The sequence below is a fragment of the Paenibacillus sp. Lou8.1 genome (assembly GCF_024213565.1).
Classification (GTDB): Bacteria; Bacillota; Bacilli; order Paenibacillales; family Paenibacillaceae; genus Paenibacillus; species Paenibacillus polymyxa_B.
Genome location: NZ_JANAVN010000006.1, coordinates 230687 through 346029, shown reverse-complemented (window position 1 = coordinate 346029; position 115343 = coordinate 230687). Strand labels below are relative to the sequence as shown.

The following is a 115343-nucleotide window of genomic DNA, read 5'->3' as shown; positions in this document are numbered from 1 at the left end:
ATTGGAGGCAGGCCGAACAAGCGGGCGTATTCGCGGCTGAATTGTGAAGGACTCTCGTAACCTACCTGAAAACCGACATCTGCCGCATCCGTTGATTCGGATAACAACAGGCGTCGGGACTCTTGTAGACGTAATTGTTTTTGATATTGCATTGGGCTCATAGCCGTAACCTCTTTAAAATGTCGATGTAGTGACGAAGGACTCATATTCGCTAGTTTGGACAATTCCTCAATACGCAACGGCTTATCATAATCCTGCTTAATCCGCTTTATGACTTCTGCAATCCGGTTGGAATGGCTGCCGGTCATGACCAGTTGTTTTAAGGATTCCCCCTGATTACCCTGTAAAATCCTATACAGTATCTCACGAATGACTAATGGAGCCAGCACTGGAACATCCTGCGGGTTTTCCAAAAGATGCACTAGCCTTATCACGGCATCCAGCAGTAGAGAGTTGGTTTGGCTTACATACAAGCCTCGTCTGGAATCAGGCATTGGGCTTGTGGGAAGAGCAGATTCCTTGATCAGGTCCAAAACCTGATGTGGATTAAAATTGAGCCGAAGGCACAAATAAGGAGCTTCTGCTGACGCTTGGATAACCTGCCCCGAGATCGGCAAATCCACCGACACAACAAGGTAGTCGGATGTGCCGTAATGGTAACTTTCCTCTGCGAGCATCACGACTTTTCTGCCCTGTGCCACAATACATAAGGCAGGTTCATGGACTTGATGTATCGGAACGGTTGTATTTGAACTTCGGACGAAGTGAAGCGAAGGTATGGCTGTAGTGAGAACTCCGTCCTGATGTGAAAATCGTTCTATGAGCCTTGCCAACTCGGCTTGTTTTTCCATGGTAGAACCCTCTATTTTGGTTGCCCCCATCATGACACATCCCTTCTTTGCAAAGTAGCCCGTTTTCATTTTCAGTAGTTTATTACATATTAAGGGTCTTTGGAGGATTAGGCAATAATTTGCTCTGATTCTTCTACCGGGCTGATGGACATTCCTCTCATAATAAGATGCAGATACAACACCTAATGAGCACTTGAGAAAAAAATAGAAGGGCAAAGGAGTGGGAGTCATGGAGAGTAACAAAGCGGAAAAAAGTGTACACGCTTCGCAGCATCCCTATATAGGGATGTGGGTAACTGAAGACGGAGATATCCGTCAAGAACTCTTGCCTAATGGCCGTTATGATGAAGCACGGGGTCAGAGACAAAGTGCCTATACAGGCAGCTATATCATAGAAGATGACTATATCGAATATGTGGACGACACCGGATTTACGGCAGATGGTGTATTCAAAAATGGTGTTTTGTATCATGCAGGGATGGTTTTTTACAGGGAAGTAAAAAAGTAATCTGTTTCAGTCCGTTTTTAAACTAAAGGAGGAATAAGCATGTTGGATATTAAAGGGAAAGTCGTAGCTATTACGGGGGCAAGTAGTGGGATCGGGGAGGCTACTGCCCGTTTACTTGCTCACCATGGGGCTCATGTAATATTAGGGGCCAGACGCACAGAGCGACTAGAGGCTCTGACATTCGAGATTCGTTCTAAAGGTGGATCGGCTGATTATCAGCAACTGGATGTGACTAAGAGGGACCAGATGGAAGCGTTCATTAAGTACGCGGAAAAAACATTTGGGCGTGTGGATGTAATTTTGAACAATGCGGGAGTGATGCCTCTTTCAAAATTAGAAGCCCTGAAGGTAGAGGAATGGGATCGCATGATTGATGTAAATATACGGGGCGTTCTGCATGGGATTGCGGCAGGACTTCCGATTATGAAAAAGCAAGGATTTGGTCAGTTTATTAATATCGCCTCTATTGGCGCGTATAGTGTAACCCCGACTGCAGCGGTGTATTGCGCAACGAAGTATGCGGTTCGGGCAATTTCTGAAGGGTTGCGTATGGAGGTGGGGGGAGATATTCGTGTGACGCTGGTATCGCCAGGAGTAACCGAATCTGAGCTTGCTGACAGTATTTCAGATGAAGAGGCCCGGCAAGGAATGAAAGAGTACCGTCGTATTTCGATTTCGCCTGATGCCATAGCCCGTTCCATTCTGTATGCCATGGAGCAGCCAGCGGATGTAGATGTTAATGAAATTATTGTCAGACCCACGGCAAGCCCGAATTAACGCCATGGCGTCCAAGATTCCCCCTCTCTACTCAGTCATTTTTCCCTCCATCCTTTATGGATGGGGGGTTATTTATCGGATGAGAAAGACCATCATTCCCATCTCAGAGTGTAAAAAAGCTGTACCTTTATAATAAACGGGTTTACTTTTACAAATGTTTGTGATAACTTTATTTCGACAAACATCGAAATTAAGACTGGAACAGAAGGGAGCCGAACAGGGTGAAAGATACAACAGAGATGCAGCAAGCTGTAAAAATATATAAAGCACTTGGAGAACCCACTCGTCTCAAAATAGCACTTCTGCTAAAAGAGGAAAGTGACCAATGCTGCTCTGTGCTGGGCGAGAAGCTGAACAGTGTAGCTATTTCAACACTATCGCACCATCTGAAGCAAATGGCAGAGTCGGGGCTGCTCACATACCGTAAAGAGGGGACGTTTATTTATTACAGCTTGGATGTGGAAGCAGCGCAGAAATATGCCCCGTTCCTAATAACATAAATTTTTTTTAGTCTTAATTTCGATATTTGTAAAAATATAAAAATATCAAAAGAAAAGAGGCGTTATTTAAAAATGCAGAGTACGTGGAAAGTGTATATTTTGGCCATTGTCAGTTTTTTGGTAGGCACATCTCAATATATCATCGCAGGTATTTTGGATCAGATTTCGGCGACGATGGGAATTACAGTGGCGGCTGCAGGTCAGTTGATTACCGTTTATTCTCTGGCTTATGCGATTGGAACGCCGATCCTGATGGCAGTAACCGCTAAATGGGACAGACGCAAACTGCTCTTGAGTTCCCTTGGATTATTTGCAGTTGCTAATGTTCTGTCCTTTGCACTGCCGGGCTTTGGAATGTTTATTGCTGCACGTATTCTTATGGCCCTCGGAGCGGGGATGGTTGTGGTTACAGCTCTGAGCATTGCAGCAAAAATTGCCCCAGCCGGCAAACAGGCCAGTTCTATTGCTACAGTCACTATGGGTTTTACAGCCTCGCTGATTATCGGGGTGCCACTTGGAAGAATGATATCTTCTGCGTATGGCTGGAAAACCGTATTTCTCGGCATTGCGTTGACAGGGATTATTGCCTTGATCGTTATCGTTATGACGCTTCCTCGCTTGAAAGGAGATCAACCGATCCCCTTACTACAACAGTTTGCTCTTCTGAAAAAGCCTGAAGTCGCTTTGGGATTAGCTATTACCTTCTTTTGGGGAGGGGGTTATTCCCTCGCGTATACTTACATTTCACCGTACTTGCTGAATGTATCAGGGGTAGGGGATAATATGCTAAGTTCAGTATTACTTGCCTTCGGAATCGCCAGTCTGATCGGGTCGAAAATCGGTGGATACAGCGCAGATAAAAAGGGTATTTCCTTTACATTATTCGGGGGCATGGTGCTGCACGGTATTTCCTTACTCTTACTTCCTTTTGCCGCTCATTCCCTGATCGCAGTATTTGCTTTATTGATCCTTTGGTCGTTCGCAGCCTGGACAACTGGACCTACTCAACAATATAATCTGGTCACACTTGTGCCTGAATCTTCCGGTGTGATGCTGAGTCTCAATCAGTCTACGATGCAGCTTGCTATGGCAGCCGGAGCCGGAATCGGCGGTGTAGTTGTTGGTCAGGTTTCGCTGGCTTCCATCACTTGGTTTGGAGCAGCCGGTGTCGTCATCGCCATTGTAGCTGTATATTTACTTTCACGAAGATCCTCAGTTCACACAGGATTGGGTGTTACGGAGTAAAGGTGTAAAGGTAAGTGAAGAGGAGGCCCAGCGATGGATAACATTGCGGGCCTTGTTTAATTTGAATGAGCAATAATATGCTCTCTTGCAGTAGGAGGGCTTATTCAAACGCAATATCAGTGATTTTGCCGCCTTCCTTAAAGCCGATATTTTTATAAACTTGATTGGAAGCCGAATTTTTTAAATCTGCATATAGCATGGGTACTAAATGCTCATTTTCCAAAATGCAACATAGCTTGGATACCATTGCGCTGGCAAAACCTTTCTTTCGCAAATTAGGCGGGGTATACACAGCATTAATGCGAGCATGTCTCGGAGAGCGGTGAGCAATATTAGCCATGGATACGGGCATGTTATTTACTATCCAAAGGTACAAATTTCCTGTCCTGATGGTCTTCTCCGCAACCGATATTTGACTAACCGGATCAATAGAACTACCTAAAGCCTCTTCTGAAAAACCAGCTAGAAACTGGGCAACTAATTGTACATCCTCTGTGATGGATTGTCGGATCATTCCCTCAACGCCCGAGGGCTTTTTATATTTAGGACAGAAATAAGATTCCATGACCATGTGGGTATGTACCTGAGCAGCATGACGCTGTGCGTAAGCTTTTGCGAACTTCTCGACTGTTTTGGCATCACCACATACACCTGATAGTGTGGTTCCTTTTAAATAACGTAAGAGTTCTTCTATATAGGTCAACTTATGATTATCTGTGATTTGTTGTGAGACCCATAGCCAAGCCTTATGTCCGGGGGATTGAGCAAAGATCATATTTTTATCAGACGTTTTGAGGCATGTTGACCCTTCTGACTCACAAATTCGATGGATCAAATTGTATCGAACTTCATCAGCCAAAAATTGATTTTGATTTAATATATCGTCGTTTGGGACTAGTAGCTCAATCATGACTCGGCCTCCTAAAAATGAGCTATGACCTAAGCACTTGTAAAGTGCTATGAAAAGTAAAATGCTATGAAGATCCAGTTGTTATATCTACTAGGATTTAAACTTCCGCGCTATAAGCTTCTTATTTTTTTGTCGCCAAATCCATCTTTCGATAAAGTTTTTTTCTTTTCGTTCCTGAAGTGTTTCCTTCATACCCTTAATAAGAAATTCGGATCTTCGCTTGTCGTTTCTGCTAATTTCACGTAGTTCCTCAATAAATTTATCGTCCATGTCCGCATCTCCGTTAGTTCAGGATTTTCCAAATTGCTAAGCTAGATTATACAGAACATATGTTCCTTTTTCAAGTCTGCGTCTGCTCTATTCAATCATATAACCATTTTTAGATGGATGCTGCGAGGCCCGCGCCAATCGGATGGTGAGGCATAAGATAAAGTTGAAAGGAGGAATTACAACATGGACAACAAAGCATATGTATCTCAAACGTATCCACGTCTTACAGTCTACAACGAAGAAAATTTTCGGGGTTCCAGGAGAGTATTCAGAGGAAACCTAGGCATTCGTAATACCGATAACATTCTCGACGGCATCGAAAGTCTGCGTTTCTTTTCTACCAGCAGCAATGCTACACTTGTACTCTTTACTGGCACGCGGTTTAGAGGTAACTTCCGTGTGTTTAGAGGCAATCGCAACATCGCCGACCTGGATGATCTGATTCGCGGGAATGATGTGGAATCTATTATCTCTACCAATCAACGTTTGACGTTGCAGCAAATCCGTAATATCCGCAGTAGCGGTAGACTGCCATCTGGCTATCGAATCATCTAACGGCCTTATTTCGACTTCATAAACCATTTTACAAGACTGTTTCAGGAGCTTGCAACTTTCGGGCTTCTGGGACAGTCTCTCTATTTGTACACGCGACCTACATACTCGAATGATGAGAGGAACTGTATGGGAGAATGGGATGTTGTAAGCAGTCATCGCCAACCCAATGTTCATGAAAAATAGATAAAGGAGGACATACGATATGCCCTCCTAATGACGTATATTATATTTACTTCAGTTCCCAATTAGTTGCTTTGATCACAGCTGCATCTGCGTTCTTAAGATCTGTTTCGCCAGAAGCTAAGAGAGAGCTCCATTGTTTCACACGATTCTTACCATTGGGAGGTTGGTTATAATCATTGGTATCGACAACCAATGTACGCTTAGCATAGAAGCTAGTCATGAACTTCTTCTCATTCGTACTACTGCCTGAGCGTGAGAGGATTCCTTCAAGACTACCTGAATCACCAGTAGCGCCTTGATTGAGTGCTGTGTCGACAAATGATCCAATCGTCAGAGCAGTATTAAATCCGCGTTTCTGTGCTTGCTGTACACTATATTCGATATAGGTGTCATAGAACGTACGCCACATGGCTTCTCTCCAAGCTTCATTGTTTTGGAGAGCGTTGATCTTCTTCTTGATTACACTATCGCTATCGCTGAGTTTTAGAATTGAACCACTCATTTTCCCCTTCAGACCAGCACGTGTTAATCCACCTGCAATGGAAGGGTTACTGGCTCCACTAGCAGCATCAAAAGCTTTGAATAAGTCCGGGCCATCGGGTCCTGTATCATTTGAACCGCCTGTTGTTGCTCCAAAGATACCGATTGTGTATCCACGATTATCGCCGATATCTTCAGCATAGCCATAGAATTCAGTCCATTTCAAAGAATCTTGCTCTGGTTTGTTCACTAGCTTCATAATATTATCCCATTGCTCACCGTCGAGTCCTGTATTAGCCTTCAGAAACTGAAGTGTTGAAGGTGAGAAATTAGCATCATGATCAATAGCTGTAACCGTTGCTTGGCTAGTAGCTTCTTCGCTGGTAAGGGATAATGGCTCTGTACTAGCTTCATTTGAATTGTCGAAGCCCTCATTTAAATCGATCGTTTTCTGCACCGGAGTTCCATGCTCTTCAGCAAAAGCCTTGCTAGGTGAAGGGCCGGACAAGCTAGAGAAAGAAGCGATTACAGTAAAGCTTAGCAAGATCATAAGAAACTTTGTTTTATACATATAACTCCTCCTATAATAATGTAATTGTGAAAGCCTAAAAGCGTAGATTTGCATCTAACTCGAATTGATTTAGCAAGAGTATAGATAAGAAGCATAGGATTGAATAGAGCTTAAATAACCGTTTTTTTCAAAAATTATGATTTATATGTGAATAAATGGACCTAGTTGTTCCCAGATTCCTACAGACCATAAGTGCAAGAATGAGGACGAAACAAAGATAGTCTCTTGATAAAATGAGATACATCACATATCAGGAGGCTACATTTATGAACAAAATTCATCAGTTTCATGCACTTCACACATCAGAGGAACTTTTATTTTTAGGGAACGCCTGGGATATGCTATCTGCGGTGGCTCTGGAGAAGGCAGGCTTTAAGGCGATAGGTACGACGAGCTGGGGAATTGCCAATACGCTTGGATTCTCAGATGGAGAGCTTATTGATTTTGACCAGCATGTAAGCGTTATTCGGACGATTGCTGAGCATGTTCAAATTCCAGTGTCGGCAGATATTGAATCAGGATATGGGGAGGATACAGCAACGATTGTTGAGCATGTTTTAAGGGTAGCCGATGTGGGAGTTGCAGGGATTAATATTGAGGATTCTTTGAAAACGCAAAAGGGGCTTCGAGAAGTGGGCCTACACAGCAACCTGTTGTCCAAAATAAGAACAGCATTGGATGCGCGTGGGTTTCAAAAGTTTTTTATAAACGCAAGAACGGATACATATTTGCAGATGGATGCCCCACTTTCAGAGACCATAGAGCGGGCCAAAGCGTATGTGGATAGTGGTGCGAGCGGAATTTTTGTTCCAGGATTAAAGAGTGATGAAGAGATCAGGGAAGTTGTGTTTCATATACATGCTCCGCTTAATGTTTTATCCCTGCCGGGTCTGACGAATGTCCACCAGCTTCAGCAGTTAGGTGTTAAACGGTTTAGCTTTGGAAATGCATTTTCTGATAAGATAATAGTTGCTTTGCAAAAGAATGCCGAACAGTTGATAGAGCTTCAAGATACATCACATTTATATGAGGATTTTGCAAAATCCTTGAGCTAGATGAATATGAACTATAGAAAGGACAGAGCATTCGATCATGGCTAACCTTAGTCTTTCTTTTGAAGAAATGTGGGAGAAAATTATAGCGTGTGATCGTAAGTATGACGGGTTGTTTTTTTTTATTAAATGTCAACAAAATATAATTAAGAACATAAGTGATCTATCAACATATAAGATGTATAACATTTTATATAAAAAATCGGCAGCAAATAAATAGATTTGGTTGGTATAGAAGAGAAAACTCTTCAGAAGGATTCTATGTGGTAACCTGTTTATCGAAGTTGAGATAGTATCAAGTTATATAAAAGTGAAGGTTTCATAATACATGTACATGCTAATTGGGATACGATAGTTCATCGGAAATAGAGAATAGTAGATAAACAAGACTGCTCTTTTTTTTTATATGTAGGAGGAAATACACAAACTTAAGTAGCAGAAAAATAATTTTGACAAAATAAATTGCCATTAAGGTCGCTAAAATGAACTTATATCGAGCATTGAGTCAGTGGAATAAAGTATATGAATTGGCTCAGATGATGAGAAAAAGAGCTAAGCTTCGTTATGGCATGAAACAAGAATTTCATAAGAAGCCAAAAGACGGACCACTTTTTGCCTACATAGCTTACGGAGATCTGTTGTGTGCATATGCTTCTGATGCAAGAGGCAATTACGAACAAGGCTTAAAGCACCTGAAGGCTCATACTGATTTAAGTTGGGTAAAAGAAAAAGATCCGCAATCACTACATTGGTTAGGATTATTCCAAGGTTGGGCTAAAATTAATACGTACGTAAATAGGCTTATGTCTGGAGATATTAGTGTGCTGCCGGATTATGTGGAGTATATATCCGGCGAAAAAGAAATCTTTGCCGAACTTCTGAATGTTGTTGAAGCGGCTAATCGTTACAATTTAGATATTGATCACATTTTAGATCGCTTTGATTCTCAAATTGCAGCATACCGTGAACCCGAATCTGCAGATATCTACACTCAGCAGGTATTATCAGACGAATACGCTCGTTTTTGGTACAAACTCGCTAAGTACAAATTGTTCAGGAAAAAATACCCATTGGGTTTTAAATGTCTTATGGACGCTTTTGAAAAATCCGTTAAAATAAATAATGTACTACTAATTTCCAACTGTTCAGGTTTGTTTGAGCGTTTCAGGGTTCACGCAGACCCTGAAACATTAGCTCAGTATCAAAGTATGCTTCTGGAGGTGTGGGAAAAAAATGAGAAAAAAGATGGTTTTCTTTTTAGCAGTTAGTTTTGGTTTTGTACTGGTGTCTGGAGCATCAGCACTGGCTCCAATTGAACACAATCAGGCTCCTGGTATAATTTCGACTCAAGGCTATGTTGGTGGATTCTGATGTTTCAGGAGGTGTAGAAAAAAATGAAAAAAAAGATTGTTCTCCTTCTATGGCGGAATAACGGCAACGGCTGCTATGCAGCAATCTGGACTAACAAAGCCCACTTTTTATCGCCGTGTGAAGGAATATGAAGAGTCGTTTCATCATGAATCTCAAAACGTTTATGGTGATTTATCCATAACTAATAATTAAATGGCTTTTTTAATTTTGTTCAACAATCGGGCCAAATTCTTGAATAATGGGAGATCAGTTGAAAATACAATTAAGAAAAACATGCTAGAGCATATCTGCTCTAGCATGTTTTTCTTAATCTTTGGTGACGGGCTTGAGTTCTTTTTGGTTACTCTTCATGTGTTCTTTCCCCCACTCCCCCATAATATCCAGTACAGGGATAAAGCTTTTCCCTTTTGGTGTTAGTGAGTATTCTACTTTGGGAGGAACCTCTTTATATACTTCTCTGTGAACCATTACATCTTCCTCCAGTTCCCTCAGCTGCCGTGTTAATATCCCTTTTGAAATACCAGGTAACAACCTTTGAAGTTCGTTAAATCTTCTGGTCTGTTTACTTAGATGCCATAAAATAATAACTTTCCATCTTCCTGCAGTTAAATTTTGAGTATATGTCACAGGACATACCTCTTCTTGTTCTTTAGGGACGATTTCTCCTTGAGGAATAAAACGAGCCATAGAGTGACCTCTCTTTCTTAATGGTACTATTTTTGTGACTATGTAATAAAAACATGCCTACTTTTAAAAAAAAGCTTACTGACATAATATATGACTATGCTTAATAAGCCAACATACAAAAAAATATATAAATAGGAGATGACCTGTTTATGTCAAAAATCGTAATTACTGGGGCAACGGGAGAATTAGGACAATTGGTTGTCCAACATTTACTTGAAAAAGTACCTGCAAATCAAATCGCTGTTAGTGTTCGAAACGTTGAAAAAGCATCTAAATTTGCTGACCAAGGAATAGAAGTTCGCTATGGGGATTATGATGACCCTTCATCTCTTGAAAAATCATTTGCCGGAGCTTCTAAGTTGCTTCTAATATCAACACCAGAAGACGACTCTGTAGTACGTATTCGCAAACACGTTGATGCCATTGAGGCAGCTAAAAAAGCAGGAGTAAAACACCTTCTTTATACAAGTTTTGCTGCTGTTGATAAGGGGGCATTTCCTCCACTTGGAGATGTTCATTCAGCAACTGAATATACTCTTCGTGCCTCGGGTCTTTCAACTACGATTTTAAGAAATGCTTTTTATCAAGAAGTGTTTGTTAATGAGAGCCTTCAATCGTTTGTTGATAGTGGAGTAATTGTGACTTCTGCTGGAAAAGGTAAAGTTAATACAGTAGAACGAAAGGACCTTGCTTTAGCAGCAGCAACCGTTCTGGCTAGAGAAGGACATGAAAATAAAGTGTATGAATTAGCATCATCTGAAACTTGGAATTATGATGACCTTGCTAACATTCTTTCGGATGTTTCAGGAAAAAACGTAACTCATCAGTCTATGTCAGACTCTGAAGCTCTAAGGAGAATGGTTAATTCTGGCGTTCCTGAAGGTTTTGCTCGTTTTCAAATTGTTCTTTACAATTCAATAGCCAATGGAAATGAGGGGAACGTTTCCAAAGATTTAGAAGATTTGATTGGTAGAAAACCAACTTCAATTCGCGAAAGTATCACTCATTTTTTCAATAAATAAGTTATTTCTATAAACATAAAGAAGAGATCAATATGAAAGACTGCTACCAAATGGGAGCAGTCTTTTTTATAAATATAGACGAGATTTTAACAGAATTACATTATGCATGGTTCTTGTTAAACGAAACCAGCTAATAAAATATTCCATTATCGGGCGCTTTAATGAAGTAACTAAAGCCTAATTTTTCAGTATTAAAAGCGAGATATCAGGCTTTTTTCATCCCAATATTTTCTTAGCGTATGTTTTCCGCGTTTTGTTGGTAGGACCCCTGAATAGACGTCAATTAGATAACATGCTTTACTTTTTCACCTGTTCGAAAAGTGTAGCTCTGATTTGAAAATGGCTAAATAATTTCAAGTCATTTCTACAGCTGATCTAATAGGCGATAATCTCGTTGTTATACAGGTCTTTGATGGCAGATAGGTTTTCTGTGCATTAAATATTAGATAGCGTAATAAGGATTTTGCTTACGTATGACAGCGTAAATCCTCATCTCGTTTATCAAGCGTATTCTCGATCCATACTTTGACCCGTCGATCCTCTTACCTCTTTACAGCATCCGCTATCTTCATTTCGATCTGTTCGTCTTCGAGCTGCGTGGAAGAAGTAAACTGATTCGTTTTCACCACTTATGTGTGTGAGTATGAATCCTCTATATAGTACAAGAATAACAATAATTTAAATCAAAATTCATAAAAATGAAACGGCGATATTCTCTTTATCACACACTTAGTCCCTACCACTCTTTGCAGAAATCGATAGTTTATTGTTATATGAAATAATTTTCACTCCAATAGAACTATTTCAATTTTTTTCCTTGAAGTCGATATAATTGAGGATTCGCCAAAAAGCCTTTTCATATAGGAAGATGGGATCAACTCGCTAAACAAAAAATAATGTACGTTGCGATTGATGGTATCAGTCAACCAGCCGATCCTTAGGGAAGGAGGTAGTGTACTAGAAAAATGGATTATGTTATGCACAAAAAAAGGGGGCTAAAACAGAATATAAATACTTGAGATCGTGGGATTAGGTTCTTTGATAACTTCTTGTTTCTCACATAACAGACCTTATCTTGCGATAACAGACAGCAAGATATAAACATTAGGAGGATAACCAATATGAATTCATTTAAAAAAACGAAGAGCTTGATCAGCGCTCTGACCGGGGCAGCGTTATTATTCTCGCTACCAATAACGGCAGGCGCAGAGAGCAATATCAACTATTTTGCCCATGCATCCGAAGAACCGGTTACCGTGTCTGAAGCTGTGTATGAAGCAGGATCAGGCGTTCTGACCGGGGGGGTGGCCGAATTTCAAAAATCGACGGTCACTCAGGAGCATCAGGTCAGGAAGACACTCGTTAATCCCAACGCTTCGCCTGAAGCCAAATCGTTGATGAGCTATCTTGTCGATCAATACGGCAAGGGTATACTATCCGGTCAGCAGAACAGTTCTAACATTAGTTGGATGCAGGACACGATTGGTAAAAAGCCAGCCATTGTCGGATTCGACCTGATGGATTATTCACCGTCTCGAGTCGAGTACGGCGCTTCCTCCTCCGAGATCGAGAATGCGATCGATTGGCACAGCCAAGGCGGTATTGTCACCGTCGTATGGCATTGGAACGCGCCGAAGGGTTTAATTGACCAGCCCGGTAAAGAGTGGTACAAGGGATTCTTCGGGGATTCCACCACTTTCGACGTTGATTACGCGTTGGATCACCCGGAATCTGAGGATTATAAACTTATTTTGCGGGATATCGATGCCATTGCGGCACAGCTTCAAAAGCTAAAAGATGCGAAAATCCCCGTGCTCTTCCGGCCGTTGCATGAAGCGGAAGGAGGATGGTTCTGGTGGGGCGCGAAAGGTCCGGAGCCGTCAAAGAAACTTTACCACCTGGTGTACGACCGCTTAACGAACGTGCATGATCTGAACAATTTGATTTGGGTCTGGAACTCTAGCGCACCGGAGTGGTATCCGGGACACGATGTTGTAGACATCGTGAGTACGGATCATTATCCATCTGCGGGCGACTATAGTCCGGTCACTGACAAATATGACGCACTCGTCTCGCTTGTGAACAACCAGAAGCTGGTCGCATTAACCGAGAACGGCGCGATCCCGGATCCGGATTTACTCTCCAGTGACGGAACAAACTGGAGCTGGTTCACTACCTGGACGGGAGAGTTCCTGACCGATGGCGTAAATAACAGCCGGGAGCATCTGAACAAAGTGTTCAACCATCCAAACGTGATCACGCTCGATGAGCTACCGGATGTAGATCATTACGGCCAAAACAATTAGCGGTGTGTCGTAAGTGCACAATGAACAGCCAAGGCCTCCGATGCGGATACGGGTTACCTGATCTCCGACAAGATCATACCGGTGCTAGGCAGACCAATTTTTCTGATTGAATAAAATATATACTTAAACGAATTGATTACAAGGGTGTTTCTGGAGTAATTCCAAAACACCCTTTTTACATGGAGTCGTTTGAAACTCTAAAGGCTTTTTTGAACCAGCCTGGGTATCTGTAGCAAGGAGGCTTAAAATCAATAATTCTTTCTGCCAGTAGTAGAATAACTATAAACTGTGTCCACATAATATTTGTTCGAATACTAATAATCGACCTGACAAAGATCGATGGAGCACCGACAAAAACAGAAGCTTATTATGTTTAACCTCATAGGTAGATTTCAGCCTGTTAAAAAAGTCACGGTCTATCCGAATTAGGCTATGCAGATCATCTTTACGAACGACCTTGCTGGAATGACCTCCGCATGTTCAATGACCGCTAATTAAGATTAGCGGTCATTAGGTGTTTTTTGGTCCTTTACTTGATGTCCGCTAATGTAAGTCAAGATTTGGAGGCTTTGCTTATAGAGAGGCGACCGGGATTTCGGAACAAAAGAACCTAAGAAACTAGTATACAACCACAACAGGTTCATCAGGAAGGGTGAGAATTTAAAGCATATTGGGTCAATAAAATAGATTTTTTAAAAACTCTCATTAGCTCCTCGGCAGACTCTTTTTTATTATGTTTAATCCATACTTCAAGATGCCCAATTATAAAAGAAATTGCACTAGCAACAAGATAATCTGTTTCAGATTCATCTATATTCATTTGGGGAAATAGGATTTTCTTTAATTCCTCACTACGCTTCTGGTAAGCTTCATAAAGAATATCCATACGATTTGCACTAACAATCACTTTGATTAGTTTATCATTTTCCATCCAAATTACAATAAAGGAAAAAATAATTTCTTCTGTAAAATGTTTAGTTGATTTCATTGACTTTTGGCAAACACTTTCTAAAATACTATCACACTGATAAATTAAAATATCAGCGACATGATCAAAAAGTCTGTAAAAAGTAGCTCTTCCCACACCAGCTGCCTTCTGAATGTCTGTAATAGAAATATCAGAAAAATCTTTTGACTGCAAACACATAAAAAGTCCCTCAGACAATCGTTGGGCTGAAGCACGAGAACGTTTATCATCTTTGATATGATACATAATTTCTCCTTTTTGTTCTATATCGTTATGATACGATTGTATCATAATTATTTGAATGATACGATTGTCTCATTGATATGAAAGGAGATTTTTTATATGAACAGATTTTGTAAAGCAATCGGTGTGGAAAACCCGATTATTCAAGGACCTATGGCCTGGATTTCTACTGCACCGCTTGTGGCCGCAGTGTCTAATGCTGGCGGGCTCGGCGTACTTGGAGTCGGTTTTGCCCCGGATGATTTTGTGATTCAGCAGGTGGCAGAGACTAAAAAATTAACAACGAAACCATTTGCAATCAATACTGTGATGATTCCGGAGAATCTAGATCGACTGACTGGAATTATTAAATCTATAAATCCGCCGGTTATCTATGCCGATACCCTTGGAGAATTGAAACTGGAATTGTGTGAAAAATATTTTGAAATCTGGCATTCCTTTGGATGTAAAGTCATCGTCAAAGCAGGTGATATGGAAACAGCAGTTACCGCAGAAAAAGGCGGTGCCGATGCTCTTATCGTGAAAGGATGGGAAGGCGGAGGCCATACTGCTTACGAAGCTACCACTGTTCTCGTTCCACAGGCAGCTGACGTCTTATCTGTGCCGGTTGTAGCTTCCGGCGGAATCGCTGACGGCAGAGGAATGGCTGCTGCAATCGCTCTAGGAGCAGATGCCATTGAAATGGGTACTGTATTCATGGCATGCAGCGATGCTGCCGTTCATCCCAATGTCAAACAGAGCATTGTTGATGCAAAGGATATGTCCACTGTCATTACCGGTACTTCCACCGGCGAACCTTGCAGGCAGTTTAAGAATAAACTCTCTGATAAAATGGAGACAATCGAGGCAGAAAACGTGCGGGCAAAGGCAGCAGAGCTGCTACGTCCTGTAGCTGAAAGTTCGCTAAAGTTGGCAATGATTGAAGGTGATATGGAAAATGGCGCAGTTATGGCTGGCCAGATTGCAGCTCTGATTAAGGAGATCAGATCTGCTGAAGAAATCATAAGTACTGTACTTTCCGATGCTCAGATTACGTTGAAACAAATTGTAAACTTTTCATTTTCAGGAAAGGAGTCAACGTATGAATGAATTAAAACAGGGATATTTTTCAGACGAAATTGAGGGACTTCACTATGAGACTCCCTCAATTTCCGGTAAAACCGATGCAAAGGGCATGTTTTTATACAGGGAAGGTGATGTTGTCACGTTCAGCATTGGTTCCCTGGTCCTCGGCGCTCATTTAGGAGAACCCCTAATAACACCTGCCCACCTTGACCATATGGTTGGCGGTGACATCCATAAAATCAAATATCAGAAAGCAACCAATCTTGCTGTGTTTCTTCAAAGTCTTACCGGTGAAAAACATCTGGAAAAGGGATTCGTAATCACAGACGAGCAAAAGCAGATTATCGAGAAATATTCCCGAGAAATCAGATTTGATCAGCCTTCAGTATCTTTCCAGGCAGATTCCGTCATTACAAAAATTTTTCAAAAACTAGGTCTACGTCTTAGAAGTCCGGAACAGGCGCGCAACCATATGCGCCGTACCTTACATGGCATTCGCAAACTAACTGATGTAAAAGTTCCAATGCGAGACGACTCCTACATTCTTGCCGATGTATTTATGCCGTTAAAACCTGGTAAATATCCGGTTATTATGAGCCATGCCGGTTACGGAAAAGCCTTCTGGCTTGGGTGTATCCGCAACGAAGAAGAATTTGAAGAGCATGAACGTATGGAAGATGATTATTTTGAAGGAATTAAGCATTCATCCGGCTTCATAGAATTTCATGCACAAGAACTGGCCGGTGTCCCAGCTGTGGAAGGGCTACCACCCAAAGGCAGCATTGTAAATCCAGTTCTGCCTCACGTCAGTGAAAATTTTGAAGTTGCAAATACGTTAGACTGGGTTCCGAACGGCTATATCGTAATCCGCACAGACGGACGCGGCATGGGAGATGTCCCTGGACAGCATGAACAGTTCAGCTACCAGGAAGCAATGGATTACTATGATGCAATCGAATGGGCTGGTACACAGGACTGGTCAAACGGAAATGTCGGTTTATACGGAGCTTCTTACTATGCAATGAATATGTATCCCGCCGCAGCCATGAATCCGCCGCATTTAAAAGCGATGATTCCCATCGCAGGTGATCTGGATATGTACCGTGATGTACTATATCCCGGCGGAATCTATAATACTTTCAACTTTGTTGCCCGGAACAGCTGCAAAAACTGGAGCGGAAAAGATTTTGTGGAAATCGCAAAGAAACAGCCTTTTGACAATCCAGAACAATGCCCGTGTACTTCAACGAATCCGGAAGATATAAAAGTGCCATTCTGGTCCATCGTTCCCCTTGAAAGCCCTAGAGTTCACACCAGAGGGTCCAGTGAAGCATATATCCATGGCGCTTCTCAATCCAAAAAATTATCCTTCTGCTCGGAAACCGGTGTCCATTTCTGGATGTATACTCCGGAACATCTGAAAAAACATCAGGCATTTTTTGATTACTGGTTAAAAGGCATCCAAAACGGCATCATGGACGAACCGCCTGTGGAACTGATGATCCGTAGCGGAAATGGCGGGTACTATTACCAGACTGAAAATGAATGGCCTGTTGCACGAACTGAATACAGAAAGTTTTATCTTGATGTGGGCACGAAACAATTAATAAAAGGTAAGAACACGCAGGTGGCTGCACAGGCATCCTATGCAGCGGATGGGCAAAGAGGAATCCGATTCACCAGTGAACCATTTGAATCCAATACCGTACTCTCCGGCTATTTCCGTTTAAAACTCTGGTGCTCATCTACCTCCCGTGATATGGCGGTACAGTCAGTGCTTCGTGTTTTTGATGAATATGAGCGAGAAGTAACCTACAGTGTACAGTATACTTATCCGGTAAATCACGCTAATCCTGAGATTTTCCCTATTGCTCAAGGGGAACTAAAAGTCTCACACAGAAAAACTGACTTTGAAAAAAACACGGTATATCGGCCTTACCACACTCATAAGGAGGAAGATTACCAGCCGCTCAGAGATGGAGAAATTGTTGAATGTGATATCGAGCTTCTCCCTTCTTCCGCCCTGATTCGAAAAGGCTGGAAGCTGGCATTGGAGATCTGCCCCGCTCAGGATACAGTTGATGACAGTTACAGAAAACAAGCCGTAAACACCATTTACACCGGCGGTGACTATGAATCCTGGCTTCAGATTCCCGTCATTTAGTAGGAATCAGGTTCTCTGTTCATAAATTTTCAAGCAATATCAGCCGCTCAGTGTCCACATTGCATTTTGCACCGGCAACTGGATGCATTTACCTGACGGCTGAGCTCGGCACGCGTATTTTGGCTATCCTCAAAATGAATAAGAGAAAAATGGAGGTAAAAAGTAATGATTAAACAGATGGCAGTTATAACAAGAAGACCCGGCATGACGCATGAAGAATATGTAAATTGGGTAAAGCATATTCATGGACATCAGATTACATGCAGTAACCCTTTAACGATCAAAAAGTATTATCAAAATTATGTTTATGATGGCGCTTATGGTCAGAAAAGTGATGCTCAGGATGGATATCAATGTGTATACAGTAAAGATTCTGTTACTGAATTGTACTTTGATGATGAAGAAGATATGATGAAAACATTTACAGACCCCTATTGTTTAAGCACAGTGGTTCCTGATGGAGCTAATTTTGCAGATTTGACAAAGAATCTTCCGTTTATTGTAATGGAGCAGGAGATTGAAGTTCCAAATCCTACGGAAGGAGGCTTTAAAGTTTTCTATTTTGTAAAGAGAGCTGATAAACTAACTCGGGATGAATTCATGAAAAAATATCTCAAAGCACATAATGAAATTGTGAGTGGAAATGAACAGATTACAAAGCAGTTAAGAAGATGTATTAATAATATACAGATTGAATTATCGGGGGACGGAAATATTTTTAAAGCAAATGGTATGCCAACAGTTGATGGAATCTTTGTAATGTATTTTGATTCTGTTCAAGCTTTCAGGGTATATGAGCGTGCAATGGCCTCTTATGCAGAGAATGATGGAATGTTTATTAATCAATCAAAGTCTTATTTTTTATATACTGATGAATTGATCATATACAATGTAGAAACACTAGCTGTAGATTAAAAAAAGAGAGACTGGACAGGCTACACGATTAAGCACTAAAAACTCCGCATTATCCAAACCTTATATGGTCAACGGAATGGAAATTTTTTGAAATTAAATAATCACTAAAGGAATAGAGGCTGGGACAAAAGTATTTCAGCTAAAGAAAAACCTGAGCTATTACGAAATTCTAATCCAGAGTTTCGTAAAGCTCGGGTTTTCTATTTAATTTGCTATCATTCTTTTACTTTGGAGGAATGAATTTCATAAACTGGAGCTGCAACTGGCTTGATCAAGACGACTGTCCCCGCCACACTGCTGCGGCAGCGCAAAAGCCAGGCAGGTTGCTGTCCGATCCTGCATACCAGTCAACACTTTATTTCTCATTCTAATACTTTGTTCTTCTGACACTAGATACTGGTAGTAATGATCCAACAAGCCGGGTTCAAACTTCAGCAGGCTTGTTTTTTTGACAATTGTGCTTTTATGTCTTAGGGAAGGATTCAAACTGCTTAATCAACCATGCCTTAGTTGAGTGAGCAATGTGTTGTTCCGCACTGATAAGACGCTCAATCAGTTGCCTTTTGGTCATTTGTTGATAGCGAAGTCGAACCGTATTTAAATTCCTATCTAATTTTATGTGTGAAAAATCGGTCTTAGAAAAATCCTCGGTTACTTCTTTTTTTCTCCGTGTGTTTTTTGCTTTTTTGTATGTCTTGCTGTTTTTTTTGTAGTATTCATAAAGTTCTGTATTTGTTCGAATGGTGTTTTGATGGATTCCTCTCCCTTCTGGATCAATAGCTTTTGACTTTCTAGCTATATTAGAAAACGTAACATCCACAGACTCAGATAAAAGATGATCAATAGACCTCATTCCCAAGTTAATTGTTCTCATTGCCCGTTTTTTTCTTGCGCTTTGTAGCCAGGGACGTTGTTGGTATGTTCGATCCGTATTGTAGTTGGGGCTCATATAGCTCATCCTTTCTGAACTTCTCAATTAATTCAATCTCGTATAGTTCTTTCTCAGCGTTTCGCATTGCAATTTTCATTTTGTTAGCTTCAAGAGGCTGCTTCTGATCTTCCCACAACTTCACACTTTGCTCTGCCCATCTTTTATACACAATCAATTCTTGTTTCTTTTCTGGTTCAGGTATCTTTGCGCCACAACCTACACAAGCCATTTTGACAGGACATATAGCATCGATCGAGCAACTTCCTCCAAGTGCCTGTGTGTAAACTCCCACTTTTTCTTTAGCATCCTTCAGAGCATCAATTAGCTCTTTCGGGCCACGTAATACAGAAGAATCAATTTCAAGATAGCTGGCCATTATCTCTTGAAATTCATGTGTTTTAATTGCCACTTGGGAATCAGTTGGTTCAGCATAATAATCAGTAATTTTGAGTTCCTTTTGATGCAATATCGATGCAATGATATCTATGGGGATCTTTTGTACTTGTTGCAGATGATTTGCAAAAGCATGACGAAGTAAGTGTGGTTTAAGATTTACTGGATTACCAGCTTGGTCTTGAAATAACATCCCGTGGGTTAAAAATCGCATACAAGCAGTTACATCTTGCCTATTGAGGCCTTTATAGTTGTATTGAAATAGATAGGGAGATTCGTGATCTAAAAGTTGACCTGTAATTCCCTTGAATTTAATTTTTGGTATCTCTCCATTAGGATAATGCCTAGTAAGCATGTTTTTAAGTTCAACAATCACTTGTACTGATTCCTTAGACAAGTAGAAATTCTCCGGTTCAGTTCGTCCTTTGGGGATAACTCTGAAAAGATACCTCGTAATACGTTGATCACGATCAATAATATTTTTGACAATGAAGCAATCCTTCGTATTTTTGATTTGAAGCACTTCACTTATTCTAGCTCCTGTAGTTGTAATAATATCAATGACTGCTAAGCCAAAGGTTGCAGCAGAAAATAATGGTTCCAGTTTAAAGATGGTACTTTTCACTTTTGATTGCATTTTAACAACAAAAGTCCCCTGTGTTAGTACACCTTTTGCCTCTGTAACAAATGGACGCGGCACTGAATTAATATTTTTTTCATCGCCGTAACCCCATTGCAAAAGGTACTCCTTTCTGGCTTTCCTCATTTCAATGTTTGTATCAGCATTAGTTGCCCATCCACCTATTAACCCGAGCCTTAGTAATTCTTCAAACCATAGTCCTGTGGGGCTAATGGTTGTCTCGGTTTCATCTTGAGTGATAACTACGCTTTTTACAAATCCAAGAAAATAATCATGAGAGTCTGACTTACGTCTGTATCTTCGAATGGTTGAAGCTTCAAATTTATCTTGATTAGCAAGTACGAACGATTTCTTATCCCAAATACAAAAGGTAAATCGTTCAGCATAACCTGCCTTCTCATTGATATTTTCTAGATAACTGAACTCGAAGGGAGGTACAAGGTGGTTATCTTTCATGTAAGAAAGAGCCTTTTCATATTGTTTTCGAAGACGGTTTATTAGGTTCCAGCGCATGTGTGCTTCAGCTCTAAGCTCTGGATAGTATGGAACTATTGCATCTGTCTCAGACTTCCTGGTAGCTTCTGCTTCTGCACGAGCATCTCTCCAAACCTTAATTTCACGAGCTAGATAAGAAAATTTTGGGAGCAGAAATTGAAACAATTTTTCTGCTTTATCTCTCTGACACTTATTGCGGACCCACTCATGAGAAACTCGTACAGAAGAGTTATATATACTAGCGAATTTTGCTCTTTTAGCATTCGTGTGGTCCTCAAAAACCTTTAAAGTTAGGTATTGATAGATGTGGACATCGGGAAGAAAATCGTCCATTGTTTCTAGACCAAAATGATTAAAAAAATCATTTAGTCTTGGAGATAACTCCCGAACAGTACCTAAAATCGTATTTGGATCGTATTGGTACTGAGCTCTTGTCAACATCAGTAAAGCCATATGATTAGTCCATGGCTTATCAAAACAGTTTCTTACAAAATAGGCCAAACAATTATGATGAACACACTGCCATGCTGAGTTTCCATGATCATCGGTGATATTCAAGATCTCGTCGGCAACTTTAGATTTAATTTTATCGAACCATGAACTCCACAATTCATTAACATAAATATTCATACTCACTCCAACCCTTCGAAAAACCCAAGAATCTCGCTGTCTTCAATGACTACCTCCTGTAGTTCATGTTGTATCTTGTAGTGGGTTTGTTTCAAATTGCTTACACCATTAACATAGATTTCTTTCTCGACCTGTAGCATGTTCTCATGTACTTCGTTAATTAGCTCTAGTTGTCTCTTTTCATCAAAAAAATGTTCGTATACTGCTAAAGTTTCCTTACTGCGCCACCTCATATATCTAACAAATTCCTTTATGCGGATTATTCTTTCACTTTCATTAGATGAGGTTTCATAGATCGTCCTTATGACATTGGTTACATACCAATGCCTTGTCTTATGTGGATTTATTTTTAATACACTATGCTGGACAGCTTTTTTCCAATGAGCATACCAAGCATGATAACTATAGGGAGTGCCTCTTTTGCTTATAAATAGAGGGGCGTCGTCAGGCAACTTATCATACGGCGAACCAAGTGGATCATGTTTAATCCTCTCGTTTTTCAAATATTTCATTAACAATATATAGGTATCATTACTGAACAATAAAAACTTTGTTCTTATGCCGTTGCTACCTTTGTTAAACGTAGCAATTTCTCTAATAGACCGACGCGCTCGAAAATCACCTATTGTAACTGTAATAACTTCACTGGCTCTAGCACCCGTTTCAAAAAGCATACGAATTATTATTCGATCTCTAAGCTGCAATTTTGCTTTTTCTGCCGCAAGGTATACCTGTGAAGGCAAGGAAACATCATCTATTATCATAGGGAGCCATTCATTCTGAGTTATTTTGAAATACGAATCAGTTTGTCGCCGATAAGATGTTCTAATTGGCGGTTCAGTACCAGCTACCAATGGCATTCGGGGACGTCCATTCCGAAATCCATGAACAGTATGTATGTTTTCCGCATCAACTAATGGATTTGTATGTGAATAGTAATCAAGTCGAATCATTGACTTATAGAACGATTTAAGTGCCGCTAGAAATCTGTTTATAGTATCGGGGCTTTTTGGTGTTTGCTTTACCAACTCAAACGAACTCCAGTGACGGACCTTACAATACATTTTTTCTTTTAGATAATCAATTACAGCAACTCTTATTGCTTCCGGTGGCATGTTCCAAGATACTCTTGAGCCCTGATAGTTACTGCTTACATCCATCCAATAAAAGAACGGCAGCAGAATGTTTAGATAATTAGTTATAGATGAGTCTGCAATCATACCTTTTTGATCATGGTAATACTCAGTTAGCGGAATGAATGGCGATCCACTAGAATCAAACACTAATAAATTGTACTTACTTTCAATATGCGAAGGACACTGAAAAAAGCGATATCGATCCCACAATCCTTTCCCCTCCATAACAACAAACCTGGTATACAAATATATCGTCTTAAACTCGAATATTTAATACTATAAAATGTGATACATTCCATGTTATTGCCTTCATTTCTTGTTCAATTCAACAATTAACTAAATTAATCTTACAATTTTTACCGCTGTGAAAACAACCCGCATATACTGCCGACCTTCCTGTCGATCCAAAAAGCCGAAAAAAATAAATGTGGAGTTTTACTTTGATTTGGACAAAGTGGAAAAAGCGGGTTTTCGTGCTTGCAAAAGATGCCAGCCCCATACAGACCATTCGCCGTATATCAGACTTGTGCAGAATGTGGTAACCTTCTTGGTCAATCATTACAAGGAAAAAATTGTATTGCAGGATATTGCGGATCATATCGGAATAAGCTCCTTTTACTTGGATCGGATCTTTAAACAGGAAACCGCCGAAACCCCGCGTACGTATTTGGAAAAAATAAGAGTAGATAAGGCAGCCTATCTTCTTAAAAGTACAAATCTTACGAATCTTGAGATTTGCTATGAGACGGGCTTCCAAAGTCCCTCCCATTTCTATAAGGCGTTTCGCAGCTTGAACCATTGTTCTCCTAGTGAGTATAGAAAGTTGAGTAAGGATTAGAAAAGGAAGGAGGTCGTATCCTTTTATGAGCGAACTATACGTATTGAAGTATGTATCGCCGATTGGAGAGATAGAGATACAGGGCACAAATGAGGCTGTCTATTCTATTATGTTCTCTAATCGGAATGAGCTCTTAACGAGGGCTATAGAAGAGGTTCCAATCCAAGTATTAGCGGAATGCGCTACCCAGCTTGACGAGTATTTTAAAGGTGAGCGCTTTGAGTTTACGTTTCCTTATGCCTTTGAAGGTACGGATTTTCAGCAAAAAGTATGGAATGCTCTGGTGTCCGTGGGGTACGGTAAAACGACAGCTTATAAAGATATTGCTCTTGCTATTGGGAATGAAAAAGCGATCCGAGCCGTAGGCAGTGCTAATGGAAAAAATAAGCTAAGCATTGTGATTCCATGTCACCGAATTATCGGTTCCAATCAGAAACTAACGGGCTATGCAGGAGGGCTATGGAGAAAAGAATGGTTGCTCCAGCATGAGAAGCGTTGTCTGAGGCCCTAAGGAGGATTCGTAGATGAGAGACATATATTTGAAAGAGTTTAAGCCGGAGAGCTGGGCCAACATGGTTCAGCTCTATCAGGAGCGGTATGATCAGGTAGATCCGGCTATAAGAGCAAAAGTGGCCGAAAGTAAAATTCCAAAGGAGATTCAGATTGTGCTGCTGCCCGATATGGGGGAGTATTTGCTGACTTGGATGGATCGAAAAGTCCCCGCACTCGGCCACGAAACACCGTCGCATTATTTGAAAAGCGAAGAAGGGACTAAAGCACTGAAGGCGGCTATATTACGTATGCCACGTTGAAGAAGCGGACCAAGAAGATACATATGAACATTGAACAGAAGAACAGAGCGCGAATGATGGAAAAAGTGAGTTCGCATATCCATAACTGTAATCATATGGCATGAACTTCATCTAACCCTATGCTATGATTTACCGACAAGAATAGATGCAAAAGGGGAAATAAGAATGAAGCTCAAAAGAATGATGTTCCTACTTTCGTTTTTAACGATTTTTGTAGGGTTGTTCACTTTGTGTACAGAAAGTGTTCACGCTGCCAATTCGACAGTATTCAGAAATGGAGATAAGCTTAAGCTTACCCTTGATGATGGTAATGGAGTAAACAGAGTGTTTAAATTCGATCTCCCGTTTACGATTAAGCCTGATACGCCAATTCGTCTGTATAGCAACTATATTGAAATTCCTTCTGGTGACTTTACGATTGATTATGCCAACTCTACAATTACGATTGCGGATTCACGACCAGCACCTTATTCAGGATCAGAAAATCATATAGAACTTCCTATAACTATGAAAGGGTCTGTGCAGTCAGTCGATGAATCTACAGTAACTCCACTTGAGGAGGAGCCGAAAGTAACGCAGCCTGAGGTGGAGACCCATATAAAAGAGATTTCCACTCCCAGTAAACCCGAGGTTGCTCAACCTGTGGACGAACCGAAAGTAATTGAATCTCAAGTAACCCAGCCTGTCGTGGAGCCTAAAGTGGACCAAGCGGTTGATGAGTCACCGGAAATCCCTTTGACTATCCCGTCTGGAGAAAATTTTCCGGGTACATTTACAATCAACTCTTCAGGTACGTCATTTTCGGTTCGTTTGAAAATAAAAAATATTCAACCCACGTATACTTCATACGTTATGGTCAAAAATGCAGATGCTCAATTAATTAAACGGATTCAGTTCGATCCGGAAACAACGTTTACCTACCCTTTGAGTAACCTGAATTTATCTACGGGTGGATACTACTTTTATATCAAAATGATCGACCAGTCGGGAAATTCGGCAGCGTCTGTACCCCAATTTGTTCCCATAAATAATAACAAGGCTCAGAAGGTTGAGGTGTTTATAGACGGGAAACTGCAACAATATGAGCAGCCTGCGACCTCTATTAGCGGAAGTATGCTGGTGCCATTTCGTGCCGTTTTTGAGGCGCTTGGGGCGAAAGTGAAATGGGATGGAGCTACCAAGACTGTTACTGCAACCAAAGGAAATACAACGATCAAGTTAACTGTAGGCTCCAGAGATGCCTATATCAACGGTAAATTAGTGCGTCTCAATGCGGCGCCGAGGCTCATTAACGGCAAAGTAATGGTTCCTATTCGCTTTGTAAGCGAGGCGCTAGGTGCGAAGGTAAAGTGGAATATTGCAGCTCAGAGCGTTGTGATTTTTCTTGCTCCACCGCAGGTTTTGACAACCAGTGAAAGTGAACAATTAATGGAGGAAAATGAAGATGCTTCCGAATCACAATCCAACACAACGATTCTGAAAAAGATATCCACCACCTTCTCCAAATCTACGGATATTGTGTTCGTCATAGATGTTACAAGTAGTATGACAGGGACGCTGGATTATGTGAGACAGAAGGTGAAAGGCTTTGTTGATTCCGTTCCAGCAGGTTCCCAATTTGCTGTCGTTGCATTTCGGGATATCAATCTGAAGACAGATAAAGATTTAGAATTTTTGGAGTTTACGACCGATAAAAACAAGTTAAAAGGTAATTTGAATATGTTGCGCCCTTCCGCTGGTGGGGATTTGAAGGAATCGGGATTAGAAGCTATTCAGTTAGCTATAAGTAAATTCCCCAAAAATTCTAATTCCAAAACGATCATATTCATTACAGATGCACCAGTTCATGATAAGAATACAGATCTGGGTAAAGCCCGTTTTTCAGTAGATGAAATCAACGAGCAATTACAGAAAAATGGTGTTATTTTTAATGCAATCGTGCCTGCAAATGGAACAGCCAACAAACAAATGAAAAAGCTTGTAGATACCAACAAAGGGGCTTTGTATGATATCAAGGATGCCAAGCTGAATTTAGCGAAGTAGGTTTGTCTAAACCCAAATAAAGCCGTATAAAGGGAGCCGATGTAAGGCTCCCTTTTGCTATCATAAGCGCCTGTGTTGTAAGTGTCTAATGGGCTGAAAGCTCACTCTCCGTCACCCATTTATGATTTTTGACAGACTCCCCTCCTGTAGTCGGCGTATAATCTACCATATATACGGTCGTTGGTTCTGCAGAGTCAATGGTAGCCTTAGCCCCATCCATCCCCTTCATATGATCTGCTGCAAGGATAACTTCTGTGCCTGCTGCATAGGGCTCGCTGCCTGCATCTTTAATCTCTTCATGAATAACCCACTTATGATTATTCACTTTTTCTTCTCCAGTGGTTGGAGTATATGAGACCGTATAAGCAGTAGTCGTATAAGCACCAACAATCGTGGCAGTAGCCCCATTCATGCCTGCCATATGGTCAGCTCGAATAGTCGCTTGGCTACCAACTTTGAAGGCTGGATTTTCAGCTTCTTTTAGTCCGGTAGGAAGCTCACTGGAAGTGGAATGGTTCATATCCGATGTGTCGTGCTGTTGACTGCTGTTTGTCGTGTGCTCCTGGTTTGGCGTGTTACTGTTTCCGCACCCACTCAAAATAATCATAATTGTACCAGCGAGCAAAGCCCATTGCATTCTCATATTTACAGCTCCTTTAGGGTTTTAATTACATATTTTAAATGTACCCCTATAGGGTATATTTAAAACGGAAGTATATGACAAACGTGTGAAGTGTTTTGCTTTCAAGGGGATCTCCTGTTGTGCCCCCTTTTTTGCTATGCAGCAGATGCGTAATTAAATGTTGTTGACAGTGAATAAAAAATCATTGTAATATCTATAAAACGCATCAAGTTACTTGGTATTTTGAGCGATTGTAAACATTCTAACTCACCAAAAGTAGATGATATCAAGGAGCAGGGGGAGACATCAAAATGAAGAAACCATGGATTTCATTTATATTGCTGCTGGGAGCAGTCGTGCTTTTTATTTCAGGCTGCGGCAGCAAGAATACGTCGGGCAACGCTGCGGGTGAAGAAAAGAAAACACTGCATATCAGCTTTAATCCCGGTCCATATAGCGATCAGTTTAAGAATGGTGTGGCTCCATATTTGGAGAAGAAAGGCTATACGATTACATATAAAGAGTTTACAGACGGTGTTCAGCCCAATGTAGCCGTGGCTAAGGGGGATATTGATGCTAATGTGTTTCAGCACTCGCTCTACCTGGATTCTATGAATAAGCGGGAGAATATTGATCTGATTGGTGCTGTCCAGGTCCCGACTCCTCCAATGGGATTGTACTCCAGCAAGCATACCAGCCTTGACGAAATCAGTGAGGGAGCCCAAATCAACCTGCCCAACGAGCCAGTCAATATGCTGCGTGCGCTGAATATTTTGAAGGAAGTAGGCTGGATTACGTTAAAGGACAATATCGATCCATTGCAAACCTCGGTGAACGACATCACCTCTAATCCGCATCATCTGCAATTTGTTGCTACCGACCCGGCACAGGGGCCACGTGCACTGGAGGATGTTGATTTTGCGGCTATACAAGGGAACTTTGCTGTATCGAATGGAATAAAGCTGACCTCGGCATTAAAGCTTGAAAATATGACAGATCCGTTCACGAACGTAGTCGCTGTGGACAGCAAGAACAAGGATAAGCCCTTCGTCAAAGACATTATTGAAGGATATCATTCAGATGAATTCCAAAAGTACATCCAATCGAATGCTGATTATGAAGGCTACAAGCTGCCAAGCTATTTCAAATAATATGGGGTATTATCTTCTGCGGGCTGACGTTGTCAGCCTGTATCTTATGGATAGAAGGTGGAGATGAACGTGATTTTTTCATCCTCTGATCTCGTCAAGGCTCTGCCTGACAACTATTTTAGCGCAATGGATGACAAGGTGAATCTGTATAAAAGTAAGGGAATAGATGTAATCAATTTGGCAGCCGGCAACCCGGATCAGCCGACACCGGCGCATATCATCAGCGCTTTGAAGGAAGCGGTCGATCAACCGATCAATCAGGGTTATCCGCCTTTTCATGGAAAAAAAAGCACGCTGGAGGCTGTCGCCGCGTTCTATAAACGGGAGTATCACGTGGAACTGGATCCTGACCGGGAGATTGCCATATTCAACGGCTCAGCTATAGGCGTAATGGGGATTCCCCAAGCGCTATTGAATCCAGGTGATTGGTTATTGACCACCGATCCGGCATATCCCCAATATTATTCCGCTGCTGCGCTGGCAAGAGCCCATATTCATACGATTCCGCTTGATGAGAAGCATGGCTTCTTGCCTGATTATACAACCGTACCGGAAGAAATTGCAGAGCAGGTCAAATTGCTCATGATTAATTATCCGAACAATCCGACTGGAGCAGTAGCTACAGCAGATTTCCTGACAAAGACGCTGAATTATGCCGTTCGGTACCAGTTTCCGGTTATGAATGATTTTGCTTACGGTGCTCTTGGATTTGACGGGCATAAGCCGATTAGTTTATTGCAAATCCCCGGCGGCAAGGAGTATGGCGTCGAGACGTATACGGCTTCCAAAACGTATAACATGGCTGGATGGCGCTTCGGATTTGCAGTGGGGAATTCGTCCATCATTGGTGCGCTCAAGCATTATCATACGCATGCCTACAGCACTGTTTTTGGAGCGGTACAGGATGCGGGAGCTGTGGCATTGCTGGGCACGCAGGAACCGGTACGGGAGCTCGCGGCGTTATATGAGCGGCGCCGTGATGTTCTGATTGCAGCGTTACGAGGTATTGGCTGGGATGTAGCTGCTCCCCAAGGGTCTTTTTTTGCCTGGTTTAAGGTGCCAGAGGGGTATACATCGGCTTCCTTTGCAGACTTTTTATTGGACGAAGCGCATGTTGCGGTCGCTCCTGGAGAAGGTTTTGGTCGTGCAGGAGCTTCTCATGTGCGGGTCAGTCTGGTAAACAGTGAGGAAAGGCTGCTGGAGGCGGTGCAGCGCATCGCAGCAACGGGTGTTTTTTAAGTATAAGCTGGAATACAAGGAATTCATGGAGGGAGCGGGAAAAGAACTTTGAGTATAGCGATTATCGGAGCTATGGAGGAAGAAATAGCAGATTTGAAAGCGCAGATCGAAGGGATAAAGATGACCCAGATTGCGAACGGGATTTTTTATACGGGCCAGCTTGAGGGCAAGGGAGTTATTCTGCTGCAATCAGGAATTGGCAAAGCGAACGCAGCCTCGACTACGGCGCTGTTGATTGAGCGATTTAGCCCGGAGCTTGTCATTAATACCGGATCTGCGGGTGGGCTCGATCCAGCGCTGCATGTTGGCGATGTCGTAGTGGCGACCGAGCTGACTTACAGCGATGTGGACGGAACGGCGTTCGGCTATACCTACGGACAGGTGCCACAGATGCCGGCAAGTTATCCTGTCGATCCAGCGCTGCTTGCTTTTGCGACAGAAGCGCTGGCAGAGACCAGGATTGAGGGGCAGATCGTCAAAGGTTTGATTACGACGGCAGACTCTTTTATCTCCCAGGCTGAACGCGCCCATTTTATCCGTAGCCAGTTTCCTGAAGCGAAAGTGACGGATATGGAAGGGGCCGCGGTCGTTCAGACTGCGTACCAGTTTGGTGTTCCATTTTTGGCTGTCCGTTCTTTGTCTGATCTTGCCGGTGTAGAAGCGGCGGATTCTTTTGACTCCAATCTTGATTTGGCTGCGGCCAACTCGGCAGCAGTGGTTGTGGCTCTTGTAGCTGCATATGATAGAGACAAGCTTTGATATATTCAATGGCACTATTCAGGAACGTTTTTTCTTTGGCTTGCCATGCTGGTTAATGAGAGTTCGAAGTTGTTTCCCTGCTTGGTTCAGCTCCATATCGTTCAACACATAATCGGTGCTGACTTCCCAGGTACTGCGGTCATTCAGATGAAAAATAAAGGCGGGAAAGCGAGGGCGCAGCCATTTGCGGATGGAGGCCCCTTCGAATTCGACTTTAGTGATTGCAGCCCACGGGACAGTTCGAATACCATCGGAAATGCTGTGTTCGTCAAAGATGAACAGGTAGGTATCCTTACGAAGCGTTCTGCTCAAACAAACCACAAGATAGCTACCGAAAAAAGGAAGTCCGACAATGGCTGACGTAATAAAGAAGAAGATTTGTAGAGCTGAGATATCTTCGTCGATAAAAATGAGCAGCAGCAAAAACAGACAAATCAGCACAAACATCAAGCTGCCCATGGCCTTCCAAAATGCCAAAGATCTGCGATATACAATTCTATCCACGGAATACCGCCTCGTCGCGAACAAACTCCTGAATGAAATATGATATCCGTTCTCTCCAGTCAGCTTCGGTTACACTTTCAATACGCAGACATGGGGTGGCATGCATATCCAGTTCTGTATTTCTTACGATCCACACATCATTCGTTCCTTTAAGAACAAATAGCAGATTTGTAACGGAAGGTCCATCTTCATCTGTATCCGCGTATATCATCTGGCTCAAATTATCTAGGCTACACTGATTACGATCAAAATCCTCTCGCCAGTCTTGTATCATTTGTTGGGCCGACTCATGAAGCTTCCACGTTGTCATTTGCTGCATGCTGAAGTTGGATGAGGTTAACTCATTCCACTGTTCTTCGGTCAGATCGACGTATCGGCTGTGCGCATTGAAGTTCGAAGCAAGCAGGCCGAACAATTGATCAATGTCATGATGCCAGTCTTCTGGGGAAGACCAGCGAAAGAAATGGAGTTCATTGTGACTGGAGAAATGATACAGAAAACGTTCATTTCCATGGTGTATCGTTAATGTATTTTGCATATCCTGTTGCTCCTTGTAGCCACGTAGCATCTGACGACTTTGTACCAGATGAGCTAGCATTTCAACAATGAACTCATCAAATTCGAGCTGTTGTTGCTCGTCATCCCGTTGTTCCATCAGACCCTTGGATATCAGGCTATGCGTTGCAGCATGAAAAAGCAGTTCCCAGCGATCTTCGGTTAGTTCCCCGTAATAAGATTGGAGCAGACCAGAAGCCATATCTTCTGCGCCCAGTGCGGTCAAGGCAAAGCCTAGTTCCTCAAGCGTTAAAATTACCGTTTGTTTATCCATAGTCAGGCTCCTTCTCCATCTGTTAGGTATATGTCATTTAAATAGTTTGCTGGCCCAACGTATCCCTTTTTCGGCGAATTTGGCGACTTTTCCACCTGCCCAGCTTCCCACCGTACCGCCGACATAAGCACCGACGGCTGCACCGACCGGACCACCGATAGCGCCGCCTACGGCTCCCAAAGCGACAGCACCGCCATAAGTTGCAGCGGTTTTAATCGCTACGTTAGAAGCAGATACAGCCACATCCGTTCCGGTAAGCTTCCCGCTTTTCCATTTTCCAGCCAGACTGATACCCTCGCCCACAATATTCATGGTGGCATTAATAGGGTACAGCTTTTTGGCAATCATGCCGGGAATTTGGCGGGTGGCTATGCCATATCGGCCTTTTTCCACCCCGGCGATGACGTTCCGCGTCCACTGAGGAAAGCTGTTGGCTTTATTGAACCCGAGGCCGAGCTTACCCATTTGAAGCTTTCCAGCTAATCGATCAAAGCCCTTTAACCCCTTCATCACAATACCGGGTTTGGCGAATTGGCGGTTTAGGCTTTTGCCTAAATTACGCATAAAAGCATTGTTACCCTTGCCTTTTACCCATGCCGCATTATGTATAACCGCTCGAGTGGGATTCTTCAGACTTTTCTTGAATTCTACTGTTTTGGTGAGCACAAGGGTGGAAGCCAGACCGCTATAGATAGCTGTTCCGGCAAATCCCAGTTGCCCGCGCCATTTATTGGCTTCTGAAATGCTGTTAATGGCTATATCTGCTGGATCGGGTCCTTTTTTCCCGGAAGTTGTCCCTTCACTGCTGCCGATCTGTCCGCTGTGATCTCCTTTATTAATACCTGTGTCTGCTTGGGTATCTGTTTCCTTGAATTTTACTGCAATGGAACGTAGCTCTGTGCTGACAGAACCGACAGTTTGAGTGAAAGCATCCATTTGTCCACGAGCTTTATGAAAATCCTGATAAAAGCGCTGTTGTGTTGTTCCTGCCCAGCTATTTTCCAACATCTGAATATGCTGTGACAGTTGTCCGCAAATTTGTGCCCCCAGCTCACGTGCCTGTGCGAACTGCCTGGAAACCGCCTCTAGTTTCTCAGGAGGAACCATAATTTTAGCCATGATGTCCACCTCGGATGATTAAAATAATTACTTATATTTTAGTGAATCTAGTGGGGGTTAGCAAAAAAAGGAGGGGATTTAAGTGAAAAATAAGTCATTTGTATGAGTTCCTGAGGATTCATAAGGGAGAATAGTAGGAGTGTTATGATCCGAAGTTCTTATAAGTTATTCATAACGAAAACGAAAAAAGCCCCTCTTTTCAAATGGAGCTTTCCATTAGAAAGAGAGGTCTTCTTGCGTAGAGGCTAATACATGTTTCGCGTCGTATTAATTATTTTAGCGGAATCTGCTTGGACAGCTTTTCAAACTGCTGCAAGTGAGGAGTGACCTTGGCGGTAATTCCTTTAAAATACTTGATGGACGCTTGTCTTTGACGTTCTTTGGTAGCAGTCTCTTCAGGGAACATGGAGTATTCCTTTTGGACAGAGCCATTTTTATAATTTACGGAGAAGAGCTCTCCTTTTTGCCACCTTTGGACCAGATCTTGATTACTGTGCAAGATATTTAACACTTCTTTTCCATTTTTATAAGTGAAGCTGTAGTCTGGATCGGCCACAGCGTGGATTACTTGGTAGCCGTTCTGTAATCCATTGTTCTGAAAAGTACCTACTTGAATCTCGTTCGAACGTACGGTTCCGTCCATTTGCGTCACTTTTTCAGTCTGCGTACCCTTGCCGCTCATCGTGTCATTGTTCCATGTGCCGTTGTATACGATTTTATGATTTTGTCCATCTGCATCCGTGTATTGATTTATATATTTTCCAGTACCTGAACGCTTGCCATTCACAAAATCACCCGAATACTGCTTATATTGGCTCCATTTGATCGTACCACGTCCGTTGGGCTGCCCATTCTCAACCTCTCCATAGTAAGTCGTCTGACCAGATAGCTGAAGCAATTCCCTGGTTGCAGCCGCATTCGCCGCAGGTGTACTTACAGACAGCGCTCCAGATATCAGCGATGCGGATACCATAATAGGCAGAGATAGATATTTCCCTTTTTGCCAAAGTTTTTGCATCATGAGTTCTCTCCTTTCGAAGCTTTGAAATTCTAAAAAGTTATGTTCAACAACCCAGCACCGTTTTTATACTATTTTGTGCTTGGTGATTTATAGTTTAATATATATTGAGAATTATAGGAAACTGTAAAGTGAAAACAGCTAGTTAGGAGAGAGATTCATGAATTTACCTGAACATGGGAGTGAGGATGTATCTAGCATCCTTGCCGTGAAGTTGGAATATGAGCCTGTGAAGACCATAAAAGGAATCCATCAAGTGGAGCCTGATGCTAATATTTATTGGCTGATTGATGTAGAATTCAGCAGACTTTATGAACACACTGCCAGCGCGTTTTCAGGAGAAGGGCACCGTTCATGTGCTTCCTCGGGAGGATGCTGCCCATGCACGTGCAAAAGCGGAAAAACTTAAAGCATTTACAGATCAGGAAGATGAAAGGGAACACGCTGTCATGCTTGTGCTAGTAGCGGATCAAGGCCAATCTTACCGTGGAGCGGATATCTGGGATGTCATGCTGAGCCTCGAAATGGAGTGGGGAGATATGGATATTTTCCATGCACACCATCACGGTCAGGGAGGCTATGATGAACTATTTAGCGTACATACGGGAACCGAGCCTGGCTTTTTTTGGTTGAGTACACTCGCGGAGGATCGCTTTGCAGATTTGATTTTCAGTATGGATGGGGTACGGACCGTGCAGCCGCAAACTGTGTTTGAGGCAATGTGGAAAAGTGCCGAATATGCGCGCGCCAGACTCGGCGGGACATTAGTGAATGAACAGGGTCTGCCAGCTATGCCGGAAGATTATCTACATCAGATTCAAGAGATGGAAGATCGATTAAGTGAGTTTGGATTTAAAGCAGGCGAGGATGTTGTTGCGTTTCTATTCTAGATTAGAAAGGAGTGATTTCGTTGCCCAGCAACTCTATTGAGAAGCTAAGAACGATTCTAAAACGTAAAGCTACTATTTTTCATACAGGGGGTCGCAGACCGTCGGGTTCCCTTGAACAGAGCTGGATTGGTAGAGTTACAGTGGCTTTGCCAACGGAGGAACAACCCATTGATGTACAGGGGAATGTTATGGCTCCGATCATGCAATTGTATTTGCCTGCCTTGCCCTTTGTCCCTGAAGCTATGCACAGTGTCAAGCTGTTGACCGTCTTCCTCTCTCCCGATGTACTGGATCATGAGGACATGGAAGGATATATGTGTATTCGTCAGTATACGTCGGTAGAGGATTTGGTTGAAAAAGATTTTGATCCGGCATTTATGCAAATCAAAGCATTTCCGCTGTTCCCCGAACTTAAAGAGAATGATTATCCGGTCTGGGACGGTGAAGATATCCCTGAGGAATACGGCGATGTTCTCAACCAGATGGACGAGGAGGAACCCGACTATTTTGAGGACATCGTAGAGGACATATATGCGGTTCACAAAATCGGTGGCTATCCCAGCTTTATTCAACCAGGCATCGACTTTGGCGAGGGCTATGAATTTGTGTTTCAGATTGCCTCAGATGCCAAAGCCCAATTGAATATTGTGGATGGAGGCAGCTTTTATTTTGCCAAGCATCAGAATGAAGGAGTCTGGCAGGGGTACTTTGATTTTTACTAATAGGCTCATTTAGAGAGCAGTCTGGAACCGATCGTTTCGTAGAGCATGGCAACCCAATATACTCGTAGTTTAGAAGCTATCGAAAATGGAGTGAAAAGATATGAATGTTTTAGGTCAGCTAGGTTCTGCTATTCAGAGTAGTCTATTTATTCAATCCGAATTGAAGAAAGCACATGCATTTATTCAGAAGCACGACCTGCCTGTAGAGCAGGTGGAAAATGATTTTCACAAGCAAATCATCGTGCTGGAGTAGTATTTTGCTGCAAGTGCTGGCGAATGCCATGTTTGACCATTGGGTTCCCTCTATCACTTTGCTCAGTGTTGTATTCGTGGGTGTGATCGTTCTTGGCATCGTTAGAAATGTTTATGTCAAGCAATTACATATGCGCGTGCTAAATCGGGCCTGGCAGGCCATTTTCAATCATGTGGACAAATGAGGACAGAGAGTAACTGTAGGAGATTGGCATAATAGCTGAAGGAGTGACAGCAATGAATGACTGGGAATCGGGAATCATTCAGGTTGATGGTGAGCGTGCTATCTACTCATCTTTAACGGAAGATCAGTTGTTAGAGACCACTTGGTATTCGAAATATTTTCATTCTGTAAGAAAGCTTGGGAATGACTACATCTGGTATCATTTCGATCAGGTTTCTTTGCTGTGTCGGCATTTTTTTGTGTCTGTATGCTTTAAGGATACAAACTTAATTGTCGTGGAGATTTCGCTCCAGGGAGATGAATTTCCAACTTCGTGGGATAATTGGTCTGAGGAAGGAGAGAGAAAGCGACAAAGGGAGCATGATCGTTTGTTACAGCAACATTTGTCCGTAAAGCCAAGCTATCGTCAAACAAAGCCTTACCCCTATATGGAATATGAACTGAACTGGGGGAAAATCTCTTCTTATTTTGACCCCCGGTCGGGAAATACGGCCATTGCTTTTAAGTATAAAGATGAATAGTGATCTTACATAAAATACACGACAATCCTGCGCTTTGTGCTCGAGGTGAGGGTGTTGGATGAGTAAGGGAGATGTGTTGTGGATAAAAAGGCGAAAAAAATACTGATGAACACATTCTGGTCCTCTAGCGGCTGGAAGCAGGAGCGGGAATCTTTTTCGGGTGAGGATTTTGAATATGCCAAAAGTAAGGGCTTGATGTTCGATCCGATCACTATTACACATAACGAGATTATAAACAGGCTACATGAGCTGCACCAGCAAAAGGCTACAAAAGAGCGAGTGGCAGCAGCGTTTTTGCACAGTCTTTCCACGAAAAAGGTTCATTTACGAAGCGCCTTATCGAGCTGGGCATTAACCGCAGGGCTTCCTTTGCACACCTATGGGGAGCGGCCTGTCGTCTTGCCCAATTACAGTAGCTGTGGGGATTGTAATTTTAATAAATTGATGTCTGATAAGGAATATGTCAATGAAGATTTGAATGTACTGAATTTTGAACGAATCAAATGGGGCGGTATTCGTCTGAACCACCTTCTGTATTGCTGGATGGACCTTGAATTGTTCAGTCTAGAAGAGGCTGTTCAGATTTCCGATGAGGATCTGACTATACTTCAGAACATGCTCGAAGCTGTTCAGAACTGTGATGCTCAAAGTAGTGCACGTCAATTGGAAAAGCGCTGGAAGGATGTGTTTCCATCCAGCAAAAACGAGCGTGATGTAGTCATGGAGGTGTGGGGATATGCCGGACTGCTGGTTCCACAGGACACGCCTCGTAAACGACAGCACGGCAATCATGATTTTTATTCCGTAGCAGCTTGGCAAGGAGATGACGGATACTCGCAGGAGGCGTTGGACTATTTCTTCGGTACGTTTTTATAGAGAAAGTGAATCGTTATGCCACATCTTGATCATGACGGTTCCTCAAACAACAAACGTTCTTCTTCCCGACTATGAATGGCATTGACAACCAGAAGCGCGTGGAACTGCTGAAGAACTTCAGGCGTAAGTCCTTCTTCACGGATCATGGCTTTGAGCTCTTTTACAATGATTCGGAGCAGATCATGATCCCGTGTAAGTTTGACGACAGCCTCCTGCAGTTCCGGTTTTTTCTCGACCATTTCCTGATAGAATCCTTCCTCTTCTGCATCAGCATGGCTAAGAATGCGGGTTTCCCAATATTCGATCAAGTGGTCGGCAGCCTGGCGCGCCACCTTGAATTCTTTTGCTTCGAGTAATTCCTCTACTTCTCTCGTCTTATCTAGAGCGCCAGATAGCCCGCCTTGATGAATGGCATGATGAGCATGCAGTTGACGTAAAGAAGGTCCTCCCATAACAGTTCATCCTTTCTTTGTACCCTTTTTTAGTACAGTATAGCATAAGAAAATAGCGTTATTTTTCCGGTTAGGATTTTCCCCCCTAAGGAAAAGGGAACTCCCTAATTGGTTCAATTTCATATAATACTTAGAATGAAGTTAGAAGATAAAACTCAATCTTGGGGGAATGGATGATGAATCGATTAACCGAAATAACAGACATAAAAAAGATTGTGAAAAAAGGATCAAGGGTTTGAAGGGGATGAGCAGATACATACCCAATCAACATGGAGCTTGGGCCATGCTCATTCTTCCATTTTTATTCGGTTTAGCTGCTTCTCGAGGGGAACTCATTCATATCCCCCTATTTGTGTGCTGGTTTTTTATCTACTTATTCAGTTTTCCTGTCCTCCAATGGATCAAAACAGGCAGCAGTGAAAGATACCGCAAACCCGCCGTTGTATACGGAGTGATATTACTTCCTTTGTTAATTTCACTGATATGGTTTGAGACTGCCTTGATCTGGTATGGAGCTCTTCTATTGCTCTTTTTTATGGCTAATATTTATTTTGCAAAAACGAAAAATGAACGTGCTTTACTCAATGACATTGTTGCAATTCTACTCTTTTGTTCTTTTATATACCCTGTTATTTATATGGGGGGAGGAGAGGATTGGAGAGTAGCAACAGAGCTATTCTTGCTTTTGGTGCTTTACTTTATCGGAACTGCTTTGTATGTCAAAACGATCATTCGTGAAAGAAAAAATATACGTTACCATTATGCTTCCATCATCTATCATTTGGTGATTTTGTTGTTTGCTACTTGGTTAAATTCACCTCTGTTTGTTCCTTTTTTGATTTTTTTGATACGGGCCATATGGCTTCCTAAACTCGGATTAAAGGCAAAACAAGTTGGCATGGCGGAAATTGGATTTTCAATGATGCTCTATGTTTTTGTGTTGTTTTTATACTTCTAAAAGGAGAGACATCAATGATACCTTTGAAAACGCCGCGTGATTATCATACTGATCCGTTTATAGTCATCTGGGAGGTTACACGAGCTTGTGCTTTAAAGTGTCTTCACTGTAGAGCGGAAGCTCAGTACAAACCTGATCCTCGCCAGCTGACACTAGAAGAAGGTAAGAAGCTGATAGATCAAATCGCTGAAATGAATCATCCGTTGGTTGTGTTCACAGGCGGAGATCCTTTGATGCGTCCTGATCTGTTTGAACTGGCTCGATATGCAATTGAAGAGAAAAATCTGTCGGTTTCGATGACCCCCAGTGCCACACCTAAAGTGACACGAGCAGCGGTAGAAAAAGCAAAGCAAGTTGGGTTATCGCGGTGGGCGTTTAGTCTGGACGGTTCATGTGCAGACATTCACGATCATTTTCGGGGTACGGTGGGTTCTTACGATACAACCATGCGAGGAATTGGTTATTTAAAGGAACTGAATATCCCTATTCAAGTGAACACTACGGTGTCCCGGTACAACCTCCATGATCTGGAGCAAATTGCAGAAAGGGTAAAGGAAATGCAGGCCGTGTTATGGAGTTTATTTTTCCTTGTTCCAACCGGACGTGGCATGGAGAAAGATATGATTACTCCTGATGAGCATGAAGCCGTAATGAAATGGTTGTATCAAATACAGCAACAGATGCCGTACGGTGTGAAGGCTACAGAAGCTCCCCACTACCGGAGGGTCGTACTGCAGCAAAAGCACAATGCAGGTGAGAGCAGTGTAGCAGACGAACAAAAGAGGGCAGATGTTTTAGGACGTGCTCCTAAAGGCGTAAATGATGGAGATGGATTTGTTTTTATTAGTCATATCGGAGAAGTATATCCGAGCGGTTTTCTGCCTCTTATGTGCGGGAATGTACGAAACGATAGCCTGGCAGATATTTATCGCAACTCTCCGATCATGATGAATCTTAGAGATAAGTCCCTACTTAAAGGTAAATGTGGAGTCTGTGAATTCAAGGCCATCTGTGGGGGCTCCAGAGCAAGGGCTTTTGCAATAACAGGAGACTATTTGGAGAGTGACCCTTATTGCGCTTATATACCCGGGGTTGGAGAGGAAAAGTGTTTTCATGAAAAAAAGTTCTAAAAAAGTCGTTATTCTCGGTGGAGGAATAAGCGGTTTAAGTGCTGCCTTTTATGTGAAAAAGCTGGCTGAGGATCGGCAGCTTGAAGTGGAGATTACACTGGTGGAGAAAAGTGAACGTCTGGGAGGAAAGCTGCAAACCGTTCGCCAAAACGATTTTATGATCGAAAAAGGACCGGATGCTTTCTTGGCCAGAAAGACGGCAATATTGGATCTGACCATGGAGTTGGGGCTGGAAGCAGAATTGGTATCGACAAACCCGAAAGCCAAATCTGCTTGCATTTTGCATAAGGGCAAACTTCATACGATGCCGATGGGCTTCATTCTGGGCATCCCAACAAAGCTGACTCCTTTCATTCGGACAGGACTTATTTCTCCACTGGGAAAAGCACGGGCAGCCCTGGATTTAATCATTCCGGCGAAGAAAGGTGATGCGGACGAATCTCTAGGTGATTTTATCAAACGGCGTCTCGGCAAAGAAGTTCTGGACCAGATTACAGAACCTCTGTTGTCTGGAATTTACGCTGGGGATACTCATTCTCTGAGCCTTATGTCAACTTTCCCTCAATTTAAACTAATGGAACAAAAGTATGGAAGTTTGATTAAGGGTATGTCTAAAGGGGCGGGAAAAAAGCCAGCAGTACAAGACAAACTGCCGGATATCGCTAAGAAAAGTATGTTTCTTTCTTATCGGCTAGGATTATCTACGATCGTGGAGCGGCTAAAGGAAAGGCTGGATACCGTACGTTTTGTTATGGGGCAAGGTGTAGTTGAAGTAAGGAAGGAAAGCGGTTATCAGGTCATTTTAGAACACGGACAAAAAATAGATGCGGATGCGGTGATCTGCGCTGTTCCAGCTTTTGAAGCGGCTACATTATTTTCCGGCGTTGCAAGCGCTAGCTGGCTACACAAGATTCACTATGTTTCCGTAGCCAATATTGCTCTTGCTTATAAAAACACAGATCTTAATTTTGCTTTTGAGGGAACGGGATTTCTAGTCCCTCGCAAAGAAGGCAAAAAGATTACGGCATGTACTTGGTCTTCGACGAAGTGGAGCCATACTGCTCCTGAAGGATATACGCTTTTACGGACCTACATCGGACATGCAGGCGCACAGGAGTGGATTCAGATGACAGACGATCAACTTGTGGATGCCGCGCGCAAAGATTTGAAAGATTTAATGGGCCTGGAAGCGGAACCGGAATTCGTTGAAGTCAGTAGGTGTGATCGATCGATGCCGCAATATCCGATTGGACACAAAGAGCATATGGCGAAGATGAGACAGGACTTCGCACAGTATTTACCGGGTGTTTTTCTATGCGGTGCCGGCTATGGGGGCGTTGGAATTCCAGATTGTATCGCTCAAGGGAAAGAAGCGGCTGAACAGTTGCTTTCTGATTTGTTATAATCAGGCTCTTTCCACTAGTGAAAGAGGGAACCCCCTGATTGGTTCGGGTTTAAGGGAGACGTAGAATGAAAGTTGAGTATAAAATCGAAGTAAAATGGAGGAATGGAAGATGAGCCAGTTAACGGAAGAAACATGGGTGGCGGACATCGTGAAAGCAGTACCCAAAACGGGAGATCTGTTCCGCAAACTGAGAATTGATTTCTGCTGTGGAGGGAAAATATCGCTCCGTGAAGCAGCAGCCAATCGAGGCCTCCACGCTGGTGAACTGCTGACGCAGATACATGAAGTGGAAGAAAAGCAGGCACAGCATAAGCAATTGCAACCTCCTTCACTCGAACCAAAAGAACTAATCGCCTATATTCAAAATGAGTATCATACGAAGCTTCGGGAAGAACTATCGGCCTTAACGCCGTATGTAACCAAACTAACGCGGGTTCACGGTGAACGTTATTCGCATCTCAAGCGAGTTAATGAACTGTTCACCTTGCTTAAACAGGAATTATCGGAACATATTCAAAATGAGGAGGACCTTGTGTTTCCGATGATTGAAGCATTTTTACAAGAATCAACAGTGGAACGAGCAGATGAGTTGAATCCAATTTTGTCCAAGTTGCAAGACGAGCATCAAACGGTGGTGGAATTCCTGAAGGAAATGCGCTTGATCACAAACGGCTTTGAGCCGATGCAGGAAGCTTGTGGTACGCACCGACTCGTATTGAAGCGGTTAGAAGACCTGGAAGCAGATATTTTTAATCATATTCTACTTGAAAATTGTACACTGATCGAACGTACGAGACAGGCACAGCTAATAGCGAAACCGATTAATTGATGATGAACTAACACGAGGGGCCGAACCAAATGCATAAATTAATTAAAAGTAGCACTGTTTTCGTTTTGGTTATTTCCATCATTTTATTATTATCAGGATGCGGTACGAAACAACAACTAGATTCAAATGTTGGCAGTGCGGATCAGAACGGATCTTCCAGCCAGACATCTTCGAAAACGGCTGAAACTATTGAGCTTACCATATCCGCAGCAGCAAGTTTAACGGATGCGCTCAAAGAAATTCAGCATTCATACGAATCAACCCATACAGGCATCAAATTGAATTTTAACTTCGGCGGCTCTGGTGCGTTGGAAAAACAAATTGAGCAAGGAGCGCCGTCGGATTTGTTTTTGTCCGCTTCGACCAAAAACATGAAGTCCCTTGTTGATCAGCAGTTAATAGATACGAAAAAACAAAAAACGTGGCTGACGAACGAATTGGTCGCGGTTATCCCTGCAGACGGGACGATGAACATCGCGAGTGTAACCGATTTAACAAAAAAAGAAGTGAAGAAAGTTGCGATCGGAATTCCTGAAAGTGTTCCAGCGGGTAACTACGCACAGGAAGCGCTGACGAAAGCGAAGCTTTGGGACACGTTACAGAGCAAGCTGGTTCAAGCGAAAGACGTTAGACAAGTGCTGCAATATGTGGAAACTGGGAATGCAGATGTCGGATTTGTATATAAAACAGATGCATTGACTTCACAAAAGGCAAAAATCGCCTTTGAGGTGAATCCCAAAACCTATTCACTTGTTGAGTATCCAATCGGGATTGTCAAAGCTACAAAGCACATTCAAGAAGCCGAAGACTTTTATGCATACTTACAATCGCAAGAATCTCTGAATATTATGGATAAGTATGGATTTACCATACCGAAGTGAGCATGCAAGATATAGACTGGAATGAATATTGGCCTCCTATCCGATTATCGTTGCAGGTTGCACTGTTATCTAGCGTTCTGGTAATCATATTAGGCTTGCTTGTGGCATGGTCAATGTCGCGGTTGGGATTATTTAAAGGGAAAACGGTTGTTGAAACCGTGCTTATGCTGCCTTTGGTACTCCCACCGACGGTTGTTGGTTTTTTACTGCTCATATTACTTGGACGAAAAAGCGGGTTCGGACGGTTTGTGGAGCAATGGTTTGGCGAGCCTATTATATTCTCGTGGTGGGCAGGGGTTATAGCAGCGGTGGTAGTAGCTTTTCCTCTAGTCTATCGGACGCTGAGAATGGGATTGTCTTCTGTTGACCGTGACTTGGAAAACGCGGGACGTTCGATGGGCGCAAGTGAATGGCAGGTTTTTCGATACATCACCTTCCCTTTAATTTTCCCTTCTTTTAAAGCTGCCTTCATACTCGGTTTTGCCCGCGGCCTGGGCGAATTTGGTGCTACGCTGATGATTGCCGGAAATATTCCGGGTAAAACACAAACGATTCCGACGGCCATTTATATTGCAGTGGATGCTGGTCATCTTCCTATGGCGTGGACGTGGACATGCTCTATCATACTCATTTCTTTTATCATGCTCCTGTTAACGGGTCAAAAGAACAATTAATTAATTCATACAAGCTTCCCTTTAGCAGGGGGAGGCTTTTTTGTATCTTTCCATAGAACGAGGGATTTCCTGTAGCGCTATAGGACATTCCCTAATGGGAACAGAGATGAATGAATTACATAATGAGAGTAAGCGAATGAGTCTTCCCTTGGAACTTGCGTTGGGATGATTCTTTCTAAAAAGGAGTGTTGGTCATCGATGAAAAAGAAATACAACCTCAACTTTTTTAAACCGATCGAAAGCTATTCGGGAAATTGGTCAATCCTTGAGGAAAAAAATAGAGAATGGGAAAACGTGTACCGTCAGCGTTGGTCTCATGACAAAGTGGTTCGGACGACTCACGGAGTGAACTGCACCGGTTCCTGTAGTTGGAAGGTTTTTGTCAAAAACGGCATCATTACCTGGGAAAATCAACAGATCGATTATCCTTCCTGCGGTGTAGATATGCCAGAATTTGAACCGCGGGGATGCCCGCGTGGGGCTACATTTTCCTGGTATGAATACAGTCCATTACGCGTGAAATATCCTTATATGCGCGGTAAGCTGTTGCGGCTTTGGCAGGCGGCCATCCAGGAGCATGCCAATCCGGTGGAAGCATGGGCAAGCATTGTGGAAGATCCGGAGAAAGCCAAGCTCTACAAATCAGCTCGCGGAAAAGGCGGTCATGTCCGTGTCACTTGGGACGATGTCCTGCGTCTGATCTCGGCACAACTCATCTATACCATTCGGAAATACGGTCCTGACCGGATCGCGGGCTTTACGCCAATCCCGGCGATGTCAATGATAAGCTACGCTTCAGGAGCTCGATTCATTTCGCTACTGGGTGGGCAGATGTTGAGTTTTTATGACTGGTATGCCGACCTTCCTCCTTCATCTCCTCAAATTTGGGGTGAGCAGACGGATGTACCGGAATCTTCTGATTGGTACAATGCGGGTTACCTGATTATGTGGGGATCGAACGTACCGCTTACCCGGACGCCAGACGCTCATTTTATGACGGAAGTACGATATAAGGGAACAAAAGTCGTATCAGTGGCTCCCGACTTGGCGGAGAATGTGAAGTTCGCTGACAACTGGCTTGCCCCAAATCCGGGTACAGATGCTGCCGTAGCCCAGGCTATGACGCATGTTATTTTGGATGAGTTTTACAAAGAGCGCCAAGAACCGATGTTCATTAACTATGCCAAACAATATACGGATATGCCGTTTATGATTCTGCTTGATCCACACGAGGGAGCCTGGAAAGGTGGACGTTTTCTACGGGCGAGTGACCTAGGGGATGCTTCGCCGCATGCGGACTGGAAGCCGGTCATATATGACGAAGCGGCGGGGGAAATGCTGGTCCCGAACGGTACGATGGGACAGCGCTGGGAGCAGGATAAGAAATGGAACCTGATTCTGGAACGGGAAGATGGAACAAAGGTTGAGCCCGCGCTCACTGTGGAAGGTCATGGCGAGCAATGGGAAGAAATCGTATTCCCTTACTTTGATAACGCCGGTAATGGAACGTTCAAACGTGTAATTCCGGCCAAAAAAGTACGCTTGGCAGATGGCTCGGAACGTTACGTAGCAACCGTGTACGATTTGATGATGAGCCAGTACGGTGTCGCACGCAATGACAGCCCTCATAACGCCAAAAATTATTACGACGAAGCTTCGCATTATACCCCTGCCTGGCAGGAGAAGATCACAGGTGTGAAGGCGTCTGTTGTGGTACAGATTGCTCGGGAATTTGCCCAAAATGCTATCGATACTAAAGGTCGCTCCATGATTATTATGGGTGCGGGTATCAACCACTGGTTCAATAGTGACACGATCTATCGGTCCATCTTGAATCTTGTCGTGTTGACTGCTTCCCAAGGTGTAAACGGTGGAGGCTGGGCGCATTATGTGGGTCAAGAAAAGCTCCGCCCAATCGAAGGCTGGTCAACGATTGCTTTTGCAAAAGACTGGCAAGGGGCGGCTCGGCAGCAAAATGCTACATCGTTTTTCTACTTTGCAACAGAGCAGTGGCGTTACGAAGAAAGTGGAACAGACACCTTGAAGTCACCGATTGGCGGGGATGTCAGTTACAGACATCCAGCAGACTACAACGTGCTCGCAGCACGTCTGGGTTGGCTGCCTTCTTATCCACAGTTTAATAAAAACAGTCTGTTGTTCGCCGAAGAGGCTGCACAATTAGGCAAGAAGTCGAACGAGGACATCATCAATCATTCTGTGGAAGAGATTAAATCACGTAAGACACGCTTCGCTGTAGAAGATCCTGGGGCAGCCGAGAACTTCCCGCGTTCACTCTTTGTTTGGCGGTCAAATCTGATTTCCAGTTCGGCGAAGGGACAAGAGTATTTCATGAAACATTTACTCGGAGCATCTGATGCCCTGCTTGCCCGACCGAACGAAGAACAGAAACCTGAGGAAATCGTCTGGAGAGAAGATGTAGAAGGAAAGCTTGATTTGATGGTTGCACTTGATTTTCGGATGACAACAACTCCATTGTACGCGGACATCGTGCTTCCGGCGGCAACCTGGTACGAAAAAACAGACTTGTCGTCAACAGACATGCATCCTTTCGTGCATCCGTTTAATCCGGCTGTTAACCCTCTGTGGGAATCCCGCGCGGACTGGGATATTTACCGCCAGCTTTCCGAAGTCTTTTCGGATATGGCAAAAGAGCACCTGCCAGGCATATATAAAGATCTTGTGACTGCGCCGCTCGCACACGATAGTATAGGCGAAATTTCACAGCCGATGGGTCTTGTAAAGGATTGGACGAAGGGCGAGATTGAAGCGACTCCGGGTAAAACCATGCCGAATTTCAGCATCATCGAACGCGATTATACTAAAATTCACGATAAATTTATCTCACTCGGTCCGAATTTGACTAGTGGGAAAGCAGGTGCGCATGGCGTCAGCTTCTCCGTAGCGGACGAATATGAGGAAATGAAAAAGTTGAACGGAGTTTATTACGATGAATCCATTAAAGACGGGCTGCCCAAAATCCAGACAGCTCGCCAAGTAGCCAATGCAATTCTGCACCTTTCATCCGCGACTAATGGACGGGTGTCGCAAAAGGCTTATGAGCAGGCAGAAGAGCTTCACGGTGTGGAACTCAAAGATATCTCGGCCGATCGGGCAGCGGAAAGGATCACTTTCCAAAGTATAACGGCACAGCCACGGGAAGTTATACCGACACCAGTATTCACTGGATCGAACAAGAAGGGACGCCGCTATTCACCATTTACAACGAATATTGAACGACTCGTTCCGTTTCGTACTTTGACGGGAAGACAGCATTTCTATATTGATCATGAGATTTTCCAACAATTTGGGGAATCATTGCCGATCTACAAACCGACGCTGCCGCCAATGGTGTTCGGCCCTCGCGATCGGGAAATAAAAGGCGGGCAAGATTCACTCGTGCTCCGTTATCTGACACCGCACGGTAAATGGAATATTCACTCCACCTACCAGGATAACCAGCATATGCTTACACTGTTTCGCGGAGGTCCTACGGTGTGGATCAACAACGAAGACGCAGAGGCACATGATCTTGCCGACAATGACTGGGTAGAGGTATACAACCGTAACGGCGTCGTAACGGCCCGGACTGTTGTCAGCCACCGGATGCCAAGAGGAACGATGTTCATGTACCATGCTCAGGATAAGCACATTCAAGTGCCAGGCTCCGAAATCACGGATACACGCGGCGGTAGTCATAACGCACCTACAAGAATTCATCTCAAACCAACCCAGATGGTCGGTGGATATGCTCAGCTTAGTTATGGATTCAACTATTATGGTCCGATCGGCAACCAGCGTGATGTGTACGTTGCGGTACGTAAAATGAAGGAGGTTAACTGGCTTGAAGATTAAAGCTCAAATTGCCATGGTCATGAACCTGGATAAGTGTATTGGCTGTCATACGTGCAGCGTGACATGTAAAACAACCTGGACGAACCGCAAAGGTGCGGAATATATGTGGTTTAACAATGTGGAAACCAAACCGGGTATCGGTTATCCGAAGCGCTGGGAAGATCAGGAATTATATAAAGGGGGCTGGCAGCTCCGCAAAGGGAAACTGGAACTGAAGTCAGGCAACAAGCTGTCCAAGATAGCACTGGGTAAGATTTTTTACAATCCAGACATGCCGGAAATGAAAGATTATTATGAGCCCTGGACTTATAATTACGAGCAACTGACCAACGCTGGCGAACAGAAGCATTCACCTGTGGCACGCGCGCATTCTGCGGTAACGGGTGAAAAAATGGATTTGGAGTGGGGTCCAAACTGGGAAGATGACCTGGCGGGTGCGCATGTAACCGGTCCGCTTGATCCAAATATTCAGAAAATCGAAGAAGAGATTAAATTTAACTTTGAGAAGTCTTTCATGGTTTATCTCCCACGGCTTTGCGAACATTGCCTAAATCCAAGCTGTGTCGCGTCCTGTCCTTCGGGCGCCATGTACAAACGGGACGAGGACGGAATCGTGCTCGTGGATCAGGAAGCCTGCCGTGGCTGGCGGTATTGCATGACGGGCTGCCCATACAAAAAAGTGTACTTTAACTGGCAGACGAACAAAGCGGAAAAGTGTACCTTCTGTTTCCCACGTGTGGAAGCTGGCCTGCCGACAGTCTGCTCCGAGACATGTACAGGACGAATTCGCTACCTCGGCGTTATGCTGTATGACGCGGATCGAGTGCTTGAGGCCGCTTCTACGCAGGATGAGAAAGAGCTTTATAAAGCGCAATGCGACCTGTTCATGGATCCAAGTGATCCGGCAGTGATTGCTCAAGCGAGAAAAGACGGTATCTCGGAGGACTGGATTGAAGCAGCGCAGAACTCGCCGGTCTACAAGCTTGCTATTGAGCACAAGCTGGCATTCCCGCTTCATCCGGAATACCGCACATTACCTATGGTCTGGTATGTGCCACCACTTAGTCCGATCATGAATTACTTTGAAGGGAAAGACTCGATTGAGAATCCCGATATGATCTTTCCGGCTATCGAAGAGATGCGCACCCCTATTCAGTACCTTGCCAATATGCTGACAGCGGGCGACACGCAAACTGTGAAGGAATCCTTGCAGCGAATGGCTATGATGCGCTCCTATATGCGTGCCCAGTCCACAGGACAATCTTTCGATGAAAGCCGTCTTGAGCGCATCGGCATGACACCGCGGCAGACGGAGCAGATGTATCGACTTCTGGCGATTGCCAAGTATGAGGATCGTTTCGTCATTCCGACATCGCATAAAGAAGGATATTCGAATCCGTACCGGGCTCAAGGATCTGCTGGTTACGGCGATACCATGGGAAACATGGGTTCTGGCTCTGGATGTGATGGCTGTAGTATGGCAAGTTCGATGGGGATGGAAGAGCCTTTGAAAACGGGCAAAGAAATGTATGAAGAAAACTTCTACGGGGGTATTTGGCGTGATTAATGTAGCGAAGTTGTATGAATGCAAGCCATCATTCGGGTTTTTCGCTCAGCAACTCATGTACCCAGAAAAGCTGGATTTTCATCCGGCTTTTCTGGAAGCATCGTTTGATCCGAACCATCCGGCATATACGTATGCGAACACCTACTGGTCCCTTATGCAAGAATTCAGTATGGAAGAGATTCAGGAAATGTATACGGAAACCTTTGATTTTCAAAAGAATTGTGCACTATATATGACTTACTTTAAATTCGAAGATGCAAAAGAACGGGGACAAATGTTGGTCAAGTTAAAGGTGCTATATGAGATGTACGGTCTTGAAATGCCAGATGGAGAGCTGCCAGATTACCTTCCGCTCATGTGTGAATTTCTGTATGCCGCCGAATGGGCGCAAGATCCGAAGACGACAGAAAACTTCCGCATGCCAATCGCGATCCTGGAAGACGGCACATATCATTTGCTTAAAGCACTGGAAAAAATGGAAAGCCCGTATTTTCATCTAGTGAAGGGACTGCGCGAAACGCTTAAGGCTTGCGTAGAACAGGAGGCGGCCGCGCAATGATGATGCTAGAGCAGTTTTTATGGGTCATTTTCCCTTATATGTGCGTGGTCGTCTTTATTGTAGGCCATATTTTCCGCTACAGAAACGACCAGTTCAATTGGACAGCGAAATCAAGTGAGTTTATTGAAAAAAAACAATTGATGATCGGAAGTCTCCTATTCCACCTGGGTATTATCCCGGTTATTATGGGGCATGTGTCCGGTCTGGGCATACCAAAAACCTGGATGCATGCACTGGGTGTAAACGATCATCTGTACCATATTGGAGCAGTTTATGTTGGTGGAATATTTGGAGCGATGACATTCCTCGGTATGTTGATTCTCACCTCTCGCCGTTTTACAATACGCAATGTGCGCCGTTTAAGTACAGCGTCTGATTTGATCGTAAACGTATTGCTTTTGGCCATTGTATGCATGGGGATGTTTGCGACTCTCGTAACGAATGCGGTACAGCCAGAATTCGATTATCGAGAGACGATCTCAATCTGGTTCCGCGGTTTATTCATATTCCGTGTCGACCCGACACTGATGAGAGACGTACCGATGTCCTTCAAGCTTCATATCCTTATGGCCTTTGCGATTTTTGCATTCTGGCCGTTTACCCGGCTTGTACATGTGTGGAGTGTTCCGTTGAATTATGTGCGCAGAAGTTATATCCTTTACAGAAGACATAAATCGAATTAGGAAAGCGGGCTCTGCCTTCTTTCCTAATTCTATTAGGAGAGAGCGATGAATAATAAGATGGATTATCAAAGGGAGCTTGAGCGAATACGCGAACATTTCGGTTATGATTTCATGGCGCTTGCTCTGGTTGAACCGGCCGAATATCAATACGTAATTAAATGGAAAAATGCAGCCGGTAATTTAAATGATCGCTTTAAGCGAATTGTACTGCAATCCGGAAAGGGCATAGCAGGAGTCGTGTTCAAAACTGGGAAATCCGTTTTCATTCCATCTGTTCATCAATATGTGGGGGCAGACAACCTGTTTAACTACCCGATCGTTCAATCCGAGAAGCTCGAGAGTCTCGGGGCTGTTCCCCTATGGAATGATGCTCGCGTCGCGGGCGTACTGCTTGGTGGATTTCGGGAAGAACTGCTGATGACCGCAGCCATGATGCGTGATTTGGAAGCTTTGGCGCATAGGGGATTTGGAGAGTTGAACGGGAAGGAAGTGATGTAATTGACATTATCTGTAGGGACTGGCTCTTTGAATGCGCTAATGGTGAAGTTGTTTGAGAACAGTACAGAAGCCATTTTCTTTTTTGATGGGCAAGGGAACACCCTAGCTATGAACCCGGCAGCGGAGGAGATTGTGAGCGATGACGTCCTCATTCAACTCTATGAAGGGAAGGAAAAAGCTTTGTGTGGAACATGCAGGGGCTATACAAGCGAAACGGAGCCCCGTACCTGCCTTGATTGTTATTTCAATATGCCAGAATCCAAGGATTTCGCTTCTTTTCAGGTTTATCTGGAAACAAAGAGCAACGGAATGATCCCCTATGCCGCTTCTTTTCACACCATTGATTCTGAACATGGAACAAGGGTGTTGATGTTGAGGGACTTGACTCCGCAATTTCAGACGCAGGAAAAATTGTATCAAAACAAAATGATGAAGCATGTCATTGAAGCGCAGGAAAATGAGCGTAAACGGCTTTCCAGGGAACTGCACGACAGCGTCGCCCAGGAATTGATGAGTGCGGTTGTTGAGCTGCGGGTGTTAAAATACATGACGAATGATGAACAGCTCATCAAAAACATGAAGCAGACTGAAGCATCCATGACGCGATTGCTGGATGATATCCGCAACCTGTCTGTGGAACTACGCCCCGCCACACTTGATGATTTTGGGCTTGAAGCGGCATTTCGTTCCCACTTTAAGAGGGTTGAACAAAGCTTTGGTCTTGTCGTTGAATTTGTGTCGGATCTTCCCCAAAAGCGATATGGAAGTGAAAAGGAAACGGTCATTTACCGTGTCTGCCAGGAGGCTGTTCTCAATGCCTTGAAGTATGCCCAGGTAGATATGGTTAAAGTTTCTTTGTCTGAGCACGATCATACGCTTCGTTTGACTGTAGAGGACGATGGGGTTGGCTTTGAAAAGGGGAGCAATCCTATTGGAACGGGACTTGGTTTATATGGCATGCAGGAGAGAGCAGAACTGGTAGGTGGAAGTTTTGGCGTTCTTTCAAATGTTGGTCAAGGAACCAAAGTATTTTTAAAAATTCCGATTGGACATGAGGAGGAGTAAAGACGTGATCAAAATTGTGTTAGCGGATGACCATGCAATTGTACGGAGCGGATTTTCCATGATTTTGAACTTCCAATCGGATATGGAGGTTGTTGGAACGGCTGCAGACGGCATTGAAGCGTATACAATGGTAGCTAAATATCGTCCAGATATTCTGATCATGGACCTCAGCATGCCCCCAGGCGAGAGTGGATTGATCGCCACAGGCAAGATTAAAGAGGACCACCCTGATACTAAAATTCTGATTCTGACCATGCATGACGATGAAGAATATCTTTTTCATATTTTGAAGAATGGTGCTTCAGGGTATGTTTTGAAAAATGCTCCAGATGAGGAGCTATTACTTGCCATACGAACCATTCATGGGGGTGGGACTTATATCCATCCTAAAATGGCTACTTCTCTCGTTCGTGAGTTCATCAAAAAAGATACAACGTCACAATCAGAAGATCCTTATGAGATCCTGTCCAAGCGGGAACTGGAGATTCTGCCTCTGGTCGCAAAAGGTTACGGTAACAAGGAAGTTGCGGAAAAGCTGTTCATCTCTGTCAAGACGGTGGAAGCGAACAAAGCGAAAATCATGGAAAAATTGAATTTAAGAAGCCGGCCTGAACTGGTCCAATATGCATTAAAGAAAAAAATGCTGGATTTTTAGCCGATGAATGGAGGAAATCCGCGTGCTGGAAAATGAGAAACTGCGCTTTTCCAAACCTGCCATGCGTATTCTTGAAAATGAGCATCGATATCTAACCTATCTGATGGATGAATGGCATGCCATTGTATTGTGGTTTGAGCAGCACAGAATACTAGATTTGGAAGAAGGCCGCAAGCAACTGGAAAAACTGAGAATGCAGATTATCGACTTTAGGGTACCCCTCAAGAAACATACCGAAAAGGAAGAAGAACATTTCTTTTCTATGCTAGGAACCTACATTGGTTTTGAGCAGGGACCGCTCGTCGGTATACAGGAGGAGCACCGTGAAATAGAGGGCTATATCGATCATTTTCTTTATCAAACGGAGGGCGATCTGAGTTTGCTCACGCTTGATGAGATTCAGGAGGCGACCAAGAACGCGGGAGAGGCGTTCGAAGTGCTGACTGTACATTTTATAAAAGAAGAAACTGTACTTTTTCCTATGGCAGAGCAACAGATCAATCGGAATGATCTAACCAAGTTATGTGACAAATTAAATACACTTATCTCTTAAAAAGACCAAGTCGCTTCTTATAGAAGCGGCTTTTTATATTTTCAGGGAGTCCCCTGTCAGGTAAAGGGGAGTCCCCTATATTCGAACAGATCGACTAGCGGCTACAATGGGGACATAAATTCAAATCAATAATTCGACAGAAAAAACGTTGAAAAGGTGAGTTAAATGATTAGAAAAATGCAGTTGCCGCTACAAACATTGAACTTGATTCTTGGATTCATGGTATGGGTTATCATTTCTTCGCTTATGCCGTTCATTACGGAGGATATTGCTATTCCACCCGGAAAATTGGCCATGGTTACGGCGATTCCGGTCGTGCTTGGATCGATTCTGCGCATTCCGCTTGGTTATTATGCCAACATCGTTGGAGCAAGAATCGTTTTTCTCGTTAGCTTTATTTTGCTTTTGTTTCCCGTCTACTACATTAGTGAAGCTTCTACGATGACGGATTTAATTATCGGTGGCTTGTTCCTTGGGATTGGAGGAGCTGTGTTCTCGGTTGGGGTGACTTCGCTACCGAAGTATTATCCAAAGGAAAAACATGGGTTTGTAAATGGAATGTATGGTATAGGGAATTTGGGAACAGCCGTCACTACCTTCTCGGCCCCTATTGTGGCTACACAAATTGGCTGGGCCCTTACAGTGAAGCTGTATCTCATTCTGCTGCTTGTTTTTATCGTTTTGAATTTCTTCTTTGGGGATCGTCATGAAGCTAAAGTAAAGACGCCTATTATGGAACAGATCAAAGGGGTTTACAAAAATGAAAAGCTTTGGTTCTTCTCGCTCTTTTATTTTATTACATTTGGCTCATTTGTAGCGTTTACGGTGTACTTGCCGAATTTCCTGGTATCGAATTTTGAGCTGGCTAAAGTGGATGCAGGGATGCGTACAGCAGGCTTTATTGCGATTGCCACATTCTTCCGTCCCATCGGTGGCTGGTTGGCGGATCGGTTTCAGCCCCTGTTCCTGCTGGTAGGCACGTTCACAGTTTATACGGTCGCTGCGATTCTTTTGGCTTTTTCACCAGGGATTACCCTGTATACAGTAGGCTGCTTGGCGATCGCTGTAAGTGCTGGAGTGGGGAACGGCGTCATTTTCAAGCTAGTTCCATTTTATTTTAATAAACAAGCAGGTATAGTTAACGGAATTGTATCCATGATGGGCGGTCTCGGTGGCTTTTTCCCTCCGATCCTGTTATCGACGATTCATGCCGCTACTGGCCAATATTCCATTGGGTTCATGTTACTCTCCCAAGTGGCGCTGGCTAGCCTAATACTTGTCATATGGCTGTATTATCAAGGGACAAAATCTAATGAATGAACGTTATTCCAGACAGATCTTATTTAGACCCATCGGCGGCGAAGGACAGCGTAATCTGTCCGCTGCTGTCGTCACCATTATCGGTTGCGGGGCACTGGGTTCTGCCATTGCCGAAACATTGGTAAGAGCGGGCGTTGGAGAGCTGCATCTTGTTGACCGGGATTATGTAGAGGTGTCGAATCTGCAACGTCAGCAGCTGTTCACGGAGCAGGACGCTGCGGAAATGCAGCCCAAGGTCATGGCAGCCGAAAAAAGGTTAAAAGCCATACGAGAAGACGTACGGTTGCACACATATCTCGATAATTTGGATGCCGAGCTTGTTCAAGAACTTGCCAGCAAAAGTATATTGCTGATGGATGCTACGGACAATTTCGAAACTCGTCTGCTTATCAACGATGCTGCACTGAAGACTGGAATTCCGTGGATTTACGGTGCCTGTGTTGGAAGCATAGGCGTCGTTTTTCCATTCGTGCCGGGCGAGTCAGCGTGTTTACGCTGCCTTCTGCCATCGCTGCCTGCGATCAATCAGACCTGCGATACGGCTGGAATCATCTCGCCCGCAGTTCAGGTGACAGCCGCCCTCCAATGTGCAGAAGCCATGAAGTGGCTGAGCGGCAGACGTGGCAAGATGCGCAGCAAGGTTCATCTGTTTGATCTATGGGAGAATACGCAGATGGACATAGGGATTTCCCGCATCCGTAACCAAGATTGTCCAACCTGTGGAGAACATCCTACGTTTCCTGCACTGACAGCACCACGCCGCTCGGCGTATGCGGCTCTGTGCGGACGGAACGTGGTCCAGGTTCTTCCAGACCCACAACGTCCGATTACGCTCGATGATGCAGAGAAAATGGGCAGGCTTATAGCAGATCGTGTAAAAAGAACCCCTTATTTCGTTGAATTTTATGCTTTTAAGCATCGAATGATTTTATTCAAAAACGGAAGGCTTCTCATACACGGTGTACGGAGTGTTGCCAACGGCCAAAAACTATATCATCAGCTGTTCGGTTAAATGAGATGTAGATACAAAAAGCAGAAATATTTAAAAGAGTCTGTCACCGGAAAGTGGCTTGTCCGGTGGCTGGAAGGTGGAAAAAATGAGTGTATTTGAAATCGTAACGGAGCCCATTATCCCGCAGGCTTATGCGGATTATGTCCTAAGGCCGGAAGCAGGAGCGGTGACTATTTTTACAGGGCACGTACGAGAATGGACTCAAGGCGTACGGACCTTATACCTTGCTTATGAGGCCTATGTCCCCATGGCCCAAAAAAAACTCACAGAGATTGGTCGCGAAATCGAACAGAAATGGGAAGGGACGCGAGTAGCAATCGCGCACCGCATTGGCGAGCTTCAAATCGGTGATATCGCCGTTGTCATTGCCGTTTCTTCACCTCACCGTTCGGATGCGTATGAGGCAAATGAATACGCGATCGAACGAATTAAAGAAATAGTTCCTATTTGGAAACGAGAGATTTGGGAAGATGGAACGCAGTGGGTCGGAGGTCAAAAGAAAAAGCCGGGGGAGATCAGTCATGATTAAGCTGTACTACTTTGCGGGACTCCGTGAGGTGACGGGAAAAACAGAAGAATTGGCAGATTTGGCGGGCCAAACGGTAGGCGATTTATCCAATTGGATAACAGATCAATATCCAGATATGCCAATCCAGTCTGTACGAATTGCGATAAACGAAGAGTATGCGTTGTCTACGGATGTATTACAGGATGGAGACATTGCAGCCTTCATTCCCCCAGTCAGCGGCGGCTAATGATAACGATGCTAAACAACTAGAAAGGAGGGGGCGTATGAATTTTCATCCACTGAAAGACAAGTTGCAGCGGCCCATTCGTGATTTGCGGATATCGGTTACAGACCGCTGCAATTTCCGTTGTTCCTATTGCATGCCTAAAGAAATTTTCGGTGACGATTACGCCTTTCTTCCCCAAAATGAATGTCTGTCGTTTGAAGAGATTCACCGGCTGACGAAGCTCTTTGTATCCCTGGGCGTAAAAAAGATCCGACTCACGGGCGGAGAACCATTAATACGCAGGAATCTACCCGACCTGGTCTCCCAAATCCTGTCCATTGACGGAGTGGAAGATGTCGGCTTGACCACCAACGGTGTGCTGCTAGGACAGCAGGCTAAGCCTCTCTATGACGCGGGGCTACGACGGCTTAATGTCAGTCTGGACGCTCTGGACCCCGAGCTATTTGGACGGTTGAATGGCCGGGGGATTAAGCCTGATGTTATTTTGAAGCAGATCGAATATGCAAGAGAAATCGGCTTTGAAATTAAGGTCAATATGGTAGTTCAAAAAGGCGTTAATGACTCGGAGATTTTGCCGATGGCTGCTTATTTTAAGGAGCAGGGAATAACCCTTCGCTTTATCGAGTTTATGGATGTAGGAAATGACAACGGATGGAGCTTCAAAAAGGTACTAACCAAAAAAGAAATCGTTGAACGACTTAAGAATGCGTACGAGCTGGAGCCGATGGATCGGGATTACTTAGGAGAAGTGGCAAAGCGTTATCGTTATAAAGACAGCAACGCACAGATTGGTTTTATTACTTCAGTTTCTGAATCGTTTTGTTCGTCTTGTACACGTGCCCGCTTATCGTGCGATGGCAGGTTTTATACATGTTTGTTTGCTTCAGGCGGATTTGATTTACGCCAGATGCTTCGCAACGGGGCGAATGACCAGGAATTGCTCGATGTGATTACTTCAGTATGGGAACAACGCACAGATCGGTATTCCGATGAACGTACGGAGCAGACAGCCAACAACAAAAAAAAGATTAACATGTCCTACATTGGCGGCTGACATTTTATACCATGATCGTGTGCTGTATTTGATGTGGTTGCTCCGGAAAAGAAAGCGCAAACATTTTTGTTGGCAAAACTTAAATTCGATGTTATTATGATTTTGGGATTGTTACTGAAAAGGCAAAACCCGAGGCATGGAATTCAATTTCCATGTGTTGGGTTTGCCTTTTCTTTTTAGAATACGAGCTTTACGATATCCTGCATGATATGAATATCTGCCCAGCCATAACGCAGAAAGGTGAGTGATATAAAGCCTTACAAGTGCTGAACAACAAAGATGATGACGTCGACCAACGAATCGACATCCGAAAAATGATGTCATGGGACGTGGTTAACCGACTATATCCATTTTCAGAACGGAATATCAGATCGGTTTGGGAGCACTCAAGATCAATGATGGAAAACGTAAGGCTTTTGTCTCTTATTATGAATGCGTTTTCATAACATAAAGTTGTAAATCAATACATTTGAATTTGATTTACGACGAAGATTTGATCGGCTATTACCGTCTTGTGACCTATCTGAAATTTCGCCCAGCATCTAAATCCTTTTTTAAATTTGATGGGATAAGGGGGGCAGTTAGATGATCATAACGAAGATATTTAATAACAACGCCATAATAGCCAAAGATCAAAAAAGAGATGAATTTGTTGTTATGGGTCGTGGTATTGCATTCAAAAAGAGTGCAGGCGAACAAGTAGAAGAGCATCTAATTGAAAAGGTCTTTGTGCTTAAACATAAAGATGCTTCAGAGAAATTCAAGTTATTGTTAGAGGATGTTCCATCAGAATATGTTTCGTTATGCTATGACATCATCGAATATGGAAAAAGCATATTAGAAGCACAATTGAGCGATTATATATATGTTTCGCTTACGGATCACATGAACAATGCATTTAAAATGTTTGATGAAGGGTTTAAAAATGCAAATCCGTTAATTTGGGAGATTAAAAAATTTTATCCCAAAGAATTTACGGTTGGCTTAAAAGCACTGGAGTTTATTGAAGAAGAAACAGACAAACGATTGTCAGAAGATGAAGCAGGTAATATTGCTCTTCATTTAATCAACGCTCAAGTAAACAGCTCCTACAACAAGGTAGCAGACGTTGCTCAGCAAACTCAAAAAATACACGACATCTTGAATATTATTAAATACTCTTATAATACCACCATAGATGAACACTCGATCAGTTATGAGCGATTTATTACACATTTAAGATTCTTCTTTCAGCGATTAAATAAAAAAGAAAAAGTAGAACTGGAAGACGATTTTTTGTGGAGGCAAGTGAAAGCAAAGTACAAAAAGGCCTATGGGTGCATGCTGAAGATTGAGAAATACTTGGATACGGTATTGTCAGATGAGGAGAAGCTGTATATAACGATTCATATTCAGCGTGTGACCCAAAGACAAAATTGAATAACCCTTGGATTGTTACTGGTAATGCAGGCGAAACCAACCTAGATCGAATTTGATCTATTTGGTTTCGCCTTTTTTTATAAATACAAATAAAGGGGAAGTTACAATGAAGTATGAGACATTAGCAAAAGACATCATCAGAAATGTCGGCGGCAAAGAAAATGTGAATAGTCTAACTCATTGTATTACACGCTTGCGCTTCAAACTAAAAGATGAAAGTAAAGCCAATACAGAGGTTTTGAAAAATATGGATGGTGTTGTCACTGTGGTAAAGAGTGGCGGGCAATACCAGGTTGTTATAGGTAACCATGTACCTGAGGTTTATGCTGATGTTACTGCTGTAGGCGGTTTTCAGACAGGAGATTCAGAAGAAGCCTCAGGTGAAAAAGCGAGTTTGTTCAATAGATTCATTGATACCATTTCAGGTGTATTTACACCCACGCTGGGTGTCTTAAGTGCCACGGGTATGATTAAGGGCTTCACTGCCTTATTTGTAGCTTTGGGCTGGCTGGCCACTACATCGGGTACCTATCAAATTCTCAATGCTTTAGGTGATTGTTTGTTTTACTTCTTTCCTATTTTCCTGGGGTATACGTCAGCTAAAAAGTTCAATGCCAACATTTTTATAGGTATGGCTATAGGTGCATCGCTTGTGTACCCAACATTTAGCACGATAACAGCTTCGGGCAAACCACTATACACTCTATTTAGCGGTACTATATTTGAGTCACCGGTATATATCACTTTCTTAGGTATTCCGGTCATTCTAATGAGTTATGCGTCAACCGTTCTTCCGATTATTATATCCACCTATGTAGGCTCAAAAATAGAAAACTTCTTTAAAAAGGTAATCCCTAGCGTCGTGAGAACATTTTTGGTTCCGTTTTTCACATTGTTAGTTATTGTACCCTTAGCATTGATTGTGATTGGACCTCTCTCGACCTGGGCAGGTCAACTGCTTGGGGCAGCAACCCTCTTTGTGTATAACTTAAGTCCAATTATTGAAGGCATAATCATGGGCGCTTTCTGGCAAGTGTTTGTTATCTTTGGATTACACTGGGGACTTGTTCCTATCGCTATGAACAACTTAGCAGTACTTAAATTCGATCCCATTCTTGCGGCTACGCTGGGAGCTTCCTTTGCTCAGACAGGCGTCGTACTGGCGATTTTGTTTAAAACCAAAAATGTAAAACTGAGATCACTTTCCATTCCAGCTGTCATCTCCGGGATTTTTGGTGTGACAGAACCAGCGATTTACGGGATTACATTACCACGTAAGCAACCATTTATTTTAAGCTGTATAGCATCTGCAGTAGGCGGCGGTATTATAGGAATGATGGGAACTAAAGGCTACATCATTGGTGGATTGGGTATTTTCGCTATCCCGAGCTATATCAGTCCGGCAGGAATAGACAATGGATTTTATGGGGCTGTTATCGGTATCCTGGTAAGCTTTGTATTAGGTTTCTTGCTTATGTTCTTTGGCGGATTTAAAGATGATGAAGTGAAAGAAGCAAAAAAGGAAGACAGCACACCAGGTGCAGCCAAAGGAGAAGTTTTAGTAAAACAAGAGACGGTGATGAGTCCATTAAAAGGTGAAGTGAAGTCTTTATCTGAAGTAACAGATGAAGCCTTTTCGACAGGTGCTCTGGGTAAAGGGATTGCCATTGAACCTTCTGAAGGTAAGGTCGTTTCACCTGTAGATGGTGTATTAACATCATTATTTTCGTCAGGTCATGCGATTGGAATTACAAGTGACCACGGTGTTGAGGTCCTCATCCATGTAGGCAAAGATACGGTCAAATTAAAAGGCAAGCATTTTTATCCTAAAGTGAAACAGGGAGATGCTGTTAAAAAAGGCCAGCTGCTTATGGAGTTTGATATGGAAGCTATAAAAGAGGCTGGTTATGTTTTGACCACACCTGTTATCGTTGCCAATACTACGAATTACCTGGATGTCATTGAAACAGAGAAGAAGGCGATTGAGTATCAAGAGGATTTATTGACCGTCGTAGTCTGATCCTAATTAAATGTTGAGGAGGAATTAAACAATGAAAAATACAACTAAATTGGAATTTCCACAAGGGTTTTTATGGGGAGGTGCAACGGCTGCCAACCAATTTGAAGGTGGATATAATGAAAAAGGTAAAGGCTTAAGCACTGCTGATGTGATTACGGCTGGAACGCATACGACTTCCCGAAGAATTACACCTATACTGGAAGAAGGAGTGAACTATCCGAGTCACGAAGCTATTGATTTTTTCCACCGCTATCAAGAGGATATCCGCTTATTTGCGGAAATGGGATTCAAGGTCTTTAGAATGTCCATTGCGTGGTCAAGAATATTTCCTAACGGAGATGATGCAGAGCCGAATGAGCAAGGCTTGCAGTTCTATGATCGTGTATTCGCAGAATTGAAAAAGTATAATATTGAGCCTTTGGTTACGATCTCACATTATGAAGCACCGTTTCATTTGACCCAAAAATATAATGGTTGGTCAGATCGCAGAGTCATAGATTTTTATGTGAGATATTGTGAAGTGCTTTTTAATAGATACAAAGATGTCGTAAAATACTGGTTAACTTTTAATGAAATCAATATTTTAACCTTGTCATTTGGCGCGTTCATGGCTGGAGCTATGATGCTGGAGGGGAATGGAGAGCTTGCCCATGCTACAGTGAAGGATGAGCAGGTTCTGTATCAGGCGTTGCATCATCAATTTATTGCCAGTGCAAAGGCTGTAAAGCTGGGCCATGAAATCAACAAGGACTTTAAAATCGGTTGTATGATTGCTTATATGTGTTCCTACCCACTTACATGTCATCCTGATGATATTCTACTGGCCCAACAAAAGGATAACTTAAGCAATTTCCTATGCTCAGATGTTCAAGTAAGAGGAGCTTATCCGGGATTTGCCAAACGCTATTTTAGAGATCATAACATTCAGATCAAAATGCAAGAAGAGGATGAGGACATCTTAAAAGAAGGCTGCGTAGATTTCTATACCTTCAGCTATTATTCCTCTACTTGTGTCAGTGCCGATCCTAACCAGGAGAAGGTGGGAGGGAACTTATCTATGGGCTTAAAGAATCCTCATTTGAAAGCAAGTGCCTGGGATTGGCAGATCGATCCACAGGGATTGAGATGGTCCCTCAATAACATTTATAACCGATATGAAATCCCGTTAATGGTTGTTGAAAATGGCCTTGGCGCCGTAGATACAGTGGAAGAAAACGGCTCCATTCACGATGATTATCGAATTGATTATTTGAAGCAACACATTGAGCAAATGAAAGAAGCCATTGCGGATGGAGTACATTTAATAGGTTATACGCCTTGGGGATGTATTGATCTAGTAAGTGCGGGAACCGGTGAAATGAAAAAGCGTTATGGGTTTATATACGTTGATAAGGATAATGAAGGCAAAGGGACACTTGCCAGATCCAGAAAGAAGAGCTTTTATTGGTATAAGAATGTGATCGAAACCAATGGAGAGCAGCTGAATTAAATCTTAGTGCCTGTTTCATAAAATTCATACCGGTCAGCGCGTGCCCATTTTAATCGGTACGCGCTGTTTGAATTTACATTTTGACATGAAAACAATACCTTAAATGGATATGTATCCCTGCGGTAAAAATGGGTTCCCTTCAGGAAACTACGGAGATTGTTTATAGGTTTAGGAACTCAATATCATCCGTAGTATTTTAAATTCACTAAACACATGGGATGAAAATGTCGAAATAGAGGATAGGACTTATATCAAAATATAAGGAAGTGGATACATATTATGAATCAAGTAGAAGCTGTTTTGACTGCCATGCCGTTTATCAGAGAAGCTGCACGACAAGATGTTTTAATTTCCGTAATGGATAGGGGAAAATTTCTATTCTTTCAGTCGGGTAAAAGTTTAGTCTATGACTTCAAGGCAGGCGAAGCTCTTCCTGATGTACACAAGAACTTCAAAATGCTAGTAGGCGGAGAAAAGACCAGAGTGCGTTATGATGCCGAAGTTTTCGGGTTTGCTGCCGATGCTTACTTTCATCCGATTAAGAATGAACAGAATGAGATCGAGGCAGTAATGTGCATCACCTATAGTATGGATGATCAAGATCAATTGAAGAAGTTGATGAGTCAAGCAGAGGATGTTACAAGCAAGCTAGTTGAAGGGATTCAGCATGTGGCGGCTCATTCGGAGGAGCTTAGTGCGACGGCCGAGGACATTTTAAGCAATACGAAAAAGGCGGTTGAGGACTCTGGTAATGTGACTGAGGTGGCCGGCTACATTAAGTAAATTTCAGAGCAGACAAACTTGCTTGGATTAAATGCAGCCATTGAAGCTGCTCGGGTGGGTGAGGCAGGAGCAGGGTTTGGAGTTGTCGCTGCAGAAATCCGCAAGATGTCTACGGGCACCAAGGAAGCAACTGGACGAATCGAGCAATCCTTGCAAGCTGTCAGACAATCCGTTTATAACATGGAACAAGAGATTACGCAGATTACTGTATCTTCCCAAGAGCAGGCCAAGCTTGTGTCGGAGTTTATGAATATTATCGATCAATTAAATGAAACCAACCAAGGTTTGAGAGGTTTAATAGAGAAAATCACGAATGATGTTGATGTAAAATAAAGAATGAAAAAGAAGTCTCGGTCTGTGAATTGTGCATTCCGTCATGGAAATGTAGATCACTGGCCGAGACTTTTTTACGTTTATTTAATGAATAACTTGGAGTGGATACATGTATGAATTTGAATGGGTTGAATGAACAGAGTTACACAGAACTAGAGGATTATTGGGTGCGTGTATTTCTAAATGTAGTACAAGATCAGGATAAGGAGAACTGGGTGATTCCTTATTACAACACCTCCTTTTCTAATGGTCAGAAAATCATGGATATGAACCCCATTTTTTCGGCTAAGTCAGAAATAAGTCATAAATCCATCAGAATCATTCATGAAACGGTTAATGAAGAGGATGACGTTCACCATTGGTTAGATACGAATGGGAAAAACGAATTGGTTATTATTTGTTCCTTATCACAGCAACATGTGCAAAGAGTAAAGGGGATCATTGAACGCTGGATTTATGAATGAGAGTCATTATCCATAATCGAAACTTTTCCGATATAATAGGGAAGAGAAGCTATAGAACAGATACTACCTCAGAGAGGTGATTCACAATGACCGTTGATATTCTCCAACGTAATAATGTAAAAGTAATAGGCACAGGCAGCCAGACGATTGTGTTTGCTCACGGCTTTGGATGCGACCAGGATATGTGGCGTTATATCGTCCCTAGCTTTATCGACAACTACCAAATCGTCTTGTTTGATTACGTAGGTTCCGGAGATTCTCAAATAAAGTATTATGACTCGAAAAAATACAGTGACTTGCAAGGGTATGCCCAAGATGTGCTGGATATTATGGAAGCGTTAGACTTAAGAAATACCATATTTGTCGGACACTCCGTTAGCAGCATGATCGGAATGCTCGCCTCCATCCGCAGCCCTCAATATTTTGAACGCATTGTCATGCTCGGTCCTTCTCCACGCTATGTGAATGACCTGCCTTCTTATTATGGAGGCTTCGATAAGAGTGACATCGATGAATTACTGGATATGATGCAAATGAACTTTATTGGCTGGGCTAGTTACATGGCGCCCATTGCTATGCAGAATCCCGAGCGAGGGGGCTTAACCGAAGAATTGGAAAAGGCATTTTGCTCAAGAGATCCTCATATTGCACGGCAATTCGCAGAGGTTACATTTTTTTCAGATTGCCGTGTCGATCTCCAGCATGCTTCGGTTCCTACACTGATTCTCCAGTGCTCAGACGATAGTATTGCTCCGATTGAGGTAGGGGATTATTTACACACCCATCTTAGAAATAGCAGACTTCAGCAGATGAGAGCAAAGGGGCATTATCCTCATTTAAGCCAACCAGGAGAAACGAGCGATTTAATCAAAGAATATTTAGCCAGTGTGTAATATCGAATGAAAGGCAGTCATGCAATGGATATTCAATTAGATAAAGCTCCCTGTGGATACTTTTCAATTTCGGACGCTGGGATCATTCAATCGGTAAATCAAACTTTATTGGACATGCTTCTTTATGTACACGATCAATTGCTTGGACGGCCGATTGAAACGACAATGTCTGTTACGAACAAGCTATTTTTTCATACTTATTTTTATCCCTATATTCAGTTGTACGGGCATGTCGATGAGATGTACTTCTCGTTTCGGACAAGTGATCGACAGGATATGCCTGTACTTCTAAACGGGGTGCGCCAGGAGCGCAACGGAGAAACTGTTATTGATTGTGTAGTGCTTATGATGCGTAAGCGAATTGAACATGAGAAAGATATACTACAGACCAAAACCAAGCTTCAGGAATTATATCAAGCTACGAATGAAGCGAACCAGAAGCTTGAACGGTTGCACGAAGAATATGAAGTTAAACAGCAGGAGCTAGTAAGGATCAATCTACAGCTAGAAACGATGGCCTCAACGGACCCGTTGACTGGTCTTAGAAATCGAAGATATTTTCAAGATCAGTTACTGGCTAGCCTAGCCTCCTTTCAAGAGCCTGGAATACCTTTTTCGCTGCTGCTCATTGATATTGATCATTTCAAAAGCATTAACGACACTTACGGTCATCCGGTGGGCGACCTGGTGCTCACTAATCTGGCAGAAATACTCCAATCCATGTCACGGGACAGGGACATTGTCGCTCGATATGGGGGCGAGGAGTTCGTAATTATTCTTCCAGACAACGATCAAGAAGAAGCCATTCGTACGGCAGAAAGATATCGCTCAAAGGCCGCCTCAAGGGATTGGGGAGAATACAGCATTACTGTGAGTATTGGTGTGGCAACGGTTACGCAAGCGGATACGGAACAATCGATAATTCATCAAGCGGATTTAGCACTGTATGCTTCCAAGAGTGGCGGGAGAAACCGGGTCACGCATTCAGCAAGTCTCGTAAAGAAATAGATAGAGGCTTAATAAAGGGAATTAAGAGCTGACGCGCCTTAGAGCTAATTAGCCTAGCCTGCCTCTTACGGCGGGCTTTTTATTATAAAAAGAATGAGTGATGTGGAGGGATATACATGGGGGAAGCGTACAAGCTGGACTGTGATACCTGTGCTTATACTAAGAACATATTTGTAGGATTTGGTTTTGCATATATGAGTTTGAAATCCATTGCTTCGTTTGTACAGGATGCTGCCCTTAAACGACGTATTGAGGAATTCATAGGCAACCCTTCGACGAGATATGATGCTTATAACGCTCTATATGTGTGTCCGACCTGTCAGGCTATGCGCAATGAATTGTTTATAGAGATGAAATCCGACTCATCACAGTATAGGAGTTCTTATGCTTGTCCTAGATGTACGAGTGTCATGGAAAAGAAACACATTGAAAACAATGCTCCTCATCATTTAAGCTGCCCAGCATGTGAGAAGGGTAAATTGAAGGCAACGTTTTATATGGATTGGGATTAATAGACCCCCGAATGTCTCCACATCTTACTCCAATAGGTCTGGTCAAACCATTCAAATTCGGCTACTATTATTGATAACGATTCTCATTTGTAGCATCGGAATGAATGAAAACATTTGAGGTGGACGCTTGTGAATTCAAACTCGTTATCATTAATATATCAGCATTATTTGGAAAAAACTCCGTTTAGACAACAGAATGAGCATACGTATATGATGTTACCGGAAGCGGGTCATGGGCATATCTACCGAGTTACAACTTACAGCGGAATTGAGATTGTATATTCGCACATTCAATATCACGAGCCGTATCCGACCAATTTTTCTTCCAGAGGCCAAATGATTGAACTTCAATTTGCGCTTTCCGGTCAACGTCATGTGAATGTGGCTGGTCTGGATTATACACTCCCGATAGGGCAGGGTGCTCTTATTTTTTTACAGGATTTCAAAGCATGTTTCCATCCTCCGGTTAACGAACAATACCAATCATTTGCACTTGGCATTCCGATTTCGTTGTTTAATTATGCGGCTTCACAGTTAGCGGCTCGTCGGCAGGTAGCTATTGAATTTAATCAAATTCTTAAGGGAGCTGCATTCCATCACTTTAGTTTTGAACTGGATCACAGAAGTATAGTGATGATTGAACACTTGATCAAAGACTTGAAAAGTGTGCATAAATCGCCTTTGTTAATGGAAGCAGCGGCACTTGAGATTTTAAATCGATTTATGATTCAATTATTTGATTTAACACCTATGCCCGAAGGTTTGTCTAAAGATGATGTCAGAAAGCTGCATATGGCTCGGGAGATCCTTGAATCCAGCATGATTGATCCACCTTCGCTGATCACATTATCCCAAAAGGTTGGATTAAACGATTTTAAATTAAAAAAAGGATTCAAAGCCTGCTTTGGAACTACTGTATTTGAATATTTGCGCCAAATTCGTCTCGATTATGCGATGAAGCTGCTCCGAAGCCAAGAAAGCAATGTGACTGAAGCTGCGATGGCTGTTGGATATAGCAATGTGAGTGCATTTTCAGAGCAATTTTTCCGGGAATACGGAGTGAAGCCATCCTCCTTAAAGAAGGTATTTTAAAATTTATTTTTTGACCGTTTTTTAAAAATATCAGGTAAATAAAAAGCTGGAACCCTGTATAGAAAGGATTCCAGCTTTTATTTGGTGCTTAATTCACGATAGTTTCAGTACCCTCTGGATTGATGGTTGAAGTATGGGTACGAGACGCTTCTTCAATATTTTTGAATGCCCAGTAATCTGCGGGTACATCCTTCCATGTAGCCTGGGTCGTACCTTCCAGAGGTCCTCGTTTTAAGATAGTGTTCAAAATTGTAACGGTTTCTACTCGTGTTATATATTGATTGGGTTGGAAGCTGCTGTCGTTAAAACCAGTAATCCATCCTGCCTCAGCTAGCGCTTTAATTGAATCTCTTGCCCAATGCTTTTCGATATCGGTATAAGGTGATGCTGCGGTTTGTGTTCCTTTAAGCTGCTTCCAGGATGCGAGTATTGCTGCCATTTCTGCACGGGTAATGGGTTGCTCTGGCCGAAATGTTCCATCTGCATATCCATTCATGAAGTGTTGTGTCGTGAGTGCTATAATTGAATCCTTTGCCCAATACGTGCTAGGTACATCTTTGTATGTCGTTGAGCCTTCTTTTGTCTCCAGCTTCATAATCCTAGCCATCATCGTGGCAGTTTCAGCTCGTGTAATCGACTGGTCCGGTCGGAATGTCCCATCGTGATAACCGGTTATATATTTTTCATGCATAACCTCTGGTTGATCAACTGGCTTGATTTCCAGAGTCGTCGGCAAATCTGTCGGTAAAACCGATGGTGATGAAGGTGTGGTTGTTTCGCTAGAAGAAATAGACTCACTACTATCTGTACTATCCTTCTTATCTTTTTTACTGCTACTGCTGCCGTTTCCAGTAGTAGCACCAGTTCCGCCAGTATTCCCAGTGTCTGCATCTCCATTTATAACCTGTATATACGCTTCAGAGGTACTCGGGGCAAATCGAGCATCCCCACTATATATAGCAGTAATCGGGTGACTTCCCACACTTAAATTGCTTGTGGTATAGGTCGCAGTGGCATATCCATTTGCAATCCCATTTGGCGTCATCGTAAGCGTATCTAATATATTCGTACCATCCATAAGAACCACGGTGCCAGTTAAATCCTTCGTAATTTGTGGGGTTGAGATGGTTTTGATGCTAAACGTTACGGATTGACCTTGTTTAGAAGGATTTGTCCAACTCGTTACCGTGGTTTCAGTAGCATACACAGCATCTGTTACACTAGGTACTGGTGAGGAGGTCGCATACACAGCACTCCCAGAAAAACTCCATGTCCAGGTCCCAAATAAGACGATAACAGCAAGATAAGATAAACAAAAAGACTTGATTTTACTCATAAACTTCCTCCATAAATTTCTGGTGTCACGATGAACAGACTAAGATCCTCCATGATGACTAACCTGCTAATATGATTTCTTACACTACTGGATTACTATACTAAATGCTTCTGAACCAATTCTGAACAAAATCGACAAAAACCATGCCCAATTAACAGATCACGATTTGCAAGCCCTTCATAAAATGAATGGTCAGTTTAGCGCGACGTTTCGGAAAAAAATGAGCCTTCTTACCATGAACTAATGCTAATCTCACGGTAAGAAGGCTCTTCATGAAACCATATTGGAAACTACAGTTTATTCCACTAGTATTTAAATTTGACCGTTAGGTCCTGTAACTTCTGAGACATATCCGACAAGGTCGTTGCCAGGCTGGTGATCTGCTGCATTGAAGCCAGCTGCTCTTCTGCAGACGCTGCAATATTCTGCGAGTTGTCCGCCGCTTGAAGCGCTAGACTCGATACGTTCTCTCCGCTCGCTGAAATTTCCTGGACACTTGCGGTTATTTGCTCCGTAATGCTCGCGAGCTCTTCTGTTTGCTGTGCGATATGATTGGTGGACGCCACAATTTTGTTAAACTGCTGCTCCGTCTCATTGGCAATTTTAATACCGGAGTCTACATCCTGTTTTACGCGTTCCATGGTCTTAAGCGAATGCTCCATATCTTTGCGCATATTCTGAATCAACTCGGAAATCTGCCCGGAAGACTGGTTCGATTGTTCGGCCAGCTTTCTCACCTCTGCAGCAACGACGGAGAAACCGCGGCCTTCTTCGCCTGCACGAGCAGCCTCAATCGAAGCATTTAATGCAAGCAGGTTGGTCTGCTGTGCAATATCCGTAATGGCATGCAGCATCGTGTCGATCTGTTGAGTGCGTTCATCCAACATTCTCATAACCGCATCGGTTTCATTGACGGAATGGTTAATCAGGTCCATTTGCTTCACCGTATGTTGTACAGCAGTACCACCAACGCTCGCCATTTCCATCGCGTCTGCAGACGAATCAGCAATGGCCAAGGAGCTCTCCGTGATCCGCTGCATACCTATTGAAATTTCTTCAAGCGAGCTGGTTGTCTTCTGGAGCATCATCTGCTGCTCCTTAGCACCGGCCGCCGATTCTTGAATCGCGATGGTGATGTGCTCGGTTGCCTGTCCAGTGTGCTCTGCTCCAAGGGTCAATTCTTTCGAGGAAGTAGCTACCTGCTTTGTGGACAGATTTACCTCACCGATCAGAAATCTAATATTTTTAATCATATGATTGAAGTCCTGTGCAAGCTCGCCGATCTCATCTTTTGAATGAATTTTGACTTCTTCGACCGTTAAATCACCGTCCGCAACTGCGTTAAGTCGTTTTGCGATCATGATGATAGGCTTCGTAAAACGTCCCGAAACAAAGCTTACGATAATTGCTCCCAGAATAACCGCAACAGTCGTAATAATCAGGACAATATAAAGGACTTTGGTCGCTCCGCTGTTAAATTCGTTAAAATATGCTCCAGAACCGATGATCCATCCCCAATAAGGATCCTTTTCAACATAAGAAATTTTCGTCTCCACTTGATCTGTACCAGGTAAAGCCCATTTATAAGTGACGAATCCCCCGCCGTTTGTACCGACTTCTACAAACTCTTTTCCCACATGCACACCGTCTTCCGACACGGCATTCATTAAATTCTGGCCTTCATTTGAAGGGTTCATCATTGAAACGGCATCTTGGTTGACTGCCCACGGATAACCTGTTTTACCTACAGTATATTTAATCTTTATCGGTCTTTTGTTATTATCATCTTTTACACCGAGCAGCTCGATGCGCAGTTTTTCCTGTGCTTCCTCCAATGTTAAATTACCGGCTTCGACTTGCCCATTGAGGAAACTAATCATACCAATTACCATTTGCACACTATTCTTAAGTGCCACTTTGCCTGATTCATTCATTTCATTCTTGGAAACAAAATAAGAACTGATTCCTATTACGAATGTGGGTACAATTAAAATAATTAAGCACATTATGGTTAACTTCGTTCTTAGTGATCTCACCTTCATATTTGATCCTATCTTTGTTTTCACTGCATTTCCCCCTTAGACATCGATATACAGACTCAACCCACAATTGCGCTAGTTACTAAAGGGTAAAAAGACTGTACATCATATATCGTAATAACATGTCAGGAAGTTAAGCCCTTTCATCTTGTCAGCGATGAAACCGTCTAAACTTCGTATCATGTTACGGCCCCCAGGTGAACTATGCGTCAAGGCCACTATAATCAACGGAACCCATTGGATCATAGAATTAAGATCATCTTATACTGTCCTGAAGGCTGGCGCTGTTTTATATGCTAAATTAAATCCGTTTAACCGCAAATTTATCCGTATACAGGCAGTAGTTTCTTGGTATGCTCCGTATACTTCTGCATAGAGAGAATCTATACCAGAGGAGTGTGCGAGGATGAATAGAATCAAAGGGAGCATCTTTTTCAGTGTTTTTGTGGCTATGCTAGGGCTCATGCTCATTGCTCCAATTATGCCGCCCCTTATTCGTGAGCTGGGGTTAAGAGAAAGTCATTCTGGGTTAATTATATCGCTTGGCTCCATAACGATGGCCTTAATGGCTCCAATTTGGGGGAATCTGAGTGATGAAAAGGGACGCAAGCCTGTGATTTTACTTGGATTCATAGGGATGTGTGTAAGCTGCTTGCTGTTTACGCTTACTCTTTTTGCAGGATTAAAGGGTTGGCTCAGCGGGGGAATGCTGTTAGTCCTGCTGATTGTTACACGCGGCTTGATCGGCGGGTTTATCCCGGCGGTATTGTCATCCTCCCAAGCTTACATGGGAGACGTGACCGAGGGGGAAGATCGAGGTAGTGGCATGGCTATCATTAGCGCGGCCAATGGACTTGGATTAGTATTTGGGCCCGCTATTGCAGGCGCCTTTACTTTAATAGGCTTGCTGTGGCCTCTGTATTTTGGAATCGTGATTGCGGCTGTAGCATTTGTAGTGGCCTTGCTGGCAATTCCGTCTGCCAAGCCTGTTATTCAGCAAAAGCCAGCTCGGATTAACCCTTTTCAACCTGGTCTACGAATGTATTTGTTTGCAGGTTTGGTTACGATGATTAGTATTGTGACCATCCAGGTTATAGGTGGATTTTATTTTCAAGATCAATTAGGCCTTTCATCCGAAGAAACAGCAAGAGTGGTTTCCTTTGGGCTTATGTTTTCTGGGGCAGCGATGTTGATTGTACAGATCGTTCAAATGAAATGGCTTAAATGGCAACCCAAGCCGATGATTTTGCTCGGCTCTCTGTTCCTTATTGTCGGTATGCTGCTATTTCTCATGTCAGCCAGCGTGGTCGTTTACTATTTTGCGTTCTTTATGTTTGGTATAGGTACAGGCTTGCTAATGCCTGGATTTATGGCCGGGGCTTCTCTTTCTGTCAGTAAAGAACAGCAAGGAGGAGCCGCTGGTCTGGTGGCCACTGTCCAAGGCATTTCTGCGATTATTGCTCCTATTTTGACAACGACGCTATATCGGGTGGATAAATATATTCCTTTTGCTCTTATAGCAGTTCTGGTAGCTGTTATGGCCGTCATTATGTTGGGGATAAGAAAGAGAAAAGGGAATAGTGAACTGGTATCTCAGAAGGCCAAATAAATAACAGAATTGTTTGATGAACCCATAGGCTTTCGCGCTATATTCACGGGAAGCCTATTTTGTTTGCTGGTTTGAATGATAGTCAAAAGGTCTCAATTGTCTATTTCATATTGGTGGCGAAGATGCGATGAAGTGGAGGGAAGGAATGTACAGGGTGCTGGAAGAAGAGGAGCGTGCTGCGGAATGGCTCGAGCTGTAGCCGAAGACAATACTGGATATACCTTTGAACCGCTGCTTCGAGGGGCGACCGAACGGCGAGCGCTGAGTCGAATGCCTCGTTCCTTAACCTCTGCTCCCATTTGGTATCTCCCATAAATTTGCTGGCAGATACAGCAAGCTGATATTGATCGGTCCCCATATGTTTAGCGGCAGGTTGAAGAATCTCTTTTATCGTTTGCCATAACGAAGCGGCCTGCCGGCTTTCTGCTCCAAAATGGAAGATGATGTGGATACAGGCCGTAATAATATTGCGTCCAAGTCCGTACAGAAACCATTCTTCTTCCTTAGTAATAAGCGGAATAATGGTTTCCATCGTTTCCCATGCCTCATCCAATCGCCCTGCTTCAATGAACTTCTCTGCTAGACTAGATGCAGTAGAACAGTAGTTATGATGATTCCCTTCGGTTTTCTCTATTTCGGTCAGCTTTTTAAGAGCTTCAATTTCACCTTCTGCATGGTTGCGCCATCTCTCATGATAAACGAGTGTCTGCAAATTTTCTTTGTTCCAATCCGTCTGATCCTTGATCCACAAATCGATAAATAATGATAGATAAACATCTTCCCCGAGCTCGCTCGCGATATTGATGCAATCCTCGATATTAGCTGCATCTTTGCTGAATAAATATTTTTCCAAAATCAACTCTGGGTCAAACCCGGCATATGTATCGAAATTGGCCTCCTTGGCCTGCTGGAACAAGATTTGGTCCTGCTCACGCTCATACTTTTGCAGTAAAAAAACGGCGTAATACAGAGCATCGCCAATCCCCTGAAAACTGTTCGTTTCCCTGTCTATAATCTCATTAACGAGCAACCTTCTAACAATCGGTTCGTAATGGGGGGCATATCGATCCTCGCGATTATACAAAGCCAAAAGCACCTTCAAGCGATTGGTATAATTGGCATCACTTTTTCCATATTTCTCACTGTGCTTTTCCAAATAATCGACCTTCGAAAAATCGGCGTGATTACCTATTAGACTCTGCAGCATTTCATCATAGGGTGTTATCATCTGATCCAACAGCTTTCTGTAGTTCGTTTCCAATACTGTGATTCTCCTTTCCTGATCGACCTAATACTACAATCCATATTTACAAAAAACAAGCGATTTCCTTTTAAAAGGGGATTGCCTGTTTTGCATTATGCTGTTTTTGATTTCTCAAACCGGATGAATACATAACATTTAAACTACATATTGAGTCACTTTAGTGCACGGACGACAAATTTCGTCATTATTTTTAGTTATTCAGGACGTGGAAACCGTTCTTGTTCCTTAGTACAATGATAAAAATAACAAGTGATGAAAAGAAAGATGACAAAGAGACGAGGGATTACGGATAAGGGGGGACGGACTGTGGCCGTATACACACTACGTAGATTGGTACAAATGATTCCAGCACTGCTTGGTATTGTCGTCATTACATTCATGATCTCAAGAGTGCTTCCAGGTGATCCTGCCGTGATGCTTGCGGGGGAGCAGGCTACACCCGAGACGATTGAAAATATTCGAAGCAGTATGGGACTGGATCAACCGAAGTACATTCAATTTTTCCATTATGTAGTGGGATTGTTCCAAGGTGATCTGGGTCAGGCTTATCACACCGGACAGTCAGTGGCAAGCGACTTTGCTACCCGGTTTCCAGCAACCATCGAGTTGGCGCTGGCAAGCTTGGTTATTGCGATTCTGGTGGCAATCCCGATCGGTATTCTGGCGGCAACCCGTAAAGAATCGATTGTTGATCACATTTCGCGCGTGTTTTCCTTGATCGGTGCATGTATGCCCATTTTCTGGATTGGACTGTTATTCATTTATATTTTCTATGCTAAATGGGGCATCGCTCCTGCGCCGATGGGTCGAATTAGCGGTGACATCAATCCGCCGACGCACGTTACGGGACTTTATGTACTCGATAGTCTGATGACCGGTGATTTTGTAGCTTTAAAAAGCAGTTTATCCCATTTGGCTCTGCCAGCTGTCTGTCTCAGCACAGGCACTATGGCGATTGTGGCACGGATGATGCGCTCCAGCATGCTGGAAGTCATCGGTCAGGATTTTGTTCGCACAGCCAGAGCCAAAGGTCTGCGCGAAGGAATTGTCATCTATAAGCACGCACTCATTAACGCTTTTATTCCAACGCTTACCGTACTTGGTTTGCAGGTCGGTTACCTGATTGGTGGAGCGGTTATTACCGAAACCATTTTTACCTGGCCAGGAGTGGGCAGTTATGTGACGGACTCCATTTTGGCAGCTGATTACGCACCGATTCAAGCATTTACCCTCGTAAGTGCGCTGATTTACAGCTTTATCAATCTTGGAGTCGACTTGGTCTACGGATTGATTGACCCACGTATCCGGTACGAGTGATAACAATGAAGCACAAAAGTAGGGGGAGGTACTCGGATGAGCACTGCAAGTGATTTGGTAGCAAAAGCGGCTGTACCTCAGCCCAATGCAGCCGCTATACCGAAACGTAAGACCTTTTGGCGATTACTGTTTGGCAATAAACTCGCTTTAATCGGATTCATTTTTATCGTTGGCTGGACGCTCATTGCCATCCTCTCATCATGGATCGTTCCACATGATCCTTATGTAACCGACCCGGCGAACAAGCTGCTGCCGCCAAGTGTAGAACATTGGTTTGGGACCGATAATTACGGACGCGACATTCTCAGCCGTGTTATTTACGGAGCCAGAATCAGCATATGGACCGGGATGATCGCCGTGTCGATCTCATTTATCATCGGCGTACCGCTTGGAGCCATCGCAGGTTTCTATGGTGGTCGAATGGGCAGCATTATTATGCGCTGCATGGATATTCTGTTGGCTTTCCCGTCGCTGGTACTCGCCATGGCTATTGCTGCAGCGATGGGACCAGGTCTGATGAGTGCACTTATCGCCGTGGGCATTGTAGGCATACCCGAATTCGCCAGGCTGATTCACGGACAAACCATCTCTCTCCGGGAAAAGGAGTTTGTTGAGGCCAGCCGGGCGATTGGTGTAACGAACGGAACGATTCTGTTTCGCCACATCTTGCCTAATGCCCTTGCCCCACTGCTTGTGAATGCAACGCTTGGAATGGGCTTTGCCATCCTCACCTCAGCCAGTCTCAGCTTCCTGGGACTCGGTGTGAAACCCCCAATTGCTGAATGGGGCGCAATGATTTCGGAAGGGCGAGCGTATATCATTTCTGGTGAGTGGTGGATTGTAACTTTCCCGGGACTTGGAATTGCGACAGCTATTTTGGGCTTCAATTTGCTTGGAGACGGTTTGCGGGATGTTCTTGATCCTAGACTGCGCTCTAGCAAATAAAAATAAATAGATCATTAAAGGGGAGAACGTAAGCCATGTTGAAAAAAAGTCTTTCTCTAATTGTCGTCTTGTCTACGTTGCTATGGACGGCAGGCTGTGCGAGCAATGCTAACAGCCCGTCCGCTTCATCTGGAGAGAAGGGCGCAGATGCCCCATCCCCACCAAAGACGATTACACTTGCTTACTCGGAGGGAGGGTCAACCATGGACCCTGCTGAAGCAAGTGATCTTACATCGGACACCCTTGTGCTTGCGCTCTATGATCAGCTTGTGACCTACGGCAAAAAGTCTACGGATAGCGGCGAAGTGGCAGATACGGAAGCCATTAAGCCCATGCTGGCTGAAAAATGGGATGTGTCCGCGGATAACATGACTTATACGCTCCATCTGCGTAAAGACGTTAAATTCCAAAGCGGCAACCCGCTAACCGCCAATTCCGTGTTGTATTCCTTTGAGCGGCTTAAAAATTCCGATTCCGGTAGCTTTCTGTATGGTATGAGTTCCATTAAAACCGCTACAGCGCCAGATGAGCACACCGTTGTCGTTACATTGTCCCAACCCAATCATATGTTTCTACAAATCCTGTCATTGTACAACTTCTCCATTGTGGATGATGTGCTTGTCAAAGAAAATGGCGATGGTGACTATTTGAAAACACATGCGGCAGGTTCAGGCCCGTTTAAGCTTGAAAAATGGGACCCTGCGACAGAAGCTGTCTTTAATGCTAATGACAGCTACTGGCAAGGAGCGCCAAATCTGAGCAAAGTAACGATGAAGTTTACCAAGGAAGCTTCCAACCGTGTACTTCTGCTGGATAAAGGCGATGTGGACATGGCGATTGAGATTCCTGCAAAGGATGTTTCGAAGCTGGAAACCAACGCCGATCTAAAGGTTCAATCCAATGCAAGTAACCGGATTCTGTATTTCGCCATGAATAACAAAGTCAAACCTTTTAATGATCCAAAAGTGCGTCAAGCGATTGCTTATGCCATTCCTTACGACCAATTAATCGACGATGTCATGTACGGTCAAGCGAAACAAATGAAGAGTTCTGTAGCGAGTAACACGCCTGGCTACACCGATGCGGGTTACAACTATAAGCACGACCTGGACAAAGCAAAACAGCTGCTTACAGAAGCGGGTTATCCTAATGGGTTTAATTTTGACCTGACCCTGGGTTCCGGCTTCCAGGACTGGGCAGATGATGCCGTATTGATTCAAGCTGAACTTGCCAAGATTGGCGTAAAGATGAATGTTGTCAATGTTGCTCGTGCACAGTTCCTTGAACAGCAACGAGAAGGCAACCTGACAGCATACATTTCCAAATGGACTTCCTTCGTCAACGACCCTGGTTATCATCTCGGGTTTCTGATGTACAGCGGCGGTTCATCGAATTATATGCATTACGCTAATGCAGAAGTGGATAAGCTTTGGGAACAAGCAGGCAAAGAGCAAGATGAAAATAAACGTAAAGAGCTGTATGGCAAAGCACAAGAGCTTATAAATCTAGATTCGCCATGGGCGTACCTGTATGAGTACAATCGCGTTGTTGGCATGAGCAAAGATGTCACTGGATATGTCTACTACCCAGATGAGGTTATCCGATTCTATTCATTGAATAAAGAGTAAGTTGTGATCTTACCTTATGCCTTCGGTTTTTACAGCCGAAGGCTATCATTTTACACCTGAAGGATGAAGCTGATCCCGATGGATCGTAAAAATTGTAGTTGGCTAAATGGAAAACGTGAAGGGACTGAATGGAAATGACAGATTGGAAAACGTTAGTTCTTGATGAAATAGATAAACGGCAGGACGAATTGCTTGAGCTATGCTCGCGGTTGATTCAATTTCCTTCGGAAAATCCTCCAGGTGATTCACGCGAAATTAGTCAGTTCATTATGGACTATCTTAAAGAAGCAGGTATAAAAACAACGGTGCATGAATCCGGGCCGAATATGTGGAATCTCATTTCTGATTATGGCGCTGAAACGGCGGACGGAAAAAAACTGATTTTCTGTGGGCATACAGACGTTGTGCCGGCAGGGGATCGTACTCGTTGGGATTTTGATCCGTTTTGTGGTGAAATACGTGATGGCTATCTCTTGGGTCGCGGTGCTTCGGACATGAAAGCAGGACTGGGCGGATTAATATTTACCGTTGCGCTGTTCTCCAAATTGGGCGTACCACTCGAAGGTGCGTTGTCGTTGCTTGTAGTTCCAGACGAGGAAACCGGAGGTCATCTTGGAGTACCTTGGGTGCTGGAAAGAAAACTGATTGAAGGAACAGCTGCTGTGATTGCAGAGCCTTCAGGCCCGCAAAACCCGACCATCGGGCAAAAGGGAAGCTGCTGGTTTGAATTTACTGTTGAAGGCACACCGGGTCATGGCAGTTTGCAGCCAATTGCAGGTGAAAGTGCTATTTTGAAGGCGGCAAAAGGGATCGAAGCGCTGCAACAACTGTGGAACATCAAGCCGGACATCCCGGAAGAAGTCCAAGAGATCATTGAAATTTCCAAGCGTTATGCAAGCGAACGGGAAAACCCGAGCTATGGACAAGCGTTTGATCATGTAACGGTGAACATTGGTACGATCCAGGGAGGCACGAAAGTCAATGTGGTTGCGGACCGTTGCACAGTGCAAGTGGACTCCCGTGTTCCATTTGGCGTAGACCACCGGGATGTACTGGCCAAAGCCAAAGAATTGCTTGCAAGTGTTGGCATTGACGCGGAGCCCAAACAATTCGGATTTTATGGGAATGCCAACTGGACCCCTCCAACCGAGCCGATTGTACAGGAGCTTGTGGAATCTATCGCTGAGGTCAGCGGTAAAGAGGCCTACGGCGTACTGCAATGGGCAACCAGCGACGCACGTGCATTCCGCAAATACAATATCCCTGTATTACAATACGGGCCTGCCGAACTGTCGACCATTCACAATTTTAATGAAAAAGCTCCGGTATGGCAGATCATTCAATCTGCGAAAGTATACGCCTTGACGGCGCTTAAATATCTGAAAACAACACAAAAAGAAACATAAGGGGATCTGCCGTATGATGAAACAAGTTTTTGAAGTTTATGACCTTTTGGATAGCCCGTTCGCCAGCGGGGCAGAAGTCAAAGCTTATTTGGAACAACTGGGTCAAGCGGAGATTACGGTCACCACTGTGCAAGGTGAAAAGGGCTCTACGGATTTTATTAAAATTGTCATTGCCGGTAAAACGGGTCGCATTCAGGGGGGCGATTCTCCAACCTTGGGTGTAGTAGGGCGACTTGGTGGACTAGGAGCACGACCGGAAATGATCGGATTTGTATCCGATGGTGACGGTGCAGCAGCGGCAATTTCGGCGGCGGCTAAACTTTTGAGCATGCAGTCCAAAGGAGATGTGCTTGACGGAGATGTGATCATCTGTACACATATTTGTCCAGATGCACCCACTCAGCCCCATGATCCGGTTCCATTTATGGATTCACCCGTAGATATTTTGACGATGAACAAATATGAAGTGACACCCGAAATGGAAGCGATCCTGTCCATTGATACGACCAAAGGGAATCGGGTCATTAACCATAAAGGTATTGCCATTTCCCCAACGGTACGTGAAGGCTACGTGCTACGCATTAGTGAAGATCTCGTCGATATTGTGCAGACCGTTACTGGCGAACCGTGTGTCACGTTTGCTGTAACTACACAGGACATCACACCTTATGGTAACGACCTGTATCACATCAACAGCATTTTGCAGCCAGCGGTGGCCACTTCCGCTCCAGTGGTTGGTGTAGCCATCACGGCCGCTGCTCCTGTCCCAGGCAGTGCAACGGGGGCCAGCCACGAAAGCGATATTGCGCTGGCGGCCAAATTGGCTGTAGAAACAGCCAAAGCTTATGGACGTGGGCAATGCTCTTTTCATTCGGAAAAGGAGTTTCAACATATTACTAAATTGTACGGTACCATGAAGCATCTGCAAACGATGGGTAAGTCTGAATAAGCTTATTCCCTAAGATAAAAAGAACATGAAGGTTCAATGATGGACAAGGAGGAGGAAGAGGGCATGACACAACTGCTTGAAGTAACCAACCTCCGGACGGAGTTCAAGACTGCGGCTGGCACCATCCGGGCTGTGGACGGCGTCGATCTATCGGTTGGCAAAGGCGAAACACTCGGAATCGTTGGCGAATCCGGGTGCGGCAAGAGCATTACCTCCCTTTCCATTATGCAGCTCCTCCCCAAGGGACTTGGGAAAGTAGCCGCTGGTGAAGTACGATTTAACGGTGAAAACATGCTGGATTTTTCGGAGCGGAAAATGCGCTCGATTCGTGGCAACGAGATGGCTATGATTTTTCAGGAGCCCATGACTTCGCTAAATCCTGTGTTCAAAATCGGCAAGCAAATTGCGGAGTCTGCCCGCTACCACCACGGTGTAAGCAAACACAAAGCAAAAGACATGGCTGTGGAAATGCTGACGAAAGTAGGAATTCCACGTCCAGAAAAAGTAGCCGCTTCTTATCCGCATGAACTCTCGGGCGGTATGCGCCAACGGGTGATGATTGCGATGGCGATGGTGTGCAATCCGAAGTTGCTGATCGCCGATGAACCGACAACGGCACTCGATGTAACCATTCAAGCACAGATTCTTGATTTGATGCGTGAGCTACAGAAGTCCGAAGGAACTTCCATTCTGATGATTACTCATGACCTTGGTGTCGTTGCTGAAATGTGCGATCGGGTCGTGATTATGTATGCCGGACAAGTCGTAGAAGAAACGGATGTTAAAACGCTTTTTAAAGATCCCAAGCATCCGTATACACAAAGTTTGCTAGCCTCACTGCCGCAATTGAACAGTGATCAGGAGCGTCTGGCTTCCATTCCGGGCCAGGTTCCCAACCCGCTCGATATGCCAAAAGGCTGCCGCTTTGCACCGCGTTGTCAGTTTGCTAAGGAAATTTGCCGTGCAGAGGCCCCGGAGCTTACAGAAGTGGAACCCGGACACAAAAGCCGCTGCTTGCTACAGCAGGAGGGATATCATGAGTACACTGCTTGAAATACGTAATTTGAAAAAACACTATCCGATCAAAAAAGGACTTTTTTCCAAACAAGTGGGAGCAGTCAAAGCGGTGGATGGTATTAACCTGACTGTACAGCAGGGTGAAACCCTGGCAATCGTGGGAGAATCCGGCTGCGGCAAATCCACAACCGGACGGGCAATACTCAGATTGATCGAACCGACGGATGGAGAGATTCTGTTTAATGGCACGGATATACGTAAGCTAAACACAGAGCAGCTGCGCAAATTCAGAACGGATATGCAGATGGTGTTTCAAGATCCGTTTGCTTCGCTTGATCCCAGATGGACAGTACAGCAGGTGCTGGAAGAACCGCTTATCACGCATGAAAAGCTAAGCAAAACGCAGCTCAAAGAGCGGGTGGAAGAGCTGCTCGAAGTGGTCGGATTGTCTCCTTATCACGCACATCGTTATCCGCATGAGTTCTCGGGTGGTCAACGCCAGCGGATCGGGATCGCACGGGCACTGGCGCTTCATCCCAAATTTATCGTGTGTGACGAGCCAGTCTCGGCCCTCGATGTGTCGATTCAGGCGCAAGTGCTCAATCTGATGAAGGACCTGCAAAAACAATATGACCTGACGTATATGTTCATATCCCATGATCTGTCGGTCGTCAAATTTATCAGCGACCGCGTGGGTGTGATGTACCTGGGCAAGCTGGTCGAACTCGCACCGACCCAAGCAGTGTTCAGAGAGCCGCTGCACCCGTATACAAAGGCGTTAATGTCTGCGGTACCTGTAGCTGATCCGGAAGCGGAACGTGATCGGATTGTACTTAAAGGGGATGTGCCCAGTCCAGAAAATCCGCCAAGTGGTTGTGCGTTTCATAACCGCTGCCCGGCAGCCATGGAGATATGCAGCAAAGTACAGCCCATCTTTGCCGAAGCTGCACCGGGGCGGCAGGTAGCCTGTCACTTGTATCCAGCTTCTACGCCGGAACAAGCGATAGCAGGGCAAGCCTGAGTTGGCTGACAAAGAATATGTAGTCTCTTGTGAAGTCAAAAGGTCAAAAAAGGTCAAATTGATTGAAATCTAAAACTATTTTTGACAGATCGCTTAGGATCGGGTTATTTCAGTATTTTCAGCCTCTTTTGAACTTTGAGCCTCGCTCTATTCGGTATTATAATATGAATCGTAAGGAACACAAACAACAACCAATTAAAAGGAGCTGATTTTCATGTTTGATCTGGTCCCATTTCGTAAAAGAAATGAAGACTTCTTTGGACAAATGTTTAAATCCTTCAATGGTATGGTTGATGACCACTGGCTTGCTCCATTTGGCAGCAACTCTCAGACGTTTCGGACGGATATTCGTGAAGAAAACGACAGATATCTGGTGGAAGCTGAGCTTCCAGGCATTGCAAAAGAAGATATCGACATCGATATTGCCCATAATTATTTGACGATCCGTGCTAAACGGAATGAATATCATGAAGAGAAGGATGATACGAATAAAATGATTCGACGGGAGCGCCGTTCTGGGGAATTTGTCCGACGCTTCTATGTGGATCATGTTGATGAAGAAGGCATTAAGGCAAAACTGGATCAAGGTGTATTGAAACTTGAAATTCCTAAACGTCAGGGTGACGATCGTTCCCGCAGACAGATCCAGATTGACTAAAGGGGTATGATGTACAAGACAGGGCTGATTAATCAGTCCTGTTTTTTGTGTACGTCCTGTTTAAAAAGACTCGATCACATTGTAAGTGAGGTATTCCTCCTTCGGTTTAAATTCTTATGAATTAGAGTCGCCCTCTGCTATAAAATAGGCTATCTGCTATGCTAAAATAATGAAATTACCTGTAAAGCTATTATAACCATACTTCTCGCATGCCGGGGTCAGCCGATGCTATGGACACGAAGAAGGGAGGATACATCCTTGGAAGCAATACTAAGACGGCACTGGCCGGAGTGGAACGGAACGCTGCAGAAACGAACCGGGGGTTGGAATAATACGACGTATTTTGTTAAGAGTGGTGGACGAAGCGGGGTGCTGCGCGTCTACGATACACACAGGGATCGGGATAAAATTGAATTTGAGCATGCGGTTTTGCAGGAGCTGAGTAAGCATTCTCTATCATTCAGAATACCCCAGCCTATTCCGACGGTCACGGGAGAGACGCTTGCTCAACTGGAGAGGGAAAGCGGTAAATATGTGTGTCTGTTCAAATACATAGAAGGCGTATCACCCCTGGAGCAGGATTCAAGCTTTGCCTATTCTTTGGGCGAGGCTACGGGCGAATTATCGGCTGTGCTTGCGACATTCAATCTTGATATGACCCCAGTCTATCGACCGTATTATGCTTTGCAGCAATCCTATCCATTGTGTAACCGGGAAACGGTTCAAGGCTTTTGTTTACATCCGCCTGAGCCTCTAAAGGATTTGCATGAAGAACTGCGATTAATAGGAGAGGTTTATGAAGAGATTACAGATTCGCTTCATGCATTGGAAGAGTTGCCACATCAGCTTGTACATGGGGACTTGAATGCTTCCAATTTGTTAATAAAGGATTCGGATCATAGTCTAGTCACTGCATTGCTTGATTTTGAATTTTGTACGCTAGACGTTCGGGTCATGGAGCCGGCGGTCATCTTATCTGGATTTTTGGGACAACCGGAGGAGGAGACAGCAGTTCGGGATTTTTGCCGGGGCTTCAGCCGCCAGGTTCATTTAAGCCACAACGAGATTGATGCTTTGCCTGTATTGATGCTGCTTAGGAAGGTAGATGTATTTCTTCATTTTTTGAGTCGCTTTCTGGAAGGAACGGATCAGTCACATGTACTGCAAGAGCAGGTCAAACAGATCTCTGCCGACTTGCTCCAGCTTTCTACCAGCAGTAGCTGGATTCAGGAGGAGTTGATCTAAGCTGTAATGTATAGGAATAAATGAGCTGTATGCCATGTTATGTTATAGTCTCTGGAAAAATTGAGCTGAGTCCATTGAGATGTACTCGGAACTGGAGGAGTAGATGAATAGTTGGTTAACGAACGCGTTACGACCGTACTTCGGGCTGGAGGCGCTGGAAGAGCATTGGGACGTGGTAGAAATTAAAGATGGATACTTTATTTGTATGGACGGGGATGTCATTCGCAAGCGAATTTCTTTTACTGAGGATACCTATGGAGAAACCGATGTAGAGATTCTTACGCGTGACCGGGCATTTGTTTTGCCTAAAACGGCTCGTGGCAAAGAGAAAAAGCTGAATTACACAAGTGTTTCGAGCATCAAGGCGGAAGGCGTAACCTTTTCAGCAGGCATTCGAAGGTTTGATTTTTTAATAGGAGGAGCACATGAAGTATCTTAAAGATTGCCCGGAGCCAGGCATGGGAACCTGGTATTTTGAAATAGATTCGGATGGAACAGCCTATCGACAAATTGTCATCCAGGATGATGGCACGTATATCGCCTCTAATCGCAAGCACGAGCAGTATCATTTCTTATTAGCTGAGAAAGCGATTGATGATACAGAGCCCTCTTATACGCAAATTACAAAAAAAGAGTTTGAAGAAATCTGGTCCAATTATCTTCACACCTTCAATCAGGAATGGCATCAAATCAAAAATGCACTGCCCGTTGGGACTAAGGTAAAGGGTTATATTGAAGCATTTTTCCCACACGGTACGATTATTCATATTTTCCAGCATCATGCGGTCGGATTGTCAGACACTCGTACATATGAGGAAAAGACACCATCCGAGTGGATGTATCCTAAGCATGAGGTCACGGCAATTGTAAAAGGATACGACGAAGTGAATCAGTGGGTGATTTTAGATCAAACGCAGGTTTTCAAACATCAGTTTGTAGGTTGAAAGTGAATTTTGGAATATGCGGGAAGGGGAATGAACATGCATACTTTAACGGTTGATGAACTGGTGGATAAGGATAACCATGCATGGGAAGAGGTCACAAATATTCTGAAAGAAGGCCGGAATTCTCATCACATTGTATCGTCCAAATCGGAATCCGCTACGGGGGACACGCTGTACCGTTTGCAGGTGAGTACGAAGTCGTATTTGGGAACAGTTGCCTATGAGACAGGAGGAATCGTGTTTGATTACGGTTGGATCACCTTGCTGGGTGCGGGTGGCTCTGGAATTTTTGGTAGCTTGACCTCATGGAACGGACTTCAGGAGCCAGAAAGTGTTCCTGCGCTTGAGGGGATGCTGATTGTGGCTTATGATGCAGCAGGTGGATTTTTTGGATTGGATACAGGGAAATTCGGACGTAGCGGTCATATCTACTATTTTGCACCAGATGCATTAGAATGGGAATCCACAGAGCTGGCCTATTCCGGTTTCTTGAGCTGGTTGGCTGAGGGAGATTTGGACTTGTTCTACCAGACATTCCGCTGGAACGGTTGGCAGAAGGATATGGAGCAACTTCAGCCGGGAGAGGTATTTGCATATTATCCGCCGCTATGGACTCAGGAAGGTGGAGGGGAGACTAGCAGCAAGTCGCCTATAGACATTACAAAAGTATGGCAGGCGGTAGTGGATAAGGAATAGCTTGCTCGGTAGAAATAACAACTCTTAGAGGCATCGAGGTATGGAGGTTGGCTGATATGTGGAGTATTCACTTTGAACAGCAGTTTGTAAAAAGTCTGGAAGCAACGGATGAACAAATCGCAAATTTTTTGAAAACATGGAACATAAAGCTATCGGAACAAGAGATTCACGAAATCAAGCAAAGACAAGTGAACCCTTTTCCAAAGTCGTCTCCATTCTATGATCAATATAAACCTTTAGATCCTATGAGCTGGCATCTGCCCCAAGGGCAATTTCCTGACAGCTATATGGATTTTTTGAGATACTCTAACGGCGGGGAGTTTCAAAATGGAGAACGTTATTTTCAGTTTTTCAATACCGAAGATTTGAGAGAAATGAACCTTGCCTACGAGTTACCGGAATATATGCCGGGTGCTGTATCGTTTGCGATGGATGGGTGCGGAAACCACTATATGTTTGATATGAGAGAGGAAAAAAGAAACAATGAGTATCCCGTTCTTTTTGCTCATTCTGGTAGTTTGGGATATGACGAATGTGAACAGGTTGCCCATTCATTTATAGAGCTGTGTACGGAAAAATGGGCATTGTATTGATGTATTGAACCCGCAATAATGAACCCTTCGCCGGTTTCATTTTGCGGGTTATGTAAGTTTTCAAACTAAGCCTGTCTTGCTACTTATTTGCATTTATCATTTTAATTAACACTTGATATACCATCGGTAAGGTGGTGAAACCGTCACTTTGTAAAAAGTGTCCTCCATGGTCTACTTCATGGAAATCGGCTTGGATGTCTTCAGCTAGTTTCTTACTGAGTGCAAAGGGCACAATTGTGTCATCCTTTGAAGCGATAACTGAACGCGCTTTTAGCGAATCCATGATTTGCTGATAATCCAAATGGCCATTTGTAAATTCATCTAATGACGGTAGACTCGGCACTGGATCAGTAAAACCGGAAACGAAAACGAGACCACCAAGTGGTTCTGGGATACTTACTTGCTGTAGGTATCTTAATATGGATACACATCCCAAGCTATGACCAATAAAATAGGTGTCTTTATGTAGAACTTTAATATTTTGTAATAGATGCTCGATCCACTCATTAAGTTTGGGGGATTGCGAGTTGGGCATCTCCAGTATACCTACCGATACTCCATCTTCCTGTAATTTGTCTTGTAACCAAGGGAACCAATGATCGGCTGGCGAAGCTGTGTATCCGTGGATTATATATACTTGTTTTTTATTTTGTATGTTTGTCACAATACTTTCTCTCCCATCATTCAGCGTTCGTTGTTTATATGTGCCCTACTTCGTGTAAGGACTCCTCTTCTAGTTTAGCAAATTCTTTAAGCCCATGACTATCTAAAATTTTGAGTTACATAGCAAATCCAAATATGAAGTTGCCTACTATAATATTCTTATTTTTGCAGTACCGTTATTTTACTTATAAATTTAAGCGCTTTCTACCGATATATAGATATATATATCATCACGTTCTGTGATCTGCAGCGTGAACTATTATCCATAGACGATCTGGAGGGGTTTGGATGAGTAACAAGCTATCAGACAGGACTAAAAAAGGAAAAGGTTTTAGAGATTTAAAGGTTACGACAACGATGATCTCCATGATTGTAATCAGCTTAGTGGGTTTACTCATTGTATCGTTGGTAGGGGTTATCGGTATGTATCAAGCTAAAGAGGGTCAAGGTATTTTGTATGTGGATCGCTTTCAACACCAAACGAATATTCTTGAAGTCAAAAGTGATTTCTATAATATGCGGGCTAATTATACCAAAATACTTGACAATAAGGAGTACACAGATAAACAGTATAAGCAAGTGCAGAAAGGAAAAGATAGCGTTACAACCGGACTAAATGAATTCTCACAAAGGAATTTGGATGCTAAGGAACAGAAATTGTACGAGGAACTACGGGGGAGTATAGACACATATTATCAGGATATTGAGCAAATCATGGCAGTCAAAAAAAATAGCGGAACGTATGACACGGAAGAGAGAGGCCGGATTAATAAATCCAGTACGGCCATTGTTACGATGTTGACTACGATTTCAGATTATAACAATGAGCAATCCGCCAACTTATATCAAAATACGCAAAATGAGATTAAAATGCGTACAATTGTTTTGATCACGGTTCTGGCCCTCGTGCTGGCTATTCTTATCACCATCTCCTTTGCGGCTATTCGAAATATCCGTTTTCGGATGAGTACAATTACGAAATACTGTGAGGAGATTACCCAAGGGAATTTAACGGCAGCACTTGATCCTACCTTGCTCAAAGGAAATAATGAGATCGCTGTCATTGCTCGTGCCATTCAACAAATGACAGATTCAACCTCAATGGTCATAACGGGGGTTATCAATGAGTCACGCCAAATTAACCAACTGAGTGACCAGACGAATCATAATATGACAGATCTCAATGAGCGGATTAGAGATGTATCTGCCACGGTCGAACAGCTGTCAGCAGCTATGGAAGAGACTTCGGCATACACCGAAAATATGAACCATTCTGCGGAAGAAATGCAGCGGGCAGCAGAGTACATTTCGGTCAAAACTCAAGAAAGAGCTCAGTCTGCCCATGATACAAGTGTAAAAGCCGAAACATTGAAGCATGCGGCTAGTGAATCCAATAAAGCAGCCAAGGAAATTTACCGGAAGGCCAATGAAAAGATGAAGGAAGCGCTAGAACGAGCCAAGGGCGTAGACCAAATTCGTTTACTTTCTCAGTCCATCTTAGAAATTACGGCACAAACCAATTTGCTGGCTCTAAATGCATCCATTGAAGCGGCTCGTGCGGGTGAGTCAGGTCGAGGGTTTGCGGTTGTGGCTAACGAGATTCGCAAGTTGGCAGACGGCTCCAAACACGCAGTAGACCAAATTCAGAGTGTTACTCAAGAAGTTGTGCAATCTGTTGAGAATTTAACTACTAATGCGGAAGAATTACTGCACTTCCTGCAAGCCCAGGTAGGCAAGGATTATCAGCTGCTTGAGGATACAGCAGGACAATATTACAATGATGCCGTGGAGCATACGAACACGGTCAATGATTTGAACGCCACCTCTAAGCAGGTGAATGAAACTATCCAAACCATGGTGAGAGCAATCCATGAGATTGCAACAGCCAGCGAACAGTCTGCTATATCCACTCAGCACATTGCAGAGAATATGGTTTCATCGACGGAGAAATCTCTTGAAGTGGCACACCAGTCTGATCAGGTGAAGGAAAGTGCTGCGCGACTGAATGAACTGGTCGAAGGCTTTAAAATTTAACGAGGCCTATCGTAAAGACTAGGGAGAACATTCCATCGAAGAAAAACAGTTGGGGAGCCGAACAATAGGCTCCCTTTTTGAGTTTACTCTTCTAAGGTTGCTTTTGGACTACAGTCAAGAGCTCGTATCTCGTAGCTCTTCCTGTTCAGCCGTTTGCATCAGCTTGTAAATCTGTCGTGTTGTGTTCACATTCCGCACCGTCATTTGCTGATACAGCTTGGTGCCGACTAATTTCGTTAACCCGCTTTTTGTGACTTGTTCTTTGCTGACAGAAAACAGAACGGCCCCGTTCGTATATATTACATGGCCTATTCCCGGTTTCAAAGGTAGCTTGTCCAGAACGGAAATATCGTTAATTTCATCCCACAGGAACAATACATCACTTTTCATCTGTGTATCATTAGACCATTCATTCGGCAGTGCCTCTATAATGGTCTGAATCTCCTTCATATTACGAACGATGACGCGGATGGGTAAGCTAAAATCCTCTAGAATCGCCTGCTCCAATATGAGCGATAATTCCTCGTTGGACTGACCTTGACTAGAAAAAATAATGTTTCCAGAATTAATGTAAGTCGTCACATGCTCCATACCTGCATTTTCAAACGTTTGCTTGAGCTTCTTCATCTCGATCTTGTTATTGCCGCCAACATTGATGCCCCGCAGTAATGCGATATAGATCATAAAAAGTCCCACCTCTCTTTAACAAAAAGGATTTTTAGGAAAGGGATAGGTATTCCAATAAAAACGTAGTTTGATTTTCGCTCAACAGCGGATGCAGCAATGGTTTTACGTGCTCGATATATGCTGCTTTGGTTTCGTATGTTTCTTCATCTTTCACTTCTCCCTTAAAGGTACAGGCACCTTCAATCAGGATGGAAAGAGCAGTAAAGAAGTTAGCCAAAGAGTCAGCCACCTGCTGCGGCGCACCGCCTTCGAATGCAGCATATACAGGGGAATCGGGTGCGCTAGTATCGACAATGACTGGATCGTCATTAAAAGTGGCAATCACGACATGATGGGGCGGCCACGAAGAAGATTCTTGGACAAGCTCACCAGATGTAATCCAGCGATAGCCTAGTTGTTGGCGATACAGATGTTCTGGTGCAGCAAAAAAGAGGACAGCAGCATCCCCAATTTCAACTGCCGCATTTTTCAATTTGTGTGTACCTGCTGCCTTAGCATCGATCATTTCATAATGGCTATACAGATACTCAAGTTCGGGGGATACAGGAATCTGGCTGTCCCAGCAATCTGAAATTTTCTCCATCCGGGGCTGGATGTCGTGGTTTTGGAACAGCCCGTAGGCTTCATTATACAAGTTTTGTTGTTGTACAAAACGGGACAAAGCTTCACTTAGTTGTTTCAAGAATTTCCATTCCTTTCTAATTGTAGGCTATGACCTCCGACAATAACGTTTCATTTCTAGCATAAAGATATCATAATACAGACATGGAGAACATATGTTTCTGTAATTGCACCACCTTGCCAGTCTAACCAGATTAATTTTACAATATAGGAGTTCGAACATGTTTTGTGCTTAGTTTAGTATGCTCAGGCTTACTTGTAAGGAGGATAAGCATGTCATTTTCTAAAATATACGATTACAAATTAAGAGCTTATTTTAATGAGCGTATTTCTGATTTAAGTCATGAATATCTATTTTATTCTTATCCCGATCAAGAGCAAAATTTAAGAATATTAACCCTGAATATAAACGAGCAGGATTATGTTTCTCTAGTGCGATGGCATGATCTGTTTGACAGGTCGCTATTTACAAAAATGGATCATCCCATTCTAAGCGTAGCGGATGCTGAACGCCTGATTCGATTGCTTTCGCTCATTTTTAATGTTTTTGATATACATAAAGATGTTGCTTATAGGAGAAAAAACTTATTTTGTTTTTATTATCAATATCAAGTTTCACATCTAGCAGAGAGAGGCAATGAATTCACGTTTGCTCAGGACAGACTATATTTCCTTCAACATCTTTTATTTGAACTGGGTTTAGGTGACGACATTTATGATCGTTTAACGATTGAAAATAATAGGATCATGTACAGAATGGAAGACGCACAACATTATGATCTGCACATTCTTATTAACATTTTGCATGAGCATATTCACAAAATTAAGATGGATATGGATACACAAGCAGCGCTGGAAAAAATAAAATTTTTACAAGGCCAATGGGTTAACTTCATACTGGGTAGTCATGATGTATATGATTTTCCATTCGATGATTTCAACAAGCCGTTTGTAGAAGCAACGATGTTTATACAAGCCTATAACTCTAATAAAAATAGGGTATTAGAGGTGCTGATCGACTGTATCAATGAGCATCAATCTCCAACAGAGCAGTTCATCTCCAACTTGATCTTGATGAATTACTCCTATTTTGTTCTCAAAAGTAATCCTAGCGAAATTACATATCTTAAGTTGTTTTGCAAGAAAAAACCGGGAGTTTTTATGAAAGTATTGACTGCATTGCTTGATATCAGATTTTTTGTTGATAAATCCAGCTTCACAAATGCGGGTATAAATTATTATTTATCCAGAATAAAAGGGGTTTAATGATGCCATTCCATCACGTTTCTTTACCTGATTTACCACCGTCTATCGGACGCCTTACAGCCATGCATCCACTACAGGGCGACTCTCAGGAAAGCATAACCCTGCTGGCACTAAACACACAAGCAGAACTGTGGAGACTAGAACTTCGCTCTGGCAGCGCAGAATTGTGCACACGTATTTGTATTCCTGATTTTAATCCCATGCAACCTGTCCAAATGGTTACCAGTTCTGATGGCAGCTATGTAGCTATCTCCAATCGTTTTGGACGGCATGCGGCAGTGTATGATTTAGTCCATGCTCAAGAAAAAATGCAATTATCTCGGGACGAATATCACTACGATAAAAGTATGTTTCCCCTGGCATTTGTACACCAAGATGGTGCATGCATTCTTGTTCATGGGACGGAATGGAACCGGCTTGATCTGACGGATGTAGAAACAGGCATGCTTTTGACAGCAAGACCTACCCCTATTTATAACAGCGAAAACAAAAATGAGCACTATCTAGATTATTTTCATGGGAGGCTACTGATTTCACCAGGGGGAAAGTGGATTGCGGATACGGGATGGGTATGGGCTCCATTAGGAGTGGTCCGAACTTGGTCGTTATCGGATTGGCTGCTGAATCCATGGGAATCGGAGAATGGTCCGTCAATTCGCCATCTTTGGCAAACCATAGATTGGGACGGGCCAGTATGCTGGACAGGACCCGATACATTGGCGGTTTGGGGACAGATGGATGCTGATTTACTGGAGGAGGAAGATTGGGGAGAGGAAGGAGTTGAACCGGCTGTTGTCCTATTCGATATGACCCAGCCCGGGTACCGACGTGTGCTTCCAGCGATCCCCTCCCTAAATTGTAAGCCTGTTGAAGACGGGGCTTTTCCTTTCCCCCAAGCGGATATGGCCATTTGCGGTGACCGATTATTCTTATGGGGAAAAGGAGTCCCGCTTCAGGTATGGCGGCTATCAAGCGGTGTTCGGGAATATGTAGATACGGAGCGGCTTCCACTCGTTTACCATCAAGAGGCAGGAATTTTCATTGAATTGAAACCGGATAGCCGTTGTAAAGCCTTAAGCTACGAATAAATGGCAGTGTCGGGCTTCCTTCCTGGCGAGATGGGAAAATATGCGTTAGTTATTACATTTGAAAAGGGGCGTAAAATCAAAATGACACTTATCAAGGATCGTTTTTTGGGATGTCTGGTTGGGCTGGCTGTGGGCGATGCTTTGGGAACCACTGTGGAATTCAGCAGTCCAGGTACATTTGAACCTGTAACGGATATCGTGGGCGGCGGTGTATTTGGGTTAAAGCCGGGCCAGTGGACAGACGATACGTCGATGGCGCTCTGCTTGGCCGAGAGTATGGTACGTAAAGATGGCTTTGATCCGGCAGATCAAATGCGCCGATACACCAATTGGTACCACTTGGGATATATGAGTAGTACGGGAACGTGCTTTGATATCGGTGGTGCAACGAGAGCAGCACTGCATCGCTTCGAAGCTACCGGAGATCCGTACAGTGGGTCCGTTGACCCCATGACTGCCGGCAATGGCTCTATTATGAGGCTTGCACCTGTGGCTATGGCCTATGCGAACCGTCCGGAAGAGGCGGTGAAGTACGCTGAGATGAGCTCGCGAACCACCCATGGAGCAGTCGAAAGTGTGGAGGCTTGTGCTGTGCTTGCTTCAATCCTTGTGGCAGGTCTGCGAGGAGCGGACAAAGAATCCATGTTATCGGCGGACGTCTGTTATAAGTGGCGGCAGGACGAGCCCGCTTATTCGGCAGCCATTGAAGAAATAATTCGGGGATCTTACCGGCATAAGGAGCCGCCCGAAATACAAGGAACCGGGTATGTCATTCGTTCCCTTGAGGCTGCGTTGTGGGCATTCCACCATTCAAATTCATTTGAAGAGGGGGCACTGCTGGCAGTGAATCTGGGGGATGATGCCGATACGACCGGGGCGGTGTACGGGCAAATTGCAGGAGCTTATTACGGAATAAGTGGTATCCCGAGTCGTTGGCGCGAGAAGCTGGCGATGAAGGAGACGATAAATGAACTGACTGAGGCTTTATGGCAGAAGGTTGAGAAGGACCAAACACTCTAAGGGGAACATCTATAAAGATCAAGCTGGGCTGCTTTTCTTATGGAGCAGAGCCAGCTTTTTTTTTCACTATATTTCATGACGATTCACCTCTTGAGATTACTTCTTATATCGCCTCGACCCCATTAAATTTCGTAACCTCACAGATTATTTTCCGTATAAAGATAAAAACATGATCCGAATTCGTTCCCTCAGGGAGAAATGCAACCATGTTTAACAAAATGAGAAGTAGAGGTAATGCATCATATGAATGAAAAATTACAAGCCAATACAGGATATCAGCTGGCTGAGCGGAAGGCGATTCAGTATTTTGCATTACTGTATGATCAGGTCATAGACAAATCTTATGTGACTACCCTGACAGAAGATATTCAAAAGTGGAAAAAAAATCATCTTCAACATTCCTCATGGTTATCCTTTTTTTCGCGGAGAAAAAGAAAACCTGATACTCGGGACTATAATAGATACATTCAATGGCTGAATTATACAGGCAAATTGGATGATTATCTGGACCGAAGTGTCTCCTATATTTATATGAGGGACCTAGGCAAAGCTCTGGATTCTCCTGACACACATACCCGGATTCAGCGTGTCATTGCAGACGTAAAAAAACACTTGATCCAATCCACCCGCGCAAACAGGGGAGACCAACCGGAATTTATGAATTTGGCCGGGGTGTATCGGTGGGCCCAGAGGGAAGGTATAGAGACCGCGATAATTTGGATGATCAACAAACTTAGGTCCGTATCCTCCCATATTCCCAAGGAGATGGATGCCGAGCAAGCCCAGCGCAAACTGATTAAGATCATTGTCGGGGTTATTCTGCATGTGATGGAAGAAATGGACGATACAGTGTCGCCTATGGAGCGTGCTCGCAGACTTGATGAAGCCATCAGGCTTGGGTACTCCTATGGTCTAACCTATCCTTTCATCGATGATCTTCTCGATTCCCAGGTTCTGAACGTTCAAGAGAAAGAACAATATTCCCGTATGATACGTGCCGCGCTTCTCAGTGGATCTGTGCCTGAGTTGGGCAATTGGACTGGAAATCATATGAAGTTGATTCAATACATACATTCGGAGCTCTCGGATGCATTTGAGTACATTAAGGAACATCAGCGGCCAGACACACAGCAAACCTTTTTCGAGCAGGCCTATGTCTTTTTTCATTCTCAAGATATTGACCGTGTTAAGGATCTAACGCGAGCTACTTATACCAATGAAGAGCTTTATATACCCGTTATTTTGAAGTCCTCTTCGTCCCGCTTGATTGTCCGTTCCGTGATTAGTGCTCCTGCGGATGAGGGCTTTGAGCAACGAACATTCTTTTATGGTATCTATAACCAGCTTGCTGATGATTTTGCGGATATGGTTGACGATATGAGAGACGGTGCGGTAACACCTTATACCTACTATTTAAAATATCATCATCAGAGACCGGATTTGATCAATCCCTTTGAATTATACTGGGTGGTTATTTCCTATTTGATCCATAACGTATATGACTCCGATGCCATGGCTCGTGAGGTGATACTGGATCGTGCAATGAATGGACTCAAACGTTATAAAGAACGTGTAGGTATTGAAAAATATAATGAAACGATGGAGATCTTTGCATCCGGAAATCCGGAATTTAATAATCTCATTCAGAAGATGGTACAAAAAGCGGATGATGTAGATTTCTTAGATAAGCTGCTTCGGGACCAGATGATTACCCATCTGAAAAACGATGCGAGGGAAAAAGAAGACTTTTTCAATACGGTCAAAATGGTCCGTGAGCAGATTAACAACCAATTGAAAATTACCAAGCCACAAGGGATTCCGGCCATGAAAGAACAGCTTATTGAGGCTGCAAATTACAGTCTCGAAGGGGACGGGAAGCGGATACGGCCTATATTGACTTGGGTCATGGGCGTGAACGAATATGGATTAGATGCATCGGCAATCGTGCCTCTTCTGAGATCACTGGAGTATATGCATACCGCATCCCTGATCTTTGATGATCTGCCTTCCCAGGATAATGCGTCTACCCGTAGAGGGCGTCAGACCTTGCATCAGGTGCACAATAGCGCTACCGCGGAATTAACCGGTCTGTATCTGATCCAGAAGGCGATTGGGGAACAATCGTCACTTGACCAGTTCAATGCTGAAACGGTGCTTGCCTTGATACAATACTCGGCCCAGAAAGCAGAAGATATGTGTATGGGGCAGGCGATGGATCTGGATTCCAAAGGAAAGGCACTGACCTTGGAGCAGCTGAATATGGTGTGCTTTTACAAAACAGGAGTGGCGTTTGAGGCTTGTCTGGTTATGCCAGCCATGCTTGCACAGGTCAAGGAGTCGGAAATTGCTGATTTGAAGAAATTTGCCTATCATATGGGGATTGCTTTTCAGATTAAAGATGATTTGCTTGATGTGGAAGGAGATATGCTCTTACTCGGAAAACCTGTTGGCCAAGATTCTGATAATAACAATTCGAATTTCGTGTCCATCCTCGGTCTTGAGGGTGCCAGTAAAGAGATGTGGGAACACTATTGTCTCGCTATGGAAGCATTGGAAGACATTCCACGTAATATTGCTTTTCTGAAGCACTTAATACATTATGTCGTGAACAGGGACCGTTAAAAAACGAGTGTACCCCATTGCTCCACAAGAGTAATGGGGTGTTTTTACGTTGAGACAGAAGAGCTGCTCATGTTCCTTCGCTCATCGGTAATCCTCTAATGTGATATAAATATGTCTGAGCACGCAACACAGATATGTGAATATCTAGTGACTTCAGCACCCCATTTTGCCCATTATGGTGCATTCTCCCTTATAATAATACAAAACAGACGAGGAGATGAACTCCAGATGAAAAAAGGAATCTTAGTCGCTTCAGGGCTGGTTGTTGCCGCATTGGGGACGTACCTAATTGCAGGGAATATTCAGAGAGAAGGGACGGACAACCCGGGGAAGACAAATATCAAGCAATTGGTGCATGATATCAGTGCAGGCAAGGCAACAGCCCAGTCCGCTTCCATTAATTCCAGTCAGTTGATTGTCACAGAGGACGATACTCAGACCGTGAATTATGATTTGTCTGACAACGAGTTTTTTGTTTCGATTGCGCCATATGTGGAACAGACCCACCCTTGTGCAATTCATAGTCTAACGGGCTGCCAAGGCGAAATAAAAAACGGAGCGTTCAATGTGACCGTTCACGACTCCGAAGGGAATGTCATCATGGAGAACGCCGCCATGAAATCACAATCCAATGGTTTTATTGATCTATGGCTACCGAGGGATAAAACATACCGTATTAGCGTGAATCATGAAGGTAAAACGGCTGAAACTGAATTCTCTACATATGAAAAAAACGATACGTGTATCACAACGATGCAGTTGGGTTAACGACGGAGTATGAGGGTTGAGCTTACGGATCGCTGAAACGCTCTAAATCCGCAAAACTCTGCGTTCTCATATATAGCTTTTAGTAAGAGCCTACGTCTGACGGAGGCTCTTTGTGCTGCCCTAATCTTTTGCTGAAGTTACCGAACAGGTTGGGAGGGAATCTATGAGGAATCAGATAGTAAAACTTTAAATTGTGTATACTAAAAACCTATTAAAACAGCTGCAAACTTCCGACATATTATCTAAGAGCTTTTCACTCAATATTCCTCGGGGAGATGGCAGCATGTCAGAAAATATTAAGAAGCGCGTATTCAGATCATCCAGCATCGCGAACACATTGGCCATGGTCTTGTTAGTCATTATCGTTGTTGTCTTTGCAACCTTGGGGACGTTCATGTTTGCAAGCACGCAAAGCATACTTGTCAAGCAGCAAGAGGCCATGCTCCAGACCAAGACGCAGGCCGTTGTCACTCAATTCGATGCGTTGTTTAAAGAAAAGGGATCACTTGTCAAACAAATGTCAACGAACAATCTTTTTAAGCAATATTTAGAAACCACCTCATCGGCAGAAATGTTGAAAACTTCTCCTTATGCTGCCGAAACAGTAGCGACTCTAGCAGCCATTGTAAAGGCAGAGCCATCTTTTGCCGACGCTTGGATTGCAGGAATATCTGGTAAAGGCTTCTTTCTTCAGAATGATGGTGTTGCTTCTAAACCGGATTTCGATATCCATACACGCCCATACTTCAAGCCGGCTGTTGCAGCAGACGGTTTATACTACTCAGAACCCTATAAGGACGTCAATTCGGGTAATGTGCTCATGGGCATTTTCTATCCGATTAAAGATAGCAGTAACCAATTAATCGGATTTGCTGCTGTCGATATTGCTTTCAAAGACATCCCTGCCGTTATGCAAAGCTATTCGCTTGGAAGCACAGGTTATTCGATTCTTGCATCCAAAACAGGTGATATTTTGTATCACCCCGATCAAAATAAAGTGCTGAAAGAAAAGATTAACGAAAGCACAGGTGATCTTGGGGAGATTGGAAAGAAAATGATTGCTGGTGAGTCCGGAGTACAGCTAATTAATGATAATGGGGAACCTCGTTATATCGGGTATGCAACCAGTAAAGATACGGGGTGGTCTGTAGGCTTAACCATTTCTGAAGATGAGGTGCTCTCAGAATTAAAAGCGTTTACCTGGATTACCATTGGCGGTTTTGCGGCAGCCACCATTCTGCTCGTTGTGATTTGTTATATAACGCTCCGTTATCTGTTGAGATCAATCCCGAAATTGCTTGCAAAAATCAAGCTGATTGAAAATGGAGATTTGACCGTTCAGTTTGATACGCATTCCAACAACGAAATCGGTCAAATTTCCCAAGGGGTTCACAATATGGTTCAAAAAATTCAAGGCATGCTCCAAATGGTGGGCGGCTCAGCTCAAGTCTTGAATCAGTCTTCAAATGATTTGCAATCCATTTCTTCCAGAACCGCGATCACGATGAACGATACGGCGACAGCAATTAATGAGATTGCCAATGCAACGAACTACCAATCCATCGAAACGGATAACATTTTACAAAAAACCGGAGCATTATCCGGCCAAATTGACGAAATTGCCAATGATGCCAAAGCCATCGAAACGATGGTGCAAATTTCTGCTGAGCAAAGCGGACAGGGGCTTGCTGTAGTAGATCAGTTATCCAGATGGGCGGAAGAAAATCACAATTCCACACAAGCGATGTCGTCTATTATTCAGGATATTGATCTGAGCCGTCATGAGATTTCAAGCATCGTGGATACAGTCAACCAAATTGCAACGCAGACCAACCTGCTGGCGCTCAATGCTTCCATTGAAGCTGCACGTGCAGGAGAACAGGGCAAAGGGTTTGCTGTGGTTGCCGGGGAGGTTCGCAAGCTGGCTGAGCAGACTGCACTGGCGACACAGGAAATCTACAAGAAGGTACGTGTAATTGAAGAAAAAACCAGCGTATCAGTTGAGCATACGGTTCACGGTCTGAAAATTGCAGAAGAAAATGCCAGATCGGTGGAGGATACGAAGCAAGTATTCTTTAGCATTAACAAGGATTTGGAAGATTTGAAATTGCGAATGATTCAGATCAGCACGAACACCTCCAAAGTCCACAAGCACAAAGATGAGATTTTGCAGGCGCTGGAGATCATCTCTTCCACCACAGAAGAGAATTCCGCTTCAACCGAAGAGGTTAGCGCCAGCACGCAGGAACAATTGGAAAGCTTCGAACAGGTTGCTGAACTATCCAAACAATTAAATCAATTGTCCAATAAGCTTCAAGACGAATTAAAACAGTTCAAGGTCGAGTAACATGGTAGGTGGCGGCGATGCTATGGGATGATGTGACGGAGGAACTGGACAAGTAAAGGTAAGACATTTTATGATAATGTAAATTGGACTTAATGGATCAATAATTTACTCTGAAAGAATCAGGGACTTAAGATGAATATCCATCTTAAGTCCCTTTTTTTGTGTAAAATTAGATTTCCAATTTTTTGAACGGCTGATATACTAAGGAGGCAAGTGAGATGAAGATAAACCTACTTTATCGGGATGAAAAAACGATCGGCGTACGGTTGGAGCGATACGGAGTCAAGGAGCGAGAAGGGATTCGATCCATACCGAGCAGGAAATGGGTTCCAGACGAAAAAATATGGACCATTCCTTACAGTATCTCGGCTGTAGAAAGCATGTTGGAAGCGTATCGGAGCTGCAAGTTCGAGTGCGACGAGCGCTTGAATAAAGAGCTGCCGTTCATCCGGGAATGGCTGGATCGGCGGGACACGCAGGCTAATGCGGTTCCCTCTTCTTCGGAACGAGGTGAATGGAACCCGGATCAGCGGCAAGAAATACGCGATGCATTGGTGGCAAGGGGCTACAGAAAGCAAGACGATTAAAGCATACATATCGCAAACGGAACGCTTTTTTGCAAGATTGCAAGGGACCGAAGCAAGCATAAATGATGCGACGGTGCAAAAATATGCGTTGGCGCTGCTCGAAAAAGGCCTTTCGCACACTTATGTTAACCAAGCGATCAGCGCGCTGAAATTTTACTTTCGCCATGTGCTAAAGCAGCCCAAATCCGCCGCCTATGTTCGTCCGGAAAAGGAGAGTAAACTGCCAGATGTGCTGTCCCTGAATGAGGTTATGCATCTGTTGAAAGCAGTGAAAAATCCAAAGCATAAGGCTATTTTGTACCTGACGTATACATCCGGGCTGCGGGTAAGCGAAGTGGTGAGGTTGCGTCTTGAAGACTGCGACCGTGAACGGAAAGTACTGAAAGTTCGTCAGAGAAAGGGCAGGAAGGATCGGCAAACGCTGCTATCCGAAGCGGCTTTTGCGGTGGTCGAGCAGTATATAGGGGGGAGCAGCCAGAAGACTGGCTGTTTCCAGGGCAGAGGGAAGGCCGCCACCTGACGGAACGTTCAGCGCAGAAAGTGTTTGAAAAAGCGCTGGCTGAAGCGGACATTCGCAACAGGTGAGTATCCATTCGCTAAGGCATGCCTTTGCGACCCACTTGCTGGAGAATGGGATTGATCTTCGCTATATTCAGGAACTGCTAGGGCATCAGAGTGTGCGAACGACGGAGCGGTATACACATGTGAGCAGACGGGACATTGGGCGGATTCAAAGTCCGTTGGATCGGATGAGCGGGCTGGAGGATTGAAACGCAGAAAGTGCCGGAATAAGGAGAAAAGTGCAGGATTCACGAAGTTCGTGAATATGACGAAGAGAGCATTCTTTCGGAAGTTCGTAAATAAGACGTTATAAGATCATAAAATTCGGCTTGGAAGAACAAGGATAGATAAGAGCAGGAAAGAACGGAAGGTAGATCCTATGCGGATCATGGATTGAAGTTTAGAAGCGCCGTAGAAGGAATGCTTCCAATGCGGAAGCAGAGTGGGATTGAAGTTTGGGAGTAGAAGCTCCGAAGTCCGCCGATTTAACAACATATAACAATATATTCAGGCATCGGGCATACGCCCTCGGTCCGGCAGAGGGATTTCGGGGAAGCAGAGGCAGCCGGACACACCTGGCATTCGCCAGGCGTCGTAAATACGAGAACGTTATACGACAGAATCAAATGAAAAGAGAGCCGTTTGGCTCTCAACTAGAGGTTATATTTAATTCATTATGTAATTGAAAAGCATCCTTAAAACCTTGTAAGTAGATTTCACGTTCTAGGATTGTTTGAACAGAAAGGTCTGCATCATCGTAAAGAAATAGAGTTTTATGCATATCCTGAGGTAGAAGTTCATGTAACTGTTTGAAGTAAAGATTCCGATCGGATGAGAATTGATTATAGATAGAGTTGTTCTTGAGAAGATCGCTATATAAGACTTCAATTCGATTACGAATCAACGAATCAAGTAAGACTTCTAAAGAATTGTGCATGAATGATCACCGTTCGTTATGTTTTATTTTGCGAACAAAAATTTAACTTGTTGAACATTATTTTATCATAATGAAATTCATAGTCAAGATCTATCAAAGATATTTTTGATTAAGGAAATATACTTTCATATAATTAAAGAAAAATTCAATTTGGATATGAAGGGATACCAGATGATAAGTTATAAACCATTTCAAAAATTACTGATTGACAGCGATATTAAGAAACAAGATTTATTAAAAATGACGGGGATTTCATCGGCAACGATGGCAAAGCTTAATACGAATGAGTATGTATCGTTAGAAGTAATTGATAAATTATGTACGGCATTGGGATGTCAGCCTGGAGATCTATTGGAGCATATAGCAGATCAATGATGGGATGAGAACATCTGCTGGTTAATCAAAGATGAGATTCCGTCGTATAACATAATACTCAAGCAGCGGCGCCTCATGAGCCGTGGTCTGCTGGATGGATTTCGTGGAAGCATATTCAGCAGACACACCTAGCATTCGCCTGGTGTCTTGAATACAAGAACGTTAGACGAAATGCTTTTAAGGGAGGACCTAAAATGAATAAATATGAACTTACAAGAAATATGCAATGCCTGTGTGGTTCTGGAAAGAAGTTCAAATCATGTTGTAACGAGTATATGTCTTTGTCTTCATTGGATAAAATTTCGATAGAAATTGAAAACAAAAATTACCAACAAGCTTTACTCTTCTGTCGTGCTGAGGTCACAAAATATATGCGTTACGTAAAAAGACATACAGAATTTCTCTTAGTTATAGAACCTTTACGGGGTAAAATAGTACTGGACATTGATATAAAGGCACTGTCAGAGTTGCTGAATAAGCTCATGTATATTATTAGTATGGGAGATATTCAAGTTTCTTTTATTGACAATGTAGATAGATTAGGAGAACTTTTTTACAATCAACACTGGCATAATCGTCTCAGGTATTACAAAGTTGCTTGGGAATATATATTTAAAAATAATGTTGATGATGCAAAGAAGCTTTTGGTCAATTTATCTTACGAAGAGATAAGAGATTTGGATTTTTTGCAGATGTATTTAGATCTCATGAGTGATGAATTGTCTTTTTCAACGAGGTTAGAAGTTATTGATAAATTGATAAATATGGAAACAAGAGTGGCGGGTAAATTGCAATACTACGGAGCTAAAGCAATTCAATTTTTGTTAATTAACGATCTTGAAAGAGCGAAAGAACTAGTTTCGCAAGCAATATTAATTGCTGAAGATAATTTTACAGATATCTCTGAACCTTACGATTATTTGCAATTTGGAAATGTTTATCATCTTGGAGGCAAATTGCTTGATAATGAAGGTCTTCATAAGAAGTCTATTTTATTATTTGAACTTATGTTAGAAACCGATGAATTAAGCCTATCTGGACGAGCAGAAATATATTCTCATCTTGGAGATGTTTATTTGTTTGTAAATGAAGTTGATATAGCGTTAAGCTATTACAATAAGAGCTTGGAACTGGATGAATTATCATTAGCAAGAATTTTTGTTGCTGAAATTTACTATCTAAGAGCTGATTTTGATGCCTCTATTGAGGCACTAGAAGCAATAGAATATAGTTCGATCTCAAATGAAAATAAGATAGATCTATTAATTATATATGCGAAAAATGTAATAAGTACACAAAATGTAGAGAAAGTTAATTGGGTATTAAATGAGCTGAAACAATTGAAATTCGATTCTAAATACTTTAGCGACATTGTAAATGAGTTGGTAATAAATTTACATGAATTACTCATTAAAACTAACTCAAAGAAAGAATTTGAACCATCACTAGTGAAGAGGATATTAGGTAAATTAAATGAATATGTTAAGCTCGAACCTAACATTATGGGGTTTGGCTTAAATATTAATAAGATAATTGGAGATCTTTTAACTGAGAAAAAAGAAAAAAAGTAATATGAAGCCGGTTCGATGGAGAAGAGTACTTCGTCTAACAAAAAATTCACGCATCGGGGCTGACGCCCCTCGGTCCACCAGATGCATTTCCTGATGTAGCTAAAACAGTGGACAACCTTGCACTGCCTAACCGCATTGCGGCCGCTCCCGTTGGTCGCTTAAGGCAGTGAGGGTTCGTGAATGCCATAACGTTAGATGAAATCACCGAAATATGAATTCAAATTACTATCAAGAAGGAAGCTGTCGTACAAGATGATTATTAAAGAACAAGTAATGGAAATGCTATTAATTGCGAGTCTATCTTATAAAATCAGATATGATAAATACATTAAAGAAAATTATAAACCGGGAGAAGATAGATTAATTTATATAGAAGTATGTGATTTTATCGATCATCTTTTTGATAATTATCTGAAGCGCAAAGTAGATGAATTCGATAATATCTTTGAACTTATTGAAAAATTACATATTGATGGAGACGATTTTGTAAAAGAATTAGCTACAGTAGGATTTTTGGAAAATCTCAGAACATATTATTGCGGCAGAACATAGATTTAATTATTTTTGAAGTCTATTTAAGACCGGTATCAAGAACTTGGTGGAATAATTTAATTGATTTTTGGAATGGAAAGACGGGATACGTTGGAGGGCCATTAACAGAATAATAGGATTTGAAGTTAATTCAAAGTAGTCGGTGATATCAACTAACATCATATCCACGCATCGGAGCCTTGCGGCTCCTCGGTCCGCTGGAAGCGATCGACAGGTGCGGACACATCCGACTGCGTCGGACGTCATGAACACAGGAGCGTTATGGTAAATCAGTTAAAAAGTTAATAAATAGATAAAATAAAGAGGTGGAGAATTATGATTTATGCAAGAGGATATCAAGATATGTCTCTTGAACAAGGGCCGAAAATTGTTATTCAAAAACATATAACAAAAGAAGAATATGAAAATCATAAAAGTGAATTAGCAGAAGCACACAAAATAAGTGCTATGGATGATGTTCACAACTTGCTCGTTCAGAATGGAGAAGAATTTTTAAAATACTCTGCTAACGCAGAATATCATTTGAAATTAGAGGAGAAAGTTGTTTATTTAGAGGCAAATCGTTTATTGACGAATTATCTATCATCTTTATCGATGTTTATTGATTATGGTGAAAGATATAATCAAAAGCACTTCGGAAAAGAAGAAATGAAAAAGTTTCAGGAAAAGACTCATGATTTTTATGATAGCCATATTTCATATAGATTCATGGCGCTGATGAGAAATTATGCTCTCCACTATGCTTTTCCCTTATCAGTAATTCATCAAAGTGTAAATGGAGCAAATGGTATTTTTGCTTCCAAAAACACATTGTTAAAGTTTGATGCCTGGAAACACGCTAAAGAAGATATCAAACAAATGCCTGATTTAATTTCTTTAGATATACATGTTGATATTTCAATGATGTTTTTAAAAAAGTTATTTCAAAATTATGTTTATGATATTGCTCCATTAGTGTTAAGAGGCATTGAATATTTAAATGGCATGATAAAAGACGTTAGAGGCAAAATGCCTGTTCTTATAACATTTAATAGCATTGAAGAATTAAGAAAGGGCAACCTTTCTCTTGATATTATAGATATTAAAATTTATGCACATGCTTTTGAGATAATTAAACAACATCCTAGCATCAATATAACGGAAAAATAGATTAGGGCGAAAGTATTCCGGAGAAGATGCTGACATCATATAACATAATATTCACGCTGCGGACATTCGTCCTTGGCCCGGCATTCGCCGGGTCGTGAATACAGAAACGTTATACGACAGAACAAATAAATAAGGAGAAGGATATTTATGAGCTATATTAGAATAAAAAGCATTAGTGTTGAAAACTATAGATCATTTGGAACAAGACAGACAATACATTTTCCTGATCAGAATCATAAGAAACCTGTAGCTATCGTTGGGTATAACAATTCAGGGAAAACAAATTTTCTCAACGCAATTCTATATGGGATAAAAGAGAAAAATGTTAATAAGGATACATTCACAATTAACGATTTTCACAACCGTGATTACAATAATCGTCCTTTTATTGAAACTGAAATTGAAAGCAGCATAGAAGTTAAAGGAGACGGAAACCAAGCAGAGCTTAAAGGATTTCATTCATTAAGAATAAGCGTAGTGGATAATGAAATTGAGCACGCTGGAGTCCGATCTTTTCGTGACAAGGAACAATTAACAAAAAATCCTGATGCTTCGGGAGCAGCAAAGTATTTTAGGATTTTCTATGTGAATTTTCATGATGTAAAAAAAGAGTTATCAACAAAGAAGACTACCTGGGGAAATCTTACTTCGTTTTTAGCGAAACATATTAAGAAAATTGTTGAAGCAGATGCGAATATGAAAGGAAAAAGAAAAACTTTTGAAGGAGAAGTGAAGGATTCAACTGATAGGGTTCTAGCAGATTCGAAGTTACACAGTTTTCTTGAGGATATAAGGTCAAATTATTCAACAAACCTAAGAGACAGTAATTTTTTTATAGGTTTTGAATTGCCTGATTATGAAGATATTTTTTTGGATATGATTTTTAAAATCGGTTTAAATGGTGATACCGAAAACCTTATTTCTATAGATCATTTCGGTGATGGATATATTTCTATGTTTGTTATGGCTATCATTCAAGCAATTGCTGAGAGCAACAAGAGTGATAAATGTTTATTTTTATTTGAAGAGCCTGAAAGTTTCTTGCATGAAAATCATCAAGAGTACTTTTACAAAACTGTCCTCTGTTCTTGGCAGAAAAAGGGCATCAAGTTATCTATAGTACTCACTCGGACAAAATGATAGATGCTTTTGATACACGAGGACTTATTCGTTTTGAATTTGATGATGAAGCACACGAAACAATTTTGAAATATAACAAACCAGATGAGAATATTTCAGAAGCTGATTTAGAAGGTTTCTCTTTGGATCAAGTAGCAGACTTTAATAATTACATTAAAATGATAGAGCCAAATTTGAATAAAATTGTGTTCAGTCAAAAGGTGGTTTTAGTAGAGGGGCCAAATGATTTACTGACCTACAAAGAAATTATAAAGAAAAAGGTATATCTGTTAACTAAAGATTCTATGTATTCAGAGACATACTTAAACTTTAAAAACATTTCTATAATTCCTCATCATGGTAAGATTACAGCCAGAATCTTGGTTAAGTTATGTAAACATCTTGGAGTGGACTTTTTTTGTATAAATGATTTTGACTTCAAAAACAATTTCATTTCAGAACTTTTATTTGATTCACTTGAAGATTTAAAGAAAAGTGAATTATACACAAAAAGGATATTGGATTTAGAAGAATTTAATTCTAAAGGCAAACCTCTAAGTGACAGTACAAAACGACAAATGGTTACTACAAATTGGGGATTAATTAAAGAAGCTTCTTTGGAAAAAATACATTTCAACATTCCTAAGTTAGAAGCTGTGATAGGTTACGAATCAAATGATAAAAGCAGTTTAGGCATATGGACTAAACTCCAAGAAACATCAGAATTCGGAGAAGAAATTTTTCCAACATCTCTAAAGAAATTCGTTGGAATTGAAACTTTAGAACAAGCATGTTCCAAACAATAATCGAATCAAATATTTCATGTAAATTCAAGTAATGTTCCGTCGTATAACATAATATTCACGCTGCGAGCATTCGCTCTTGATCCGGCATTCGCCGGACACCCAGCGTGCGCTGGGTCGTGAATACGGGAACGTTATGAGAAATATCAGAAGAGAGCGGGTGTAATACATGTCTAATGGGTATGTTTACATACTTATAAATGAAAGTTTCAAGGGATTAATTAAAATTGGAAAGACTTCATTAAGCTCCAGCGAAAGGGCGAAGCAACTATCTAGTAACACTGGAATACCTACCCCTTTTAAAGTTGCTTATGAAGTTTTTTCTACTGACTGTAATAGATTAGAAAAAGCTATACATAATGAATTGAACGATTTTAGAGTAAACGCTAATAGAGAGTTTTTTAGTTTTCCACTTTATAAGGCGATTGAATTAATTCAAAAGTTCTCCGAGAGAAAAACGAAATATAATGAATTTGATAGTTTTGAAGCAATAGAAATTTTACCTAAGATTAGAGAGTTATTTAATACGTATATAAATCCTTTTGTATCTTCGGTTAGAGTCTACCAAACTAGCGATAGAGTTTATTTAGAAGTTACACAAGATCACTATATAGCTGGCTATTTAAAGCATCAATTAATTAGAAGAACTGACTTAGGTTATTTACATGATGGACCACATAAAGATGATAAACCATTCAAACCGGAAAGATCGATTAATGCTAATGCTGAAGTCTTTCTATCTTCAGGCTTTACTACAATGGCCTTATGCAGTGATGATTTATTTACAGCAGAAGGAATGAATAAAATGTTCAATGATGAATAAAAAGAGCAAAATAATATTTTTGGAATTCGGAGAAGGCTGATACATCACGTAACATAATATTCAAGCATCGAGCATACGCCCTCGGTCCGGCCAGTAGAATTTCGATGAGTAGAGCAGCCGGACACATCCGACTTCGTCGGACGTCTTAAATACAGGAACGTTATACGAAACACTTCAAAGATAATAGCAATATGAAACAAACATGGAAAAAGGAATTTGTTAAATAGCAAGAGTAGTTAAATAAAATCCATCGAATTTAGCAATTTAAAAGATTAGAAAATTCTTTTATTAATATAAATTTTACTTAAGGAGTAAAAAATGACTACTAAATTTGATTTAATACAAAGAGGATTTTTTCCACAAGAACTTCCTCCCCCGTTTACAACTATTACTTTAGCTAATAATCTAAATTCAATCTCTATGGAGAACACAGCTACAAGTAAATGCATAACATATGATATTCCAAGAGTAAAACTTCAAAGAAGACACTTGGCAATCCCTAACCCTTTACATCAAATTAAATTAAGCCAGGCTATTGAGACAAATTGGAGCAATCTACAAGCACATTTTGATAAATCAAAACTTTCCATCAGTAGACCAATTTCCTCCGAAAAACGTGCTGTTGAAACGTCTAGAACCTTTGGGGATTTAGTTTCTGAAAGGATTCTTCGTTCTCCTGATAAACGAATCGTTTTAAAAACAGATATTTCTAGATACTATCCTACTATATACACCCACAGCCTTCCTTGGGCCCTTCACACAAAAGCCTTAGCAAAAGTCAACAGACAAGATAACTACTATGGTAATCTCTTGGATCGACATATGCGAAATTGTCAAGACGGACAGACAATTGGAATTCCTATCGGACCAGACACTTCATTAATAATTTCAGAGATTATAGGTTCTGAAATAGATTCATTACTGCAAACAAGTATTCCAAATATTCAAGGTGTTCGTTATATCGATGACTACTTTTTATATTTCGATACGATTGCTGAAGCTGAAAAAGCACACTCTGTATTTCATCAAATTTTAAGAGAATTTGAATTGGATCATAATTCTGAAAAAACTTCAATCAACCCCTTACCAGAAAATCTTCTTAAAGAATGGGTGTTTGATCTTCAGTCCAGTAAAGTGCGTTTTAAATCTATTGCGCAAAAAAATGATATTATCAGCTACTTCAGTAAAGCTTTTGATTACATCTATAAATATCCAGAAGACTTTGTATTAAAATATGCGCTAGAACGTTCAAAAACTTTTAGTGTAACACATGATAATTGGAGTTTATACGAGTCTTTAATTTTAAAATCGATGATTGTAGAACCAAACACTCTTCAAGTATCGCTTGAAATATTATTATCTTATCAATCCTATGGCTACATTTTAGATAGAGAAAAAATCGCTCAAACGCTGAAAAAAATAATCTTGCATCATTCTTCTTTTAGTCATTGTTATGAAGTCTCATGGGCTCTTTGGATATGCCAGAGTCTTAAAATCGATTTGAAATCTGAGGTTTCTCATGCTATCTCACAAATGACAAATTCAATAGTAATCCTTCTGGCACTAGACTTACAGTCAAAAGGATACATAAGCGGGATTAATATAGATGAGTTGGATTACTATTTAAAACAAAACAGTATTTTTGAAGATCAATGGCTATTAACCTATGAATCCCAGATAAAAGGGTGGTTAAGTGGTGAAGGATTCGATAGAAGTGAATTCTTTATAAGTTTGCAAGATCATAACGTTACATTTTACGATGATAAGCGACAAGTAGAAACATTTATTCCTAAAGAAATAGAGTCAGTACTAGAACAGATTGACCAACATGAAATAATGAACAATGTAACTTCTCTGTCGTTGTACTAAATAACTTTAATTTAAAAGTGATTTTGATGAACAAGAATTTTGAAGGTAACTCTAGTGACGTAAAGTGCTTCGTATAACATAATATTCACGCTGCGGACATACGTCCTTAGTCCGGCATTAGCCAGACACCTAGCATTCGCTAGGTCGTAAATACAGGAACGTTATACGACAGAACCAAAATCCAAAGAGAGCCATTAGGCGCTCAATCTATTGAAGTAAAGATTACGCTCGGATCAGAACTGGTTGTAACTTGAATTGTTTTGTTCGTTACCGGAATTCTAAATGTGAGAAGGTTGTGGGATAAAAATGGATAAAAGATATCAGGTCTTTATTAGCTCTACTTATCAAGATCTTCAGGAAGAGAGACAAGAAGTTATGCAGGCTCTTCTTGAACTGGATTGTATTCCTTCAGGTATGGAATTATTCCCCGCGGCAAACGATGATCAATGGACTTTAATAAAGAAAGTTATTGATGATAGTGACTATTATATGGTTATTATTGGAGGAAGGTATGGTTCTTTAGGGCCTGAGGGTTTAAGTTTTACCGAAATGGAATATCGTTATGCTGTTAGTTGTGGCAAACCTGTGATTGCCTTCTTACATAAAAATCCAGGGGAGTTATCGGCAAATCGTACTGAAAAAGATCCTGACAGTTTTATAAAATTAAATGATTTTCGAAAGATGGCGGAAAATAAACTAGTAAAGTACTGGACAACTCCTTTTGATCTAGGATCAATGGTATCAAGGAGTTTAATAAGATTAATAAAAACCAATCCTGCCATTGGATGGGTCAGAGCAGACCAAGTCCCAGATGAAAGCTCATCCAAAGAAATTCTAAGATTGCGCAAGCAAGTAGAAGACCTTGAAAAATCATTAGCTGAAGCAAGAACGCAAGCTCCACATGGTTCGGAAAACTTGGCACAAGGTACAGACGAACTTGAAATTGAATATTCATTCGTTGTGAAAGATCCAGAAACCTATAGACGAATTAGATACAAAGCAGAATTTAATACTACTTGGAATGAACTTTTTTCTAGACTCGCACCCTTTATGATTGACGAGTCTGATGAACAAAGGTTGTTTATTGCAATAAATGATTTTATAAGTGAATCCGAAAGAAAAGAATTGAAAAAGGATGATGATTTAAAAGAGAAAATGTTGGAAAATTTTAAGGTTAACGAGTCTAACTTTCAAACAATACTAATTCAATTTAGAGCGCTCGGTTTAATTTTAAAAAGCAATCGACAGAGGAGCTTGAGAGATAAAGGAACATATTGGTCATTAACACCTTATGGTGATGAAGTAATTACAAAGATAAGAGCAATAAGAAGAGAATAATAGTTGTGGCAACAGAAAACCATGCGAGTCGAAGTCTTCGAACAGCAACTAAACTCCCTTAAGCCTTTCGGGTTCATGAACAGGGGGCATTATACGACAGGATCAAAACACAAAGAGAGCCAGCAGGCTCTCAATCTAAAGATACATGTAATTCGTTATTTAGATGAAGAGCATCCTTAAAACCCTGTAAGTAGATTTCACGTTCTAAAATAGCTTGAACAGAAAGGTCTGCATCATCAAAAAGGAATAGAGTCTTTTGTATATCCTCTGGTAGTAGTTCATGTAACTGCTTGAAGTAAAGATTCCGTTCGGATGAGAACTGGTTGTAGCTGGAGTTGTTATTGATAAGCTCGCCATATAAAGATTCAATTCGATTACGAATCAGTGAATCGAGTAAGACTTCTAAAGAAGTATGCATAATTGAACACCGTCCAATGGATTTAATTTTGTGAATAAAAGTTTAACTTATTGAATATAATTTTATCATAACGAACATATAAGTCAATACATGTTGAAGATGTTTTTGATAAAGAAAATATACTTTCATATAATTAAAGAAAATTCACTTCATGTGTGAAAGGAATATCAGATGATTAGTTACAAACCTTTTCAAAAATTATTGATCGATAGGGAAATCAAGAAGCAGGATTTACTTAAAATGACGGGGATTTCGTCTGCTACAATGGCGAAGCTCAATACGAATGAATATGTGTCATTAGAAGTAATTGATAAATTATGTACGGCTTTAGGTTGTCAACCAGGAGATTTATTGGAACACATAGCAGAGCAATGACAGATCAGGATCAGGGAAGAATTTTGGTTGATCGAAGAAGTGATTCAGTCGTATAACATAATATTCAAGCTGCGGATCCATTGGAGCCTTGGTCTGTTGGGATGAATTTCGAAGAGGCATTACAGCAGACAACCCCTTCGGGGTTCATGAATACTGGAACGTTATGCGTAATTATTGCAATTCTAAAGAAGAAAGGAGAAATACAATGGATCAAATCAAATATCCGATTGGTCAATTTCAACCCAAAAACAATCTTTCAAATGATGAAATAATAAATCTTATTAAACAAATTCCTGAACTAATTAAGCGATTAAATACATTGCTGATTGGTCTTGAACAATACCCATTGGAGACTCCGTATCGGCCGAATGGTTGGACAGTAAGTCAGGTCATACATCACTTAGCTGATAATGATATGAATGCGTACCTGAGATTTAAAAGAGGATTAACTGAAAATAATCCATTAGCAAATACATATAGAGAAGATCTGTGGGGATAATTAATTGATTACAAGAAGTTGCCCGTAGAGAATTCGCTATCACTTATTGAAGTATTGCATCATCGCTTTTTGGTGTTGCTGAATGAACTTAGTATAGAAGACTATAAACGGACTATACAAACTGAAGTATTAGGAATGATTACATTAGAGACAGCTATACAAAGATTTATTTGGCATAACAAACACCATGCATCCCAAATCGAAAACCTAATAAGAAGAGAGAAATGGAAAGACATATAAGAGAGAGGATAATTGTAAGGAGTTCAAAGATGGCAGTAACAACGCATAACATAGTATTCAAGCAGCGGCTCCTTTCGGAGCCTGGGTCTGCGAGAAGGATTTCAGGGAAGTATTTCAGCAGACAACTCTTCGGGGATCATGAATACAGGAACGTTATGCGACATACCAAAAGAAATATGAAGGAGCAATCAACAAAACTTTTCAAATAGAAATTACTGAATAAAAAGAGATCGAATGCTTTTACTTTATATTGTTTTTACATTATATGATGGCTATAAGAGTATGATTTTTGACCTGGGATAAAGTTGAAGAATGCTTATTTAGTCTAAAGATATTAGGACCTGTAATCTCATGTACTATGAAGTTATCCATTAAGGATGAACTATTTGCTGCAACACTGCCGTAAACCTGCGTATCAGTATATGATTCCAAAAAAGGAGAACTCGTCGAGTGTGGAGTTACAGTCGTCAAATTCACGCTGTTTAGTGTAAAAATTGGTAGAGCTTATTACATGCGGCGCGCTACAAATTTAAATTATCAGGAAGATGATAACTTCACAGTCCTCTATTGAGGCGTTTTAGAAATAGAAATCAATCGTATGTTTTCCTCATAGAGTAGTTACAAAAGGAGCTTGAATATATGATGTTTGTTAAGAAATTCCCTAGAAATGTAAGACTCACAATAGATCCATATGAACAATGTCCATGCGGTTCTCAAAAAAGTTTTAAATTTTGCTGTAAACCAAGATCTATCCAGCATAAACACAATTGGAAGGAGTATCATAAATATCCTGAAAAGCGTAAAGAATATGAATCTATTAAGAGTTGGAATGATACGGCGTTCGAAATATGCCTAGCATTTGATCACGAAGAATGTAAAGGTGATATTAAAAATGCTCATTCAATACAAAAAAATCGAATATTGAATAGAATCAGTCAAGATGGGCACCTTTATCAATTTATCCCGGATCATGTAGAAAGTATAATTTTAGCTAAGTTTGATCGTATAAGCATCAATAAGGCCAGTACATTTCAAGGATTTTGCGATTTCCATGATAATAAATTGTTTCATCCAATTGAAGCTTCAGATTATTTTAATGAAGCAAGACAAAATTTCTTGTTCTCTTTTAGGCCTCTAGCACTTGAATATCATAAAAAAGTAAGAGACTTAACTTTTAGAATGAATATTTTTGATAAACGCCCTGATCTAACGATAAATGAAGCATTCGTTTATGATTATCGATCTGCACAATTAAATAAAAGAGAATATAAGAGAGAATACGAAGCCTTCAAGAAAGATTACATCGAGAAGAATTTTAATAATATTCGCACCTTTTTTTTAAAGTTAGATTTCGAAGTGAATTTTGCAACAAGTGCAGCTTTTTCGGTACAATTTGATATGAATGGGAAACAAATAAATGAAAATCAAATGCTTAGCGAAATTCAAGAAATCAAACTTATTTATGTAACAATATATCCCTTAGAAAATAGTACAAATATAATTCTTTCTTATCATTTAAGAAATGACAAAACGTATAACGGACTTTTCGAACAACTAGAGAATGCTGCACAGACAGAAATTTTAAAATATCTAAATCAGCTGGTGATTGATGGAACCGAAAATATATTTTTTAGTCAGAGCTTTATAGAGAACTTAAAAGAAGTGGAAAAAGATTCTTTGTTAAAAAGCTTTCAGGCAAGTTTAAAACCGTTATTAGCTAAGAAGTTATACGAAGAAAACAACGATTACAGATTTGATCTTTTCACAATCCAAAGTATCGATAGAGATAATTAGGACACCTAGATGCCAAACATAAAAGAACCCAAGCTAAGGGTGGGCCTTAATTTGCGTGTACGCAAACCCATTTTAGCACTTGAATCGAGATCAAGGTCAAAAAATCCTTAAACATGCTCGCTGTCTTGCTATAACAAGTAGCTAGGCGTCCATATCTTTTCTTTTTATTGAAAAAGAATTCGACCAGATAACTGTTTTATAAAAGTCGTGGTCTTAAGCATGTTCACACGGCGATTTTTCTTGCCAGGAATCACAACCACTGTATTTTACTTATGAAAGAGTTCTCAAAGCGCATCAGTATCGTAGCGCGATAGACTAGAATTTCACGGTTTGTTAGATCTAGCTCGACAGCATTTTACATTCTTCAAAGGAGTCATAAGCTTGCCTAGGAGTCTATTTAAACTTAATCGTATTGCCTAGGGTATTCACAATAGTATAAATTTTTTGTCGTTGATCCGCTTCAAGATCTTCCGATTGCTTGTTTGTCTGGCCCCTTTATTTGGCCGAGGAAGAATGGTACGTCACATAACATAATATTCACGCTGCGGGCATACGCCCTGGGTCCGGCATTCGCCGGACACCCAGCATACGCTGGTTCGTGAATACAGAAACGTTATCTGAAAGACTAGCATTTAAGAAAACAGGTGAATAGAATGCCATTAATTCATGAGTTTCTTATAGCTCCTAAAATTGGCTTTGAATTAAATCAAATTGTTAGGAATAACAATGGGAGAATTAATAAAAGAAAATCAGGTATCGATTATTTAGTTGAATTAGATGATGAACTCTTTCAGTATTTTTCAGATACATTAAAGTGGATACCAAATGAAACTGAAAATAGATTCGGTTTGAATTACTGTGGGTTAACAGTTATGTATTCAAATGGAGCGAGTGTACTAAAGAAAATTATTACAGGTTGGTATGAGATATTTAAAAATGCTCCAAATGAAATAAAGTTAACAGGGAATTATTTTTGGAGAGACCAAATCGATAAAGGTGAATATGAAAAAATTGAAGTAAGAAAAGCTAATTTATTAAAAATTCTCTCTGAACACTAATTACCTTATGTAATCTAGTTGAAGATAATGACGACTTAATAATATTACATCTAGGGATTTGACACTTTGAAAGAAGTTCTAGTAAGTTATTAGGTGGCAAGCACAGAGGCATATTAAGATAACACACGACCTGACCTAAGATAAGAGCTATCTAAGGTCAGGTCACGTCACGTCATAGATGTGGAAACGTTAGATGAAGGCACCCAAATAAATAAAACCATCTAAAAAGGATGCAAAGAAAAAATGATAAAATCTATTAGTATTGATGAATGGAATGGGACCACATTCAATGAAGAAATAGTTATGAATC

General features: G+C 42.4%; 114 protein-coding genes and 3 pseudogenes (2 of these 117 running past the window's edge). 94 read left to right on the top strand and 23 right to left on the bottom strand.

From position 1 onward, the window contains the following. A protein-coding gene (locus tag NLX78_RS11410; RefSeq protein ID WP_254350455.1) for an AraC family transcriptional regulator crosses the window boundary here: on the bottom strand, nt 1–881 show its 5' portion. Its footprint begins 49 nt before the window's first position; only the first 881 of its 930 coding nucleotides appear in the window; the start codon lies at nt 879–881; its stop codon lies beyond the left edge, outside the window. Between the two features lie 199 nt (nt 882–1080). On the opposite strand from NLX78_RS11410, the gene NLX78_RS11405 reads away from it, so the two are divergent. The 4 genes from NLX78_RS11405 (at nt 1081) to NLX78_RS11390 (ending at nt 3881) form a co-directional block, all read left to right on the top strand. Further along, entirely contained in the window at nt 1081–1359 is a 279-nt protein-coding gene (locus NLX78_RS11405) for an Atu4866 domain-containing protein (protein ID WP_069290118.1), read from the top strand. Between the two features lie 39 nt (nt 1360–1398). Beyond that, nucleotides 1399–2136 (top strand): SDR family oxidoreductase, encoded by a 738-nt coding sequence (locus tag NLX78_RS11400; protein WP_254350439.1) that lies wholly within the window; start codon nt 1399–1401, stop codon nt 2134–2136. 221 nt (nt 2137–2357) lie between these two features. Beyond that, on the top strand, nt 2358–2636 hold the full coding sequence (locus NLX78_RS11395; RefSeq protein WP_013311367.1) for an ArsR/SmtB family transcription factor: 279 nt from the start codon (nt 2358–2360) through the stop codon (nt 2634–2636). Nucleotides 2637–2708: 72 nt separating this feature from the next. Further along, nucleotides 2709–3881 (top strand): MFS transporter, encoded by a 1173-nt coding sequence (locus NLX78_RS11390; protein ID WP_254350438.1) that lies wholly within the window; start codon nt 2709–2711, stop codon nt 3879–3881. 100 nt (nt 3882–3981) lie between these two features. On the opposite strand, the gene NLX78_RS11385 is transcribed toward NLX78_RS11390, so the two are convergent. After that, nucleotides 3982–4791 (bottom strand): GNAT family N-acetyltransferase, encoded by an 810-nt coding sequence (locus tag NLX78_RS11385; protein ID WP_235309040.1) that lies wholly within the window; start codon nt 4789–4791, stop codon nt 3982–3984. Nucleotides 4792–5244: 453 nt separating this feature from the next. Here NLX78_RS11385 and NLX78_RS11380 point away from each other — a divergent pair, with 453 nt between their 5' ends. Then, entirely contained in the window at nt 5245–5616 is a 372-nt protein-coding gene (locus NLX78_RS11380; RefSeq protein WP_061828782.1) for a hypothetical protein, read from the top strand. A gap of 229 nt (nt 5617–5845) precedes the next feature. Here the strand turns inward: NLX78_RS11380 and NLX78_RS11375 are convergent, their stop codons facing one another. Next, on the bottom strand, nt 5846–6850 hold the full coding sequence (locus NLX78_RS11375) for a chitosanase (protein WP_254350437.1): 1005 nt from the start codon (nt 6848–6850) through the stop codon (nt 5846–5848). A gap of 266 nt (nt 6851–7116) precedes the next feature. Between NLX78_RS11375 and NLX78_RS11370 the strand changes: the two genes are divergently transcribed. The 3 genes and pseudogenes from NLX78_RS11370 to NLX78_RS11360 all read left to right on the top strand — a co-directional run. After that, a complete protein-coding gene (locus tag NLX78_RS11370; protein ID WP_254328773.1) occupies nt 7117–7905 on the top strand; it encodes an isocitrate lyase/PEP mutase family protein in 789 nt (262 codons plus the stop codon). Nucleotides 7906–7942: 37 nt separating this feature from the next. Beyond that, nucleotides 7943–8023 (top strand): annotated as a pseudogene (locus NLX78_RS11365) (adenosine deaminase); the annotation flags it as partial. Between the two features lie 364 nt (nt 8024–8387). After that, a pseudogene (locus NLX78_RS11360) lies at nt 8388–9170 on the top strand (transcriptional regulator); the annotation flags it as partial. A 409-nt stretch (nt 9171–9579) separates the two neighbouring features. On the opposite strand, the gene NLX78_RS11355 reads toward NLX78_RS11360, so the two are convergent. Then, a complete protein-coding gene (locus NLX78_RS11355; RefSeq protein WP_254350436.1) occupies nt 9580–9960 on the bottom strand; it encodes a winged helix-turn-helix transcriptional regulator in 381 nt (126 codons plus the stop codon). Between the two features lie 149 nt (nt 9961–10109). On the opposite strand from NLX78_RS11355, the gene NLX78_RS11350 reads away from it, so the two are divergent. Both NLX78_RS11350 and NLX78_RS11345 read left to right on the top strand, forming a co-directional pair. Beyond that, nucleotides 10110–10982 (top strand): SDR family oxidoreductase, encoded by an 873-nt coding sequence (locus tag NLX78_RS11350; protein ID WP_254350435.1) that lies wholly within the window; start codon nt 10110–10112, stop codon nt 10980–10982. Between the two features lie 1271 nt (nt 10983–12253). Continuing rightward, nucleotides 12254–13288 (top strand): annotated as a pseudogene (locus NLX78_RS11345) (glycosyl hydrolase); the annotation flags it as partial. Between the two features lie 643 nt (nt 13289–13931). Here the strand turns inward: NLX78_RS11345 and NLX78_RS11340 are convergent. Then, on the bottom strand, nt 13932–14501 hold the full coding sequence (locus NLX78_RS11340; protein ID WP_254350434.1) for a TetR/AcrR family transcriptional regulator: 570 nt from the start codon (nt 14499–14501) through the stop codon (nt 13932–13934). Between the two features lie 96 nt (nt 14502–14597). Here NLX78_RS11340 and NLX78_RS11335 point away from each other — a divergent pair, with 96 nt between their 5' ends. The 3 genes from NLX78_RS11335 (at nt 14598) to NLX78_RS11325 (ending at nt 18642) form a co-directional block, all read left to right on the top strand. Beyond that, nucleotides 14598–15587 carry a nitronate monooxygenase gene (locus NLX78_RS11335; RefSeq protein ID WP_254350433.1) on the top strand — a complete coding sequence of 330 codons (990 nt, stop codon included), beginning with the start codon at nt 14598–14600 and terminating at the stop codon, nt 15585–15587. Then, nucleotides 15580–17727 carry a CocE/NonD family hydrolase gene (locus NLX78_RS11330; protein ID WP_254350432.1) on the top strand — a complete coding sequence of 716 codons (2148 nt, stop codon included), beginning with the start codon at nt 15580–15582 and terminating at the stop codon, nt 17725–17727. Before NLX78_RS11335 ends, NLX78_RS11330 begins: the two co-directional genes overlap by 8 nt. A gap of 165 nt (nt 17728–17892) precedes the next feature. Beyond that, entirely contained in the window at nt 17893–18642 is a 750-nt protein-coding gene (locus tag NLX78_RS11325) for an EthD domain-containing protein (RefSeq protein WP_254350431.1), read from the top strand. Between the two features lie 243 nt (nt 18643–18885). On the opposite strand, the gene NLX78_RS26505 is transcribed toward NLX78_RS11325, so the two are convergent. From NLX78_RS26505 to NLX78_RS11310, 4 genes are all read right to left on the bottom strand, one after another. After that, the gene (locus tag NLX78_RS26505; RefSeq protein WP_302057344.1) at nt 18886–19008 is read right to left on the bottom strand and encodes a hypothetical protein; all 123 of its coding nucleotides are present in this window, start codon (nt 19006–19008) and stop codon (nt 18886–18888) included. A gap of 97 nt (nt 19009–19105) precedes the next feature. Continuing rightward, the gene (locus NLX78_RS11320; RefSeq protein ID WP_254350430.1) at nt 19106–19462 is read right to left on the bottom strand and encodes a hypothetical protein; all 357 of its coding nucleotides are present in this window, start codon (nt 19460–19462) and stop codon (nt 19106–19108) included. Nucleotides 19463–19502: 40 nt separating this feature from the next. Next, entirely contained in the window at nt 19503–21731 is a 2229-nt protein-coding gene (locus NLX78_RS11315; RefSeq protein WP_254350429.1) for a site-specific integrase, read from the bottom strand. Nucleotides 21732–21733: 2 nt separating this feature from the next. Further along, the gene (locus NLX78_RS11310; RefSeq protein WP_254350428.1) at nt 21734–23077 is read right to left on the bottom strand and encodes a tyrosine-type recombinase/integrase; all 1344 of its coding nucleotides are present in this window, start codon (nt 23075–23077) and stop codon (nt 21734–21736) included. A 130-nt stretch (nt 23078–23207) separates the two neighbouring features. Between NLX78_RS11310 and NLX78_RS11305 the strand changes: the two genes are divergently transcribed. From NLX78_RS11305 to NLX78_RS11290, 4 genes are all read left to right on the top strand, one after another. Next, the gene (locus NLX78_RS11305) at nt 23208–23705 is read left to right on the top strand and encodes a bifunctional transcriptional activator/DNA repair enzyme AdaA (RefSeq protein WP_254350454.1); all 498 of its coding nucleotides are present in this window, start codon (nt 23208–23210) and stop codon (nt 23703–23705) included. A 25-nt stretch (nt 23706–23730) separates the two neighbouring features. Continuing rightward, the gene (locus tag NLX78_RS11300; protein WP_254328775.1) at nt 23731–24216 is read left to right on the top strand and encodes a methylated-DNA--[protein]-cysteine S-methyltransferase; all 486 of its coding nucleotides are present in this window, start codon (nt 23731–23733) and stop codon (nt 24214–24216) included. Nucleotides 24217–24229: 13 nt separating this feature from the next. Beyond that, nucleotides 24230–24517 (top strand): antitoxin Xre/MbcA/ParS toxin-binding domain-containing protein, encoded by a 288-nt coding sequence (locus NLX78_RS11295; RefSeq protein ID WP_254328776.1) that lies wholly within the window; start codon nt 24230–24232, stop codon nt 24515–24517. 165 nt (nt 24518–24682) lie between these two features. After that, on the top strand, nt 24683–26560 hold the full coding sequence (locus NLX78_RS11290) for a stalk domain-containing protein (RefSeq protein WP_254350427.1): 1878 nt from the start codon (nt 24683–24685) through the stop codon (nt 26558–26560). An 85-nt stretch (nt 26561–26645) separates the two neighbouring features. Here NLX78_RS11290 and NLX78_RS11285 read toward each other — a convergent pair whose 3' ends face one another. Further along, complete coding sequence (locus tag NLX78_RS11285) at nt 26646–27203, bottom strand: YdhK family protein (protein ID WP_254350426.1); 558 nt, start codon at nt 27201–27203, stop codon at nt 26646–26648. Between the two features lie 290 nt (nt 27204–27493). On the opposite strand from NLX78_RS11285, the gene NLX78_RS11280 reads away from it, so the two are divergent. From NLX78_RS11280 to NLX78_RS11270, 3 genes are all read left to right on the top strand, one after another. Next, nucleotides 27494–28333: a MetQ/NlpA family ABC transporter substrate-binding protein gene (locus NLX78_RS11280; RefSeq protein WP_254350425.1), complete on the top strand. Its 840-nt coding sequence runs from the start codon at nt 27494–27496 to the stop codon at nt 28331–28333. A gap of 69 nt (nt 28334–28402) precedes the next feature. After that, a complete protein-coding gene (locus NLX78_RS11275; RefSeq protein ID WP_254350424.1) occupies nt 28403–29572 on the top strand; it encodes an aminotransferase class I/II-fold pyridoxal phosphate-dependent enzyme in 1170 nt (389 codons plus the stop codon). 48 nt (nt 29573–29620) lie between these two features. Continuing rightward, nucleotides 29621–30331 carry a 5'-methylthioadenosine/adenosylhomocysteine nucleosidase gene (locus tag NLX78_RS11270; RefSeq protein ID WP_254350423.1) on the top strand — a complete coding sequence of 237 codons (711 nt, stop codon included), beginning with the start codon at nt 29621–29623 and terminating at the stop codon, nt 30329–30331. Nucleotides 30332–30349: 18 nt separating this feature from the next. On the opposite strand, the gene NLX78_RS11265 is transcribed toward NLX78_RS11270, so the two are convergent. The 4 genes from NLX78_RS11265 to NLX78_RS11250 all read right to left on the bottom strand — a co-directional run bounded on the left by NLX78_RS11265 (nt 30350) and on the right by NLX78_RS11250 (nt 33801). Further along, nucleotides 30350–30835 carry a DUF5381 family protein gene (locus NLX78_RS11265; RefSeq protein WP_254350422.1) on the bottom strand — a complete coding sequence of 162 codons (486 nt, stop codon included), beginning with the start codon at nt 30833–30835 and terminating at the stop codon, nt 30350–30352. Next, nucleotides 30828–31664 carry a hypothetical protein gene (locus NLX78_RS11260; protein ID WP_254350421.1) on the bottom strand — a complete coding sequence of 279 codons (837 nt, stop codon included), beginning with the start codon at nt 31662–31664 and terminating at the stop codon, nt 30828–30830. Before NLX78_RS11260 ends, NLX78_RS11265 begins: the two co-directional genes overlap by 8 nt. A 33-nt stretch (nt 31665–31697) precedes the next feature. Beyond that, nucleotides 31698–32783, bottom strand: coding sequence for a WXG100 family type VII secretion target (locus NLX78_RS11255; RefSeq protein WP_069290106.1), 1086 nt, complete (start codon nt 32781–32783; stop codon nt 31698–31700). 271 nt (nt 32784–33054) lie between these two features. Further along, nucleotides 33055–33801: an MORN repeat-containing protein gene (locus NLX78_RS11250; protein WP_254350453.1), complete on the bottom strand. Its 747-nt coding sequence runs from the start codon at nt 33799–33801 to the stop codon at nt 33055–33057. A gap of 311 nt (nt 33802–34112) precedes the next feature. Here NLX78_RS11250 and NLX78_RS11245 point away from each other — a divergent pair, with 311 nt between their 5' ends. The 6 genes from NLX78_RS11245 (at nt 34113) to NLX78_RS11220 (ending at nt 37246) form a co-directional block, all read left to right on the top strand. Then, on the top strand, nt 34113–34691 hold the full coding sequence (locus NLX78_RS11245; RefSeq protein WP_254350420.1) for a cell division protein ZipA C-terminal FtsZ-binding domain-containing protein: 579 nt from the start codon (nt 34113–34115) through the stop codon (nt 34689–34691). A gap of 20 nt (nt 34692–34711) precedes the next feature. Continuing rightward, on the top strand, nt 34712–35413 hold the full coding sequence (locus tag NLX78_RS11240) for a DUF1963 domain-containing protein (protein ID WP_254350419.1): 702 nt from the start codon (nt 34712–34714) through the stop codon (nt 35411–35413). 100 nt (nt 35414–35513) lie between these two features. Then, complete coding sequence (locus tag NLX78_RS26885; protein WP_231109425.1) at nt 35514–35666, top strand: DUF6097 family protein; 153 nt, start codon at nt 35514–35516, stop codon at nt 35664–35666. A gap of 4 nt (nt 35667–35670) precedes the next feature. Continuing rightward, entirely contained in the window at nt 35671–35850 is a 180-nt protein-coding gene (locus NLX78_RS26880; RefSeq protein ID WP_254350418.1) for a DUF6097 family protein, read from the top strand. A gap of 52 nt (nt 35851–35902) precedes the next feature. Further along, nucleotides 35903–36370, top strand: coding sequence for a hypothetical protein (locus NLX78_RS11225; protein WP_039274394.1), 468 nt, complete (start codon nt 35903–35905; stop codon nt 36368–36370). Nucleotides 36371–36448: 78 nt separating this feature from the next. Next, entirely contained in the window at nt 36449–37246 is a 798-nt protein-coding gene (locus tag NLX78_RS11220; RefSeq protein ID WP_254350417.1) for a hypothetical protein, read from the top strand. 29 nt (nt 37247–37275) lie between these two features. Here the strand turns inward: NLX78_RS11220 and NLX78_RS11215 are convergent, their stop codons facing one another. Then, nucleotides 37276–37698 (bottom strand): hemerythrin domain-containing protein, encoded by a 423-nt coding sequence (locus tag NLX78_RS11215; protein ID WP_025718091.1) that lies wholly within the window; start codon nt 37696–37698, stop codon nt 37276–37278. Between the two features lie 169 nt (nt 37699–37867). Between NLX78_RS11215 and NLX78_RS11210 the strand changes: the two genes are divergently transcribed. From NLX78_RS11210 to NLX78_RS11075, 29 genes are all read left to right on the top strand, one after another. Further along, complete coding sequence (locus NLX78_RS11210; protein WP_254350416.1) at nt 37868–38656, top strand: YwiC-like family protein; 789 nt, start codon at nt 37868–37870, stop codon at nt 38654–38656. A 14-nt stretch (nt 38657–38670) separates the two neighbouring features. Beyond that, nucleotides 38671–39786 (top strand): TIGR04053 family radical SAM/SPASM domain-containing protein, encoded by a 1116-nt coding sequence (locus NLX78_RS11205; RefSeq protein ID WP_254350415.1) that lies wholly within the window; start codon nt 38671–38673, stop codon nt 39784–39786. Further along, complete coding sequence (gene hemG, locus NLX78_RS11200) at nt 39770–41191, top strand: protoporphyrinogen oxidase (protein ID WP_254350414.1); 1422 nt, start codon at nt 39770–39772, stop codon at nt 41189–41191. Before NLX78_RS11205 ends, hemG begins: the two co-directional genes overlap by 17 nt. A gap of 109 nt (nt 41192–41300) precedes the next feature. After that, a complete protein-coding gene (ric, locus tag NLX78_RS11195) occupies nt 41301–42020 on the top strand; it encodes an iron-sulfur cluster repair di-iron protein (protein WP_039274402.1) in 720 nt (239 codons plus the stop codon). A 29-nt stretch (nt 42021–42049) separates the two neighbouring features. Next, nucleotides 42050–42901, top strand: a complete 852-nt coding sequence (gene modA / locus NLX78_RS11190) for a molybdate ABC transporter substrate-binding protein (RefSeq protein WP_254350413.1) — start codon at nt 42050–42052, stop codon at nt 42899–42901. Continuing rightward, the gene (modB, locus tag NLX78_RS11185) at nt 42898–43575 is read left to right on the top strand and encodes a molybdate ABC transporter permease subunit (protein WP_254350412.1); all 678 of its coding nucleotides are present in this window, start codon (nt 42898–42900) and stop codon (nt 43573–43575) included. The genes modA and modB overlap by 4 nt, the downstream gene beginning before the upstream one ends. Nucleotides 43576–43773: 198 nt before the next feature. Next, the gene (locus NLX78_RS11180; RefSeq protein WP_254350411.1) at nt 43774–47448 is read left to right on the top strand and encodes a nitrate reductase subunit alpha; all 3675 of its coding nucleotides are present in this window, start codon (nt 43774–43776) and stop codon (nt 47446–47448) included. After that, complete coding sequence (gene narH, locus NLX78_RS11175; protein WP_028542275.1) at nt 47438–49015, top strand: nitrate reductase subunit beta; 1578 nt, start codon at nt 47438–47440, stop codon at nt 49013–49015. Before NLX78_RS11180 ends, narH begins: the two co-directional genes overlap by 11 nt. Beyond that, a complete protein-coding gene (gene narJ / locus NLX78_RS11170; protein ID WP_039274409.1) occupies nt 49008–49574 on the top strand; it encodes a nitrate reductase molybdenum cofactor assembly chaperone in 567 nt (188 codons plus the stop codon). The genes narH and narJ overlap by 8 nt, the downstream gene beginning before the upstream one ends. After that, nucleotides 49574–50257: a respiratory nitrate reductase subunit gamma gene (gene narI, locus NLX78_RS11165; RefSeq protein WP_254350452.1), complete on the top strand. Its 684-nt coding sequence runs from the start codon at nt 49574–49576 to the stop codon at nt 50255–50257. Before narJ ends, narI begins: the two co-directional genes overlap by 1 nt. Nucleotides 50258–50302: 45 nt before the next feature. After that, nucleotides 50303–50755 (top strand): GAF domain-containing protein, encoded by a 453-nt coding sequence (locus NLX78_RS11160; RefSeq protein ID WP_254350410.1) that lies wholly within the window; start codon nt 50303–50305, stop codon nt 50753–50755. Further along, complete coding sequence (locus NLX78_RS11155) at nt 50756–51820, top strand: PAS domain-containing sensor histidine kinase (protein ID WP_039274412.1); 1065 nt, start codon at nt 50756–50758, stop codon at nt 51818–51820. It begins immediately after the preceding gene. Nucleotides 51821–51827: 7 nt separating this feature from the next. Then, nucleotides 51828–52475: a response regulator transcription factor gene (locus NLX78_RS11150; protein WP_023989699.1), complete on the top strand. Its 648-nt coding sequence runs from the start codon at nt 51828–51830 to the stop codon at nt 52473–52475. A gap of 22 nt (nt 52476–52497) precedes the next feature. Beyond that, a complete protein-coding gene (locus NLX78_RS11145; RefSeq protein WP_254328792.1) occupies nt 52498–53028 on the top strand; it encodes a hemerythrin domain-containing protein in 531 nt (176 codons plus the stop codon). Nucleotides 53029–53193: 165 nt separating this feature from the next. Further along, entirely contained in the window at nt 53194–54348 is a 1155-nt protein-coding gene (locus NLX78_RS11140; RefSeq protein ID WP_254350409.1) for a nitrate/nitrite transporter, read from the top strand. Beyond that, nucleotides 54341–55360, top strand: a complete 1020-nt coding sequence (locus tag NLX78_RS11135; RefSeq protein WP_254350408.1) for a ThiF family adenylyltransferase — start codon at nt 54341–54343, stop codon at nt 55358–55360. Before NLX78_RS11140 ends, NLX78_RS11135 begins: the two co-directional genes overlap by 8 nt. Nucleotides 55361–55445: 85 nt before the next feature. Further along, complete coding sequence (locus NLX78_RS11130) at nt 55446–55889, top strand: molybdenum cofactor biosynthesis protein MoaE (protein WP_039274531.1); 444 nt, start codon at nt 55446–55448, stop codon at nt 55887–55889. Beyond that, the gene (locus NLX78_RS11125) at nt 55882–56115 is read left to right on the top strand and encodes a MoaD/ThiS family protein (protein WP_069290094.1); all 234 of its coding nucleotides are present in this window, start codon (nt 55882–55884) and stop codon (nt 56113–56115) included. Before NLX78_RS11130 ends, NLX78_RS11125 begins: the two co-directional genes overlap by 8 nt. Nucleotides 56116–56152: 37 nt before the next feature. Further along, nucleotides 56153–57169 carry a GTP 3',8-cyclase MoaA gene (gene moaA / locus NLX78_RS11120; protein ID WP_254350407.1) on the top strand — a complete coding sequence of 339 codons (1017 nt, stop codon included), beginning with the start codon at nt 56153–56155 and terminating at the stop codon, nt 57167–57169. Between the two features lie 585 nt (nt 57170–57754). Continuing rightward, nucleotides 57755–58588: a BglG family transcription antiterminator LicT gene (gene licT / locus NLX78_RS11115; protein WP_254350406.1), complete on the top strand. Its 834-nt coding sequence runs from the start codon at nt 57755–57757 to the stop codon at nt 58586–58588. Nucleotides 58589–58694: 106 nt separating this feature from the next. After that, nucleotides 58695–60608, top strand: coding sequence for a beta-glucoside-specific PTS transporter subunit IIABC (locus tag NLX78_RS11110; protein WP_254350405.1), 1914 nt, complete (start codon nt 58695–58697; stop codon nt 60606–60608). A gap of 31 nt (nt 60609–60639) precedes the next feature. Next, the gene (locus tag NLX78_RS11105) at nt 60640–62097 is read left to right on the top strand and encodes a glycoside hydrolase family 1 protein (RefSeq protein ID WP_254350404.1); all 1458 of its coding nucleotides are present in this window, start codon (nt 60640–60642) and stop codon (nt 62095–62097) included. A 279-nt stretch (nt 62098–62376) separates the two neighbouring features. Next, nucleotides 62377–62880, top strand: a complete 504-nt coding sequence (locus NLX78_RS11100; RefSeq protein WP_254350403.1) for a hypothetical protein — start codon at nt 62377–62379, stop codon at nt 62878–62880. Beyond that, nucleotides 62881–63213 carry a methyl-accepting chemotaxis protein gene (locus NLX78_RS11095; protein ID WP_367988043.1) on the top strand — a complete coding sequence of 111 codons (333 nt, stop codon included), beginning with the start codon at nt 62881–62883 and terminating at the stop codon, nt 63211–63213. Nucleotides 63214–63326: 113 nt separating this feature from the next. Beyond that, the gene (locus NLX78_RS11090; protein ID WP_039274421.1) at nt 63327–63677 is read left to right on the top strand and encodes a hypothetical protein; all 351 of its coding nucleotides are present in this window, start codon (nt 63327–63329) and stop codon (nt 63675–63677) included. A gap of 86 nt (nt 63678–63763) precedes the next feature. Continuing rightward, nucleotides 63764–64570 carry an alpha/beta fold hydrolase gene (locus tag NLX78_RS11085; protein ID WP_254350402.1) on the top strand — a complete coding sequence of 269 codons (807 nt, stop codon included), beginning with the start codon at nt 63764–63766 and terminating at the stop codon, nt 64568–64570. A 24-nt stretch (nt 64571–64594) separates the two neighbouring features. After that, nucleotides 64595–65578, top strand: coding sequence for a sensor domain-containing diguanylate cyclase (locus NLX78_RS11080; protein WP_254350401.1), 984 nt, complete (start codon nt 64595–64597; stop codon nt 65576–65578). Nucleotides 65579–65694: 116 nt separating this feature from the next. Next, on the top strand, nt 65695–66090 hold the full coding sequence (locus NLX78_RS26715) for a hypothetical protein (RefSeq protein WP_367988021.1): 396 nt from the start codon (nt 65695–65697) through the stop codon (nt 66088–66090). 129 nt (nt 66091–66219) lie between these two features. Next, nucleotides 66220–67182 carry a helix-turn-helix domain-containing protein gene (locus NLX78_RS11075; RefSeq protein ID WP_367988019.1) on the top strand — a complete coding sequence of 321 codons (963 nt, stop codon included), beginning with the start codon at nt 66220–66222 and terminating at the stop codon, nt 67180–67182. Nucleotides 67183–67270: 88 nt separating this feature from the next. Here the strand turns inward: NLX78_RS11075 and NLX78_RS11070 are convergent, their stop codons facing one another. After that, complete coding sequence (locus NLX78_RS11070) at nt 67271–68518, bottom strand: S-layer homology domain-containing protein (RefSeq protein WP_254350399.1); 1248 nt, start codon at nt 68516–68518, stop codon at nt 67271–67273. Between the two features lie 305 nt (nt 68519–68823). Continuing rightward, nucleotides 68824–70584, bottom strand: a complete 1761-nt coding sequence (locus tag NLX78_RS11065) for a methyl-accepting chemotaxis protein (protein WP_367988017.1) — start codon at nt 70582–70584, stop codon at nt 68824–68826. A gap of 379 nt (nt 70585–70963) precedes the next feature. On the opposite strand from NLX78_RS11065, the gene NLX78_RS11060 reads away from it, so the two are divergent. Then, nucleotides 70964–72166, top strand: a complete 1203-nt coding sequence (locus NLX78_RS11060; protein ID WP_254350397.1) for an MFS transporter — start codon at nt 70964–70966, stop codon at nt 72164–72166. Nucleotides 72167–72266: 100 nt separating this feature from the next. On the opposite strand, the gene NLX78_RS11055 is transcribed toward NLX78_RS11060, so the two are convergent. After that, nucleotides 72267–73427 (bottom strand): hypothetical protein, encoded by a 1161-nt coding sequence (locus NLX78_RS11055; protein WP_254350396.1) that lies wholly within the window; start codon nt 73425–73427, stop codon nt 72267–72269. Nucleotides 73428–73736: 309 nt separating this feature from the next. On the opposite strand from NLX78_RS11055, the gene NLX78_RS11050 reads away from it, so the two are divergent. The 13 genes from NLX78_RS11050 to NLX78_RS10990 all read left to right on the top strand — a co-directional run bounded on the left by NLX78_RS11050 (nt 73737) and on the right by NLX78_RS10990 (nt 85849). Continuing rightward, nucleotides 73737–74747 carry an ABC transporter permease gene (locus NLX78_RS11050; RefSeq protein ID WP_254350451.1) on the top strand — a complete coding sequence of 337 codons (1011 nt, stop codon included), beginning with the start codon at nt 73737–73739 and terminating at the stop codon, nt 74745–74747. A 36-nt stretch (nt 74748–74783) separates the two neighbouring features. Then, nucleotides 74784–75692 (top strand): ABC transporter permease, encoded by a 909-nt coding sequence (locus tag NLX78_RS11045; protein WP_061829644.1) that lies wholly within the window; start codon nt 74784–74786, stop codon nt 75690–75692. 35 nt (nt 75693–75727) lie between these two features. Beyond that, nucleotides 75728–77320 carry an ABC transporter substrate-binding protein gene (locus tag NLX78_RS11040; protein WP_254350395.1) on the top strand — a complete coding sequence of 531 codons (1593 nt, stop codon included), beginning with the start codon at nt 75728–75730 and terminating at the stop codon, nt 77318–77320. Between the two features lie 134 nt (nt 77321–77454). Beyond that, on the top strand, nt 77455–78726 hold the full coding sequence (locus NLX78_RS11035) for a M20 family metallopeptidase (protein WP_254350394.1): 1272 nt from the start codon (nt 77455–77457) through the stop codon (nt 78724–78726). A 13-nt stretch (nt 78727–78739) separates the two neighbouring features. Beyond that, nucleotides 78740–79675 carry a DUF1177 domain-containing protein gene (locus tag NLX78_RS11030; protein WP_254350393.1) on the top strand — a complete coding sequence of 312 codons (936 nt, stop codon included), beginning with the start codon at nt 78740–78742 and terminating at the stop codon, nt 79673–79675. Nucleotides 79676–79738: 63 nt separating this feature from the next. After that, complete coding sequence (locus tag NLX78_RS11025) at nt 79739–80728, top strand: ABC transporter ATP-binding protein (protein WP_250260796.1); 990 nt, start codon at nt 79739–79741, stop codon at nt 80726–80728. Further along, nucleotides 80712–81713 (top strand): ABC transporter ATP-binding protein, encoded by a 1002-nt coding sequence (locus NLX78_RS11020; protein WP_013311307.1) that lies wholly within the window; start codon nt 80712–80714, stop codon nt 81711–81713. Before NLX78_RS11025 ends, NLX78_RS11020 begins: the two co-directional genes overlap by 17 nt. A gap of 214 nt (nt 81714–81927) precedes the next feature. Further along, nucleotides 81928–82371: an Hsp20/alpha crystallin family protein gene (locus NLX78_RS11015; RefSeq protein ID WP_250266386.1), complete on the top strand. Its 444-nt coding sequence runs from the start codon at nt 81928–81930 to the stop codon at nt 82369–82371. A gap of 258 nt (nt 82372–82629) precedes the next feature. Continuing rightward, a complete protein-coding gene (locus NLX78_RS11010) occupies nt 82630–83616 on the top strand; it encodes a phosphotransferase (protein ID WP_254350392.1) in 987 nt (328 codons plus the stop codon). Nucleotides 83617–83719: 103 nt separating this feature from the next. After that, nucleotides 83720–84055 (top strand): hypothetical protein, encoded by a 336-nt coding sequence (locus NLX78_RS11005; protein WP_254350391.1) that lies wholly within the window; start codon nt 83720–83722, stop codon nt 84053–84055. After that, nucleotides 84042–84560, top strand: coding sequence for a hypothetical protein (locus NLX78_RS11000; RefSeq protein WP_254350390.1), 519 nt, complete (start codon nt 84042–84044; stop codon nt 84558–84560). Before NLX78_RS11005 ends, NLX78_RS11000 begins: the two co-directional genes overlap by 14 nt. A gap of 36 nt (nt 84561–84596) precedes the next feature. Then, entirely contained in the window at nt 84597–85256 is a 660-nt protein-coding gene (locus tag NLX78_RS10995; protein ID WP_254350389.1) for a DUF2625 domain-containing protein, read from the top strand. 56 nt (nt 85257–85312) lie between these two features. Then, nucleotides 85313–85849, top strand: coding sequence for an SMI1/KNR4 family protein (locus tag NLX78_RS10990; RefSeq protein WP_254350388.1), 537 nt, complete (start codon nt 85313–85315; stop codon nt 85847–85849). A 79-nt stretch (nt 85850–85928) separates the two neighbouring features. Here NLX78_RS10990 and NLX78_RS10985 read toward each other — a convergent pair whose 3' ends face one another. Next, the gene (locus NLX78_RS10985) at nt 85929–86513 is read right to left on the bottom strand and encodes an RBBP9/YdeN family alpha/beta hydrolase (RefSeq protein ID WP_254350387.1); all 585 of its coding nucleotides are present in this window, start codon (nt 86511–86513) and stop codon (nt 85929–85931) included. A gap of 287 nt (nt 86514–86800) precedes the next feature. On the opposite strand from NLX78_RS10985, the gene NLX78_RS10980 reads away from it, so the two are divergent. Then, nucleotides 86801–88546 carry a methyl-accepting chemotaxis protein gene (locus NLX78_RS10980; RefSeq protein WP_254350386.1) on the top strand — a complete coding sequence of 582 codons (1746 nt, stop codon included), beginning with the start codon at nt 86801–86803 and terminating at the stop codon, nt 88544–88546. A gap of 114 nt (nt 88547–88660) precedes the next feature. On the opposite strand, the gene NLX78_RS10975 is transcribed toward NLX78_RS10980, so the two are convergent. Then, nucleotides 88661–89230, bottom strand: coding sequence for a DUF1697 domain-containing protein (locus tag NLX78_RS10975; protein ID WP_254350385.1), 570 nt, complete (start codon nt 89228–89230; stop codon nt 88661–88663). Nucleotides 89231–89264: 34 nt separating this feature from the next. Beyond that, a complete protein-coding gene (locus NLX78_RS10970) occupies nt 89265–89915 on the bottom strand; it encodes a hypothetical protein (protein WP_254350384.1) in 651 nt (216 codons plus the stop codon). 212 nt (nt 89916–90127) lie between these two features. On the opposite strand from NLX78_RS10970, the gene NLX78_RS10965 reads away from it, so the two are divergent. The 9 genes from NLX78_RS10965 to NLX78_RS10925 all read left to right on the top strand — a co-directional run bounded on the left by NLX78_RS10965 (nt 90128) and on the right by NLX78_RS10925 (nt 100322). Continuing rightward, on the top strand, nt 90128–91120 hold the full coding sequence (locus NLX78_RS10965; protein WP_254350383.1) for a hypothetical protein: 993 nt from the start codon (nt 90128–90130) through the stop codon (nt 91118–91120). After that, nucleotides 91120–92208, top strand: a complete 1089-nt coding sequence (locus NLX78_RS10960) for a hypothetical protein (protein ID WP_254350382.1) — start codon at nt 91120–91122, stop codon at nt 92206–92208. Before NLX78_RS10965 ends, NLX78_RS10960 begins: the two co-directional genes overlap by 1 nt. An 81-nt stretch (nt 92209–92289) precedes the next feature. Further along, nucleotides 92290–93228: an ADP-ribosylglycohydrolase family protein gene (locus NLX78_RS10955; protein WP_254350450.1), complete on the top strand. Its 939-nt coding sequence runs from the start codon at nt 92290–92292 to the stop codon at nt 93226–93228. Between the two features lie 234 nt (nt 93229–93462). Further along, nucleotides 93463–95850: a polyprenyl synthetase family protein gene (locus tag NLX78_RS10950; protein ID WP_254350381.1), complete on the top strand. Its 2388-nt coding sequence runs from the start codon at nt 93463–93465 to the stop codon at nt 95848–95850. A 228-nt stretch (nt 95851–96078) separates the two neighbouring features. Continuing rightward, nucleotides 96079–96618: a CueP family metal-binding protein gene (locus NLX78_RS10945; RefSeq protein WP_254350380.1), complete on the top strand. Its 540-nt coding sequence runs from the start codon at nt 96079–96081 to the stop codon at nt 96616–96618. 283 nt (nt 96619–96901) lie between these two features. Continuing rightward, on the top strand, nt 96902–98965 hold the full coding sequence (locus NLX78_RS10940) for a methyl-accepting chemotaxis protein (protein WP_254350379.1): 2064 nt from the start codon (nt 96902–96904) through the stop codon (nt 98963–98965). A gap of 218 nt (nt 98966–99183) precedes the next feature. Next, nucleotides 99184–99552: a hypothetical protein gene (locus NLX78_RS10935; protein ID WP_254350378.1), complete on the top strand. Its 369-nt coding sequence runs from the start codon at nt 99184–99186 to the stop codon at nt 99550–99552. After that, complete coding sequence (locus NLX78_RS10930; protein ID WP_254350377.1) at nt 99512–100072, top strand: tyrosine-type recombinase/integrase; 561 nt, start codon at nt 99512–99514, stop codon at nt 100070–100072. The genes NLX78_RS10935 and NLX78_RS10930 overlap by 41 nt, the downstream gene beginning before the upstream one ends. A 61-nt stretch (nt 100073–100133) precedes the next feature. After that, nucleotides 100134–100322, top strand: coding sequence for a tyrosine-type recombinase/integrase (locus tag NLX78_RS10925; protein WP_254350376.1), 189 nt, complete (start codon nt 100134–100136; stop codon nt 100320–100322). A 440-nt stretch (nt 100323–100762) separates the two neighbouring features. Here NLX78_RS10925 and NLX78_RS10920 read toward each other — a convergent pair whose 3' ends face one another. Continuing rightward, the gene (locus tag NLX78_RS10920; protein ID WP_254350375.1) at nt 100763–101050 is read right to left on the bottom strand and encodes a hypothetical protein; all 288 of its coding nucleotides are present in this window, start codon (nt 101048–101050) and stop codon (nt 100763–100765) included. 171 nt (nt 101051–101221) lie between these two features. On the opposite strand from NLX78_RS10920, the gene NLX78_RS10915 reads away from it, so the two are divergent. From NLX78_RS10915 to NLX78_RS10875, 9 genes are all read left to right on the top strand, one after another. Then, on the top strand, nt 101222–101425 hold the full coding sequence (locus tag NLX78_RS10915; protein ID WP_254350449.1) for a helix-turn-helix domain-containing protein: 204 nt from the start codon (nt 101222–101224) through the stop codon (nt 101423–101425). A 194-nt stretch (nt 101426–101619) separates the two neighbouring features. Then, nucleotides 101620–102996 (top strand): tetratricopeptide repeat protein, encoded by a 1377-nt coding sequence (locus NLX78_RS10910; protein WP_254350374.1) that lies wholly within the window; start codon nt 101620–101622, stop codon nt 102994–102996. 252 nt (nt 102997–103248) lie between these two features. Continuing rightward, the gene (locus tag NLX78_RS10905; protein ID WP_254350373.1) at nt 103249–103548 is read left to right on the top strand and encodes a DUF7674 family protein; all 300 of its coding nucleotides are present in this window, start codon (nt 103249–103251) and stop codon (nt 103546–103548) included. Nucleotides 103549–103863: 315 nt separating this feature from the next. Next, nucleotides 103864–104697, top strand: a complete 834-nt coding sequence (locus NLX78_RS10900; RefSeq protein ID WP_254350372.1) for a hypothetical protein — start codon at nt 103864–103866, stop codon at nt 104695–104697. A 147-nt stretch (nt 104698–104844) separates the two neighbouring features. Beyond that, nucleotides 104845–105837, top strand: a complete 993-nt coding sequence (locus NLX78_RS10895; RefSeq protein ID WP_254350371.1) for an ATP-dependent nuclease — start codon at nt 104845–104847, stop codon at nt 105835–105837. Continuing rightward, nucleotides 105834–106622 carry a TOPRIM nucleotidyl transferase/hydrolase domain-containing protein gene (locus tag NLX78_RS10890; RefSeq protein ID WP_254350370.1) on the top strand — a complete coding sequence of 263 codons (789 nt, stop codon included), beginning with the start codon at nt 105834–105836 and terminating at the stop codon, nt 106620–106622. The genes NLX78_RS10895 and NLX78_RS10890 overlap by 4 nt, the downstream gene beginning before the upstream one ends. Before the next feature lie 166 nt (nt 106623–106788). Then, nucleotides 106789–107442 carry a GIY-YIG nuclease family protein gene (locus tag NLX78_RS10885; protein ID WP_254350369.1) on the top strand — a complete coding sequence of 218 codons (654 nt, stop codon included), beginning with the start codon at nt 106789–106791 and terminating at the stop codon, nt 107440–107442. 318 nt (nt 107443–107760) lie between these two features. Then, on the top strand, nt 107761–109311 hold the full coding sequence (locus NLX78_RS10880; RefSeq protein ID WP_254350368.1) for an RNA-directed DNA polymerase: 1551 nt from the start codon (nt 107761–107763) through the stop codon (nt 109309–109311). A 306-nt stretch (nt 109312–109617) separates the two neighbouring features. Then, complete coding sequence (locus NLX78_RS10875) at nt 109618–110649, top strand: DUF4062 domain-containing protein (RefSeq protein WP_254350367.1); 1032 nt, start codon at nt 109618–109620, stop codon at nt 110647–110649. A gap of 130 nt (nt 110650–110779) precedes the next feature. Here NLX78_RS10875 and NLX78_RS10870 read toward each other — a convergent pair whose 3' ends face one another. Continuing rightward, nucleotides 110780–111067 (bottom strand): hypothetical protein, encoded by a 288-nt coding sequence (locus NLX78_RS10870; protein ID WP_254350366.1) that lies wholly within the window; start codon nt 111065–111067, stop codon nt 110780–110782. Nucleotides 111068–111238: 171 nt separating this feature from the next. Between NLX78_RS10870 and NLX78_RS10865 the strand changes: the two genes are divergently transcribed. The 6 genes from NLX78_RS10865 to NLX78_RS10845 all read left to right on the top strand — a co-directional run. Then, nucleotides 111239–111442 (top strand): helix-turn-helix domain-containing protein, encoded by a 204-nt coding sequence (locus tag NLX78_RS10865; protein ID WP_019686344.1) that lies wholly within the window; start codon nt 111239–111241, stop codon nt 111440–111442. Between the two features lie 205 nt (nt 111443–111647). Beyond that, the gene (locus NLX78_RS10860) at nt 111648–111941 is read left to right on the top strand and encodes a DinB family protein (protein ID WP_254350365.1); all 294 of its coding nucleotides are present in this window, start codon (nt 111648–111650) and stop codon (nt 111939–111941) included. An 18-nt stretch (nt 111942–111959) separates the two neighbouring features. After that, the gene (locus NLX78_RS26710; RefSeq protein ID WP_367988008.1) at nt 111960–112181 is read left to right on the top strand and encodes a DinB family protein; all 222 of its coding nucleotides are present in this window, start codon (nt 111960–111962) and stop codon (nt 112179–112181) included. A 639-nt stretch (nt 112182–112820) separates the two neighbouring features. Continuing rightward, entirely contained in the window at nt 112821–113975 is a 1155-nt protein-coding gene (locus tag NLX78_RS10855; RefSeq protein ID WP_254350364.1) for a hypothetical protein, read from the top strand. A gap of 653 nt (nt 113976–114628) precedes the next feature. Then, nucleotides 114629–115033 carry a hypothetical protein gene (locus tag NLX78_RS10850; protein WP_254350363.1) on the top strand — a complete coding sequence of 135 codons (405 nt, stop codon included), beginning with the start codon at nt 114629–114631 and terminating at the stop codon, nt 115031–115033. 243 nt (nt 115034–115276) lie between these two features. Next, nucleotides 115277–115343, top strand: partial view of a hypothetical protein gene (locus tag NLX78_RS10845; RefSeq protein ID WP_254350362.1) — the beginning only. It continues 323 nt past the right edge of the window; 67 of the gene's 390 nt are visible here — the first part of the coding sequence; it begins with the start codon at nt 115277–115279; its stop codon lies off the right edge, out of view.

Coding starts and splice junctions, on each gene's coding strand:
- NLX78_RS11405 (WP_069290118.1), top strand. CDS start 1,081: ATGGAGAGTAACAAAGCGGAAAAAAGTGTACACGCTTCGCAGCATCCC.
- NLX78_RS11400 (WP_254350439.1), top strand. CDS start 1,399: ATGTTGGATATTAAAGGGAAAGTCGTAGCTATTACGGGGGCAAGTAGT.
- NLX78_RS11390 (WP_254350438.1), top strand. CDS start 2,709: ATGCAGAGTACGTGGAAAGTGTATATTTTGGCCATTGTCAGTTTTTTG.
- NLX78_RS11385 (WP_235309040.1), bottom strand. CDS start 4,791: ATGATTGAGCTACTAGTCCCAAACGACGATATATTAAATCAAAATCAA.
- NLX78_RS11380 (WP_061828782.1), top strand. CDS start 5,245: ATGGACAACAAAGCATATGTATCTCAAACGTATCCACGTCTTACAGTC.
- NLX78_RS11375 (WP_254350437.1), bottom strand. CDS start 6,850: ATGTATAAAACAAAGTTTCTTATGATCTTGCTAAGCTTTACTGTAATC.
- NLX78_RS11370 (WP_254328773.1), top strand. CDS start 7,117: ATGAACAAAATTCATCAGTTTCATGCACTTCACACATCAGAGGAACTT.
- NLX78_RS11355 (WP_254350436.1), bottom strand. CDS start 9,960: ATGGCTCGTTTTATTCCTCAAGGAGAAATCGTCCCTAAAGAACAAGAA.
- NLX78_RS11350 (WP_254350435.1), top strand. CDS start 10,110: ATGTCAAAAATCGTAATTACTGGGGCAACGGGAGAATTAGGACAATTG.
- NLX78_RS11340 (WP_254350434.1), bottom strand. CDS start 14,501: ATGTATCATATCAAAGATGATAAACGTTCTCGTGCTTCAGCCCAACGA.
- NLX78_RS11335 (WP_254350433.1), top strand. CDS start 14,598: ATGAACAGATTTTGTAAAGCAATCGGTGTGGAAAACCCGATTATTCAA.
- NLX78_RS11330 (WP_254350432.1), top strand. CDS start 15,580: ATGAATGAATTAAAACAGGGATATTTTTCAGACGAAATTGAGGGACTT.
- NLX78_RS11325 (WP_254350431.1), top strand. CDS start 17,893: ATGATTAAACAGATGGCAGTTATAACAAGAAGACCCGGCATGACGCAT.
- NLX78_RS26505 (WP_302057344.1), bottom strand. CDS start 19,008: ATGAGAAATAAAGTGTTGACTGGTATGCAGGATCGGACAGCAACCTGC.
- NLX78_RS11315 (WP_254350429.1), bottom strand. CDS start 21,731: ATGAATATTTATGTTAATGAATTGTGGAGTTCATGGTTCGATAAAATT.
- NLX78_RS11300 (WP_254328775.1), top strand. CDS start 23,731: ATGAGCGAACTATACGTATTGAAGTATGTATCGCCGATTGGAGAGATA.
- NLX78_RS11295 (WP_254328776.1), top strand. CDS start 24,230: ATGAGAGACATATATTTGAAAGAGTTTAAGCCGGAGAGCTGGGCCAAC.
- NLX78_RS11290 (WP_254350427.1), top strand. CDS start 24,683: ATGAAGCTCAAAAGAATGATGTTCCTACTTTCGTTTTTAACGATTTTT.
- NLX78_RS11285 (WP_254350426.1), bottom strand. CDS start 27,203: ATGAGAATGCAATGGGCTTTGCTCGCTGGTACAATTATGATTATTTTG.
- NLX78_RS11280 (WP_254350425.1), top strand. CDS start 27,494: ATGAAGAAACCATGGATTTCATTTATATTGCTGCTGGGAGCAGTCGTG.
- NLX78_RS11260 (WP_254350421.1), bottom strand. CDS start 31,664: ATGGATAAACAAACGGTAATTTTAACGCTTGAGGAACTAGGCTTTGCC.
- NLX78_RS11255 (WP_069290106.1), bottom strand. CDS start 32,783: ATGGCTAAAATTATGGTTCCTCCTGAGAAACTAGAGGCGGTTTCCAGG.
- NLX78_RS11250 (WP_254350453.1), bottom strand. CDS start 33,801: ATGCAAAAACTTTGGCAAAAAGGGAAATATCTATCTCTGCCTATTATG.
- NLX78_RS11245 (WP_254350420.1), top strand. CDS start 34,113: ATGAACACACTGCCAGCGCGTTTTCAGGAGAAGGGCACCGTTCATGTG.
- NLX78_RS26885 (WP_231109425.1), top strand. CDS start 35,514: ATGAATGTTTTAGGTCAGCTAGGTTCTGCTATTCAGAGTAGTCTATTT.
- NLX78_RS11225 (WP_039274394.1), top strand. CDS start 35,903: ATGAATGACTGGGAATCGGGAATCATTCAGGTTGATGGTGAGCGTGCT.
- NLX78_RS11215 (WP_025718091.1), bottom strand. CDS start 37,698: ATGGGAGGACCTTCTTTACGTCAACTGCATGCTCATCATGCCATTCAT.
- NLX78_RS11210 (WP_254350416.1), top strand. CDS start 37,868: ATGGATGATGAATCGATTAACCGAAATAACAGACATAAAAAAGATTGT.
- NLX78_RS11205 (WP_254350415.1), top strand. CDS start 38,671: ATGATACCTTTGAAAACGCCGCGTGATTATCATACTGATCCGTTTATA.
- hemG (WP_254350414.1), top strand. CDS start 39,770: ATGAAAAAAAGTTCTAAAAAAGTCGTTATTCTCGGTGGAGGAATAAGC.
- ric (WP_039274402.1), top strand. CDS start 41,301: ATGAGCCAGTTAACGGAAGAAACATGGGTGGCGGACATCGTGAAAGCA.
- modA (WP_254350413.1), top strand. CDS start 42,050: ATGCATAAATTAATTAAAAGTAGCACTGTTTTCGTTTTGGTTATTTCC.
- NLX78_RS11180 (WP_254350411.1), top strand. CDS start 43,774: ATGAAAAAGAAATACAACCTCAACTTTTTTAAACCGATCGAAAGCTAT.
- narI (WP_254350452.1), top strand. CDS start 49,574: ATGATGCTAGAGCAGTTTTTATGGGTCATTTTCCCTTATATGTGCGTG.
- NLX78_RS11160 (WP_254350410.1), top strand. CDS start 50,303: ATGAATAATAAGATGGATTATCAAAGGGAGCTTGAGCGAATACGCGAA.
- NLX78_RS11140 (WP_254350409.1), top strand. CDS start 53,194: ATGATTAGAAAAATGCAGTTGCCGCTACAAACATTGAACTTGATTCTT.
- NLX78_RS11135 (WP_254350408.1), top strand. CDS start 54,341: ATGAATGAACGTTATTCCAGACAGATCTTATTTAGACCCATCGGCGGC.
- NLX78_RS11130 (WP_039274531.1), top strand. CDS start 55,446: ATGAGTGTATTTGAAATCGTAACGGAGCCCATTATCCCGCAGGCTTAT.
- NLX78_RS11125 (WP_069290094.1), top strand. CDS start 55,882: ATGATTAAGCTGTACTACTTTGCGGGACTCCGTGAGGTGACGGGAAAA.
- moaA (WP_254350407.1), top strand. CDS start 56,153: ATGAATTTTCATCCACTGAAAGACAAGTTGCAGCGGCCCATTCGTGAT.
- licT (WP_254350406.1), top strand. CDS start 57,755: ATGATCATAACGAAGATATTTAATAACAACGCCATAATAGCCAAAGAT.
- NLX78_RS11110 (WP_254350405.1), top strand. CDS start 58,695: ATGAAGTATGAGACATTAGCAAAAGACATCATCAGAAATGTCGGCGGC.
- NLX78_RS11105 (WP_254350404.1), top strand. CDS start 60,640: ATGAAAAATACAACTAAATTGGAATTTCCACAAGGGTTTTTATGGGGA.
- NLX78_RS11100 (WP_254350403.1), top strand. CDS start 62,377: ATGAATCAAGTAGAAGCTGTTTTGACTGCCATGCCGTTTATCAGAGAA.
- NLX78_RS11090 (WP_039274421.1), top strand. CDS start 63,327: ATGAATTTGAATGGGTTGAATGAACAGAGTTACACAGAACTAGAGGAT.
- NLX78_RS11085 (WP_254350402.1), top strand. CDS start 63,764: ATGACCGTTGATATTCTCCAACGTAATAATGTAAAAGTAATAGGCACA.
- NLX78_RS11080 (WP_254350401.1), top strand. CDS start 64,595: ATGGATATTCAATTAGATAAAGCTCCCTGTGGATACTTTTCAATTTCG.
- NLX78_RS26715 (WP_367988021.1), top strand. CDS start 65,695: ATGGGGGAAGCGTACAAGCTGGACTGTGATACCTGTGCTTATACTAAG.
- NLX78_RS11070 (WP_254350399.1), bottom strand. CDS start 68,518: ATGAGTAAAATCAAGTCTTTTTGTTTATCTTATCTTGCTGTTATCGTC.
- NLX78_RS11060 (WP_254350397.1), top strand. CDS start 70,964: ATGAATAGAATCAAAGGGAGCATCTTTTTCAGTGTTTTTGTGGCTATG.
- NLX78_RS11045 (WP_061829644.1), top strand. CDS start 74,784: ATGAGCACTGCAAGTGATTTGGTAGCAAAAGCGGCTGTACCTCAGCCC.
- NLX78_RS11040 (WP_254350395.1), top strand. CDS start 75,728: ATGTTGAAAAAAAGTCTTTCTCTAATTGTCGTCTTGTCTACGTTGCTA.
- NLX78_RS11035 (WP_254350394.1), top strand. CDS start 77,455: ATGACAGATTGGAAAACGTTAGTTCTTGATGAAATAGATAAACGGCAG.
- NLX78_RS11030 (WP_254350393.1), top strand. CDS start 78,740: ATGATGAAACAAGTTTTTGAAGTTTATGACCTTTTGGATAGCCCGTTC.
- NLX78_RS11025 (WP_250260796.1), top strand. CDS start 79,739: ATGACACAACTGCTTGAAGTAACCAACCTCCGGACGGAGTTCAAGACT.
- NLX78_RS11020 (WP_013311307.1), top strand. CDS start 80,712: ATGAGTACACTGCTTGAAATACGTAATTTGAAAAAACACTATCCGATC.
- NLX78_RS11015 (WP_250266386.1), top strand. CDS start 81,928: ATGTTTGATCTGGTCCCATTTCGTAAAAGAAATGAAGACTTCTTTGGA.
- NLX78_RS11005 (WP_254350391.1), top strand. CDS start 83,720: ATGAATAGTTGGTTAACGAACGCGTTACGACCGTACTTCGGGCTGGAG.
- NLX78_RS11000 (WP_254350390.1), top strand. CDS start 84,042: ATGAAGTATCTTAAAGATTGCCCGGAGCCAGGCATGGGAACCTGGTAT.
- NLX78_RS10995 (WP_254350389.1), top strand. CDS start 84,597: ATGCATACTTTAACGGTTGATGAACTGGTGGATAAGGATAACCATGCA.
- NLX78_RS10990 (WP_254350388.1), top strand. CDS start 85,313: ATGTGGAGTATTCACTTTGAACAGCAGTTTGTAAAAAGTCTGGAAGCA.
- NLX78_RS10980 (WP_254350386.1), top strand. CDS start 86,801: ATGAGTAACAAGCTATCAGACAGGACTAAAAAAGGAAAAGGTTTTAGA.
- NLX78_RS10975 (WP_254350385.1), bottom strand. CDS start 89,230: ATGATCTATATCGCATTACTGCGGGGCATCAATGTTGGCGGCAATAAC.
- NLX78_RS10965 (WP_254350383.1), top strand. CDS start 90,128: ATGTCATTTTCTAAAATATACGATTACAAATTAAGAGCTTATTTTAAT.
- NLX78_RS10960 (WP_254350382.1), top strand. CDS start 91,120: ATGATGCCATTCCATCACGTTTCTTTACCTGATTTACCACCGTCTATC.
- NLX78_RS10955 (WP_254350450.1), top strand. CDS start 92,290: ATGACACTTATCAAGGATCGTTTTTTGGGATGTCTGGTTGGGCTGGCT.
- NLX78_RS10950 (WP_254350381.1), top strand. CDS start 93,463: ATGCATCATATGAATGAAAAATTACAAGCCAATACAGGATATCAGCTG.
- NLX78_RS10945 (WP_254350380.1), top strand. CDS start 96,079: ATGAAAAAAGGAATCTTAGTCGCTTCAGGGCTGGTTGTTGCCGCATTG.
- NLX78_RS10940 (WP_254350379.1), top strand. CDS start 96,902: ATGTCAGAAAATATTAAGAAGCGCGTATTCAGATCATCCAGCATCGCG.
- NLX78_RS10935 (WP_254350378.1), top strand. CDS start 99,184: ATGAAGATAAACCTACTTTATCGGGATGAAAAAACGATCGGCGTACGG.
- NLX78_RS10930 (WP_254350377.1), top strand. CDS start 99,512: ATGCATTGGTGGCAAGGGGCTACAGAAAGCAAGACGATTAAAGCATAC.
- NLX78_RS10920 (WP_254350375.1), bottom strand. CDS start 101,050: ATGCACAATTCTTTAGAAGTCTTACTTGATTCGTTGATTCGTAATCGA.
- NLX78_RS10915 (WP_254350449.1), top strand. CDS start 101,222: ATGATAAGTTATAAACCATTTCAAAAATTACTGATTGACAGCGATATT.
- NLX78_RS10910 (WP_254350374.1), top strand. CDS start 101,620: ATGAATAAATATGAACTTACAAGAAATATGCAATGCCTGTGTGGTTCT.
- NLX78_RS10905 (WP_254350373.1), top strand. CDS start 103,249: ATGATTATTAAAGAACAAGTAATGGAAATGCTATTAATTGCGAGTCTA.
- NLX78_RS10900 (WP_254350372.1), top strand. CDS start 103,864: ATGATTTATGCAAGAGGATATCAAGATATGTCTCTTGAACAAGGGCCG.
- NLX78_RS10895 (WP_254350371.1), top strand. CDS start 104,845: ATGAGCTATATTAGAATAAAAAGCATTAGTGTTGAAAACTATAGATCA.
- NLX78_RS10890 (WP_254350370.1), top strand. CDS start 105,834: ATGATAGATGCTTTTGATACACGAGGACTTATTCGTTTTGAATTTGAT.
- NLX78_RS10885 (WP_254350369.1), top strand. CDS start 106,789: ATGTCTAATGGGTATGTTTACATACTTATAAATGAAAGTTTCAAGGGA.
- NLX78_RS10880 (WP_254350368.1), top strand. CDS start 107,761: ATGACTACTAAATTTGATTTAATACAAAGAGGATTTTTTCCACAAGAA.
- NLX78_RS10875 (WP_254350367.1), top strand. CDS start 109,618: ATGGATAAAAGATATCAGGTCTTTATTAGCTCTACTTATCAAGATCTT.
- NLX78_RS10870 (WP_254350366.1), bottom strand. CDS start 111,067: ATGCATACTTCTTTAGAAGTCTTACTCGATTCACTGATTCGTAATCGA.
- NLX78_RS10865 (WP_019686344.1), top strand. CDS start 111,239: ATGATTAGTTACAAACCTTTTCAAAAATTATTGATCGATAGGGAAATC.
- NLX78_RS10860 (WP_254350365.1), top strand. CDS start 111,648: ATGGATCAAATCAAATATCCGATTGGTCAATTTCAACCCAAAAACAAT.
- NLX78_RS10855 (WP_254350364.1), top strand. CDS start 112,821: ATGATGTTTGTTAAGAAATTCCCTAGAAATGTAAGACTCACAATAGAT.
- NLX78_RS10850 (WP_254350363.1), top strand. CDS start 114,629: ATGCCATTAATTCATGAGTTTCTTATAGCTCCTAAAATTGGCTTTGAA.